This is a genomic window from Paraburkholderia sp. BR13439, assembly GCF_040948805.1.
In the GTDB taxonomy this organism is placed as follows: Bacteria; Pseudomonadota; Gammaproteobacteria; order Burkholderiales; family Burkholderiaceae; genus Paraburkholderia; species Paraburkholderia youngii.
Map to the genome: position 1 here is coordinate 228027 of NZ_JBFPKN010000005.1, position 112260 is coordinate 340286.

The window sequence follows — 112260 nt, forward strand, 5'->3', positions numbered from 1 at the left end:
TGCGCGCGCTTCAGCGCATTCCATTCGCGCTGCAAACGTTCGAGCGGCTTCTTCAGCGCCGCCGGCGCGCTGTTGCGCGCGAGCCGGATCGCACTTTGATCGAGCGACGCGGTATACATGCGCCGCGCGCGTTCCAGCAGGTTGTGCGCCTCGTCCACCAGCACGCCCACGCGCCACTGATTGATCTGCGCGAGCGCATGCAGCATCGCGCTCGCGTCGTAGTAGTAGTTGTAATCGCCGACGATCACGTCGGCCCAGCGCGCGAGCTCCTGCGCCAGATAGTACGGACACACGTCGTGCGCGAGCGCGGCCTCGCGCACCGCCGCGCGATCGAGCCGCGGCGTCGCGAGCGCCGCGGCGCGCGCCGCATCGAGACGATCGTAAAAGCCGCGCGCGAGCGGACATGACTCGCCGTTGCAGGCTTTGTCCGGATGCTCGCAGGCTTTGTCGCGCGCGACGAGTTCGAGCGTTCTGAGCGGCAGCGGCGCGCTATGGTGCAGCGAATCGATCGCGTCGAGCGCAAGTGCGCGGCCCGGCGTCTTCGCGGTCAGAAAGAACACGCGATCGAGCCGGTCTTCGCCGCAGGCTTTGAGCAACGGAAAAATCGTCGCAAGCGTTTTGCCGATGCCGGTCGGCGCCTGCGCCATCAACGGCTTGCCGTCGCGCGCCGCACGATACACCGCTACCGCGAGCTCGCGCTGCCCACGGCGAAACTGCCCATACGGAAACTGCAACTCGACGAGCGCCGCATTGCGCGCAGCGCGATGCGCGTCTTCCTGCACGGCCCAATCGAGAAATCGTTCGCACTGGTCGACGAAGAAGATTTCGAGTTCGCGCGCGCTGTGCTGCTGTGTCAGCACGGTTTCCTTCTGACTGCCGATATCGAAGTACACCAGCGCAACCGTCAGCTCGGCGAGCCCGCGCGCCTCGCACAGCAGATGCCCATAGACGAGCGCCTGCGCCCAGTGCAGCACGCGATGATTGGCGGGCATGCGGGCGAGATCGCCGCGATAGGTCTTCACCTCTTCGAGCCGGTTCGCGATTGGATCGTAGCCGTCCGCGCGGCCACGCACGGTCAGACTGCGATGCGTGCCCGTCAGCGTGAGTTCGGTTTCGTAGCCGCCCCCGCGACGGCCGGCGACCATCTGATGACCGGCAATGCCTTCGAGCGAAGTCGGCGCGGGCGTGAAGCGCAGATCGAGATCGCCGCGCCGCGCGGTGAATTCGCACATCGCGCGGACAGCTACCACGTAGCTCATACGACGCGCTCCGCTTCGGCTCGCGTCGCGACGTCCGCTTCGCCCTGCGCCTCTTGCCCGGCCCAGCGCACATCGACGACGCGCACCGGCATGCCGTGCTGCGCGCAGTACGCGAGCCAGCGGATCTGATTGTCCTGCAGACGATCGCCGGGGCCTTTCACCTCGATCAATTCATAGCGACGCTCGGCCGGCCAGAACCGGATCAGGTCGGGCAAGCCGGAACGATTGCCGCGAATGTCGCGCAGCAAGCGCTCGAACCACAGCTTCAGATGCGTGGCGGGCAGACAGTCGAGCGCGAGCGCGACGAGTTCGGGCGTCAACAGTCCCCAAAATACGAACGGCGACTGCATGCCGGTCTTCTGATGCAGATGCCGCAGAATCGTGTCGCGATAGACACCGCTATCGAGCTGCGCGAAGCACGCCGCGAACTGCGTGGCGCGACGCGCGCAAAAATCCGGCGCGTGCAGATCGGCCGGTTCGCGCTGGAACGGATGAAAAAAAGCGCCGGGCAGCGCCGCGAACACCGGCTCCCAGCACAGCAGGCCGAACAGCGAATTGATCAGCGCGTTCTCGACGTAGTGCACCGGCGCGGCGTCGCTGCTCAGATGATCGCGCACCACGTATTCGACGGGCACCGGCGTGTCAGGCTTCGGCAGCACCAGCGTGCCGCGCTCCACAGGCCGTGCCGCCGCCGCGCGCGGCACAGGCACGCCGCATTTGCGCCGCAGGCGCGGCAACATCCGGGCGACACGCTGCGCTTCTTCTTCGCTCTCGGGCGCTGCATCGGCCTGCAAAGCCAGCGCGAGCGCTTCGCCGTCACGCTCGCTGCGCTCGAGCACGCGCATGCGTCGATGACGCGCACCCGGCCACGCGCATGCGTCGTACGCCTCGAGTGCGGTGCTCCACTGTTCGCGCCGCTCGCACTCCTGGCCGATCCGGAACAGCAGTTTCGCGCGACGCGTTTCCAGCCACGGATTCGCAGTATCGATCGAGCGGACGGTCGTGATCAGTTCTTCAAGCGTGGCGGCGCCGGTGTCGGCCGGTAGCCATTCGAGCGCTTCGCGGCACGCGTGCAGCGCGAGATAAGCGTCGATGTCCGCGCGTTTCTGGAATGCGCGCGACGACGGTCCGAACGCGACCTTCTCGTACTGGAACACGCCAAGATCGGCGAGTACGAACTCCGACCAGTCCTGATATAGATTGCCGAAGAACATCAGCCGCAAGCGATCGCACAACGGCGCGATCGCAACGTGCAGCACGCGGTCCGTAGTGGCGTCGTGCCACGCGGCGAGCGGACGTGATGGGCATGCTTGCGCTTCGCCGCTTTCAGCTTCGTAAAACGCGCGCAGCGTTTCGAGCAGATCCGGTTTGCGCAATGCCCTTGCGCCGGGAATTCGCGCGATCGCGTCCGCGAACAGCTCCAGCAATTGCGCACGTGTGCTGAGGGCAAACAGATCGTCGAGCGACAGAGCCGGCTCGGTGTCGATCCAGCGATGCACCGTCATCGGCATCGCCGCCTGCAACGGACAGCCAATTTCCTCATAAACGAGGCGGCTCGCGCGAAACAGCATGCCCTTGCGCATCAGCATGCGCACCAGCAACGCACGCGATGCCTGCGGCAATGACGTGAAAGTGCTCAGAAAAGCGTGCTCTTCGTCGTCGAGCAGGTCGTCGTAACGCGCGGCGAGCCACGCCAGCGCGCGCTCGAAATTGAGCAGATAGTAAGGGGCCTCAGAGCGGATCTCTGAGCGAGCATCGGTTGCCACGGACTTTGTGCAGGACCTGTATGTTTATACAGTGATGATAGCAAAGTCCGGCGCGGCAACTGCCGCGCGTCAGGCTGCGAGCCACACGAGCGTCAACGAACGCACGCCCTGCGCGCCGCGAATCAGTACGCCCTCGATATCGGCGGTGGCTGAAGGGCCGGTAACCAGCGCCGCGTAGCGCGCGCTGCGAAAATCGTCGCGACGATAGACGTCTTGCAGTCCATCGAGCAATTGCGCGGGATCGAGCAACACGACCAGATGCTGGACGATGTAGCCCAAGGCATTGACCACATATTCGCGCTCGCTGAACCACACCGAGCCGGTTTCGGCGACGCCAAAGCGCGCCCGCACCACACCGACGTCGACGTCCTGCAGCGACGCGGGGTCCGTATCCGCGCCGATCACGCGCGTGCCCGGCACTTGCGCGCTCGTCGATGCAATCGATACCGCCGCGCCAAAACGCTCGCGAATCAGTTCGCTAACGTCGCTCGCGCTTGCCGCCTCGACGCAAGTGCCGCCCATCGTTTGCAGCGCCGCTGTAAAACGCGCTCGCAGATCGCCGCCAACCGCATCGAACAGCGGCACGTCGGGACGCGGCCGCGCGGCCGGTTGCGCGGCGCGTACTTTGGCAAGAAAAGCCTCACGCGTTGTCATTGCCGCCTCCGCGATTCTTTTTGTACCACGCATGGAAAGTCATCTTCGGCGCTTCCGGCAATACACGCTGCCGGCCCCAGATATTCAGAGGGTTGTACAGCACGAAATTCGGCAGCCGCCGTAACGCGCTGCCCATCGACGCCACCGTCGCGCGATACAAGGTCGGACTCGATAGCAGACGGCCCGCCATCTTCAGCACCTCCTGCTTCACGAACGGCACTTCGTGCTGCTCGGCGATCACCGCGCGCCATTTATAGATCTGCTCGTGAATGTTGATCTTCACCGGACACACGTTCGTGCAACTGCCGTTTAGTGTCGATGCGAACGGCAGCGCGCTGTAGCGCTTCAGATCGAAAGTCGGATTGATGATCGCGCCGATCGGCCCCGAATAGGTGCCGCCATACGACAGGCCGCCGCTGCGTCGATACACCGGACACGTATTCATGCACGCTCCGCAGCGTATGCATTTGAGCGAGTACCAGAAGTCCTCCATCGCGAGCCGTTCGGAACGGCCATGATCGACGAGGATGAAATGCATCTCGGTGCCCGGCCGCGGCGCACGAAAATGCGATGTGTACTGCGTGATCGGCGAACCCAACGCACTGCGCGACAGCATGCGCACGAACACGCCGAGATCCGACACCTTCGGTATCAGCTTCTCGATCCCGATCGATGCGATATGCAACGGCGGCACGTTCGCCGAAAGGTCGGCATTGCCTTCGTTCGTGCAGACGACGACCGTGCCCGTTTCCGCCACCGCGAAATTGCAGCCGGTCATGCCAGCCGTTTTCTCGCGCACGAAATACGGCCGCGTATTCATGCGCTGGCTTTCGGCCAGATAATGGATGTCGCTGTTCTTCGGATCGGTGCCGATGGTGCGGCCGAACAGCTCGGCCACGTCCGCGCGCAGCTTGTGCACGGCCGGCACGACCATATGACTCGGGTCCTGATGATCGAGCTGCTGGATGCGCTCGCCGAGGTCCGTCTCCATCACGGTAATGCCGCGCGGTTCGAGATACTCGCGCATCCGGCATTCGTCGGTCAGCATCGACTTGCTTTTCACGAGCGTCGTCATGCCGCGCTCGGACATCAGCTGGTGGACGATCGCGTTGTGCTCTTCCGCGTTCGCCGCCCAATGCACGACCACGCCATTGGCCGCGGCGGCCGCCGCGAACTGCTCCAGATAGTCGGCCAGATGCGACAGCGTGTGTTCCTTGATGCCCGACGCCAGCGAGCGCAACGTTTCCCATTCGGCAATGCCGTGCGCCTGCGCGTCGCGCTTCTCGCGCAGGTCCCACAGACGCTTGTCGTGAAACGCGACATGCTCGGTTTTGCCGATAAAAGAACCCGCGGCTTTGGCGTGATCGATGCGGTGATGGTCGCCGCTCATGCGCGTGCTCCATTGAGAACCTGCGCGATATGAATGAAGCGCGCGTCGGCCTTCATGCGTTCGGCGCAACCCTGTTGGTGCATCAGGCAGGACATATCACCCGAAACGATGTACTCGGCACCCGCATTCAGATGGTCGCGCACCTTGTCCTGCCCCATGCGCACCGACACCGCCTCTTCGGTGACCGAGAACGTGCCGCCAAAACCGCAGCATTCGTCGGGCCTCGCCGGCTTGACGAACTCGATGCCTCTCACGCCTTCGAGCAATGCGCGCGGCTTTGAAAACGGCGTGCCGGCAATTTCCGACGCCGACGCCTGCCTCAGATGACGCAGCGCGCTGCAACTCGTGTGCAGACCGACGCGATGCGGAAACTCGGCCCACGGAAATTCGCGCGCGCCGATCACGTCGTGCAGAAACTCGACCAACTCGTAAGCGCTTGCGCGCACTTTCTTCACTTCATCGGTCTGCTCGAGCGCGGTCAGATGCTCTCGCACGTGATGAATGCAACTCGCGGACGGCCCGACGATGTAGTCGTAGCCGGCGAAGTTGCGCGCGAATAGTCGCTCGGCGGCGGCGGCGTCCGCATGCGCGCCGCTATTGGCCATCGGCTGGCCGCAGCAGGTCTGCTGTTGCGGATAGTCGACCTCGATGCCGAAACGTTCGAGCAGTTCGAGCGTCGCGATGCCGACCTCGGGATAGAACGCGTCGATAAAGCACGGGATGAACAGCGCGACTTTCATAGGACCTTCAGGAAATGCGGCGGGGATGATGTCGATTGACTGGCGCGGCCCGTTTGGCCGTCTTGGTCATGTTGGTCTGACCAAGACTATAAGAAAGACAGTTGGCGATGTCAATTCGCGCCGCCGATCACCACGCCAGCGTAAGCGCGACCGCCGTCAGCGGAAGCGAGCCGCCGCGTTCGTTGTCCCACACCACCGCTCAAACCGACTCCCGCAGCACCAGCCGATGCTGCAAGATGCGCGGCGCGGGGCGTCGGCCGTCCAGCAGCGCCAGCAGCATTTCGGCGGCCGCGGCGCCCAGTTCGACCATCGGCTGGGCCACGGTCGTCAGCCCCGGCTCGAAGATGTCGGCGATGGGCACATCGTCGAAGCCCATTACCGCCACGTCGTGCGGCACCCGCCGGCCGGCCTTGCTAAAGCACTTGATCGCGCCGATCGCCAACGTGTCCGACACGGCGAACACCGCGCTCGGCGGGTCCACCACCGCCAGCAGACTTGCCGCCGCCTGGCTTCCGGCGGCGTAGCTGTTGTCGCCAGTAACACAGACAAGCTCGGGCGCAGGCGCGAGGCCAGCGCGCAACAGTGCCGCGTCATAGCCCTCGCGGCGCTGACGCGCATACAGGAAGCGCTCATCGCTGGTGATGAAGCCGATGCGCCGGTGGCCCTTGTTGATCAGGTACTGCACTGCGTCCGTAGCGGCCTGGCGGTGATCGATGCTGACATAAGGCACATCACTACCGGGCATGAACTCCGAGCAATTGACCCACGGCTTGCCATTCGCCGCCTCGCGCCGGGCTGCCTGGTCGGACATCGGCACGAGATTGATGACGCCGTCGCTCAGACTGCCGAGCAGCGTCGGCAGCGACGCGTCCGCTGTGCCCGCCCAGGCTTCCAGGTCGGCCGGAAGCAGCGTGTAACCGGCCTGACGACTGACCGCGGCGGCCCCGCGCACGATCTCGGCGTAATAGGGGTTCGCGAAGTCCGGCATCAGCATCAGCAGAATGCGGCTCTGCCCGGTACTCAGGCTGCGGCCGAACGGATTGACGCGGTAGTCCAGTGCGCTCACAGCCGCCTCGACCCGCTCACGCGTGGCCGCCGACACGGGCTTCGTCCCGTTGAGCACACGCGACACCGTGGCAATCGACACGCCAGCTTCGCGGGCTACGGCTTCGATAGAGGGTTTGCTTCGCATAGGTAACAATTGTAGCACTGCTGGGAAAATTTTTTCCCGATACGCATTACTCAGAAAGCAAATTGAGTGGAGAGGCAGACGTAGATTGCCGGGGCCGTCGCTCTATCTGCCTGCATAGGGGTAAAGCCCATGTTCCGGAGAAGCAGGAAAGCGCTTACCCTCTGACCTGCACTGCTTCACTGCAATCGCTGCTCCCATCCGTGCCGCATCCCTTGACTCCTTGGACTGACCACCATGATTCAAGCCTTGCCCATTTCCATCCAGATTTACAGCCTGCGTAATGCGGGCGACCTCGACCGGCAGTTCGACATTGCAGCCCAAGCCGGATTTCGCCAGGTCGAGCTGATCGGGTCCTTGCTGGAAGATGCGGCCGACACCCGGAACAAGCTGCGCGCGCGCGGCCTGAGCGCCTCGTCCAGCCACCTCAGCATGGCCATGCTGCGTGAGCGTTTGCAAGAAGTCATCGCGGCGTGCGAGACGATCGGTTTCACCCAGCTGGTCATGCCCGCCGTGCCGCCAGCCGAGCGCGACAGTGATGCCGCATATTGGCGGGCGCTCGGCAGCGAGCTGGGCGAGCTCGCTCATCGGCTGGCCGATCAGGGCATCGGTCTCGCTTACCACAACCATGATTGGGAACTGAGAGCGAAAGAGAACGGCGCCACGGCGCTGGAACTGCTGTTCGAGTCCGCCGGGGCAAGCCCGCTCGGCTGGCAGGTGGATGTAGCCTGGCTCGTTCGCGGCGGCGCCGATCCGCTGCCGTGGCTGCGTCGTTATACGGGCCGTGTGGTCTCGGCCCATGCGAAAGACCTCGCGCCCGCGGGTGAAAAACTGGACGAAGACGGCTGGGCCGACGTGGGTCACGGCGTCATGGATTGGCCCACGCTCTCCGCGGCCTGCCGCGAAGCGGGTGCGCGTTTCCTCGCCGCCGAGCATGACAATCCCAGCGACGGCGAACGCTTCGCCCGCAATGCCTTTGCCTATCTGCACCAGCTCGGAGCCTGATCCATGAAACCTGTCCTCATCGGCATCATCGGTTGCGGCAACATCAGCGATGCCTATTTCACCGGCGCGGCGAATTCGGAGTTCGCGCGCGTCAAGGCTTGCGCCGACTTGCGTCCGGAAGCCGCCCGGGCCAAGGCGGCGCAGCACGGCGTTGCCGCGATGACGGTGGACGCGCTGCTGGCCGACCCCGACATCGAAATCGTCATCAACCTGACGGTGCCGCACGCGCATGCGCCGGTAAGCCTGCAGATTCTCGAGGCGGGCAAGCACGTCTACCTCGAAAAGCCTTTGGCTACCGACTTCGCGTCCGCACGCGCGATGCTGGCGCGAGCCGAGGCGTCGGGATTACGCGTGGGCTGCGCACCTGACACTTTCTTCGGCGCTGCCCATCAGGCCTGCCGCGAGGCGCTCGATGCTGGCCGCATCGGGCGCGCCATTGGCGGGGCCGTGGCCGTGTTGTCCCGCGGCATGGAATCCTGGCACCCCAATCCAGAGTTTTTTTTCAAGCCGGGCGGCGGTCCCATTCACGACATGGGCCCGTATTACGTGACCCAGCTGGTCAACCTGCTGGGACCGGTAGCGCGCGTGACCGCGTGCGCGAGCATCGGTTTTCCACAGCGCATCATCTCCAGTGAGCCGCTCCGCGGCCAGATCATCGATGTCGAGGTGCCCACGACGGTCAACGGCATCCTGCATTTTGCGAGCGGAGCCAACGTGTCGATGAGTGCCTCGTGGGACGTGTGGGCCCATCAGCGTGCGCCCATCGAAATCTATGGCACCGAAGGCACCCTGTTGGGCGTCGACCCGAATTTCTTTGGCGGAAGTCCGCGCGTGGCCGAACGTGATAGTGGCTTCAAGCCGCTGGACACACAGCATCATCCCTTTGGTGTCGACAACTTCACGTTGAGGAGCGGCGCGCACGTGGCCAACTACCGCGCCGTGGGCGTGCTGGACATGGCGGTGGCGTTGCGTCGGGATCGGCCGCATCGCGCGAGCGGCGAACTGGCGTTGCATGTGCTGGAGGTGCTGGATGCCTTCGAACGCTCTTCGCGCGAGGGGCGGCACATCGATATCGACACCGCCGTGCAGCGACCCGTGGTCGTGCCATTGGGACGAGGCGAAGAGGTTTTTCTCGCCGACTGACCCGCCCGGCCTGCGTCGCCAGAGGTTTCGCGTGGCCGGGCAACTCAGGAAATCACGGCAGCCGACGGCTTCGTCGCATCGTCCTTGTAGATCTCGCGCACGAAGGCCAGATGCCGCTCGGCGGCCTTGCGTGCTTTGGGCGCATCGCGTGCGACGACCGCGTCGTAAATCGCCTGGTGCTGGCTCATCAACTGCTTTTCCATCGCATCGTCGTAATCGATCAAGCGATGATACTGGCGCATGCCCTCGCGAATCAGCGTGTGAATGCCGTGCATCACGTGCGCCAGCGCGACGTTGTGCGTGGAGTCGGCGATCGCCAGATGAAACGCGGCATCGAGTTCGGCGAGATTCGCGCGATCGCGCGACAAGGACGCAGCCTTCAAGGCCTCGAACGCCGCGCGGATTTTCTTCAGGTCGGTGGCGGTCGCGCGCTGCGCGGCATAGACCGTCGAAATCGCTTCGAGCCCCTGGCGCAACTCCAGAATGTCGGCACTGGTACGCGGATTTTGCAGCAGCAGTTCGGCAAGCGGCTTCGAGATGATCGGCGCGGTCACGTCGACCACCGTGAAACCGCCGCGCCCCGACGTTTCGATGTAACCGTCCGCTTCCAGCCTGATCAGAGCCTCGCGCAGCGACGGCCGCGACACGCCGAGCTGCGCCGCGAGATCGCGCTCGGCCGGCAGCCGGTCACCTGGCATCAGCGAGCCCTCCGAGATCAGTTGCTTGATCTGGTCGGAAATCACGTCGGAAATGCGCTTGCGCGCGAAGGACGGAATCGGAGTGAATGGCATAAGCGGCAAACGATGAAGCGCAGTTGACGAAGCGCGCGGCTACTGCACGGTGCGTGGAATTATACCGTTCGACATCGTGCGCCGATTCGCCGATCTCAACGCGGCTGAGCCGTATAAAAGCTCACGAGATCACGCTTCATCGCGTGCATCGCGGCATCGTCGAGGTACACCATGTGGCCGGTCGGATAGTAGGCAATGCGCACGTTCTCGCGCAGCGACCGGTCGAGGCCGAGATGCGCGAGCGCATATTCGGTCGCGTAGAACGGCGTGGCGAGATCGAAGTAGCCGTTCAGCGACAGCACCCGCAACTGCGGATTCTGCCGCATCGCTTCGGCCAGATCGCCGCCCGCGTACGGCAGCTCCAGCCGTTCGCCCCACCATTCACGGTGTTTCCAGTCCCACTGCTTCAACGCGTCGTCGCTGAACACCATATAACGGTCGGTCGGCGTGTAATGCAGGTCTTCCGACAGATGCTGATGAAGCGCCGCATTGAACGCATTCGACACGCTGTTCACCGACGCATCGAAATCGGGATCTTCCGCTGCATCGTCGTAATTCCGGCCTTCGACTCGCGCATCGTAGCGCCCTACGCTGCGCGACTCGTTGCGCAGCAACTCGTTTCGAAAGCGCGACGGATAAAGACGCAGACGGTTGCGCTTCACGAAGCCCACGTCGAGACCGGTGAAGTACGCGACGCGCGCGGCGATCGCGTCGCGCTGATCGTCGGGCAGCGCATCGCCCTGATCGAGCGCCTGCGCATACGGTCCGCGTGCGAACGCGCGCGCTTCGTCGAGAAACGCCGTCAAGTTCGCGGGCTTCGGCGCGACCTTGTCGTGATACCACGCGATCGCCGCGAAACTCGGCAGATAACTCACGCTCTTGAAATCGGTGCCGGGCGTGAACGCTGCGGAATTGAGCACCGACGACAGCAGGATCACGCCGTTCAGCGCGATATTGTTCTGCCCCAGCTGATAAGCGAGCATCGCCGCGCGCGCGGTGCCGTACGATTCGCCGAACAGGTACTTCGGCGAATTCCAGCGCTGATTCACCGTCAGATAACGGTCGATGAATTGCGCAAAAGCACTGACGTCCTGATCGACGCCCCAGAAGTCCTTGCCCGTGCCATGCCCGACCGGTCTCGACAGGCCCGCGCCGACCGCGTCGACGAATACGAGGTCCGAGACCTCGAGCAGGCTGTCGGGGTTGTCTTCGAGCGTGTACGGCGCGGGCGGCGTGCTCGCGGGGCTCGCGGTGCGCACCCGCTTCGGGCCGACCGAGCCCATCATCAGGAATACGCTGCCAGCGCCTGGGCCGCCATTGAACAGAAAGGTGATCGGACGCGTCGCCGGCGTTTTGGTCGGCACCGTGTACGCGACATAGAACACGCTCGCGGTGGGCGCGCCGGACTTATCGTGCAGCAACAGATTGCCGGCGCTCGCCGTGTAGTCGAGCTTGCGACCGTTCAAGCGAAGCGAATGCGTGGTCACGCTGGTGGTTTCGGGCGGCACCGGAATCGCCGGCACCGACGCCCTGTCGTTGTGAGGCCTCGCCGTCGCGTCGGCCGAGTCCGGTGCATTCGACGCAGCCGTCCGCTTGCGCGGCTCGTCGTTCGGGCGCGCTGTCATCGGGTGCGGCTCGCCCGATTCGCCGACCTGCGGCGCGGTCGGCGCGGATGCGGCGGCGTCCGTGCCTCCCCTCGCATCTGCCTGTCCGGCTGCCATGCACCGTTCGCCGAACGACACCACAGCGGCGACGGAAAGCGCCACCGTCAGCGCGGCGCCCGGCAATGCCACTGTCAGCAAGCGGCGCAATGAGGAAGAGAAGCGAAGAATCATGAAGTCGTCCGCGACGAGTCGAAATGCGCTGGAATTCCGTCTAGCCGGATTCCGGGGCAAACCCGGCGTTCGATTCTTGACGCAAGTCTGCGCGGCGTCAACCGTCGATGTCACGGCACGCGCAAACATTACAAAGCGCTTTTCCTGCACGTGGCGCACCCCTGCGCAGTCATGGCAGAATCGACAGCGCCTTCGTCGCCTTGCCGAGAATACCCAATGGACCAACTGGTACTGGATGCATTCGACGCCGCCGCGCTGATCCCCGGCTTTCGCGCGCCACACCTGCCGCAGGAACAGCCGGACGCCTCGACCCTCGACGCCGCCGAGCACGCGATGCGGCACTGGACGAGCACCGTCAGCGGCCCGCTGACGCCCGGCTCGGACGTGCACCGGCACGAAATGTGCCGCATGTTTCGCGAAACCTTCAATCCGTATCGCCCGTCCGTGCTCGCATGGCCGCCGCTCGAAGCCGCGACGCTCAAGCGCATCGTCGATCTGCCGATCTGGGACATCGCCGTGCAAACCGAAGGCAGAGCGCGCCTGCGCATGGCCGCCTACGCGGCGACGCTCGACACCCCCGACCTGCGCGACGCGCTCGCTCTCAACGCGTGGGAAGAAAACCGCCATAAGGAAGTGCTGTCGCGCATGGTGCATGCGTATGGCATCGAGCTCGCGAGCGAGCCGCCGTACATCTATCCGAAAGACACGGAACGGGCTTACCTCGTGACCGGCTATAGCGAATGTATCGACAGCTTCTTCGCGTTCGGCCTGTTCGAGGTGGCGCGGCGCTCGGGCCTGTTTCCGCCGGAACTGACCGAGACGTTCGAGCCGGTGATGCAGGAAGAGTGCCGCCACATTCTGCTGTTCGCGAACTGGGTCGCCTGGCATCGCGCGCAGCTTTCGTGGTGGCAGCGCATCCGCTTCGAGCTCAAGGTGGCGGGCGTGTGGGCGTTTCTGATTTGGGAGCGCATCGGGCTCGCGCGTGCGATGGATGCCGATGGCAACGTCCACGAGCACGATAACAACTTCACGGTCAACGGCGCGCAGTCAGTGACGGATGTCGATATCAGCGTGCCCGAATTGATGCAACTGTGTCTTCAGGAAAACGAACGTCGCTTCGCGGGGTATGACCCACGGCTGTTGCGGCCCGAAACGATGCCGCGGCTGGTGCGCTTCGGCTTGAAGTTCGTGCGCAAGAAAAGGTAAACCGCGAGTAAGCCACGCGGAACGCATACGCGTTCTGCCGGCGCGCGCCCCACATTCGAGAATTGCGAATCGCTGCTTGACGGTCGAAGTCACTCGCCATCGAAGCGAATGGCGCGGGAGTCATGCCCGCGTCAGGCTGACGCCATGCGGCTTGCGTAAGCTAGGAACCCAGACGAACGACAAGGAGCGCGCAATGGAGTCTTTCCCGCTGTTCATCGTCGGCTCGCCCAGGTCCGGAACGACCTTTCTTTGTTCCGTGCTGAACGCGCATCCTCTGATCCAGTTGACCAACGAATGCCGCGTCTTTGCATTGCTGAAGGACTTCCTCGAAGTCGGCTGCCATCGCGCCGATCTGCTCGGCGAGAGTTCACGCGACCGCCTGCTCGCATTCGGCCATCGTACGTTGGGCGGGTGGGTCGAGCGCTTCTATCGCGAAGAACTGAAGTTCGGCGCGCCGATCTGGGGCGACAAGCATCCGTCGTACGCCGACCCTACGGTACTGTCGGGCCGAACGGGCTCGATCGAACGCCTGCCGCGCTCCGGTTCCTGCTTGCGTCTGATACGCGAACTGCTGCCGCAGGCGCGCTTCATTCATATCCACCGTGATCCTCGCCACGTGGCCAATTCGCTCTTGCACAAGCATTGGACCGGATCGATCGAAGACGGCATGCGCGTGTGGGGGCAATACGTCGGCGAGATCAACGCATTCTTCGAAGAGATCCCGGCGCCTCACGCATTGACCGTGTCGTACCGGAAGGTCATCGAAGAACCGTGTGAGACGGCGGCCAGCATCGGGCAGTTTCTCGGCCTCGCGGATGCATCGCCGATCAGCGACTTCCTGATCTCGCAACGCCGCTCGCCGACGCCGTTCAGCGATCCGGTGACCGATATCGGCGATCTATATCTGATTCCCAATACGGCCGCGAGCGACGACACCCTGCTCGCTCTCGCGGGAAGCCAGGCGCGCCGGCTGGGTTATGCGGCGGCCTGAGGTGGCCTCTCAGCCGCGCACCCCTTCCACGAATCGCGCGATCCTGTCGCACGCCTCGATCAATCGATCCTCGCCCACCACCAGCCCCAACCTGACAAAGCCGTTTGCCGTTTCCCCGAACGCGCTCGCGTCGAGCACGGCCACGCCTCGCGCGCGAAACAGCTGCCACGTGAACTCGGTCGTATCGAGCCCGGTCCCGCTGACGTCGACCATCACGAACATGCCGGCTTCGGGCAACAGGCATCGCAAGCCCGGCACCCGATGCAAGCGCTCGAACACGACGTCGCGCCGCCGCCGGTAGATCTCGCGGATATCGGCGACGAACTCGGCCCTGTTCTCCAATGCCGTCAATGCGGCCTGCTGGATGAAGCCCGGCAGGCCGTACAGCATTGCGAGCGCGAGCCGCGCCATGTGCTCGATCAGCGTCGCCGGCCCGATTGCCCAGCCGACGCGCCATCCCGCCATCGCGTGCGACTTCGACAAGCTGCCGATCGTGACCGTGCGCTCCGCCATGCCGGGCAGCGACGCAATGCTCACATGGTCGCGTTCGAACGTCAGTTCCGCATAGACCTCGTCGGACAGCACCCACAGGTCGTGCTCGCACGCAAGCCGCGCGATGCGCTCGAGATCCGCGCGCTGCATCACGACGCCGGTCGGATTGCACGGCGTCGCGAAGAAGATCGCCTTCGTGCGCGGCGTGATCGCCGCTGCGAGCGCGTCGCAATCGACGTGAAACGCGCGCGCCGGATCGACCGGCACCGCGACCAGCGTCGCGCCCGCCGCGCGCACGCAGGCCTCGTAGGTCAGATACATCGGCTCGGGAACGATCACTTCGTCGCCGGCTTCGAGCAGGCACAGCGACACCGCGAACACGCCGTTTTGCGCGCCGGCGGTCAGCACCACGTTGGCCGCGCTCACGTCACGGCCCGTGGTACGCGCGTGCTCGGCGGCGATCGCGGCGCGCAGCGGCTCGCGACCGGCCATCGCCGTATAGTGCGTATCGCCGGCGCGCAGCGCATCGATCGCGCGTTCGACGACCGGCGCCGGCGTCGAGAATTCGGGGTCTCCTACGCTCAGCACGATCACGTCTTCGCCCCTCGCTGCCGCCTGCTGCGCGACCCGATGAATTTCCCACGCCGACGTGCGACGCCCTTGCAGCCGCTCGACCAGATTCGAATACTTCATTGCGCTCACCCGTTCCATTCGACCCGCCAATGTAAAGGCACGCCGGCGAAACGTCCAGATACGAAAAAGGGTCATGCGAGCGGACAACCTCGCATGACCCTGTGCGCAATGTACTGCTGTTTGAACGACTGCTTTGCTTCAAACCCCCGTTAAAACTTCGGTGCGTCAAAGCTGCCGGCGCAGTTCCGCCGGCGGCACCTTCATCAGATGCCGGTATTTCGCCACCGTGCGCCGCGCGACCAGCACGCCCTGATCCGCGAGCATCTTCGCGAGCGTCACGTCCGACAGCGGATCGCGCGTGTTCTCCGCGGCGATCATCTCCTTGAGCAGCGCGCGCACCGCCGCGGCCGAGCAGGTGCCGCCGCTTTCGGTGCCGAGCTCGCGCGGGAAGAAATGCTTGAACTCGAAGATGCCGCGCGGCGTCGCCATATATTTGTTGCCCGTCGCCCGCGAGATCGTCGATTCGTGCAGACCCAGCTCGTCAGCGACGTCGCGCAACACCATCGGCTTCAGCGCGATCTCGCCGTACTGGAAGAAGGCCTTCTGATGCGCGACGATGCATTCGGCCACCCGCTGGATCGTGTCGAAGCGCTGCTGCGCGTTGCGGATCAGCCAGCGTGCTTCCTGCAGCTGCTGTGCGAGCGGCGAGCGGCTCGCGCCGGCCGACTGCGCGAACAGCTGCGCATACATGCGATGGATTCGCGCCCGCGGCTGCACTGCCGGATTGATTGACACGACCCACTTGTTGCGTGCCTGACGCACGAGCACGTCGGGCACCACATAGTTATCCTCGGCGCGGCCGTAGCAATTGCCCGGCTTCGGATCGAGCTTGCGCACCAGCGCGCAGGCCACGCGCAGTTCCTCCGCGCTGCAGCCGATCTGCTTTTGCAACTCGGCCTGTTCGCGGCGCGCGAGACGTTCCAGATGATGCTCGGCGATCTGCCGCGCGACGTCGCGCCCCGGCGTGTTGGCGGGCAGCGCATTGATCTGCAGCGCGAGGCATTCCGACAGCGAACGCGCGCCGAGCCCCGGACGATCGAGCGATTGCACGAGGCGCAACGCCACCAGCAGTTCTTCCTCGGTAAGCGTGGGCTCGAGATCGACGCTGTCGGCGAGGTCGGCGAGCGACTGCCGCATATACCCGTCTTCGTCGAGTGCCTCGATGATGAAACGGGCCACCGCGCGATCGCGGTCGTCGAGCCGGTATAGGCGCAACGCGTCGTGCAACTGCTCGCGCAGCGTGGGTTGCGAGCGAGCCCATTCAGCCGGGTCGCTGCCGTCTGCGTCGCCGTTCTGGCGCGCCGAACTGCGCGAACCGTAGTCGCCGGAAAAATCGGCGGGCATGTCGTCCTGGCCCGCGCTTTCGAGCGTATCGCTGGCGGAGTTTTCCGCCGGCTGTCCGTCCGGCTCGGCGGCGGCTAGCGTATCGGCGGCGGACACGTTGGCGTCTTCGCCATCAGACGGCGTCGTGCCGGCGAGCGCGACGTCCTCTGCTTCGGATGAGTCGTATTCGAGGAACGGATTGGTATCGAGCGCCGTGCGCAATTCCTGCTGGAACTCGAGAGCCGACAATTGCAAGAGACGCACCGACTGCTGAAGACGAGGCGTCAGTGCAAGAGACTGCCTTGTGCGTAGTTCGATTGAAGGCATTGGAGTAGATCCCGTTCGTTGGTAGTCAAAGACTCAATGAGTGCACTCTTCAACGCAACGTCCGTACCAGGTCGCGCAAGACGCTGTTTTGATTACGCTTTGTTTATTTCAGGCGGAGGAATTGACGGGACCGCGAGCGCCGGTTTTTACAAACGGCTGGCAATTTCCGGTCCCTTTTCTTCACACCTCGGACGGCCTCGGGCACGGTTGCCACGCAGCCCTATTCATCAGTCGAAAAACCCTGATGGATACGGCTTTCGCGAGCGGTGTCACCGGGACCGCAGCGGCCGGGCACGATACATGCGGGGCAGCGTTGTGTGGACGGACGCCGCCCTGCGTAGACACGCCAGTCATGCGTGGATGCGAGTGCGGCGCCCGGTGTCGAGAAACGGGCCCCTGACGGTACCGTAGCGGCCACGACCCCACGTGTGTCATCAGCGGCTTGCGCCGCGATCGGCCACCGGCAACAAGACCGCCATTTTCATCACCACCTGAAGGAGAAAACCATGAAGACGATCCAGCTTCTGAAGACCGCAGGCAGTATCGCTGTCGTCGCGTTCGCGCTGAACGCGAACGCCCAGACCAGCGCTTCGGCTCCGCCGGCGGCGTCGGAAAGCGTCGGCCAGCATATCGACGACGGCACCATTACGACCAAGGTCAAGGCCGATCTGCTTGCCGCAAAGAACGTCAAATCGACGCATATCCACGTGAAGACCCGCAAGGGCGTCGTGTGGCTCACGGGTTCGGTGCCATCGGCCGAAGACAAGACCGCCGCCGAGGACGTCGTGCAGAACGTGAAGGGTGTCGAGAGCGTGAAGAACCATCTGAAGGTGGCCGCTGACTGATATCCGCATGATCGGTTCACGCCGATTCGAGTGAGCGGAACGAAAAAGAGCCGGCTGCGGAGCCGGCTCTTTCTATTGCATCGATGCGTCGATCAACGCTTCATCGCCGCATACCGGTCGCGCAGATCGCGCACGCGATCATGATTCTGCAGTACGCCCTGGTATTGCCGCTCGACGATCGCACGCACATCGGCCGGCAAATCCTTTTCGAGCGCATCGTGATAGCGCTTCTTCGCGACGTCCTCGCCCTTTTCGCACTCGGCGAGAATCGCATGGTCGCTGCGATCCGAAACCGCCGATCTGACGTCGACCCAGCCGCGATGCAGCGCACCGGTCATGCTGCCGCCGGTTTCCGGCTTGCCGCCCAGGGTCTGAACGACATCCTGCAACTCACGCGCGCCGCGCGAGCACTCGTCTGCTGTCGAGCGAAACAGCATCTTCAGCTCTTCGTCGTGCGCATCCTCGGCTGCCTTCATAAAGCCCTTTTCGCCATCCTTCGACGTTTCGACCAGGTCATTCAATACGGAAACAACGTTGGTAGCCATTCAATACCTCCAAGTGTTTCGTTCATCGCGGAATCCGCCGTGCGGAGCTTTTTATGTGCGTCGCGGCGAATCGGTTCGACGCGCGGCGGGCTGCATTGGGTAGCTCGCATCACGCGTGCCCGGCATACACGCTTGGCGCCGCGTCTCGATCTTCGCTGGAGTGGCACAGCGGTTGCTAATCCCATCGATTCGGCAATCTATAACGACAGGGGGAATCGCGATGAAAAAATCCGGCAGCATCAAATTTCTGGCGGCGGTCGCAGTCGTCACTTCGGCTACCGTGATGCAGATTCGCGCGCACATCGCGTCGCCGGACGCGGCGGCGCCTCAGCCGCATGCAACGATGTCGACGTGCGGCCGCTCGCATGACGGCATCACGGCGGCCTCATGCTGGCCGACGAATAGCGAAAGGCAGTTCGAACGATTTCAGCCGCCGCACGACACGCGGCAACCGTGGGTGTAACGCGACGTCGAAATCGCGTGGTAAACCGAAAACGGCCCGATCATCGTCATCGGGCCGTTTTCCGTTGGCATACCGCATCGCTTACATCACTCGCGCTTCTCCGCGAATTCCTTGATCGGTTCGGGCGTCTTCAGAGGATCGAAATCGGCCCAGTGTCCCTGCTGCCAGCGGCCGGTCGCCTTCTCGATCGACACGCCGCCCGCTTCACGCAGCACGCGTGCGGCATCGAGCTGATTGTCGGGCGACACGTGCACGGCGACGAGCACGCCGGATTTGCGTGCCTCCTCGTGATACGGCACGCGATAGTCCGATTTGCCATGCTCCTTGGTGCGCAACATCGCGCCGATCAGCGAGCCGACATACGCGCCGACGCCCGCCGCGATCGGCGACACCAGCAGCGGTGCCGAAAACGCCGCGAAAATCCCCACGCCGATCACCGCGCCGATGACCGCACCGATCGTCACGCCCATGCCTCCGCCTTTAGGCGCCTCTCGCGCGCCGGGGTCGGCATCGGTGTCGCCGCCGATCGGGAAACGCGCATGCTGGCCGCGCGGATTGACGAAAAACAGCGTAACGTCCTCTTCGACGAAACCCGCCTCGAAAAGCCTTTGCGCCGCACCTTCCGCGGCCGGAAACGTCGTGAAGCGTGCTGCGACGATGAGTGACATTACGCCTCCTTTATCGTTGATTGGCGTTCACGGACCATACCGTCGCCGGGGTGGCGCGCGTCACGAACAGCGCGTCCAGTCAGTGCGACACGCGGCACCCCTACGCCGCGGTGCCGCGATCCGGTTCCATGCCTTCCACTCTGAACAGTCCGCTATGCAAAACCACGCCTTCTCCGTTGTTCTGGTCGAGCGCTTCCGCGCAGACCGAGCGGATGCGCTGACGGCCTCTGTCGAACGCGGCCATCAACGCAGGTTCGAGCGCGGATTCCGCGCCGAAATGATCTTCCAGAGCCTCGGCGGTGATCAAGCAGACCACCGGCTCGCCATCGACGCGCGCAAGAAACCGCACGGTCAGATTGGCGCCGTCGAAGACCGGGTCGTCGTCGGGGAAAGTGATCTGCATCAGAGAGTCCTCATAAGCAGGCCGTGGCAGGATCGCGTTCATGACGAGCCCTTCAATGTGCCGGCCAGTTGCTGCGCCATCTCGAGGTGATGCTTGATGGTTGGCAGCGCTTGCATGGCCGCAGCCTTCAGTTGCGCGTCGGTACCGCTTTCGCTTTGCTGCTGGAACAGATCCACCGCACGCTGATGCGCTTCCACGCCGACCTGCTCGACGTAGGCCGCATCGAACCCGGAGCCCTTCAACGTCTGCAGTTTGCCGACCAGCGCGGAATCCGCGGACGGCGTCGGCTTGAAGCCCTTCTTCGCGACCAGCGCGGCCATCGCATGCGAGAGCTTCGTGTGGTCGGCGATCATCTGTTGCGCGAACTTCTTGACCTGCGGATCGTTCGAGTTCTTCAGCGCGATCTTGCTGGCGGCGATTTCGGTGGCGTCCGACTTCGACGCTTCGAGCACGAACTGCTGATCCGCGGGCGACAGCGTCGTTTTACCGGCCGGCGCGGCACTCGCGGGCGCATCGCTCGCCTGCGCGCTGGCCGTGTCGATCGTTGCCGCGCTCGCGCCCAACGCGGCCAGCGCGGCGGTCAACACTTGTAGGGAATACCGGAATTTCATGCACTTTCTCCCTGTCGAATCGCTGATGCGCAGTGTCGAATCACAATGCGCCGGCCTCGAAGCCAGCGCGCCGCCTTCGATCAAGCCGCCTTGCGCTTCGTCAGTTGCCCGATCAGCGTCTTGTTGAATGCGGGCAGGTCGGCGGGTTTGCGGCTCGAAATCAGATTGCCGTCCTCGACCACTTCCTGATCGACCCACGTGCCGCCCGCGTTACGAATATCGTCCTGCAGGCTAGGCCAGCTCGTCACCGTGCGCCCCTTGATGATCCCCGCCGATACCGGCAGCCACGTGCCGTGGCAGATCACCGCGATCGGCTTCTTCGCGTTGTCGACCGCTTTGACGAAAGCCTGCGCCTGCGGCAGCAGTCGCAACGCATCGCCGTTCACGACGCCGCCCGGCAACACCAGCGCGTCGTAGTCTTCGGGGCGGGCCTTGTCGAACGTCGCATCGACATCGACGGTGTCGCTCTTGTCGACGTGCCTGAAGCCCTGGATCTTGCCTGGCTTCGCCGAAATCACGTGGACCGTCGCGCCCGCCTCGGTGAGCGCGCGTTTCGGCTCCACGAGTTCCGCCTGCTCGAAGCCGTCTACGGCGAGTACCGCTACCTTGTAGCCATTCAGTGCATCAGTCATGCGTCCTCTCCTTACAGTGGCGCCGCGCTCGCTCGCTTGCTCGTTATGCAGGTGCATAGCGCGGCGCCTTCACAAAAATGTTGTCCCGCAAGACACGTGCCCGGTTGCGCCGGTCAGCGCGAGCCGCTTCGTGCGCGAAACGCAACATGGTCAGACATCGGTTTCCTCTTCACCGGATCGCTCCGCGCCCGGAGGCACTCGCGGATCGACGACGTGGTCGGTGTCGATATCGCGATCCGCTTCCAACGTCGAATCGCCGTCGGCCGACGCGCGCTCGCCCGTACCCGAGCGATCGGTATCGCTGCCGAGCTCCGCGTCGCCGGTTTCGAGCGCGTGATTGTCGAGCTCCGTATCGACGTCGAAATCGTGACGCTTCGCGCCCGCCACGTCGCTGCCGCTATCGGACGAGTCGCTGGGACCCAGCGCGCCCGTCGTGCCGGAGGTTTGCTTGACAGTCCGCTGCGGCTCTTCATCGGGATTGAGTGTGCTGGTCATGAAAGCCCCCTTTCCAGTTGGTCACATCGACTTATTCCGCAAGGACCGTTCCGCTCAAGCGCCCCGGTTCAGTGTGAATGGCATTCCCCTTGCTTCAGCCGCTTGAAACTTCTACTTGCGACCATGACTACCGCGACTCATTCCACGACCGCATCACGCAACCCGGCGAGCGCGACCGACAACACCGCACCGCAGCCGATGCCGCCGGGACTGCGCCACGCCGACGACACGACACCCGGCTACACGCGCAAGCGCGAGCGGAACGGCTTCATCTATTTCGACCTGAACGGCAGGCGCATCGTCGATGAGAACGAGATCCGGCGCATCAACTCGCTCGCGATTCCCCCCGCCTATGAAAACGTGTGGATCTGCCCCGATCCGCGAGGTCATCTTCAAGCCACCGGCCGCGACGCGCGCGGCCGTAAGCAGTACCGCTATCACCCGCGCTGGCGCGAAACGCGCGACGCCGACAAGTACGAACGGATGGCCGAGTTCGGCCGCGCATTGCCGAAAATCCGCGCGCGTGTCGCGCGTGACCTGAAGCTGACTGGCATGCCGCTCGACAAGGTCGTCGCGGCCATCGTGCAGTTGCTCGACACGACGCTGATTCGCGTCGGCAGCGCCGAATACGCGCGCGACAATCAGTCATTCGGATTAACGACGTTGCGCAAGCGGCACGTGAAGATAAAGGCCGGTCAATTGCGCCTCCAGTTTCGCGGTAAGAGCGGCATCGAGCACGACGTGACCGTGGACAATCCAACCGTCAAGCGCATCGTGCGACGTTGCGCGGAGTTGCCCGGCCACGACCTGTTCCAGTATCTCGACGAAGACGGCACGCGCCACGGCGTCGGCTCGACCGATATCAATGACTACCTGCGCCGCGTGAGCGGCGCCGACTTCACCGCGAAGGACTACCGCACATGGGCCGGCAGCGTATACGCGCTGGCGGCATTGCGCCGTTTGATGTGCAGCAGCGCAGCCGAAGCGCGCGGTCATATCGTCGCAACCGTGAAAGACGTGGCGAGCCTGCTGCGCAATACGCCCGCTGTCTGCCGGCGCTGTTATATCCACCCGGCGATCATCAGCGCGTTCGAGGCCGACGAATTGCGGAGCCTCGCGCCAGGTCAAGCGCGCCGCGGACTCAAGGTGGATGAAGTGGCCTTCGCGGTGCTGCTGGCGCAGGCGGAAAAACGCGCGGCGAAACTCGCGCGCGCGACCAGTGGGAAAGGACGCAAGACGCGGGAGTCGCCGGCCGACGACACCATCAACGGTTCGCTGACGAGTCTGCTGAAAAAATCGCGCGTGGTGCGCAAGAAATCCCCGGCCGCGAAACACGAAAGCGCCGCGGCCCAAATGCACACTGGGCTGGAACTGCCATCTGAATCGAAACCGGCGGCCCAGTGACGGGCTCGGCGATGAATCGGCGAAGGCTCAAACGTCTTCCTCGAATGCCGCCATCACGAGCCAGACATCGCGCTCGCCGTCGCGTATCTCGGCCGCCAGCGCATACTCGTCGCCAGGCGAACAAACGCTCGCGAGCGTGTTATGCGCGACTTCGCCGTTGTCGAACACGCGCTCCGACAACGGCCGTACTTCCTGCTTGCCTTCGAACATCGGCTGTTGCCGACGATACACGAGCGTCTCGGATTTCCAGTTGCTGAAGCACTCGCGAACGTGCGCGAAGTCCCCCCGCAGATGTTCGCCTGATAGTGAATGTTCCTGGTCACGATATTCTCCCCCCGAGGCGAAGCGGCATCGTCCGTGCGTCACGACGAACGCAACGGTGCATTACCGCTTGCGCATCGGTCCAGCGTTACTGTCCCTTTGTATCGCTGCTGGCATCGGCGCCGGGCGTGTTCGTCGTGTCGTTCATTGGCTTCGTTGCCTTCGACTTCTTGTGATGGTGTTTCATCGACGAAGTCGAGCCCCCGGTGCTGCCCATCGCATTCGGTGCGGGCTCGTTGCCCGCCGTCGGCGCGGCGGTCGCCGCGCCATGCGCATTGCCGCCGCCGGCGCCGCTATTGCCGTTGCCGCCGCCCGTCTGCGCGAACGCGGCGCCCGACGCGAGGGCGCCCGACGCGGCCACACATGCCGCGACCAGCCATGCCTTCGGATACTTGCTCATCTGGCTTCTCTCCATCAAGTAAAAAGGACGGTTGTGATCCTTCAGTTCCTGCCGCCATCACTGAAAGCCGAGCAAGGCCTATGCCGCGCGATGCATGCGTCGCATGCGCGCATCGCGCTTCGCCGGGCAGCGCTTGCGTCGGCATGGACGCAATAATTGCAAACGCGCTCGCATCCTTTACGCGCGCGGCGCCTCGTCGGGAGAATGCGGCGCCGGCTGCTATCGAGAAACTGCGGCGTAACTGGAGTAACTGCGCCGCACGGCTCGATGGAACGGCCGTTGCTAAATGTCTCGGTACATTCACCCCATCAAAGGAGCCCATCATGGTGATGCAGACCCAGACGCAAGGCGCGAACATCGTCGGCAAAGGCGCCGCGACCGCGGAAGGCCCAGGCCCGGACGTAATGGCTGCGGCTACGCTCGACGGCAACAAGGTCATCAGCAGCGACGGCGAGCACATCGGCAAGATCAAGGACATCATGCTCGACGTGCGGTCGGGCCGCATCGCGTATGCAGTGCTATCGAGCGGCGGTTTTCTCGGCATCGGCGACAAGCTGCTCGCGATTCCGTGGAGTGCGCTGACGCTCGATACGCAGGAAAAATGCTTCGTATTGAACATGGTGGCCGAGCGCGTGAAGAACGCACCGGGATTCGATAAGGATCACTGGCCATCGATGGCGGATCAGACGTGGGCCACCACCGTGCATCAGTACTACGGCAGCGAACCGTACTGGGGCGGCGACGTCTATACGAACCGCAACGACGTGGGCGTGGGTGAAATTCCCCCGGGTTCGTCGGATGCACCCGAGGCCGGCGGCGTGAAGCTCTGATCGCCGAACCGACCATTTCCGATGCGTGGCCAGTCCGGCATTCCGCTTCAGGAGCAAACACAATGGCGACCCGAAAGACCAGCAGCAGATCGAAACGCCCTGTGTCGCGTGGCAAGTCGGGACGGCCACCGCGCCAGCGCCATGCGCAGGCGCAGGCCGCGCATCGCGCCAAAACCGCGAAGTCGAGCGGCGCATCCGGCGCGAAGAAATGGTCGCATCATGTGATGGAAACGAGCGACGCGATGGACATCCAGAAGAATATTTTCAAAACCGGCAGCGCGGAGTCCATCGCGCAATCGTTGAAGCACTCGTCGACGGTGAGCCGACGACGCAAGGGCACGCCGTTTCAATCGGCGATGTCGATGCTCAATTTCTACGTCAATCGGGCGGGCCGAAACCTGCCGAAGGAGCGGCGCGATACGTTGCAACAGGCCAAGCGCAAGCTGCGCGAAGCGTTTGGACGCGAGCCGCGGTGAGCTGCCGGGATCGGCGGCGGCATTACGCGGCCAGACGCTTCAGTCGTCGCCAGGCTGAATGCCGAAGGCACTCTGCACGGCCTCGAATCGCGAATTGACGTTGAGTTTCTCGAACACGTTCTTCATATGCCATTTGACCGTCTCGGGCGCCAGATTCAGCGATCGCCCGATTTCCTTGTGAATTTCGAGAAGAAAGATAGAGCCAGTCGCTTTTCAAATCCCCCCTTCGGGGAGGGGGATGGCGTTTTCGAAGGGGGTTCATATTGCGTGGACGCCCCCCTTATCGGTGATTCGATCTCACCTGCGATTTATGGGCAAGCGAGTCGTCATTGAAGGTGTCGAAACCGCAGAACCGTTTGCGTGGGTCAAGACAATCGATCAGATCGATCGTGAGGGATTACTTTTTTCCGCCTCGACCGCCAACGAGCAGATAGACGCGCTCGTTGCGCGGCACGGGCTGCTGCATCGGACGGACAAGCCGGCGCCCCCGGACGGCGCGCCGCAAAGCGGCGTCGCGACAGCCGGCTCAGTCGGGATGAACCTCACACCCCACCGCCGCCCACGGTCCGCTGACTCTTCCACTGCCCCTGCTGCACCTCGAACAGCGTATAAGGCGGCTTGATCAGATCCCCATGCGGATCGAACGCAATTTTCCCAGTCACGCCCGTTACGTTCACTTTCGGGAAAGCCGCGACGATCTTCGCGCGATCGAGCGAGTCCGCGCTCTGAATTGCCTGAATCATCGCGAGCGCGGCGTCGTAGGCGAACGGCGCATACAGCTCGACATCCTGATTGAAACGCGCCTTGTAGCGCTTGCCGAACTCCTGCGCGGACGGCAGCTTGTCGAGCGCAGGACCGGGCTCGAGATCGCGCGTCCCCTCGCCCGCGTTGCCCGCAATCTGCAGGAACGCGTTGCTCTTCAGCGCCCCCGCGCCAAACAGTTGCGCGGGCATGCCGAGCGAGCGCATCTGCTTGACCAGCATCGCGCCCTGCTCGTCGAGTCCGCCGAAAAAGATCAGGTCGACGTTTTTCTGCTTCAACGAAGTCAGGATCGCGCGCAGATCGACCGCCTTGTCGTTCGTGAATTCGCGATCGACGACATTGCCGTTCGCCTGCTTTGCGCCCTTCTCGAACGCATCGGCGAGGCCCTGGCCGAACGCGGTGCGATCGTCGATGATGCCGATGCGCTTCGCCTTCAACTGCTGCACCGCGAACTCGCCCGCGATCACACCGCCCACGCCGTCGTGCCCCATCGTGCGAAACACGTTCGCGAAACCCTGCGCCGTGAGCGCCGGATTCGTCGAGCCCGGCGTGATCATCGCGACATTCGCCGTGTGATAGACGGCCGAGGCCGGAATGCTGCAGCCCGAGTTGTAATGGCCGATCACGCCGACCACGCCGTCGTCGACGAGCTTCTGCGCGACCTGGATCGCGATGCGCGGATCGGCCTGATCGTCCTGCACATCGAGCACATATTTGACGGGTTTGCCGCCGATCATCGGATGCTTCGCGTTCGCTTCATCCACCGCGAGCTGCGCGCCGTTCTGCAGATCCTTGCCGACCCGCGCGACCGGTCCGGTCAGCGGTCCGACGAAACCGATCTTGACGATTTGCGGCTCTGCGCCGTACGACGGCGCATGCGCGCACAACATCCCAAGGGCGAGTGCGACAACCAGATTTCTGCGTTTCATGATGTCCGTCCTCTTCCGTGCAGCAGTTACGGTGGTTAAAAACGACGCGGGCTGTAAGGCGCGAGATCGACCGGCGGCACGCGCCCCGCCACCAGATCGGCGACGACGCTGCCCGTCACGCCGCCCAGCGTGACGCCCAGATGCTGATGACCGAATGCGTAGACGACGCGCGGCGACGCGCTCGACGCTCCGACGACCGGCAGGCCGTCGGGCAGGCTCGGCCGGAAACCGAGCCAGTCGCTATCCGGTTGAGGCAATTGCGGCAGCGCGAGCCGCGCGGAGCGCGTGATCAGATCGAGCAGCGCGGCATTGCGCTGCGGTCCATAGCCGCCCAGTTCGACGGTGCCCGCGGCGCGGATGCCGCCGTCCATCGGCACCATGTAGAAGCCGCGCTCGGCCCAGCCGCACGGCCGTGAAATCAGCGACGACGTGTCGGGGAAGCGCACGTGATAGCCGCGCTCGGTATCGAGAGGTACGCGGTCGCCGCATTGGCGCGCGAAGCGGCCGGAAAATGCGCCGGCACAGACGACCGCCTGCGCGGCATCATATGCGCGACCCGCGTCGTCGACGATGCGCACGCTGTTGGCGCCCGGCACGAGCGTGCGAACCGCGACGCGCTCATGCCTGAGGCCGCGAGCGAGCAGCGCCGCGTGCAACGCCTGCAAAAAGCCGCGCGGGTCGCCGAGGAACCAGCTGTCGTTGAACAACGTGCCGTGCGCAAAGATCGGCGCGAGATTCGGTTCGAGTGCGGCGATGCCGGCGCGGTCGAAGTTTTCGAAGCGCACGCCGAGCGAGCGGCGCAACGCGAGCGACGGCTGGGCCGCATCGAACGACGCCGCATTCGAATACAGGTACAGGCATTCGCGCGGCCGCACGAAGCGCGACAGGTTATCGCTTTCGAGCATCTCGCGGTAACCGTCGAACGCGCGCGACAGCAGGCTTGCGAGCGCTCGAGCGCTGTGCTCGTAGCGCCGCGGCATCGAGGCGCATACAAAGCGCACAAGCCAAGGCGCGAGTTGCGGCAGATAGCGCCAGCGAATCCGCAGCGGACTCGTCGGCGAAAACAGGAAACGCGGCAGATTGCGGAACACCGCCGGGTTGTTCACCGGAATGCAGCCATAGTTGGCGAACGTGCCCGCATTGCCGTACGACGTGGCCTCGCCCGGACCGAGCGCGTCGAACAGCGTGACGTGGTGACCGTCGCGCATCAGCCAGTAGGCGCTCGATAGGCCGATGAAGCCCGCGCCCAGCACGGCGACTTCGCTCATCGCGTGCGCCGCCTGGCCGCACTGGCCGCCCGACCCGAACTTCCGCCCGATGCATCGACCGGCAGGAGCGTGCTCTGCTGCTCTGTCACGACCGTCCCTCCTGTACCACAGTTGCGCGTCGTCTTTCGACACAACGCCACACAAATCATGCTTTAATACTCACACAAAGTTTTTTTGTGTGCAATTAATTTGGCTTTGTGTGGACTTAGGTACTTTCCCCGAGCGAAACGGGCTGGCATCGTGCAGTGCGATGTACGTCGAGTTGCCGATCCGACGACGAAGCGGTTTAGTATTGGCAGGGTCCTGCACCCTCGAACGGGTTTTTGCATGGAGATTCACGCTGGATGAAAAGCGCAATTGACCACACAAACGGTGAGGACGTGCTCCAGACAAAGGGCCGTCAGCCGACTTATCTCGAAGTGTCGCGCAGCCTCGAGGAACAAGTCCGCAGCGGCCTCTACCCGCCGGGCAGCCGTCTGCCGCCGCAGCGCGAGCTCGCGTTGGAGCTGGGCCTGAATGTCTCCACCGTGTCGCGCGCGTACAAGGAGTTGCAGGCGCGGGGGCTGATCGTCGCGAGCAAGCGGCGCGGCTCGATCGTCACCGGCGGCGCGATGCCTGCCGTGCATGCGCGCAGCGACAGCACATCGGCAAGCGGCCACGCCGACGCGAATGCCGTGCTGGACCTGACCGTGAACCGGCCCGCCACCGGTGAATTCCTCACACAGCTCGCGCGGACGATGGCGCAGATCGCGCACGATCCGCGCTATCCGCAAACCCAGGAATATCAGCCGCCGCAGGGCCCCGAATGGGCGCGGGCCGCGGGCGCGCAATGGCTCGCCGCGCCCGGCTTCACGCCCAGCGCCGACAGCGTGGTCGTGACGAGCGGCGCACAGCATGGCCTGTATGCGGTGCTGAGCAGCCTGATGGGGCATGAAGGCGTGATCCTGTCGGATCAGCTGACCTACTATGGCCTGAAAGCCTTGGCGCCGGTGTTTCAGTTCGAACTGGTCGGCATTCCGAGCGACGACGAAGGGCTGCTGCCCGACCGTCTCGAAGACGCGTGCCGGCATCGGCGCGTAAAGGCGATCTTCACGGTGCCGAATCTGCAGAACCCGACCGTCGTGACGATGAGCCTCGCGCGTCGCGCGGCGCTCGCCGAGATCGCGCGCCGGCATCACATCGTGATCATCGAGGACGACGTGTACGGCCCGCTGCTGCAAGCGCGCTTGCCGACGATTGCGAGCCTGTGCCCGGAGCTGACCTTCCACATCACGTCGACCTCGAAGATCCTCGCACCGGGCCTGCGCATCGGCTATCTGCACACGCCGCCGCATGGCGCGGCGCTGGCCGCGGAAGCGGTGCGCACGACCGCGTGGATGCCCGCGCCGCTGTCGACGCTGATCGCCACGCGCTGGATCGAGGACGGCACCGCGCAGACGATCCTCGACGCGCAACGCGCCGAATTGCGCGCTCGCCAGGAGATCGCGCGCGAACTACTGCCCGCCGAGCATCTGAAGAGCGATCCCGCATGCATGTTCGTGTGGTTGCGGGTGCCGCCGCCGTGGCGCTCGGACGATTTCGCGGCCAACGCGCTCGCGCGCGGCGTCAACACGATGCCGGCCTCTGCGTTCGCGGTGGATCGCTCGACGGTCGAACACGGCGTGCGCATCAATCTCGCTTGCGCCGAGTCGCGCGAGCAGCTGACGCGCGGCCTGCAAATTCTCGCGCACACGCTGCGCGACCGGCCGCGCGCGCTGTTCGGCACGATCTAGACTGCGGTGGAAGCATTGGGCGGAGCCGCTAGAATACGGCACGACCCTGCCCCTGCGAGCCGCCTTCATCCGATGACTCCGTCCGACGATTCGAGCCCCTCCTCGCGCACGCCCGCCGCCGATGCGCTGTTCGCGTTCCTGAAGACGCTGCCGCTCGGCGACCGCTTGATCGAGGGCGGCTTCATGGCCGTGCAGGCGGTGGCGGGCGCGAGTCTCGCGTTCGGCATCGGCCGCGCGCTGCGCACCGAGCAGGCGTTCTGGGCCGCGATCACCGCGATCGCGGTGAGCCAGCACAGCTATATCGACACCCGCAAGCTGTCGCGCGACCAGTTCATCGGCGCGATGGTCGGCGGCATCTGCGGGCTGATCGGCACACTCGCGGGCGGCGGCCATTTTGCGGCATACGCGGCGACCGTCGCGGCCGCGATCCTGATCTGCTGGGTCGTCAACGTCGGCAGCGCGGCGCGCCTTGGCGGTATCACCGCGACGATCATGCTGCTGGCGCCGGGCATCGGCCCCGCGTGGGACAAGGCTTTTCTGCGGCTTGCCGAAGTGACGCTCGGGACGGTCTGCGCGCTCGTGGTCGCGCGGCTGATGGCGTCGCTCGAAAGACGTGCGTTCAACAAGGGCGAAACGCCCAAATAGAATGACACGCGCGCGTCGATTCTTTAGTCAGTCATCCGGAGCATCGTCAGTTTGCGTGCGACGCCGGTAACGTCCCGGCGTCACGCCGACGCTTTGCGCAAACGCCTTGCCGAACGCCGCCTCCGACTGATAGCCGACCGCCTCGCCGATGTCCGCCGCGCTGCGTTGCGTGCGCAACAGCAGGTCGCTGGCGATCGCCATGCGGATCTGCATCAGAAAATCCATCACGGTCATGCCCGCGCGCTCGTTGAAACGGCGCGCGTAGGTCGCGCGCGACATCGCCGCGCGCTCGCCGAGTTCGGAGATCGTCCACGCGCGTTCGGGTGCGTCGAGCATCGCTTGCACCGATGCGCCGAGTCGTGCGTCCGTCAGCAACGCGAGCATGCCGGCGCTGTTCGCATTGCGCTCGCCGTGCACGCGTAGTGCCATTGCGAACAGCGCGTGGCTCAAGGCCGTCACGATGGTGAGCGCGCCAGGCTGACGCCGCGCCGCTTCACCGCGCATCAAAGTGATCAGCGTTTGCAACGCATCGAGCGTCTGTGCGTCTCCGAGCGACACTTGCAGCGGATCGGGCAGCGCATCGAGCAGCAACGCCGACGAACCGGGCGCATAGACGAAGCGGCCGCACAGCAGATCGACGCCTTCATGAGTCGCGGTGTGGTTGGGCGTCTGCGCGGATGTGGCGGCTTCCTCACCGTCGTTGCGCCGCACCGGCAGCATGCCGTCGTGCCCGAGCGTCAGCGGCAGGCCGCCCGCCGAGCGCTTCACGTCGCGCACGCGATGCGCGGCGCCACGCGGAAACAGCATGAAATCGCCGGCCTTCAATTCGAGCTGCTCGCCGGCGGCGGTCTCGATCACGCAACTGCCGTCGAGCACGAGATGAAACGGCGCGACGCCCCTCTCCAGCGGCGCGTGATCGATATCGAATGCGCCTGATAGCAGGCAGCGAAGGTCGAGACTCGCTTGCGGCCGGGCAAGGTCGATCAGGCGACTGAGCGTGTCCATGAGACGAGCGCGCTAAAAGTTGAGTCGAATGAGTATTCAGGATATCGCGGCGCGGCGCAATACTGTTTCCACGACGCCGGCAACCGCTGGCGCGCAACGGACCAAGGAGCACTGCCATGTTGGACTGGATCGATTACCGCAAGGAACTGTTCGGCCGTATCGGCGAAATGTCGAAGCTCGCGCCGGACAGCGTGAAGGCGTATCAGGCGATGTCGAATGCCGGTCAGAAGACCGATCTGCTCGGCGCGAAAACGCGCGAGCTGCTTGCGCTCGCGGTCGCGGTGAGCCTGCGCTGTGACGGCTGTATCACGGTCCATACGGCCGAGGCGCTGAAGCACGGCGCGACCCGCGAGGAAATCGCCGAAGCGCTCGGCGTCGCGATGGCGGTCAACGCGGGCGCGACGCTGGTGTACTCGGCGCGCACGCTGGACGCGGTCGCCGCGCATGCCCAGGGGTAAGCGAGTCGATGATGAGCCGGGGCGCTCGCCAAGTCGGCGTGCGTCGTAACGCGCCGCATCGACCGATCATGTTCGGCGATGCGGCGCGCGGCCTTTGTAGAAGCGATTGATGAAGCGAGTATCAGCCTGCCGCGCGACCTTGCCTCAGAACTGGATCGTCGTGCGCAAGCCGAGAACCGCTTCGTTCCTGATGCGCTGGGACGAATCGTCCGGGTCCGGAATTCCGCCGCCCGGCCGCCAGAAGTACTGGAAGTCCGCTTGCAGCATCCACCACGGCGCGACCTGGTATTGATAAGTGGCTTCGAGCACCGTCTCCGCGCTGCGTGACGGATAGCCCGGCGTGTACAGCGCCTGCGCGCTCGCCAGATTCTGCGCGTGAGAACCGATCTTTGCATAGCCGAGCGCAAGCCCGACCACATCGTTGTCGCGCCCCTTGAACGGCGCCTTGAGCGTGACGCCCGCGTTGACGCCGAGATCGACCAGATTGCGATCGCCCGGCGCACCCATGATGCGGGCGAACACGCCGACCGACTGCGGACTGTCGGGGCCCGCGCGCCACACCATCTGGTCGGCAACCGCGTAGAAGCTGTAGTTGCCGCGATGATTCGTCGGCATGCCGTTGCTCGCCGGATTCGCCAGCGACAGGCCGCCGGTGTCGAAACCCTGATCCGTGAAGTGGTTGCTGTTGTACCAGAAGCCGAGCTTGTAGGTGCCCGGCAGGCCGGCCGGCCTCGGATCGGAAGGATTCGCCGACGGCTGGTTGATCGCGTACTGCAGTTCGCCGATCACGAGCGCGCCGTTGCCGAGATTGAAGTTCGTGCCGCTCGCGTTGAGCTTTTGCGGATCGCCGACGCCTGGCGCCGGGTTGCCGTCGAATACGCCGCCCAGCGCGGTGACGCCGTTCGCGAACGATGCGCGCGCCCTCACGCCGAGCGACGACAGCGGATAGGCCGGCCCGCCCGCGGGCAGATCGACGGCCGGCAGCACCGGCCAGCCAAACGTTGCGTTCATGAAGGTGGCCGCGTACTGGCTGACCATGAACTCCTGATCGAGACTCTGCTGGCCGATCTTCACATCGACGTTGCCGAGCGACTGCTGATACCACAGTTCCCACAGACGGGTCGCGGCGTCGGCTTCGATGCCGCTCGCAGTTTGCAGTGTTTGCAGATTTCTGGCGGTCAGGCTCGTGCCGTGAATCTGCAGACCGGAGACGTTGAAGGTGCCGCCCGGCAATCCGAAGGCCTTTTCCGTATCGACGACGAGTCCGAACCCGGTCAAGCCTTGATAGGCACCGCCGCGATTCGTGCCGCCCGACAGGTTGCCCATGTATTCGCTGGTCTCCTGCAGATTGAACGTCACGCCGTAGTTGCCGAGCCAGGGACGCAGGCCGCCCATTTCGCCGAACAGGTTCGAGCGCTCCCACAATCCGGTCGGCGCTGCGACGGTCTGATCGGCGGGCGCCGCGTTGTCCGTGGCGCCGGGAACCGGTGCGGCCGGTGCAGTCGATGGCGCCGCTTGCGCCGGGGTGGCGTCGCCGGGTGTCTGCGCGAACGCGCAAGGGCCGAGGCCGAGGGAAAGGACCGCAGTCACGGCGATCGAACCGCCGGAGCCCAGTAGTCTGCGCTTGTCGATATTTTTCATCGGTTATTGGGGATCGTAGTTATAGGCGGATCGCTCCGTCGTTATTCGCACATGCACATGGACGTGCGCGAAAGATCCGGCAAACAGCAAGCGCAAATGCGAAAGCGCAATCGCCTCTGCAAGCAGGCTCGCAAACGACGGTCAAAAAAAGAGCAGGCGTGCTACAGAAAACCGACGGCAAGGCCGGTTGGAATTGAAGCGCGCTAACCCGACTTCAGCGAGTCAGCGGCGAAGGAGTGAACCTGCGGCGACTATCTCGCGGTGGTGCTGCCGGTGCTGGCCGGCATTGGGCTTCCACTTTCTGGACACGGGTCCATGGACGGACTCCTTCGATACGTTGGGGCGGATTGTATTGACATGCTCCCCAAAAGCGCAAGTAAAAATCGCACAAGGACGGCCTCGGGTTCTTTCGAAGAATGTTGGCTCTGCTTACAGAATCTGGTTGACTCCGGTTTTTTACCGTCCCCGCCCCTTCCCCGCGCCGCCGTTCCGCCAGCAGCCAGAACGGTGCGCGCCGCGGCAAAGCCCGACTCTCCACGCTGTGGCGCCGCATCGGCTCGCTTTTCTCTTAAGTTCTGCCAAGCTCCTGTCACGAATCGACGCCATCATCGAAAGATTGTGGTGTTGCCTCGTCGTGACCGTTGCTTGCTGAATAAGCCCTTTCATCAACTTGCAATTCGTCATGTTCCAACTCGACGATCCGTCGCGAATCGATGCGCAGGCCACCGCCCTGTACGGCGGCACGACTTCGCTGCTCACAAATACTCACGCCCCCGGAGGTGACTGATGGAGTTCGGTTTCAATCTGAACCGCACCGCCAACGCATCCGCGCGCCGGCTGCTTCCAAACGGCTGGGACTTCGTTGCCTTTCCGCTGATCATCTGCCTGATCGCGATGGCGTCGATCGGCTTTCACGAGACGCTCGCGCCGATGTCGACGCTAAAGACCCAGGCGATCTCGCTCGATCCGGCCAACCTGCCCGAGTACGCGATGCGCACCACGCTGCGCATGCTCGCGGCGATGGTCGCCTCGCTGATCTTCACGCTGGTCTACGGCACGCTGGCCGCCAGGAGCCGCCGCGCCGGCCTCGTGCTGGTGCCGATTCTCGACATCCTGCAGTCGGTGCCGGTGCTCGGCTACATCTCGTTTACGGTCACCTTCTTCCTCGCGATGTTCCCGGGCCGCGTGCTCGGCGCCGAGCTCGCCGCGATCTTCGCGATCTTCACGAGCCAGGCGTGGAACATGACGTTCAGCTTCTACCAGTCGCTGCGCACGGTGCCGCGCGACCTCGATGAGGTGTCGCGCGGCTTTCACCTGACTTCGTGGCAGCGCTTCTGGAAGCTCGAAGTGCCGTTCTCGATGCCGGGCCTGATCTGGAACATGATGATGTCGATGTCGGGCGGCTGGTTCTTCGTCGTGGCTTCCGAAGCGATCACGGTCGGCAACAACACGATTACGCTGCCGGGCATCGGCGCCTACCTGGCGCAGGCGATCAGCGACAAGAACCTGCACGCGATCGGCTGGGTCATCCTCGCGATGACGGTCGTGATCCTCGCCTATGACCAGCTGCTGTTCCGGCCGCTCGTCGCGTGGGCCGACAAGTTCCGCATGGAGACCACGAGTTCGGGCAACGCGCCGCAGTCCTGGCTGCTCGACATGATGCGGCGCACACGTCTGATTCATCAGTTGCTGACGCCGGCGGGCGTGATGCTCGCGAGCACCGCGCGCATCCCTTTGCGTGTGCCTTTCGCGAACGTCCGGCGAGCCAGCCGAGCGCGCAGCGACACTTCGACACGCGTCGGGGACATCGTGTGGGGCGTGCTCGTATTCGTGCTGACGGTCTATGTGATCTATCGCGTCGTCGCCTATGTGCGTACCGGCGTGACGCTCGACGAGGTCGGTCACGTGTTCCTGCTCGGGCTCATCACGCTGCTGCGCGTCGCCGTGCTGATCGCGATCTCGTCGCTGATCTGGGTGCCGATCGGCGTGCTGATCGGCCTGCGTCCGGCGCTCGCGGAAAAGGTCCAGCCGCTCGCGCAATTTCTCGCCGCGTTTCCCGCGAATCTGCTGTTCCCGGTGTTCGTGATCGTGATCGTGCGCTTTCATCTGAATCCGGATATCTGGCTGTCGCCGCTGATCGTGCTCGGCACGCAGTGGTACATCCTGTTCAACGTGATTGCGGGCGCGACCGCCTATCCGAACGACTACCGCGAGGCGGCCACCAACTTCCGCATCCGCGGCTGGCAATGGTGGCGCCAGGTGATGCTGCCGGGCGTGTTCCCTTACTACGTGACCGGCGCGATCACCGCGTCGGGCGGTGCGTGGAACGCGAGCATCGTGTCCGAGTTCGTCCAGTGGGGCGATACCAAGGTCGCCGCGCATGGCCTCGGCGCCTATATCGCCGAGACGACCGCCGCCGGCGACTTTCCGAAGATCATCCTTGGCGTCGCCGTGATGGCGCTATTCGTCACGCTGTTCAACCGCGCGCTGTGGCGCCCCCTGTATGCCTTCGCCGAATCAAGGCTCCGACTCGACCAGGAGTAAAGCCATGCAAAACGTCATTCAAGCCATCCCCGCCGACCTGCTCCAGTCGTCGCCGCGCCTGGGCGCGCAGGTGCTGAACATCGAGCACGTGAGCCGCGGCTTTCATAAAAATCAGAGCGAGCTGCTGGTGCTCGACGACGTGAATCTGACGCTGCGCGAGGGCGAGATCGTCGGCCTGCTCGGCCGCTCGGGCTCGGGCAAGTCGACGCTGCTGCGCATCATCGCCGGTTTGATCCGGCCGACGAGCGGCAACGTGACCTACCTGGGCAAGCCGCTCGACGGTCCAGCCGAGGGCGTCGCGATGGTGTTCCAGACCTTCGCGTTGTTTCCGTGGCTGACGGTGCTGCAGAACGTCGAAGCGGGGCTGGAGGCGCTCGGCGTCGGCATCGAGGAGCGGCGCACGCGCGCGCTCGCGGCGATCGATCTGATCGGTCTCGACGGCTTCGAAAACGCGTATCCGCGCGAGCTGTCGGGCGGCATGCGGCAGCGCGTCGGCTTCGCACGCGCGCTCGTCGTCGATCCGACCATCCTGCTGATGGACGAGCCGTTCTCCGCGCTCGACGTGCTGACCGCCGAAACGCTGCGTACCGACCTGCTCGACCTGTGGAACCAGGACCGCATGCCGATCAAGTCGGTTCTTATAGTCACGCACAACATCGAGGAAGCCGTGTTCATGTGCGATCGCATCCTCGTACTGTCGTCGAACCCCGGGCGCGTGGTGGCCGAGACCGTGGTGCCGTTCGCTCATCCGCGCAACCGGCTCGACCCGGATTTTCGCGCGCTCGTCGACGAAATCTACGCGAAGATGACCGCGCGCCCCACTGGAGCCGCGGCCAAACGCGAACTCGAACCCGGCAGCTGGTTGCCGAACGTGTCGACGAACCTGATGGCTGGTCTGATCGAAACGCTTGCGGCAGCGCCCTATAACGGCCGCGCCGACATGCCCGAGATTGCGCGCACGCTGCAGTTGGAAGTCGACGAACTGTTCCCGATCGCCGAGATGCTGCAGTACCTCGGCTTTGCCGAAGTCAGCGAGGGCGATGTGTTCCTCACGCCGCCCGCGCATCGATTCGCCGAGGGCAGCACGCAGGAGCGCAAGATCATGTTCGCCGATCATCTGTTGCAGTGTGTGCCGCTCGCCGCGCGAATCAGGAAGGTCCTCAACGAACGGCCCGGACATCGCGCGCCGCGCGTGCGCTTCGAGCAGGAGCTCGAGGACCTGCTGTCCGACAGCGCGGCGCAGGAAACCCTCGATGCGGTGATCGACTGGGGCCGTTACGCGGAAATCTTCTCGTACAACGACAAGACGGAAACCTTCAGTCTCGCGGATGTCGAGACCTGAGCGGGGCCGAAACGAAATGGCCGCGGAGAACCTGACGGAGGTGCTCCGCGGCCATTTTCCAGTTCGCACCGACTTTCACGGATTGATCTCGCCCGCACCGGGCCGGCCACGCAGCCGCCCGGCGATGCGGCCGAACGCGTACCACTGCTGAGCGATCAGCCCATCCCCATACGAGCGCGCGGCACCATGCGGCGCGGGCAGCTGATCGCGGATGCCGGTCGGCTCGACGGCGCGCTCCCACGACCCGGTGCCGAACAGCATGTCCCACCACGGGAACAGCACGCCGAAGTTGCAGCCGTAGGGGGTGCCTTCGTGGCCATAGCCGATCGCATGATGACGCCGATGAAACGCCGGGCTCACGATCAGGCGTTCGAGCAGCCATCCATACGGGAGGCGCGCATTCACGTGCTGCACGCTCTGCATGAAATTGCCGAGCGCGACGAGCACGACGAATTGGTTTGGCTGCACGCCGATGAACAGCGCAATGGCCGCAAAAAACGCCGCCTGCAAGATGTCGTCCAAAAAGTGATTGCGGTCGTCGGCCCACAGCGACATCTGCCGCTGGCTGTGATGAACCGCATGCAATTCCCACCACACGCCGAACCGATGTTGCCAGCGGTGATACCAGTAGCCGGCGAAATCGAGCACGATCAGGTAGATCAGAAACGACACGAGCGGCTGATCGGTTACGCCCGGCCACAAATCATCGACGTCGATGTTGGGCACGTTGTGGATCGCCATCAGGCTCTGCCAATGATTGAAGAACGGCTGCAGCAGAAAGAAGAACGCAAGATTGACGATGCCGAGCTTGGCGATCCACGTGTAGATCACGTCCGCGCGCAACGCCCTGCGGTCCGCCCATGTCTCCACCGGGCGCAGCGCTTCGAGCGGGCGCAACACCAGATACGACACGAGTATCTGCATCGCGCCGACGATCACCCAGTAGAGCGCGTCGTAAGTGTCTTCGTCATAGCCCATCAGATTGAAGCGGTAGAAGATCGGCTGGACCACGTCGACGTACAGCAGCGTCTGCAGGGCTGAGATGCCATTGTCGAGTTGAGCGACGAGTTCGTGAATCATGTAAAGCCTTTCGGGTTGCCTCAGTCGGGATTGGGCGCGTAGACCGGCGCGCGGTTGGCGAAATAAAGACCGTGCGGCGAGCGCCCCACCGCGATCGTATCCACCAGCCGATGCGTGCTCAGGTCGATGACGCCGACGTGCCTCGCGAAGCGGAACGTGACCCATAGATAGCGCCGGTCCGCCGATAGTTCCATGTCGTCAGGGCCCGGCATCAAACCGGTGATGTCGGCCACTTTGGTCAGCGTGTTGTAATCGAGAATGCTGATCGTGTTCTCCACGCGATTCGACACGGCAAGATGCTGGCCATCGTCGAGATTGCGGAAGTTGTGCGCGCCGCGGCCCGTGTGGATCTTCTTCACGAGTTGGCGGTTCTTCCAGTCGACCACCGCGACATTGTCTTCGCCCGTCATGCCGACGAGCAGATAACGATCGCCCGGGGTCATCCAGAGTCCGGCCGGCGTCTTGCCCACATGCAGCTTCCACGACACTGACTGTGTCGGCAGATCGATCGCCGCGACCTCGCCCGTGTCCTGAAGCGTGACGAACACGGTGCGGTTATCGGCTGCAAAGGTCAGGTGGCTCGGGGTCTTCGCGAGCGGAATCCGCTTCGCGAGCGTCACGTTCTCGCCATCGTAGTGATAGATATCGAGGCGATCGAGCCTCAGGCCCGCGGTGACGAACCACTTATGGTCGGGCGAAAAACCAAGCTGGTACGGGTCTTCGATGCCCTCGACACGGCGTTGCACCCGGCCGCTGTGCGGGTCGACGAACATCAGGTCGTTCGAAATCGCATCCGCGACGATCAGCGAACGACCATCGGGCGTGATCATCAGATGATGAGGCTCCTTGCCGGTCGGCTCGGTGCCGATCACTTTGTGCGTGACGGGATCGATCAACGTAAGCTGCGCTTCGCCCGAGTCGAGCACGATCACGTTGTCGGCGGCGTGGGCGAGATGAGGCAATGTCAGCGAACAGCAAGCCAACGCCACGAAAGCGCCGGTTTTTGTAATCGAAGCGAATGCGAATGTCACGAACCGGATAGGACTCTGAAATACAACGCTGGGCATCGGTGCGGCCGATGCGGAACAAGACCTGCCGTGTGAAGTCTACGCGCAATCGCGTGGCAAATGTGATGAAGATCGCGGCCGCGCGAGCATCGAACTCGCGCCGCCCAACGATGAAGATTCAGGCCTTCTTCAGCGTTCGCGAGAACGCCGTCGCGCTATCGCTGCACGACGTGCCGAACCTCGGCCAGTTGTTGCCGGCGCTGTTCGCCCTGCCGCTCCAGCATCCAGCCCGGATACTCGGCGGGCAGCGCGCTGACCTCGGCGAGCTTCGCGAGCTCATCGGCGGATAGCGCGACGTTGGTCGCCGCGATGTTGTCGTCGAGCTGCTCGATCTTCTTCGCGCCGACGATCACCGTGCTGACGACACGCTGATGCAGCAGCCACGCCAGCGCGATCTGTGCGACCGATACGGTCTTCGCCGCGGCCATCTCGCGCATTACGTCGATGCAGTCGTACGCACGCTCGCGATCGATCGGCGGAAAATCGAAAGTCGTGCGACGGCTGCCCGCTTCACCCTGCTGTTGACGTCCGTATTTGCCGCTCAGAAAACCACCCGCGAGCGGACTCCATACCATCAGACCGAGGCCTTCGCTTTGCAGCATCGGCACGAGCTCGCGTTCGAGATCGCGGCCCGCGAGCGAGTAATACGCCTGCAGCGTTTCGAAGCGCGCGGTGCCGAGCCGCTCGGCGATGCCGAGCGCCTTCGCGATTTGCCATGCGGCCCAGTTCGACACGCCGACATAGCGCACGTGGCCGTGCTGCACGAGCGTATCGAGCGCGCGCACGGTTTCTTCGATCGGCGTGGCCGGATCGAAACCGTGGATCTGATAGAGGTCGACGTGATCGAGTTGTAGACGCTTCAGGCTCGCCTTGATGCCGTCGAGGATGTGATAGCGCGACGCACCGCGCGCGTTGGCGAACTCGCCGGTCTGGCCGAACACCTTGGTCGCGATCACGACCTTGTCGCGCGGCACTTTCAGATTTTTCAGCGCGTTGCCCGTGATGAGCTCGGACAGGCCGCCCGCGTAGACGTCGGCCGTGTCGATGAAATTAATGCCCGCGTCGAGCGCCCGGCCGACTAGCCGCTCCGCGTCGCTTTGCTGCAGATCGCCGATCTGCCGCCAGATGCCTTCGCCACCGCCGAAGGTCATCGTGCCCAAACACAACTCGGATACAAACACACCGGTACGGCCCAACTGGTTATATCGCATCGTCGACGCTCCATCGTGGGGACAGGGAGAATCGTCAAGCGTACTGCAAATGGCAGAGGCTGGCAGGACGGGCGCACGCGGCGAGACTACGAATTCCAGCAGTTACGCAACGCCCAACGCGCCGCACACGAGCGCCAAAAACCTGCGAGACTGACCGCTATTGCGTCGTCAGCGTCGAATGCCCCGCAAGCGCAAAACCGGGCGACATGAGCGGGTACTGATCCAGCCGCCCGCCACTGGATATCCCCCGCGCCGCCCTCATCTACACGAGCATGACTTCGGCAAAAACTGCCGCCGCACTCGACGCGGCGCCCCGCTCCCGCAAGGCCCGCTCCACCGCGAGCGCGGCGCGGCCCGTCGCACCTTCCTTACCGCCAGCCCCGCAGGCGCTCGCCGGCTTTCACCCGGCCGTTGCCAGCTGGTTCCAGAAAACCTTCGCCGCCCCGACCGATGCGCAAGCCGCCGCCTGGCCGCAAATCCGCAGCGGCCGCTCGACGCTGGTCGCCGCGCCGACCGGCTCCGGCAAGACGCTGACGGCGTTCCTGTCCGCGCTGAACGACCTGGTGTCGCAAGGCCTCGCGAACGACGGCGTGCTGCCCGACGAAACGCTGGTCGTCTACGTGTCGCCGCTGAAGGCGCTGTCGAACGACATACGTCTGAACCTGCAACTGCCGCTCCAAGGCATCGCCGCCGAACTCGACGCGCTCGGCCTGCCGCCGCTCGACATCCGCACCGCCGTGCGCACCGGCGACACCACGCAGCAGGAACGCAACGCGCTGAAAAAGCGCGCGCCGCACATTCTCGTGACGACGCCCGAGTCGCTATACGTGCTGCTCGGCTCCGATTCGGGCCGCCGCATGCTGGCGACGGTGCGCACGGTGATCGTCGATGAAATTCACGCGCTCGCGGGCAGCAAGCGCGGCAGTCATCTCGCGCTGAGCCTCGAACGGCTCGACGCGCTCTGCGGCCGGCCCCTGCCGCGCATCGGGCTGTCGGCGACGCAAAAGCCGGTCAGCGCGGTCGCGCGGTTTCTGGTCGGCGGCGCGAGCCTCGATAGCGACGTGCCGGCCGAGTGCGCGGTGATCGACGTCGGTCACGTCCGCGCGCGCGACCTCGCGCTGGAGATCCCGCCGGTGCCGCTCGAAGCGGTGATGGCCAACGAAGTGTGGGAGCGCGTCTATGACCGGCTCGCCGAACTGGTCGCGCAGCATCGCACGACGCTCATCTTCGTCAACACGCGCCGCATGGCCGAGCGCGCCGCCCGTCATCTGACCGAGCGGCTCGGCAAGGACGCGGTCGCCGCGCATCACGGCAGCCTCGCGAAAGAACATCGTTTCGACGCCGAACAGCGCCTGAAACACGGCGAGCTGCGCGTGCTGATCGCGACCGCGTCGCTGGAGCTCGGCATCGATATCGGCGACGTCGATCTCGTCTGCCAGATGGGTTCGCCGCGCGCGATCGCGCCGTTCCTGCAACGCGTCGGCCGCTCGGGGCACCACGTCGGCGGCATGCCGAAGGGGCGGCTCTTTCCGGCCTCGCGCGACGATCTGCTCGAATGCGCGGCGCTGCTCGATTGCGTGCGGCGTGGCGAGCTCGATGCGTTGCGCATCCCGCGCGCGCCGCTCGACGTGCTCGCGCAACAGATCGTCGCGGAAGTGTCGAGCGCCGAGTGGAGCGAGGATGCGCTGTTCGACATGCTGCGGCGTGCCGCGCCGTACGCGGATCTGCCGCGCGAGCAATACGACGCGGTGCTGCGCATGCTCGCCGAGGGCTACACGAGCCGCCACGGTCCGCGTGCTGCGTATGTGCATCGCGATGCGGTCAGCGGCACGTTGCGCGGCCGGCGCGGCGGCAAGCTGGTCGCGGTGACCTCGGGCGGCACGATTCCCGAGAACGCCGATTACGCGGTCGTGCTCGAACCGCAGGCGCTCAATATCGGCACCGTCAACGAGGACTTCGCGGTCGAAAGCCTCGCCGGCGATGTGTTCCAGCTCGGCAACGCGTCGTACCGGATTCTGCGCATCGAAAGCGGCCGCGTGCGGGTCGAGGATGCGCAAGGCCAGCCGCCGAACATTCCGTTCTGGCTCGGCGAGGCGCCGGGCCGCAGCGACGAGCTGTCGTTCGCGGTTGCGAGATTGCGGGAGCAGGTCGAAGCGTTGCTGACGGAGGGCGAGACACGAGCAACCACGGCAACCGCCGTAGCCGCAAGCGAACTCGAGCCCACCGCGCCGCGTCTCGACCACGCTATCACCTGGCTCGCCGACAACCTCGCGCTCGACGAACCGGCCGCGCGCCAGATCGTCGAATACCTGGCGCGCGCCCGCGCCGCGCTCGGAGTCTTGCCGACGCAGAGCACGCTCGTGATGGAGCGCTTTTTCGACGAATCGGGCGGCACCCAGCTCGTGATCCACTCACCGTTCGGCAGCCGCGTGAATCGCGCGTGGGGGCTCGCGCTGCGCAAGCGCTTCTGCCGCAGCTTCAACTTCGAGCTGCAGGCGGCGGCCACCGAAGACGCGATCGTGCTGTCGCTGACCGGCGGCCACTCGTTCGTGCTCGACGAGGTGTGGCGCTATCTGCATTCGAACAGCGCCGAGCATCTGCTGATCCAGGCGCTGCTCGATGCGCCGTTATTCGGCGTGCGCTGGCGCTTGAACGCGACGACCTCGCTCGGCCTGCCGCGCTACACGGGCGGGCGCAAGACCGCGCCGCAACTGCAGCGCATGCGTAGCGAGGATCTGCTTGCAAGCGTGTTTCCCGAACAGGCCGCGTGTCTGGAGAACGTCGTCGGCGAACGCGAGGTGCCGCGCCACCCATTAGTCGAGCAAACCATCGACGACTGCCTGCACGACGCGATGGACAGCGAACGTTGGCTCGCGCTGCTACGCCAGATCGAGCACGGCGAGTTGCGGCTCGTCGCGCGTGATCTGCCGGCGCCGTCGCCGCTCGCCGCCGAAATCCTGACCGCGAAGCCCTATGCATATCTGGACGACGCGCCGATCGAGGAGCGCCGCACCCAGGCGGTGCTGAACCGCCGCTGGACCGACCCTGAAAGCGCCGACGATCTCGGCGCGCTCGACGCCGCCGCGATCGACAGCGTGCGCGACGAGGCCTGGCCGCAAGCACGCAACGCCGACGAAATGCACGAAGCGCTGACGGGCCTCGCCTGCATCACAGAAGCCGAGGCGCGCACGCATGAAGATTGGCCGACGCTGCTTGCGGCGTTGGCGAAAGCCGGCCGGGCGACGCGCTTGCCGCTGGCCGCGCAAGCAGACGCAAGCACGGGCAACGACAACGTCAGCAACGGCGCACTGTGGCTGCCCGCCGAACGCCTGACCTGCTTCGAAGCGCTCTACCCCGGCATCGCGCGCAATCGCTACACGCCGCCGCTGAGCGCCCCGAAGGGCTACACCGAAAGCTGGAGCGCCGACGACGCGCTCGTCGACGTGCTGCGCGCGCGGCTGACCGGTTTCGGCCCGCTGACGGTCGACGCGATCGCGCGCCCGCTCGGTTTGCCGGCCGCGCGGATCGAACCGGCGCTGATCCGTCTCGAGGCCGAAGGCTACTTGTTGCGCGGCCGCTTCACGCCGCACACGAGCCACGAAGAATGGTGCGAGCGGCACCTGCTCGCACGCATCCATCGCTACACGGTGAAGCGGCTGCGGCGTGAGATCGAGCCGGTCGAGCGGCACGACTTCATGCGCTTCCTGTTCGAATGGCAGCATCTGACGCCGACCACGCGCGCCGAAGGCCGCGACGCGCTCGCCGCCGCGCTGGACCAGCTCGAAGGCTTCCAGGCCGCGGCCGGCGCATGGGAGGAGGACATCCTGCCCGCGCGGGTGCGCGCCTACACCAGCAGTTCGCTCGATGAGCTATGCCGCGCCGGCAAGATCGTCTGGACCCGCCTGACCGAGCGGGCGCGCGGCGCCGCCGGTCCGGTCCGCGGCACGCCGATCGTGCTGCTGCCGCGCGCGCAGTTGCGCGCGTGGCGCGCGCTGCTCGATCCCGCGCGCCAGGTCGAGTTGTCGGCGCTCGCGCAAAGCGTGCACGACACCCTCGCGCAACACGGCGCGATGTTCTTCGACGAACTGCTCGCCGAGGTGCGCGTGCTGCGCATGGAGCTCGAAAACGCGCTCGGCGAGCTGGTCGCGGCCGGCCTCGCGAACTCGGACAGCTTCGCGGGCCTGCGCGCGTTGCTAAAGCCGATCGCCAAACGCAACGCGTTTTCCAGCAGCCGGCGCGCGCGAGCGAGCGCGCTGATCGGCGGCATGGACGACGCCGGGCGTTGGGCGCTCGTAAGCCGCCCGTCCGCCGTCGCGCCGGAAAATCCGTCCGGGCGGCGCAGTCAGTTGCCGCCCGAGGTGCTCGAACACGTCGCAATGACGTTGTTGCGCCGCTACGGCGTGGTGTTCTGGCGCGTGCTCGAACGCGAGGCCGAATGGCTGCCGCCGTGGCGCGATCTGCTGCGCGTGCTGCAGCGGCTCGAGGCGCGTGGCGTGATCCGCGGCGGGCGTTTCGTCAACGGGCTAGCGGGCGAGCAGTTCGCGCTGCCCGAGGCGATTCCGCTGCTGCGCGAGGTGCGGCGGCAAGCGAACGACGGTGCGCTTATCTGCGTCGCGGGAACCGATCCGCTGAATCTCGTCGGCACGCTGCTGGTAGGCGACAAGGTGCCGGCCGTGACCGGCAACCGCGTGCTGTATCGCGACGGCGTGACGGCGGCCACGCTGGTGGCCGGCAAGTTCTGCTTCGACGCGGCGCTCGACGCCAATCCGATCGAGCGCGAACGCGCCCGCGCGCTGCTCACACACCGCTTCTAACGACGTCACCGTGGCGTCGTTTTGCCATGCCATCATGCCGCCGCGCGCGGCCACGCCGGCTCGTGCTCATGGTTAGCAAAACGTTAATGATTCGTCGCTCGAATTGTCACGCTTGGATACAATGGGACAGTTTCACTTTAGTATGAGGAAGACCGTCTGTCGCCGCCCGCCTTGATAGCGACCGCCGGCACTCTCCGGGGATTTCATGAGCGACGAGCTACACGACCAGGTGCTTCACGCGCGGTTCGGCACGAGCAGCCCTCGCTGGTGCCTAGCGGCGGCCAGCGACACGCTGGAACTCGCGCCGGCGCACGGCCACGCGGCTGCCGGCGTCGCCATTCCCCTCCACTCTTGCCAAGCCTCCCAGATCCGCGCGCTGAGCGGCGTCACCTCGCACGTAGTCGTCGACGTGCAGTTGGACGGCGCGCCGCTGCGGCTGCATCTGGTCGGCAAGAAACTCGATTGTCATCGCTGGGGCGGCACCGCCTCGACCCATGCCGACACCGAATCCGTCGCGCGCGCACTGCTGCACGGTCTGTCGTTCGCCGAACAGGTCGTCTCCGAGGTCAATTCGGTCGTCGTCATCGTCGACCGGCACGGCCGGATACAACGCTTCAACCGGCTCGCCGAGGAGCTGACCGGGCTCAAGGAAGAGGACATCATCGGCCGCAGCGTCTGGACGCTGTTCATGTCGTCAGACGACGGCGCGGTCTCGAACCAGGTCAGCGCGCACTTCTTCAACCGTGGCGAACCGTACGAGATCGAACGGCGCATCAAAACGGTGCATGGGGAGCGGCTGTTCCTGTTTCGCAACAAGTTCGTGAGCAGCGGCAGCGGCATCGAAGACCAGTTCCTGATCTGCTCGGGGACCGACATCACTGAGCAACGGCTCGCGCAGGACCGGCTGATCGAGCAGGCCACCACCGACCCGCTCACCGGCCTCGCCAATCGCAACGCGATCCAGGAGCGCATCCAGATCGCGATCGAACAGGCCGCGCCCGGCGAAACCATCGGCGTACTGTTTCTCGATCTCGACAACTTCAAGAAGGTCAACGATCACTACGGCCACGTGTTCGGCGACCGGCTGATCTGCGATGTGTCGGACGCGATCCGCAACTGTCTGAATCCGGGCGACTCGCTCGCACGTCTCGGGGGCGACGAATTCATCGTGCTCGCGGCGAAGGGCTCCGCGCATGGCCTGGAAAACACCGCGCAGCGCATTCTCGATCGCATGCGCATGCCGTTCGCGGTCGGGCTCGTCGAGGTCTATACCGGCTGCTCGATCGGCATCGCGCGTTGGCCCGAGCATGGCGAAACGCTCGAATCGCTGATCCGTTCGGCCGACACGGCGATGTACGTCGCGAAGGACGAAGGCAAGCGCACGCATCGCGTGTTCTCGCCGGACATGAACCGCCGCGTCGCCGAGTTCATGTGGCTCGACACGAATCTGCGCCGCGGGCTCGAGGAAGGCCAGTTCGCGCTGCACTATCAGCCGAAGCTGAACCTCGCCACGGGCGCCGTGCAAGGCGCGGAAGCGCTGGTGCGCTGGAACTCGCCGGAGCGCGGGCAGATCATGCCTGCGGAATTCATCCGTTATGCCGAGGAATCCGGCTTGATCGGCGTGCTCGGCCGCTGGGTGATGGAGACCGCCGCGAAACAGGCGGCCCGCTGGAAGGCGGCCGGCTACGACCTGCGCGTCGCGATCAACGTGTCGGCGCGACAGCTCACGGATACGGCCGTGGTCCGCCATTTCACCGAGGCGTTGCAGCATGCGAGCCTCGATCCCTGCCTGGTCGATCTCGAGTTGACCGAAAGCTGCCTGATCGAAAACGAAGCGGCCGCGATCGAACTGATCAAGCAGTTCCGCCAGCTCGGCGCGCAGGTGCATCTGGACGACTTCGGCACCGGTTACTCGTCGCTGTCGCAACTCGGCCGTATTCCGCTCGACGTGATCAAGCTCGACCGCAGCTTCACGCGCTCGATCCACGCGGATATGAAGGCACAGGCGCTGGTGCGCTCGATGGTCGCGGTCGCGCAGGAACTCGATTTCCAGGTCGTCGCCGAGGGGATCGAAACCGATGCGGAAGAAACCTTCATGAAGGGCCTGGGCGTCGATTACGTGCAGGGTTTCCTGTACGCGCGGCCGATGCCCGCCGCCGAATTCGAGCGCTGGCTGCTCGATAGGCGCAAGCTCAGGCTGATCGCCTGAGCCTTGCTGTCGCGCGCTTCAGCCGAGGCGCGCGGACCAGCCTGCCACTTCGTCCGCACTCATTCCGACGGCGCGCGCCGCGCACTGGATTTGCGTCCACGTAGCCGCGTCGATCGGAATGCCGGCGGCCTCGCGTTGCGCGCGCGTGACGCGCTCGGGCTCGCCGGGTTCGTAGATGCGCTCGGTGCCCGCCGCGAGCGGCGACGCCTTCACCCACGCGAGGAACGCATCGGCTTCGGCTTGCGCATCGGGCGCGTCGAATGCGGTCGGATCGATGATCACCGACAGCATGCAGTTGATGATCGCGTGCGTGGTGCCGAGCGTGTCGGCGTGCGTCGTGAAGCCGCCCGACAGCGCGCCGCCGAAAATCTCGCACATCGCCGCGAGCCCGAAACCCTTGTGGCCACCGAACGGTGTCAGCGCGCCGAACGGCGCTTCGTGCATGACTTTCGGTTCGAGCGTCGGCATGCCTTCGTGATCGATCAGCGCGCCGGGTGGCGTGTGCTTGCCCTGGTTATACGCGACGCGCGTCTTGCCGAACGCGATGGTACTGGTCGCGAAGTCGAGCACGAGAGGCGGCTTGCCGGGTCGCGGATAAGCGGCGCAGAATGGATTCGTGCCGATGCGGCGGTCCGCGCCGCCGAACGGCGCGACGAGCGGATCGCCCGCCACGTTGACGAAGTGGAACGACACCAGGCCGGCGCGCGCGCACTGCTCGGCCCAGTGCCCGATGCGGCCGATATGATGCGCGCCGCGCAAGCCCACCGCGCAGATGCCGAGCCGCCGCGCGCGCTCGATGCCCCGCTCCATCGCCTCGAACGCGATCACCTGACCGAAGCCCTTGCCGCCTTCGACGGTCAGCACCGCGCCCGCATCTTTGACGACGTCGGCATGCCGATTCAGTTGCAGTTGCTGGTCGGCGAGCGATTCGACATAGCGCGGGATCATGCCGACGCCATGCGAGTCGTGTCCGGTCAGATTCGCGGCCACCAGATGATCGGCGATCAGCTCCGCTTCGCGCGGCGCACTGCCCGCTCGCTCCCAGATCGCCCTGACGTAGGCATGCAGTTGATCGGCCGGAATCCGGGGCGTGGTGGTTTGGGCAGTCTGGGAGTCGGTCATTCAGCTTATCGGTGTGGTTCGAACGGAAGGGAGCATCAGTAAACAACGGGCCCGGGTCGCGCCCGAGCCCCACTCAAACGAGGCCACGACTCACGGCGCCGCGGCGATCACTTCGGCAACCGCGGCCGTCAGTTTCTTGCCGTACGGCACGTGCAGGAACTCGTTGGGCCCATGCGCATTCGACTTCGGCCCAAGCACGCCGCACACCATGAACTGCGACTTCGGGAAGCCCGCCTTCAGCACGTTCATCAATGGGATGGTGCCGCCGAGGCCCATGTAGGCGGCGTCTGCGCCGAAATGCTGACGCGATGCATCGCTGAGCGCGGTGGCCAGCCACGGTGCGACCTCCGGTGCGTTCCAGCCGCTCGCCGCCCCCGCATCCGGCTTGAACGTGACCTTCGCGTTGTACGGCGGATCGAATTCGAGCAGCGCCTTCAGTTCGGCGACGGCCTTTTCCGCTTCGATGGTCGGCGGCAGACGCAGCGACAGCTTGAACGCGGTGCGCGGACGCAGCACGTTGCCGGCGTCGGCGAGCGCGGGCAAGCCGGCCGCGCCCGTCACCGACAGCGAAGGACGCCACGTCGAATTGAGCAGCGCCTCCTGTGGATCGGTCGTGGTGGGCAGCACCTGACGGCCGTCCTGCCCGCATGCCCACGGCATCTTCTGCCACACGTCATCGCCGAGAATCCTCGCGGCAGCCTCCGCTTCGCGCAGACGATCGGCCGGCACCGGGCAATGAAAACCCTTTGGCAGCAGCGTGCCGTTCGCGGAGTCTTCGAGACGGTCGAACAGTTGACGCATGATGCGGAAGCTCGACGGCACGATGCCGCCGTAGACCCCCGAGTGAATCCCCTCGTCGAGCACCTGCACTTCGAGATCGCCGGCGACGAGCCCGCGCAGCGACGTGGTCAGCCACAGCTGATCGTAATTGCCCGCGCCCGAATCGAGACACACGACCAGCCCGACGTTACCGAGCCGCTCGCGCAGCGCGTCGACGTAGGGCAGCAGATCGTAGCTGCCCGACTCCTCGCACGTTTCGATCAGCCCGACACAGCGCGGACGCTCGACACCTTGCGCATCGAGCGCGGCGAGCGCCGTCAGGCTCGCGTAGATCGCGTAGCCGTCGTCCGCGCCGCCGCGGCCGTACAGCTTGCCGTCCTCGAGCTTCGGCGTCCACGGACCGAGGTCGTTACGCCAGCCATCGAACTCGGGCTGCTTGTCGAGGTGGCCGTACAGCACGATGGTTTCGGTGCTGCCCGAGCGCGTCGCGGCGGTCTCGAAGAAGATCACCGGCGTGCGGCCCGGCAGGCGGATCACTTCGAGCTTCAGGCCGCGCACCGGTTGCTGCTCGGCCCATTTCGCGGCGTCGGTGATCACGCGCTCGAGGTAACCATGCTTCGCCCAGTCGGGATCGAAGGCCGGGCTCTTCGCCGGCACCGCGATGTAGTCCGTCAGCGCGGGCACGATCTCGTCGTTCCACTTGCGCTCGACGAATGCTCGTAGCGTGTCCGGGTTGAGGTGGGCCTGCTGGGTCATGTCGGTGATCATGATCGGGTCCGTGAAGTACTGTTCGGTCGAAACGATCATCATAGTCCCGATGCGTGTCGGGCTGAACCCCTTGCGGTGATTGGGTGGGGACTGGAACGCGCAGGGTGCGCGGCGGGCGGCGGCCATTCGCGCGACAATCACTACATGCATCGCGCATCAGGAGCTTTTATGAGTGGCAACGTGGCCGTTCAGGCCATCGGCGCGGCATTCGCGCTAGCGCTGTATTTTCTGCCGGCGATCATCGCGGACCGGCGCAAGCGTCGTGACGTGCTGACGCTCGCGCTATTTAACGCCTGCCTCGGCTGGACCGTGCTTGGTTGGGTGCTCGCGCTATATTGGGCGCTACAGCCGAATCCGGCGGAGAGCCTGGCGAGCGACGTCGCCGAGACTCGCAAGATGTCGACCTTGCGCGCGTTTTCATCGGCACTGACGCTGCGCGTGCGGCGACGCGAGGCCGCGCGCGACCGGCCCGAGCGCTGAAACGATTCGGGCGGCTCGCGCAATACGAGCAAAAAACGAATGACAGGAAACGGCTTGATTAAAGCGCACGTGCGTCACTCAGGCCGCGCGCCCGATGCGACTCCACTGTACCGAGCCCGCCGGAATCGAGCGCGGTTCCGCACGCACGGCTTGCGCGGCAAAGGTTTCATGACGCAGTTCGCCGTGTTCGTCGAACCACTCGCAGATCAGCCAGTCGCCCGGATTGCGCGCGACCGGACCTGCATACGTCACGGTCATGCGCGGGCCCCCTTCTTTTAACTTGACGACGTCGCCCACGTTGAAGGCGGCGGATGTTGTCTGGAATGCGTCAATGGTAGCGGTCAGCATCTTGGGTCCCCCTATCTTGAGCGTTTTTTAAGTTGAGCCCGGCTTTATCGACTTCGACCTGTTGAATGGATGCTCTAAAGTTTAGACAGATTAACAATCGAATTTAAACGCGGCAAGCGCTTTTTATTGATACCGTTTTCACTCGAACCGAGGTTGATGCCACGTGGTTAAAGTTCCCGGCATTCCCAAAACATTCTCCGCGAAAACATAGCGGCTAACCCTATGTGCGCTACCGCACAAATGCAACAGTTACTGCCGGCGGTTTGCCGGCCGGTAGAAAATACGACGCTGGTTTCCTCTGATTAGAAAACCTGACGCGATAGCGTTGAGCCGTTAATCAGAAAGACCCGGTTGATCTAAATCAGAATTACCTGTGAACGAGTAGATCGCCGGTAAATGCCACGTAGTTCGTTATACCGCTTCGTTCAAATTGAACGATTTTCCTGAGCGAGCCAACTAATGAAAACGATTACCAGCGGCTTAATTTCAAACCGCCGGAGCGACTGAGCGCCGTACGCTTTGCTGATGACGCACCAGCAGCACGCTCAGGCCGATACACACGAACATCAGCGCGGCATTGATAGCCAGGCTCAGCTGAAACGCGTGTGCATAAGACGCGGGTGCCGCGCTGCCACCGAGCGCCCCGAAGAACGCGCCGCTCACCGCCGCGGTGCCGAACGCGGAGCCGATCTGCAACGTCGACGACACCACACCCGATGCCAGCCCCGCCTTCTCGGGCACCACCTCCTGCAGCACGATGCGCATGATCGATGGCAACAGCAGACCATGTCCGACACCCGCGCACACCAGCCCGCAGTAAAACAGCAGATCGGGCGTGGCGGATTGGGTCGCGGACCAGCCGGTCACGGTGAAGCCCAGCGTCATCATCGAGAAACCGAGCGTCAGCACATGCGCGCCGATGCGCTTGACCACGGCCGGCGACGTCAGCGGCCCGATCACGAAGCCGAGCGCGAACGGCATGATCGCGATGCCCGACGCGAGCGGCGTCCAGTGCAGGCCGGTCTGCAGGAAGATGCCGTAGGTCAGGAAGAACGCGCTGTTGCAATAGAACAGGAACGCGAGCACCAGACCGAGCGCGAACGCGCGATTGCGGAACAGTTGCAGATCGACGAGCGGATGGCCACCGCCGCGCTCGACGCGCCGTTCGGTCGCGACGAACAGCGCGAACACCGGCACCGCGAGCGCGAACATCGCGAAAGTCCACGCGGGCCAGCCGGCTTCGCGGCCGTGCGTCATCGGATAGATGACCAGCAGCAGCACCGCCGACAGCAGCGCAACGCCCTTCAGATCGACGCCGGTGTGCGTGGCCGGCTGGTTCTCCGGCACGAACTTCCATGTGCCGATGAACGCCGCAATGCCGATCGGGATGTTGATCAGAAAGATCACGCGCCAGTCGAGCCCGAACGGGTGATACGTGATAAGCGCGCCGCCGCCGAGCTGCCCGACGATCGACGACAAGCCGAACACGAAGCCATACAGACTCATCACGCGCGTCTGCTGATGCAACGGTACGACCGCGCGAATCGTCGCGAGCACTTGCGGCGCCATCACCGCGGCCGCGATGCCTTGCACGATGCGCGAGATCACCAGCATATGGCCGCTGGTCGCGAAGCCGCACAACGCCGACGCGATCACGAATGACGCCATGCCCGTCATGAACATGCGACGGCGTCCGAACAGATCGCCGAGGCGGCCGCCCGTGATCAGCAGCACCGCGTAGGCCGACGCATAGGCCGATACGACGAGTTGCAGCTGCGCGTCGCTCGCGTTCAGGCCCGTGTGAATCGACGGCAGCGCCAGGTTGACGATGAAGTAATCGAGCGGCGCGAGAAAGGCGCCGACGAACAGCACCGCGAGCGCGAGCGCCTGGCGCGGGAAGCCGGGCGCCGCCGCTTTGGCGGCGACAGCCATGCCTGCCATCGCCGGGCCGGGAACAGTCACCGCCCCGGCTGGACAGGCCGCGCCGCTAGCGGACCCACCGAATGCCGCCGGAGCGGACTTGAGCGCTTCTCTTTTCATGACCGATCGTTCAAGAAATGGTTAAAAAATTTTTGCGCCGGTGTTCGCGAACGAGCTGCTAGACCAGCGCGCGCATCGCCACATCGACGATACCGATCAGCGCATCTTGCTGTTGCGCGACCCTTCCCATCACCCGCAGGCCCTGCATCACGCACAGCAGGAAATCGCCGACGGCTTTTTCGTTCAGCGACGAATCGAACGCGCCGCTCGCCTGCCCGCGAATCACCGCCGCCGCGAGCAAGGTCGCCATGCGCCGCTGAATCGCGGCGACGCGCGCGCGCAGCAATTCGTCATCGGGCTGCATTTCGAGCGTCGTATTCGTGATGAAACAACTGCGCCGGCCGCTCAACGCGCACGACACCCGCGCGTAGTGCAGCAGCGCGTCGCGCAGCGCCTGCTCTGGATCAGCCGTCGCGCTCAGCCGCTGCGCAAGCCGTGCGACCGCGCCTTCCGAGTAATGCTCCAGCGCGGCGAGCATGATGCCGTGCTTGTCGCCGAACACGCCGTACAGGCTGCCGCGCAGCAGACCGGTGGCCTTGCACAGATCGTCGATCGACGTCGCGTGGTAGCCGTGATCCCAGAACACCTGGCTTGCGTTCGCCAGCACGGTGTCCGTGTCGAACTCGCGCGGACGGCCGCGCTGGGATGTTTCGCCGGCTTTTTTCGCGGCTTGCCTGGAATGACTCAATTGCGATGACCTCGTTGCTACGTTGGCGTCGGTCTGTGGATATTATGACTGGATGTTCAATAAATCAAGGACGGCCTTCCGTAGGCCTACTCGCGTCGGGGTCATCCGTTCATTCCGACTACCGCGATGAAAAAGCCGGCGGCGGGCATCGCCCTTCGCCGGCTTCGTTGCGCTGAAAGTGACAGCAAAGGCTTAGGTCTCCAGCTTCGCATCCATCGTAATCGTCGCATTCAGTACCTTCGACACCGGGCAACCGGCCTTCGCGTCCGCCGTGGCCTTGTCGAACGCGGCCTTGTCTGCGCCCGGAATCTTTACGGTGACGTCGAGATGCACCGCGGTGATCGTGAAGCCGCCGCCGTCCTTGTCGAGCGTCACGGTGGCCGTGGTGCCGATCCGCTCCGGCGTGATGTTGGCCTTGCCCAGCTCCGCCGACAACGCCATCGAGAAACACCCCGCATGCGCAGCCGCGATCAGCTCTTCCGGATTCGTGCCGATGCCGTCCGCGAAGCGCGTCGCGAACGAGTATTGGGTGTCCTTCAGGACGCCGCTGTCGGTGGAAATCGAGCCGTTGCCGTTCTGCAGGCCGCCTTGCCAGACTGCCGATGCCTTGCGCTTCATTGCTCTCTCCTGTTTATGCCTTGCCGCGCACGCTGCTCGACCGAAGATGATGCCCGCCGCGGCGGTCCGCCCGGATGTGTCCGTGCATGGGCATCGGTCGCAGGTGCCGCGCGGCTTGCAGGCGCCGGTGTGGACCGGATTTCATGATAGGCGCTTCCGTGTTTCGGCGCGGAAAAGCGCCCTTTCCACTATCTCAAAACCTGCAACAATATTTCACCAGAAATCCGCTTTTTTGCCGACCTCGTAAGAAATAGACTGCATTCAACGGATCGGGAAATGCATTCAAGCCGGTCCACCACACAATCAATTGGAGGTCGTCATGAAATCGCTTCTTTCCGCAGTTGTCGTCGCATCCGCTCTTATCGTTCCGGCAGTGTCATTCGCCCAGCAGGCAAACGGTCCGATCACGCGCGCTCAGGTGCGCGCCGAACTCGTAGCCGCGCAAAAAGCGGGCCTTCTGAACCAGAACGACACCACGTATCCGAAGGCCGTGCCGCATGACTCGACGATCGTCACCGCTTCGGCGCAGGGTACGCAGGATGTCGGCGGCGCGAAGGCCAGTTCGTCGGACGCAGGTGCGCCGGCGACGGTGCAGCAACGTCTGTTTTCGACGTATCGCGGTAACTAAAAGGTGGTAACCAAGCGTCTTAACTAAGCGTGATAACTGAGCACGCTGGCAGTTAAGGCAGCACGCAGTAAAAAGCCCCGGTTGCGAAGTTCGGCAACCGGGGCTTTTTTTCGTTGGCGAGAGCGGCGCTGCTGCGCGGCCGCTCGTTGGTAAAAACGCTATTCGGGAAACGGCAGGCTTTGCTGTCCTACTGCGCGCATGTCGAACACGTTCAGCGTCATCGCGACCAGCGCGTAGTAGCCGAGCAGGCCGACCAGGTTGATCACGACCTGATGCCCGAACCGCCGGACCGCCTGCCCATACGTCGCGTCCGATACGCGCCTCGTCTCATACAGTTCGCTTGCGAAGTCGTAGATCAGTGCGTCGTCGGCATCGGCGAACTCGGGGCGGCGCCCCTGGCGGATCGTCTCGGCGTCCGCAGCGGCCACGCCCGCCTGCAGCGCGATCGGATAGTGGATGTGCCACTCCGCCTGGGCCTGCCAGCGCGAAGCGGTGACCAGAATCGCGAGTTCCGACAGCCGCAGCGGCAGCCCGGTCTGGTAGCGGCAAAACGCGCCGAGGCGTTGCGCGTGCTGCGCAAGTTCGGGGCTATGGATCCAGCCGAGGAACGGCCCGTTCAGGTTGCCGCGCGGGCCGGACAGGATTTCGTCGAGCACCGCCTTCTGCTCGGGCGTGGCGGTGGACATCTCGAAGTGAGGCAAGCGCTCGGTCATCATGGTTCTCGCTAAGGGCAATGGTTCGGAACAGCTTAGACGGCGGCGAGCGACGCGCCGATCGCATCGTCGAGGCGGCTGACGATCACGTCGATGTCGCGCTCCGTGCAGATGAACGGCGGCGCGATCAGCACGTGGTCGCCGCTCTTGCCGTCGACGGTGCCGCCCATCGGATACACCATCAGGCCGCGCGCGAACGCTTCGCGTTTGATCGTTGCGTGCAGTTTCAGTTTGGCGTCGAACGGCTCTTTGGTACCGCGATCCTTCACGAGTTCGACGCCGACGAACAAGCCGCGCCCGCGCACGTCGCCGATATGCGGGTGCTGCGCATAGAGCTCGCGCAGCCGGCCGCGCAACTGCTCGCCACGCGCCTGCACGTTCGCCAGCAGATTGTCTTCCGTGATCACGCGCTGCACTTCGAGCGCGGCCGCGCACGCGGTCGCATGGCCGATATAGGTATGGCCATGCTGAAAGAAGCCGGAGCCGCCGACGATCGTCTGATAGATGCGGTCGCTGACGAGGGTCGCGCCGATCGGCTGATAACCCGCGCCAAGGCCCTTGGCGATGGTCAGCATATCCGGCGCCACGCCGTCTTCGTCGCACGCGAACAGATAACCGGTGCGGCCCATGCCCGACATGATCTCGTCGAGAATCAGCAGCACGCCGTAGCGGTCGCACACCGCGCGGATCTTGCGGAAGTATTCGCGCACCGGCGGCACCGCGCCCGCCGTGGCGCCGACCACCGTTTCCGCGACGAATGCGGCGACCGTGTCCGCACCGAGTTCGAGAATCTTCTGCTCGAGTTCATCGGCCAGACGCTGAGCGAACGCTTCTTCGGTTTCGTCCGCGCGCTGTTCGCGATACGCGTAGCACGGGCTCACGTGATGCGCTTCGATCAGGATCGGCAGGAACGGCTCGCGGCGCCATGCATTGCCGCCAATCGCGAGCGCGCCGAGCGTGTTGCCGTGATAGCTCTGCCGACGCGCGATGAAATGACGCCGCTGTGTCTCGCCCTTCTCGACGAAATACTGACGCGCGAGCTTCAGCGCCGCCTCGATCGCCTCCGAGCCGCCCGACACGAAGTACACGTGCTCGAGTCCGGCCGGCGCGCTCGCCACGAGCCGGTCGGCCAGTTCCTCGGCCGGCTCCGTCGTGAAGAACGACGTGTGCGCGTACGGCAGCTGTTGCGCCTGCCGCTTGATCGCGTCGATCACGCGCTGGTTGCTGTGGCCGAGGCACGACACGGCAGCGCCGCCCGACGCGTCGATATAGCGCTTGCCCGTGGAGTCGATGACTTCGATACCGTCGCCCGCGACGGCCACCGGCAAGGACTGCTTCGGAGAACGATGAAAAACATTGGTCATGATGTTCAGCTCCTGCTGATGGAGGTGCGGACCGAGACGCAGGCCGGCTCGGGCGTCGCGCACGCGATGAAAGTGTCGAACACGCATTGCCGCTGGCGAGACGCCTCATCGACACGCCCGCACTGCCGATGCCGAACAGCACGGTCGCTAAGGTGTTTTCGTCGTCGGAATCGTGCGGGCCGTCGCTGCATCGACGCCACGGGCCGCACCGATATTCAACAATCGGTACGTATTTATACGCCAATACAACATTTGTTGTCAAACGTTGTTGGACGGCACCAGCTGGAGCGCGGCGTGCCCTCACGCAATCGTTCAAGGCACGTACGCGCCCTTCGCATGCAGCGATTGTTCGGCGAGCGCGAGCTGCTCGAGCGCATCCGCGCCTTCGAGCGCGAGCAGATGCGCGACCAGCGCTTCGGTGATCGCGGTGGCGGCCACCAGCGATGGAAAGAACGACGGGCTTTCGTGCGAGAAAATCAGCACCTTGTCGGCGTTCAGCGCGATCGGCGACACCGCGCTGTCGGTGATGGCGATCAGCTTGCTGCCTTTTTCGAGCGCGGCCTCGGCGACGCGCGCGGCTTCGACCGAATACGGCGCGAAGCTGATGACGATGGTCGCGCTGTCTCGCTCGATCGTGCGCAACTGCATTTCGAGCGTGCCGGCCTCGCCGTTGAGCAGCGATACCGACGGCCGAAACAGCCGGTAGCCATAGACGAGACCGAACGCCACCGGATAGCACGAGCGGAAGCCCGCCACGTGAACGTGCGGCGCGCGCCGCAATACCCGCGCGGCCTCGACGATCACGCGACCGTTATGCGCGGCGGTCGTTTCGAGATTGTGCTGTTGCGCGACGAGCAGGTCGTTCGCGAGCGCATCTTTCGATTTGACCATCGAGCGCGCCCGGCTCGTCAACGGCTCCGGCCGCGTGCGCACGCGCGCGACGAACAGATCGCGCAATTCGTTCCAACCGGGAAAGCCCAGTTGCTGCGACAGCCGCACCAGCGACGCCGGCTGCACCTGCGCGCGCTCGGCCACCTTGCGCATCGATGACACCGCGACCTCGTCCGGATGATCGAGCAGGAAGCCCGCTCCCATCTGGAACTGCGGACTCAGTTCGGGGAAGCGCGCCCGGATCAGGGCGACGAGCTGATCGAAGCTGTCTGGCATGTTGAGGTGGCGCGGCGCCGGGGTAAGAGATGACAACAAATGTTACCACCGGGTAGCAGTGTCTCAACGGCGCGAAGCCGCTCTGGCGCCCTTGAGTGACTCCAGATTGCGCGGCCGACCTCGGCGGGATCGCGCAAGTTAGAAGACAGCGCAAGCGCGGCGCCGCCGAGTTTCGTGGCAGCGGCTTCCAGCCGCGACGAGTTTGTTCCGATCACCCGTCAGTTCACTCCACCAGCGCTTCCCGATGCGCGTCGACGAAGTCAGCCATGCTGTTGAAGCGGAAGTCGAGGTTCGGCTGCGAGCCCGGGTCCATCGTCGCGCCGAAGCCCGGCTGCGAATGACGACGGTAAATCCAGCACGACGCCAGCCCGAACTCGTTTGCGGGCTTGTGGTCATGAAAAAGGCTTTCTGCGGTGTGAAGGATTTTTCCCTTCCTGATGCCCCGCTGATCGAGCTTCTGAAGCATGTACTCGAAGTTGCGCGGCGACGGCTTGTAGGAGCCGACGTCCTCCGCCGTGATGATCGCGTCGAACTCAACCTGCAGCCTGGCGTTGCTGTAGGTGAAACTTTCGTTGTCGATGTTCGACAGGATGACCAGCTTGTAGTGCTGCTTCAGATATTGCAGCGCGGCCGCCGAATCGGGGAATGCCGGCCAGTTTCTGATCGAGCGACCGTACGCCACGCATTCTTCGTGGGTGTAGGGCAGGCCCCATTCCTCTGCCATGCGCTTATACACGATGGACAGCAGTTCCTGATAGCGCTTCGCGGGCGTGAATATCTGCTGCGACGACTCGTGGCGAGCGTGGGCTTCCAGAACCTGGTCGCGCGTGAGCGGCGTCCTGGCTCGCTCCAGCAGAGGCTGCAAGGCTTCAAGGATGCCACGCTCCCAGTCGATCAAGGTGCCGTAGCAGTCAAAAGTCAGTGCCTCGAAATCGGTCAGTTTCACGACTCCCTCCTGTCAGATGTCCATGATGAAAATCACAATGGATCGAGCAACTGCCGGAACGAGAACTTTAATGCAGCAGCGAAGCGACAGCGTCATTTCTCTTCGCAAACCCTGGCGTTTTCCCGAATGCGATCCCACGCCGAAGCGGAGCTAATCTGATCAACCCGGTCCAACGCCTGGAGACTTTATGCGCCCCCTCGTCATAACAATGGCTGTCCTGACAGCCGCCGGCATCTCCGCATCCGTCAACGCTCAATCGGTGGTCACCCTCGGTCACTCGGCTCCCCTCACGGGCCCGCAGGCGCCGAACGGAAAGGACAACGAGAACGGCGCCCGCCTCGCTATCGACGAACTCAACAAGAGCGGTGTCACGGTTGCTGGCCAGAAGGTAACGTTCAAACTGGACTCCGAGGACGATCAGGCAGACCCGAAGATCGGCGTTCAGGTCGCGCAGAAACTCGTCGATAGCGGCGTGATCGCCGTGCTGGGCCCGTACAACTCGGGCGTGGCGATTCCGGCATCGCGCGTCTATAACACGGGTGGCGTACCGATGCTGCCGGTTGCGTCCAATCCGGCGTTGACGAAGCAAGGCTTCAAGAACATCTTCCGTATCGGCGCGAGCGACGAGCAGCTAGGCGGGACGATGGGCCAATTTGCGGCCAAGACATTGAAGGCCAAGACCGCCGCGGTGATCGACGACCGCACGGCCTATGGGCAAGGTGTGGCCGAGCAGTTCATCAAAGAGGCCAAGGCAAACGGAATTCAGATCGTGGACCAACAGTTCACTAACTCGTCGGCGACTGACTTCCTCGGCATTCTGACCAGCATCAAGGCCAAGAATCCGGATGTCGTCTTTTTCGGCGGATACGCTGCTCAGGGCGCGCCGATGGCCAAGCAGATGCGCGCACGCGGACTGCGTGCCAAGCTGCTTGGCGGCGATGGCATTTGCTCGGCCGATATGGGTAAGGTCGCTGGTGACGCGGCCTCCATCGTGTATTGCGCCCAGGGCGGCATTGCGCTCGACAAGACCCCAGCCGGCCGTGAGTTTCTGCAGAAATACAAGACCGCCTTCAACACCGACACGCAGGTCTATGCGGTCAGCTATTACGACGGCGTAAAACTGCTGGCCGATGCGATGGTCAAGGCGGGCACCACGACCGACAAGGCAAAGCTGACCGCCCAGTTGGCAAAGACCGACTACAAGGGCGTGGCAGGCACCTACTCGTTCGATGAAAACGGCGATCTGAAGGGCGCACCCACGACCGTCTATGTGATCAGAAACGGCCTTCCGGTGCCGTACGGGCAGTGACGTTCAATCGAGTAACCCCAAAGCACCCATGAAAATCACCCGCACAATTTCAACAGTCGAGGTTCATACCGGCGGCGAAGCGTTCCGTATCGTGACGAGCGGGCTGCCTCGTCTTCCCGGCGACACCATCGTCAAGCGTCGCGCGTGGCTGAAACAGCACGCCGACGAAATTCGTACCGCGCTGATGTTCGAACCGCGTGGTCATGCGGACATGTACGGCGGATACCTGACCGAACCCGTTAGCCCCACGGCAGACTTCGGGATCATCTTCGTCCACAACGAGGGTTATAGCGACCACTGCGGGCACGGCGTGATCGCGCTGTCCACTGCGGCGGTCGAGTTGGGGTGGGTTCAGCGCCAGATTCCCGAGACCCGCATTGGCATCGACGCTCCCTGTGGTTTCATCGAGGCCTTCGTGCAATGGGATGGTGAACACGCCGGCAACGTACGTTTCGTGAACGTTCCATCGTTCATCTGGGAAGCGGATGTCACGGTTCAGACGCCGTCGTTTGGCACGGTCAGGGGTGACATCGCGTTCGGTGGTGCCTTCTACTTCTATACCGACGGTGCACCGCACGGCCTCGCAGTCCGCGAGTCTTCAGTCGAGGAACTCATCAGGTTTGGCGCCGAGGTAAAACAAGCCGCAAATCACGCTTACCCGGTTGAGCATCCGGACATCCCGGAAATCAACCACATCTACGGCACCATCATTGCCAATGCGCCGCGGCACGAAGGCTCCACGCAAGCCAATTGTTGCGTGTTCGCCGACCGTGAGGTGGACCGTTCGCCCACCGGCTCAGGGACGGGCGGGCGCGTCGCGCAGCTCTATCTGCGCGGCGAACTGGCCATGAACGAGACGCTCGTCAACGAGTCCATCATCGGTACGGTCTTCAAGGGGCGCGTACTCAGCGAGACGACCGTCGGCGACTTCAAGGCGGTCATCCCCGAGGTCGAGGGCAGCGCCTATGTTTGCGGCTTCGCAACCTGGATCGTGGACGAGCGTGACCCGCTAACGTACGGTTTCCTCGTCCGATAATCGGCTCAAGCTCTCCTCCGGTTCCGAAGCGCGAAGTACACACCGGCCCCGAGCGCAACGAGCAGGACCACGATCAGGCCGCTCCCCATGCCGGGCAGACCGGTCATGCTGCTGGTCGCACTGGGCGCCTCAGAGGCGGCCACCGGCGCTGAAGCCACCGGCGCGACCGGTTGCGGAAGCGCCACACCGGCGGCACTACCTTGACGCACCAGAGAAGCCTCCGATGTCGGCGAGGCCGGGGACGCCTGCGGCACTTCAGGCGCGGACGCGACAGCAGGCGCTTGCGGATTGGGTCCGACAGGCGCCATCGTGGTTTGCGAAGGCACCACGACAGATGCGGCCGCCTGAGGACCGGCTTCGAGCGCCCGCGCCATCGTCTTCCACTTGTCGAATACGCCATCCACGCAGTGCACGTCGATACACGCGTTGCGCGCGTGCCGCCACTGCGCCAGTTGCGCGGACGACAGTTTGCCGCTGCCGAGCAGTGCCTGTTGCTGCGCGAAGATGTCGTCGTACTCGTTGTTCAGGATCGCGTGATCGCAAATGACGCGCTCAGCGGGTTGCTGTGTGGTTGCACACTGAATGTCGTTCGCCGACGCCGCGGTCGAACCCAACGCCGCCAGGGATAGCAGCAATACTCCAATACGTCGTGCCAGGTGCACCCGTCCTCCGAGAATGTGAGCGTCAAAGTCCAGGCACCACGATGAATCCGCCCGACTCGTCACCGTATGTATCGACTCTGCCTTCCAGCAGATAACGTGCCGCCAACGCGCATAGGGCCGCGTCGACATGGTCGATCGATGTCAGCGGTGCAGTCGCGATGCCTTCCCGTTCGAGAATAGCCCGGCGCTGCGGGCCCTTTTGCTTCGCGGATGCGACGTCCGTCCCGAGAAAAGCGCACGTGATCGCGTGAGGAAACGTTTCGAAGCACACGCGACCCGTGATTTCTTTGCCGCCCCCGAAAAGCGCAAAGTGCGCGGCGAATGCGTCGTAGACGCGCTCGCCGTTGAACATCCATGCATAGAAGCCGCTTTTGCTGGCCATCGCCAGTTCGCGAGCCGGTGTCGCAAACGAAAAGATGCGCTGCCGCGCGAGAGCCTTCTCGGCAAGCCTTCCCGCGGCGCCCGTTCGCCAACGGCACGGCGCATCGATGCCGACCGCCGCCACCTCGTGCGCGCGACACCGCTCGAGCATCTGTTCGGCGGTCGCGTTGCCGAGTTTGCACAGTATCCGAGTGCCGCGCAGGATGACCAGATGGTTGCCCTTCCGGTCCCCGCCGACATCGATGCCCGCGACGGTCGGCGGCGTCAAAGCAGCGCCACCACCCTCACATCGCCCTGCTCCGCCGACGCCACCACCTTCTCGCCGATCCGGCGGAACGTGATCGACACCGACGAATCCCCGACCCGCAGATCGCTGACCTCGAGCCAGTCGATACCCTCGGGAAGCATCGGCTGTTCGATCAGCACTTCGCGGCGCTCGGCGTCGATCGTGATGCCCAGACATGCCTCGAGCATCATGAACGGCGAACCGGCCGCCCATGCCTGCGGCAAACACGCGACCGGATAGGCCGTGGGCGGCTCGCCGCGGCGTCGCGGGAAGCCGCAGAACAGTTCCGGCAAGCGCATGTCGAAATTGACCGCGGCCTCGAACAGCGCCTGCAGCAGTTTCACGGCCGACCCCTTGGCGCCATAGCGCGACAGCCCGCGCGCGCATAGCGCGTTGTCATGCGGCCAAACCGAGCCGTTGTGATACGCCATCGGATTGAAGCGCGCCTGGCTCGCCGCCAGCGTGCGCACGCCCCAGCCGGTATGAAACAGCGTCGAGTCGAGCGCGCGCACCAACGCTTCGCCGCGCTCGCGCGTGGGCAGGCCGAACGCCAGCAGATGCCCCGCGTTCGATGCCATCACGCGACACAGTTCGCCATGACCGTCGAGCGCGATGCCGTAAAAGCCGACCTCGTCCATCCAGTACTTTTCTTCGACGCAGCGACGGATCTTCTTCGCGCGCTCCGCATACTGCGCGGCCGCGTCGCGCAGACCGCGCAGCTTCGCGAAGCGCGCCATCGTGTCGAACGCGGCGCTCGCATAGGCCTGCACTTCGACGAGCGCGATCGGGCCGTCGGGGAAGCGCCCGTCCGCATGAAACACCGAGTCGTGACTATCTTTCCAGCCCTGATTCGCGAGGCCGCCATCCGATTCGCGCTGGTAATCGAGCAGTCCGTGCCGGTTCTTGTCGCATACGCCCGCGACCCACTGCGCCGCGCGTTCGAGCGCGGGCCACAATTCATCGATCAACCCGACGTCGCCAGTGCGGGCCGCGTAGGCGCCGGCCAGCACGATGAACAGCGGCGTGGTGTCGACACCGCCGTAGTACAGCGCGAACGGCACTTCGCCGGCCGCGGCCATTTCGCCCTTGCGCATCTCGTGCATGATCTTGCCCGGCGCGGCGTCGCGAAACGGCGAGTTCTCGCGCGCCTGATGCTCGGCGAGAAAGCGCAGCACGCCGGCCGCGAGATGCGGCTGCAGCCACAGCGTTTGCAGCGACGTGATCACCGCGTCGCGGCCGAACGGGGTCGAAAACCATGGAATGCCCGCGTACGGGTACGGGCCGGTCGCGAGATCCGTCGTCAGCAGTTCGAGGTCGGCGAACGAACGGTCGATCCATGCGTTGAACAGCGGGTTGCTCGAACGTACGCGCGCGCTCGCGCGGCGTCGCTCGCGCATCACCAGGTGGGCATCCACCAGCGCCGCGCGCACCGCCGCACGGCCGACGCGCGGGCGTTCCGCGTCGATCTGCGACATATGCGCTTCGCTCAGCGCGTGCACGGGCTGCGACACGTCGGCGCCGGGCCTGCTGCTCATCGGCACGACGTGCACGGCCACCGACAGATAGATCGACACGCATGCCTGCGCGGGCAGCTTGACGGTGTAGTCGGCGCGGTCGGCGAACAGCTTGTCCGGCTGCGGGGAGAACGCGATCTGCACGTTGCGCGCGACGTCGTCGAGACCGACATAGCCGAGCAGCACCTGCTGATTCTCGACCCGCGCGGGCTGCACGCGACCCTGTTTGTCGCGCTTCAGGCCGCGCACTTCGAACATGTCGCGGAAATCGCTGGAAAACGAAATCGACAGCGGCACGGTCGCATCGCGCGTGCCGTAGTTCGTGAGCTCGATCGCCTCGTTGAGCACGGTGCCGGACAGCACGCGCACACGCTGGACGTGGATCACGCCTTCGGGTGTGCTGTCGCCGCCGAGCGGCGGCAGCGGGCGGTTGGTGAGATGCGCGGTGAACGTGGCGTTGTCGCTGCTGACGCTGCCCGACAGCAGCGACGGCGCGCGCCCGCCGAACGTCAGGCGCAGTTGCGACATCACGCGGGTGTCGTTGACGAACAGGCCGTCGTCGTGACCGGTGATATCGCCGAGCGGATCGTTGACGATGAAGGTGTCGCCCGACTTGAGCACGTGCTGCGTGGCGCTCGCGACGTTGAGGTTTTCCGTCGGGATGAAGACGCCGTCCTGCTCGGGATCGCGATGATCGACGCCGCCCGAGTGGGTCAGCCCGCCGAGGGCTTCTGGCTGCTGTTTCAAGGTCGCTCCTATGAATTCGATGCTGCTTTCAGTTGCACTTCGGGTCTCGCCTCGGATTCGCCGCCGGGTTGGCCGGCTTGGCCGCCCCTGGTTGGCCAGCCCCGGTCGGCCGGCCAGCCCATCCGATTGTAGAGGCTCTGAGGGCGTCAGACGAAGTTATCGCGTAGGAGTTTCGGCTTTTTGCGCCATTTTTTGACGCCGTTTTCGGTGGCACAGGACGTGCAGGCGGCGGGATGCGCGGAATGCAAAAAAACCCACGGCCTCTTGAGCCGTGGGTTCGGGACCGTCGTCAAACGCGTTGTTGGGCGTCTATCCAGCCTGTTACCGCTTTGCGACGGGTTTCGCCTCGCGCAGCGTCTCGCCGACGAACAGCTGACGCGGACGACCAATCTTCTGCTCAGGATCGGCGATCATTTCGTTCCACTGCGCGATCCAGCCGACCGTGCGTGCCATCGCGAAGATACACGTGAACATCGACGTCGGAATGCCCAGCGCGCGCTGCACGATACCCGAGTAGAAGTCGACGTTCGGGTACAGCTTGCGCGACACGAAGTATTCGTCTTCGAGCGCGATCTTTTCGAGTTCCATCGCGAGCTTGAACAGCGGGTCGTCGTGCAGACCCAGCTCTTCGAGCACTTCGTGGCAGGTTTCGCGCATCAGCTTCGCGCGCGGGTCGTAGTTCTTGTACACGCGGTGGCCGAAGCCCATCAGCTTCACGCCCGAGTTCTTGTCCTTCACCTGCTTGATGAACTCGGGAATGTTGTCGACGGAGCCGATTTCTTCCAGCATGTTCAGCGCGGCTTCGTTCGCGCCGCCGTGCGCCGGGCCCCACAGACACGCGATACCCGCCGCGATACACGCGAACGGATTCGCACCCGACGAACCGGCGAGACGCACGGTCGACGTCGACGCGTTCTGCTCGTGGTCCGCGTGCAGGATCAGGATACGGTCGAGCGCGCGCACCAGCACGTCGTTGACCACGTACTCCTCGGCCGGATTCGCGAACATCATGCGCATGAAGTTCGCGCTGTACGACAGGTCGTTCTTCGGATACACGAACGGCTGATCGATGCTGTACTTGTAAGCCATCGCGACCAGCGTGGGCAGCTTCGCGATCATGCGGATCGCCGATAGGTCGCGATGCTGCTGGCTCGTGATGTCGAGCGAGTCGGGGTAGAACGCCGACAGCGCGCCGACCGCAGCAACCAGAATCGCCATCGGATGCGCGTCGCGACGGAAGCCGCGGAAGAAGAACTGCATCTGCTCGTGCACCATCGTGTGCTGCTTGACGGTGTTCTCGAACTCGGTTTTCTGCTGCGCGTTCGGCAGTTCGCCCTTCAGCAGCAGGTAGCAGGTTTCGAGGAAGTCGGCGTTCTGCGCGAGGTTGTCGATCGAATAGCCGCGGTACAGCAGCTCGCCCTTGTCGCCGTCGATATACGTGATTTCGGAGTTGCACGCCGCCGTCGACATGAAGCCCGGGTCGTACGTGAATTTGCCGGTCTGGCCGTACAGCTTGCGGATGTCGATGACGTCGGGGCCGAGCGAGCCCTGATAGATCGGCAGATCGATGGTCTGGTCGCTGTCGGAAAAGCTCAGCGTTGCGTGTGACTTCGAGTTCATCTACGTGTTCCTTTTGCTTGATACCGCAGTCGTTCCGGCATGCATCGCGGTCGTACGGCGAGGCGCGACCTCGGCGCTCTCGAATCAGTACAGGCATGCTGAGGTTCCGCTGCGCATTCTACGGGCCGGCGTGTCGTTGATTGCGTCGATTGCTCGCAACAGACCATCTCCGCGTGCGCAACATTCGTTGTTGGGATGGGGCGCTGGCATCGCGCTGCCGATGAAAGTTGTTCGAAAGTCGGAACACCAGCTGCAACAATGTTTTGCTGCCAGCAGACTGCGTCGCGCTGGGTCCGTCTGCGATACTCGTTGTGTGCATTGATGCTTGCGGCCCGCGATTCGAAGCGGGCTTTTTTGGTCACACAGAAACGCAGGACGAATACAAATGAATGCCTCTCTCGAAACGCTGTTTCCGGATCACGTCCATACCGAAGGCCACACGGTCACCGCGCTGAATCATCAGGACATCGTCGTCGCGTTGTCGGCGGCGCTGAAGACGCAGGACGTCGCGGTGCTGCATATGCTCTATCCACGCACCGACGCGCGCACGCATCGCAGTCTCGACACGCTCGTCGACCTGCTGCATGGACACGGCCTGCATGAAGTCGCGGATCTGATCGCGCGGGAAGCGCACTACCTGTTGTTCACGGACCCGGTGAAGGCGTGGAAGGTGTTCCACGAAATCCGCAACGATTCGCTCGCGATCGGCGTGCATCTGTACTATCACGGGCTCGTCGGCGAAGCGGCCGAACGCGCGCTCGACAAGGACGCGCATCGCAAGGCTTGATGCAGTCAACGGGCGATCGGCGGGGACGCGCGCCGACCGATCGCCGTTGATCCTCGCTTCACTTCCTCAGCGCGCGCTCACCGCCTGAATGAATTCGTCCAGGTAACGATTGAACGCGGACGGATGCGCGAGGTTCATGCCGTGCGACGCACCGCGTACCGTTTCGCGGCGCGCATCGGGCAACCATCCCTGCAACGCCGTCACCGTGCGGTGGAACATGTCGGGACTCTTCTCGCCGTCGATCAGCAGCACCGGGCAGCGCAGGTCGGCCGCGTCCTCGGGCACGTAGGCGGGTAGCGGATCGCGGAATTGCCGCGCGAGCGTGTGCGCGTTGTCGGTCGCCATGCGGCGAAAACCCGGCGTGCTCATCGCCCAGAAGCCGGGGCGGCTCACCGAATCGACGAACAGTTGCAAGCCTGCTTCGACCTCGCCGCTTTCTATCAGTTGAGCCGCTTTCGCGCGCAATGCGTTGACCGGCTCCGGCAGGCTCGCTGGCGGACGTCCGGCGATCTGCAGCGGTCCGCCCGGATCGGCGAGCGTCAGCGTGCGCACGTGTTCGGCATGGCGTCGCGCGCAATGATAGGCGACACAACCGCCGCGCGAATGCCCGACCACATGCGCGGGCCCTGCGCCGAAACCAGCGATGAACTCCGCCACTTCATCGGCATGGCTGCTCCAGCTGAACGGCAGGTCCGCCCCACTATCGGTGACTGGCCAGTAATGCGTGAGGCTGACCGCGATGCAGAGACAGCGCTTCGACAGACCGGCCAGTTGCGGCTGCCAGTAGCGGTAGTCGCACAACGAGCCGTGCACGAACAGCAGAGGTTCGCCGGCGCCGGCCTCGATGTAAGGCATGCGCAAGCCGCTACGTAGTTCGATGAAGGATGGTGAGGACAGCGACGAAGCGGAGACGGATTGATTCACGGGTGGTGTAAGGGCGGCGCGACGTCGGCACGCGAATGCGTGCGGAGCCGGCAATGAGAGCTTTGGGAAATGAGCGTACCGGCGTCCATCAAAATGGGAAGCGATGTGTATTGTCACATAAGCGTTGGCGACGCGTCGGGCGGCATCGATCCACCCACGCGTGGCGACACGCGGATTATTCGCGTTAAGAACACTTCATCAGTTGGGCGATGCGGACACCATGGCATCAAATGCCAACATTGCCGCGCGTGAAGACATGCCAGAGGACATGGAATCGTCCACGCGCCGGCGACGGATGCACTACTCGCTCAGGAGGCGCTGTATCTCGTCAAGGAATGAGGTAGTCGTGTAACCATCTACCTCGTAACGAAATCCGCGACGGAACCATTTTTGGAATGCGGCTTCCAGATCATTCTCGTTCGGGTGCTCGCTCCTGAACGAGGCTAATTCTCGGATCAAATTTCGATGCCAGTAAGATTCATTTCTTTTGTAGCTCGCGATAATTTCCGGGACGGTATTTCCAAAAAGGTCGAAGTCCTGGCCAAAATAGGTAGTGAATATATGCTCCATCGCAGGATAGCGCTCTGATAAATCCATGTCTTTCTCAATCAACGTAAGCGGTAAAGACGTAATAGGGCATTCCATTATAGGCTTCGTACTTCAGCGTGACAAAAACCTCGTTTCTTCGAGTAAGTTTTCCAGTGTCCCTAGTTATTCCGTAACCAATGTCACCGGAAACGACTTTGGTAACTGTGATCGTGGTGTTTGGGGATGCAGTTTGAGACCATTGCCTGATTCTTGCAGCGTGGGCGTGCAGTGTTTCCGAAATGGCGCGTTCGGCCTGTTCAAGGTTCGTAAACGACGATACCACGTCTCTTTTGGGTTCGCGTTTCAGCCGGTCCCTGAGCCATGCCTCATCTTTTCCGACATGCTTCACGATGGTGTGTCCACCCACTCCGCGAAGCATCTTTGCCTCATGTTCAATCAGCCTGATCCGGCCCATCGTGACACTGGCCGCGCGTGCTGCTTTGATCGAGCCAGCAAAGCCGAATGGCACGGCCATATCGACTGACAGGCCGATGTTGTTCGCCAAGTCGGGGCTGGCTTTCATCGCCTCGGCCAACTTCGTCGTCCCTTGCTGGGTCAGCGTGGCAGTATCCCGGCCCGTCCAGATCTGACGCAGACCTGCCGCCGCCGTATCAGATCCATGCACGCCGAACACAACACATCCGGCCTTGCTCGACATCGTCGGTTCTGGAAGCACACACAGAGCCCCCGCACCGACCATTTCCAGCACTCCGCCGACAACCTGCAAACCGCCCCATAGACGGTTGGAAAGCATCTCCATGGGGCTGATCGACTGGCGGGAGAGCACCGCCGCCAGTTGCGGCGCACTGAGCACCACGCGCACGCCGTCCGAATCCTGTTGATACGACATTCCGAACTCCAGTAGCTATTGGGACTGCCAAGCTAGCAGGCGACCACAGCGGCACGGAATGGGCGATGGATGATTTTAATGTCTCGTTGCGATCAACGAAATCGTAAATAGTTGTCAAAACGGGCTTATCCCGAATTAATGCGGTTGACCGTGGTCCGTTTCGATGGTTAATTCGCGAGGTATCACCTGAAAACTCTTGAGGAGTGCAATGGAGCTACTGAAACAGCAAAGCAGTGGAACGGATTGGACAGTCGAGGAAGAATGCGACCTTTGCCGTATCACCTATTCGATCTACTCAAACTTCCCGCCGATGCCGCACGCACAGGCCCTGAACGCCGAAACCGGCGAGTTCTTTCCGTTTGACAGGGTCCGTAAGATGAAATCCGGCTACGCCATGGCCGAAGCGCTGGGTTACGCATGGGCGTGCAATTGTCGCGAACGCTCCCCCAAACGGTTCAATGAGCAGTTCGAGCTAAGAGACTCCACCGGCAAGCGACAGGCGGGGGTGCGCTACAGGATTAGCGTCGGTTCGATGGTTATCGCGAAAGGTGTCACCGATTCCCAAGGGCGTACCCAGCGTGTTTCGACAGATAACGCAAACCAGGTTTCCATCGAAGTTGCCGGGCAATAGCGGTAGACAGCAGGTAAGTCTTTTACCACTGGTGAACATATGACAAATGAATTTCTGACCAAGAATAGCCAATACTTCAAAACCGACGAGAATGAAGAATGGACCGAGGTCGGCACAGCCATTACCAATACCACTCCTGGGTCAATATCCAATGTCGTATTCAATACGACGCCTATCTGTCCAAACATGAGGAACAAGGAATTTAGAAACGAGGTCATGCGGGCACGTGATATCGGTGCCGAGTTAATCAAGAGACGCATTGAGGGTCTTGCGCGTTGGGACGAGAAGGAGCAGGAGCGCGTGAAAACTTTCTTTGCCCGCGCGGACGAGACCACAAAAATGGTACTGAGCGCTGGGCTGCCGCGATTGCTCGCCGCAATGGAGCAACTGGCGCCGGAGAAGATCGTACGATTTGATAGTGACACGAATAGGATGCTGTCGTGTGTACCCAAGCCGGATTCGGGTAAGAATCACGCTGCGGTGTGCAAGCCCGATTCGGAAAATCGGGTCATCGCAATCTATTCCGCGTTTTGCAGCAGCCCATTCGGTCAATTGTGGAAACCGTGCAAAATAAAAACAATAATCCACGAATGTACGCACTTCACGGACACGTTTGATTCGCGAGATGAGATCTATCTCGATACGGAATCCGGGGCGCGAATATGGGCGGCGAACCATCGAGAAGAGGCGATTAGAAACGCAGATAGCATAACCGGATATATAGCAACATTCGATAAAGACGTAGAGGAAAAGAAATGAGCTTTCGGTACCGCACACTTGTCGCCGTGCTTAGCTTATGCGCAGGTCTTTGCGGACCAGCCTTCGCAGAGCAATCAATCGACGCCGTGGCGAAGCATAAGCCATCCAGCACTGGATGTCGCTTCGTGGAGCATGTAGAACTACAACTGCCGTTCAACAGCACTGCACTCTCGAAGGATAACCGGCTGTCAATCGAAAGGGCTGTGAAAGAGGCGCAGAAATGGCCAGATGTGAGGATTCAGGCAATCGTGATCGCTGGCGCATATATCGGCGAGCGCGATCTTGATATCTTGCAGGATCGCCGTGGCGAGGTGGTGAAAGGATATCTAAGGAAACTCGGAATCCCGAGTCCGGACATATATGTAGAGCCTAAAACTTTGACCGATGTGTTTGCGCAAAAACTTCCCGATGGCAAGATCCGTGTCAATCAGATTGAAATAGAACTAAGTCCGATTTGCAAGGGTAGCTGCGAATGGATGTGCGACGATTCAAGGCTTTGGCCACCGACCACGCCCGCCAGCCCGTAAGCACGCGAACATAGACCCGCCTCGGCGGGTTATTAAAGGTTCTGGCTGTCTCAAGCGTGAGACCTACAATGGCATGCCGTATTACGTCCTGACGGCTTTCGTCGATCTGTGAGAAAAGCGCTTATGAAAGAGAATCCACTGTATCCCGAACTCAATCAGCTTTTTGGTGTGTACCTCAACGAGAATTGCTCGTACTGGGGAAGCACCATTGAAGCTATCGTAGGTTGCTATAAACGCGATAACTCCACAGAAAGCATCAAGGGCATCCTTGTTGAAATCGAGAGTTTCTGGAAGGCAGATTCCGACCATCTGGACGCTGCTTTCGAAGAAGCAAATGGCTCGCAGTTTGACCCTAAGTTGTGGACTCATAGGACTGCATCGTTTCTCGACGAATTGAAGCGCCTTCTGAGCGCGTAATCCACTGGTCGTCGCCGCGCGCGGAAGATTCGATGTCAGCCAGTGCTGCGCAATTTAGCAGGCAACCAAGCCCCCACCCACCACTCACTCGCCCCCGGCTTCATCCACCCACCCCGCCGCTGCCGCCGCCCCAGCGCCGCGCACCGCGCAGGTCAGCGGTTCGTCGGCGACGTGCACGTCGAGGCCGGTTTCCTCACTCAAACGCCGCCCCAGATTGCGGAGCAGCGCGCCGCCACCGGTCAGCACGATGCCCTTGTACGCGATGTCCGTGATGAGTTCGGCGGGGGCCGATTCGAGCCCGCGCTTCACCGCGCCGATCACCTGACTCAGTGGCGCTTCGATTGCCTCCGAAATATCGCGGTTGCTCAGCTGCACCGTGCGCGGTAGCCCGTCGTCGACGCTGCGGCCGGTTGCGTTGATCTGCTCGAGCGGCACGTCGTGCACCGCCGAGGCGATGGCTCTCTTCACGTGCTCGGCGGTCTGCTCGCCGAGCAGCACACCGTACAGATTGCGCACGTAGCTGATGATCGCCGCATCGAAATTGTCGCCGCCGACGCGCACCGAGCCGCTATACGCGGTGCCGCCCAGCGCGATCACGCCGACCTCGGTGGTGCCGCCGCCGATGTCGACCACCATCGAGCCGGTCGCATCGCGCACCGGCAACCCCGCGCCGAGCGCGGCCGCGAGCGATTCGCCGATCAGGCTGACCTTCCACGCGCCGGCCGCCTCGGCCGCTTCGCGGATCGCGCGGCGCTCGACATGGGTCGCCGCGGCCGGCACGCACACCGTGAATGCCGCGCGCCGGCTGAACAGCGAGCGCGGCCGCGCCATGTCGACGAATTGCTTGATCATGTGTTCGGCGGCGGTGAAGTTGGCGATGACGCCGTGGCGCATCGGCCGCACCGTTTCGAGATTGCGCGGCGCGCGGCCGAGCAGTTGGTGCGCCTCGGCGCCGATCGCGGCGATCCGTTTCGCCCCGCTCGAGGGCTGCGTCTCGAAACACACGACGGACGGCTGGTTCAGCACGACGCCGCCGTCGTTGGTATAGATAAGGGTGTTGGCCGTGCCGAGATCCACCGCCACCGAGTGGCGGAACAATCGCTCAAAGAGCGGGTAATGCGGCGTCGGTCTGGCCATATGCAGGCTCTGATGTGTCGTTATCCGCCTTCTTGGGCGGTCTGGAAATGCGCCCCCGGGTCCCCGAAGCCGCGCGATACGCCCGTTGGGCGTTGCGCTTCCCGCGCGGCGGGGGTGATTTTCAAGCTATTGCCCGTATGACGGCAAGCTCATCAGAATCTTTAGGCCCGCTTTCTATCAGAGTTGTGTCAATCGCGCGACAGCTTGCCCAGCGCGCGTTCCAGCGCGTCACGGCCGAGCGCGACACCGTCGGCGGTGATCGTGTGGCCGACGCCGGGCAGCATGTAGGCGTCGACCGGATAGCCGGCGGCGCTGAAAGCGTCGGCCGCGAATTCGAGTTCGCGCACCGGGATCACCTCGTCGTCCTCGCCGTGGACCAGCGTGAGCGGCGTCGCGCGGTTCGACGACACGATCGGCGAGGCGAGCCGCCCCGAATACGCGACGACGCCCGCCGCGCCCTCCGCGCTCGACGCGACGTGATGCAGCGCCATGATCGAACCTTGCGAAAAACCGACCAGCGCAAGCCGATCGAAAGACAACTGCCAATGCGCGAGCTCGGCATCGAGCACCCGGCGCAGCGCCGGATAGGCGGCGACGACGCGCGCCTCGCGGTTCGCCCCGTCGACGTCGCGCAGGCTGAACCACTGGCGGCCGCCGAAGCCGCCGTCGAACGGGTCGGTGCCGTCGAGCGACACGAACGCCGTGCCGGGCAGTTCCTCGCTCCAGATATCGGCGAGCGGCATCAGATCGCGCGCGTTGCTGCCGACGCCGTGCATCAGCACGACGAGGCTCGTCGCGGGCGCGTTCCGCGGTGCCGTGTGCGGCGCGCGCCGCCAGCCGTGTTCGAATTGCTGCCAACTCATGGTGGTGTCCTTTTTTCCGTGGTTTAGTGGTTCTGGCCTTGGTGGCTCAGCCTTAGCCGGGAGCATACGCCGCGTGCCGCGTTCGCGTCGCCGGGACCCGCATCGGCCGCCGCTGTGGCCGACGCCGGCGGGCGAATGCGGGTATGCTTTTGCGCATCGACGGAGCCGCCGCCGTGGCGCGCGGTCCGAGGCAAAACAATCCGGAGAACACCGTTTGAGCCAGCCCAACGCCGCGTCTGATTCCGCGTCGCCGCCGCCTCAGCCCCCCACGCCACCGCCGCCGCCCGCGCCTCTCGAAGGCGGCCGGCTGGTTCTCGCGACGATCGCGGTGGCGCTCGCCACCTTCATGAACGTGCTGGATACGTCGATCGCTAACGTCGCGATTCCGACCATTTCAGGCAACCTCGGCGTCTCGGTCGACGAAGGCACATGGGTGATCACCGTGTTCGCGGCCTCCAACGCAGTGGCGATTCCGCTGACCGGCTGGCTCACGCAGCGCATCGGCCGGGTCAAGCTGTTCGTCGGCGCGATCCTGTCGTTCACGCTTGCGTCGTGGCTGTGCGGCGTCGCGCCGACGCTGCCGATCCTGCTGCTCGCGCGGGTATTCCAGGGCGCCGTGGCCGGCCCGCTGATTCCGTTGTCGCAGGCGATCCTGCTCGGCTCGTATCCGAAAGAGAAATCGTCGACCGCGCTCGCGCTGTGGGCGATGACCGCCACCGTCGGTCCGATCGCGGGTCCGGCGCTCGGCGGTTGGATCACCGATAGTTATAGCTGGTCGTGGATCTTCTACATCAACATCCCGGTCGGCCTGTTCGCGGCCGGCGTCACGTGGATGATCTACCGCAATCGCGAATCGCCGACCCGCAAACCGCCGATCGACGTGGTCGGTCTCGGCCTGCTGATCACGTGGGTCGCGTCGCTGCAGATCATGCTCGACAAGGGCAAGGATCTCGACTGGTTCTCGTCGCCGGTGATCTCGATTCTCGGCCTCGTCGCGCTGATCAGCTTTGCGTTTTTCCTCGTCTGGGAGCTGACCGAGGAGCATCCGATCGTCGATCTGCGGCTCTTTCAGCAGCGCAATTTCCTCGGCGGCACGATCGCGATTTCGGTTGCATACGGGGTGTTTTTCGGCAATCTGGTGCTGCTGCCGCAATGGATGCAGGAGTATCTGAACTACCGATCGATCGATGCCGGTCTCGTCACCGCACCGCTCGGCATCTTCGCGATCATTCTCGCGCCGATACTCGGCCGCGTGCTGCCGCATTCGGACGCACGCGTGATCTCGACGGTCGCGTTCGTCGGCTTCGCGATCGTGTTCTACATGCGCTCGAAATACGTGATCGAGGTCGACACGTGGCACCTCGTGCTGCCGACGCTGCTGCAAGGCATTCCGATGGCGCTGTTCTTCGTGCCGCTGACGGCGATCATCCTGTCCGGCCAGCCGCAGAGCCGGATTCCGGCGGCGGCGGGTCTGTCGAATTTCGTGCGCGTGTTCTGCGGCGCGGTGGGCACGTCGATCGCGGGTACCGCATGGAACAACCGCACGATCCTGCATCACGTGCGGCTCACCGAACAGGCGTCGGTCGACAACCCGTTGTTCGCGCAGCAGATCGACAACACGGAGTCGGTGCTGCATCTGAGTCCGCAATCGGCGCATGCGCTGTTCGATTTCACCGTGAACACCCAGGCCGCGATGATGGGCCTGAACGACATTTTCTTTGTGTCGGCGATCATCTTCGTGCTGATCATTCCGCTGATCTGGATCACGCGGCCTGCCAAGGGCGGCGGCGGCCCGGATGCGGCCGGCGCGCATTGACGCAGCTTCGGTTTCGCGCGACGGCGACGCTCGCGCAGTGGCTGCGCAGTGGCCGCGAGGTTGCGTCAGCGGAAATAGCGCGCCGGCGTGTCGCCGAACGCATCGCGAAACACCGCGATAAACGACGACACGTCGTTGTAGCCGACTTCGAGCGCCACCTGCGTGACGCTCTCACCGGCGCCGAGATGTTCGAGCGCGGCTAGCAGACGCAACTGCTGGCGCCATTGACCGAAGGTCTGCCCCGTTTCCTTCGCGAACAGGCGCGCGGCCGTGCGCGCGGTCACGCCGGCAGCCGCGGCGAGTTCCTCGAGCACCAGCGATTGCGCGGGATTCGCGCTAAGCGCCTCGGCGATGCGCTGCGCGCGCGGATCGCCCGGCCAGTTCAGGCCGAGCGGCGCGGCGGGCAAGCCGGCGACGCGATCCAGCAGCACCTGCAGCAGACGGCGGGCGGGTTCGTCGGGAGAGTGATCGTGCGGCAGATCGGCCGCGGCGGCGAGCAGCGCCTGCACCAGCGCGTCGGGGATCAGCGCGCCGGTCTGCGTGGGTAGCGGCGCGGGGTCGGCGGCGGGGTCGGCGGTGTCGTCCATCGCGGAATCGGTCGCGACGTAGAGCGAATACAACTGCACGGGCCGCCTCGCGTGCAGGCAGTGCAGCGTATTCGCGGCGATCCACAGCGCGCGGGCGGGCGGCACGACCCAGCGGCCGGCCTTCGTGCGCACCGTCAGCACGCCTTCGCAGACGTGAATCAGATGCGCGCGCCGATACGCGCGCCACGGCTCGTCCAGCGTCGCATGGCGCTCGCCGACCACGAAGACCGCTTGCTCGATGCCGTCCGGATCGAAGGCTTCCGTCATGGTGTCTGCTCTGACGCGGGACGTCCGCGAAGGGAGCAAGATTAGCACGCGCGCGGGGCCCGGTTGCGGGGCGGCTTCATACGGTCCGGCAGCCTCGAGCGCGGCCCCGCACGAGACCCGGCTTATCCTGCCCGCCTCACCAACTGCTCCAGCACCGCCCGATAAGAGGTCGTCCCGACCACCCGCTCGTTCACGCCATCCTCGAAATCGATCCACCCCGAGTTGAAGCCGTCGAGCATCTCGATCCGCGGCGCGGGCCATTCGGCGCCTTGCGCCTGAAACTGCGCTTGCCACTGCCCGCGCGGCACCGTCCGCGCTTCGACCGGGCGTCCGAGCAGGTCGCCGAGCAACGCGGCGATGTCGCGCTGCGTATAGCGCCGCGGCCCCTCGATCTCGATCACGCGCCGCCCCTGCCACGACTGCGTGAGCGTCTGCGCAACGACATGGCCGATATCCGCGGTCGCGACCATTGGAAACGCACGTTCGAGCGGCTGCAGAAAGCTCGGCATCACGCCGGATGTGCGCGCCGGGGCGATGTCCCACAGCGAGTTCTCCATGAACCAGGCCGGGCGCAGGATCGCGGTTGGGATCGACAGATCGGCGAGCGCCTGCTCGAGAATATGCACCTGCGTGATCAGGCCGAGCCCCGTTTCGCGCTGCCCGCCCACCGACGACAACGCCGCCACCCTCCCCGGCCGCGCCTTCGACAGCGCCTCCTTCAGCACCGTGGCCGCCGCATGCGCGTTCGGATAACCGGGCAGCGGCGCGAAGTTCGGCGCGATCATGACGAACACGCCGGCCGTGCCGCGAAACGCGGCGGTGAGCGCGTCGGCGTCGTCGAACGACGCGATCGCCACTTCGGCTCCGCGCTCGCGCCACGGTGCCGCCTTGCTTTCGTCGCGCAGCACGGCACGCACCGCGTGCCCCGCGTCGAGTAACGCGCGTGCCGCCGCGCCGCCCACCTGTCCTGTCACACCGGTAATTGCAAACATGCTCTTCTCCTCGATGACGGCGGATGCCGTGATGGGACGAATTCTCGGTGTGGCGCGGCGATTTCGCGAGAGCATGGATGTCATTTGTTTAGTGACTTGATGTCATCAAGTCTCCTGTCGGCGCATCTTATATATCGCTGGATCAGTCTCCTCCGTTCATGTATGGCCAGGAAATGCACGCAACATCGGACCGGTCTTTTTGCGCGCGGCGATCAACGACTAGGCAGTGTCCATGCCAAAGGAGAAGAAAGTAACGAAGCCGTCCTCAGCTGGCGTTCAGGGAGGAAAGCGAGGTGTCATGTGCAGCTGCGAAGTGTCGCAAAATCGGACGCTCACAGAGATCGACGTTGGCGGGATGTCTGAAAATGGGACGCATCGAGTGTGAAGGGCTCGATTGCATGTGGGGTGGTGTCGTCGCTCAGAGAGCGAAGTGCGCGATGTCAGCTAGAAAGACTGACGCCTGGATAGATCCAGGGCTCGAGGGAGAGTGATGGCAGGGGAAGAAGGATTCGAACCTTCGAATGCCGGAATCAAAATCCGGTGCCTTAGGCCAGCTTGGCGACTCCCCTACGTAGGGGCGAGATCCTACCAGAGGATTCGCAAAGAGCAAAGGGTCTGGCAGATCCGGTGAGATGGGTTCGCTCAATGGTGATCCACCGGTCGCGGCCTGAGCGGCTCGCCTCCACGGCATTCGAGCGCCGCCCGGTCCCAGCCGCCGAGATCCGCGGCGGCTTGATAGGTGCTCTCGAGAAAAGCCAGCAGCGCTCGCTCGGGGTCGTTCGACGTGCGGACCCGTTCGTACGGAAGGATGAATTCGCCGAGCTTGTCGTCGAAATAGGCGCCGGCCGGCAGGGGTGTTGCCTTGGCAAAGCCGTCAGGCGACGGGTAAGCGTAAGAGTAAAACGCCGGGAAAGGTGTCGCCGGTCCCCCCGGCCAGAATCCGGCCGACGATACTTCGTGGCTGTAGGCTTCGCGCGTCACTTCATCGGGTAGCGCCGGAACGCCGCCGGGGTGGAGAGGCGCGCGGCGTCCAGAAAAACGCGTCACGGCGAGATCGAAGCTACCCCAGAAAAGATGGACCGGGCTAACCTTGCCGATATAGCCGGTACGAAACCGCTCCAGCACACAGCAGACCGTGACGAGCGCTTGAAAGAAACGGGTCACGGCATCCGCGTCGTAGGGGCGCGCTGCATGGTCGTCCTGGAACGGCACGGCGTTCGGGATCTCGTTGGGTCGGCCGTGAAACACGGGTTTGCCACCGAGTTGCGCAACCAGATCCAAAAAGTTGGCGTGGAATTGTGCAACCGACATCGGTACGAGCGCGAAGTGCGCCTTGCGTCCATCCGCAGCGCTGCCGACCACGCGATGCTCGAGAAAGTCGAACTCGATCTCCACGCCGCTCGCATCGGGGATAAGCGACGTCGTCAGGCCACGCGCGCTAACGTACAACGTAGCGTGCCACGAATGGTTCAGCCATGGAGTTCGGGCGAGCTTGTACTTGCCGGCGATTTGCGTGTAGAGGTGCAACGCGGCGCATGTGCCGCGCCAGGCGTCGTACGGAATATCAGTCCAGGTCGCGCTCATAGAGGCTCCATCACATATTCGTCTGTGTCATCGCCAAATGACGCGCGCCCCAGTCCTTCAAGGTGCGCTGGTCGCTGAATGACCTTACGCCAGACGCAAAGTCTTGTCACCTATCGCGCAATGCGATGGTTACCGGTTGCGCAGGGTTGCTCCCGCACTGCTCGGTCCAGCCGATTGCGTTCTGTGAGCGCACGGATAAAAAATAGTTTGACAGACTATCGTAAGATATATATCTTACGATGCATCTTACGACATTCATGGGAGACTCCCAGATGCGTCCTCCTCATCGTTTTTCCGGCCCGCGCGGCGCGCAGAACCGTTGTCACGCGGGCTTCGGCCATCCGTCGCTGCATGCGGGCGGCTCAGCAGGCCGCGACGCGGCTGACACCACCACTTCCCCCGACCCTCGTCAACGCTTCCTGTTCCACGTTTTGCTTCACGGCTTCGGCCGTCATCACGCGCACCGCTTCGGCGGCCGTGGCTCGCGCTTCGGCGGTCATGGCGGCCCCGGCGGCATGGGCGGATATGGTGGTTTCGGCGGCGACGGCGATGGCTTCCCGCGTGGCCGCAAATTCAGCTCCGACGATCTGCAACTGCTGCTGCTATCGCTGATCGACACGCAGCCGAGTCACGGCTACGAATTGATCAAGGCGCTCGAGACGCGCTCGAACGGTTTCTATAGCCCGAGCCCCGGCATGGTCTACCCGGCACTGACCTATCTCGAAGAGCTCGGCTACGTCACCGTGCAGCTCGAAGGCAACCGCAAGCGCTATGAGCTGGCGGATGCGGGCCGCGAATATCTGGCCGCGAACCGCGAGCGCGTCGAACTGATGTTCGCGCGGCTCTCGCATATCGCCCGCAAGATGGATTCGGTGCGCCGCGCGTTGGCCGGCGAAGAGCCGGCCGACGTCAGCGAAGGCGGCTGGGTGCCGGAGCTGAACGAAGCGCGCCGCACGCTGAAGAACGCGCTGCTGCGCCGCGACAACGCGCCGGCCGACGAGCAGCGCCGCATCGCCGCCATCCTGATGCGCGCGGCCAACGAAATCGAAGGCGGCAGCAACGGCGGTAGCTAAGACCGGCAACGACAGCGAGCCGACCATCTGACAACGCGCGCTCATCCGCAAGACAACCCGCGCGTCCTCCCAAACCGAGCAGGAATACCACCCTCATGCAAGAACAACTCACTCGCCCTGACCTCGCCGTGCATCGCGTGCGGCATCCGCTGAAGTTTCGTCTGCTGCAGGTCAAGCAGGTGCGCGCGCTGACACCTCACCTGGTTCGCGTGACCTTCACCGGCGACGATCTTCACGACTTCGTGTCAGCGTCGTTCGACGACCACATCAAGGTGTTCTTCCCCGAACCGGGCGCCGACAAACCGACGCTGCCGCAAGCCGGCCCCGACGGCCCGGTGTTCCCCGAAGGCAAGCGGCCGACCGCGCGCGATTTCACGCCACGCCGTTTCGATCGCAACGCCCGCGAGCTCGACATCGAGTTCGCGATGCACGACGCGGGGCCCGCGGCGACATGGGCCGCGCAGGCGCAGGTGGGCCAGTATCTGGGCGTCGGCGGCCCGCGCGGCTCAATGGTGATTCCGACCGGCTTCGACTGGCATCTGCTGATCGGCGACGACACCGCGCTGCCCGCGATCGCACGACGTCTCGAAGAGCTGCCGGCGGGCACGCGCGTCGCCGCGGTAATCGAGGTCGCCGATCCGTCGGCGCGCATCGAGTTCACGACACAGGCCGAGCTGCACCTCGTCTGGTGCTATCGCAGCGAAGCCGACACGCAGACTGGCGCGCGCGGCGAAGCGCTGTTGCACGCGGTGCGCGACACCTGGCTGCCGGAGAACGGCGAAGGCTACGTGTGGGCCGCCGGCGAGGCGGCGACGATCCGCGCGGTGCGCCAGCATCTGTGCGGCGAGCGCGGCGTCGACAAAGCGCGGATTCGCGCAGCCAGCTACTGGAAACAGGGCGCCGTCGCGGTCCACGAAACGATCGACGACTGAGCTCCTGCTCGCGTGGCGCGCGGCATCAGCGGCGTACTTCGAACAACAACAAAAGGAAATCAACCGATGTACTCAATCACTGCACGACACGAACGGCATCTGCTGTGGGTGCTCGCGCTCACGCAGTTCACGATCATCATGGACTTCATGGTGATGATGCCGCTCGGTCCGCAGATCATGAGCGCGTTCCAGATCGCGCCGGCCGCGTTCGCGACGGCGGTGTCCGCGTATTCGTGGTGCTCGGGGCTGTCGGGCCTGTTCGCGGCGACGTATATCGACCGCTTCGATCGGCGCCGTCTGCTGCTCGCCATCTACGCGCTGTTCGTGCTGTCGAACCTTGCATGCGCGCTCGCGTCGAGCTTCGCGCTGCTGCTCGCCGCGCGCGCATTCGCAGGCATCTCGGGCGGCGTGCTCGGCTCCGTGATCATGGCGATCGTCGGCGACGTGATCCCGCTGCAACGGCGCGGCGCCGCGACCGGCACCATCATGACCGCGTTCTCGCTCGCGGCGATCGCCGGCGTGCCGGCCGGCGTGATGCTCGGCGCGCAGTTCGGCTGGGCGGCGCCGTTCTTCCTGCTGGTCGCGTTGTCGCTGCTGGTGTGGTTCGCGGCCTCGCGACAGGTGCCGTCGCTGGCCGCGCATCTGAGCCGCAGGCAGCCGCCGCTCGCGGAAGTGCTGCCCGAGCTGTGGGGACTGCTGAGCAACCCGCGGCATCTGAATGCGTTCGCGCTGACGTTCGTGATGATGATCGCGCACATGCTGGTGATTCCGTTCATCTCGCCGATGCTGGTCGCCAATCACGGCGTCGCGCCGCGTCAGCTGTCGTGGCTGTATATGGGCGGCGGCGCGGCGACCTTCTTCACGTCGCGCCTCGTCGGCAGGCTCGCCGACCGCTTCGGCACGCAACGCGTGTTCCGCTGCGCGGCGCTGCTGTCGTTTGTGCCGGTGCTGTTCGTCACGCATCTGCCGGACCTGCCGTTCTACGCGCTCGTGCTGTTCTTCCCGTGCTTCCTCGTCTTGATGAACGGCCGCATGGTGCCGATGCAGGCGCTGCTGACCGCGGTCCCCGAGCCCAGCCGACGCGGTGCGTTCCTGAGCGCGAACAGCGCGCTGCAGGCGCTCGGCACGGGCACCGGCGCGTGGCTCGGCGGGCTGATGCTGAGCACGTCGGCCGATGGCCGCATCGCCGGGTATGGAACCGTCGGCTGGACCGCGGTGGCGGTCGCGTGCGCGGCGGTGCTGTGGGTCTCGCGTGTGAAGGCTGCGCCGCGCGAAGCGGCGCCGGCCAGCGACGCTGGCGCGACGATGCCCCGCACTGCTGGCATCGAAGCCCACATCGCCGAAGAAGGTTAACGATGCAAGGTCGCGCGCTACGCCTCGTCGTCGGTGCTGCCGGTCAGCGCGCGCCGCGCGGCTTCGCCCTGTTCGTGCGACGCCGCGTAAAACACCCGCGCCCGGCCAATCACGATTTTTAGCGTCGCGATCACGGGCACCGCGAGAAAGATCCCCGCGACGCCGCCGAGCTGGTCGCCCGCGAGCAGTCCGACGATCACCAGAAACGGACTGACCTCGACGCCTTCGCTCATCAGATACGGATTGAGCACGTAGTCCTGAAACAGCCGGTACAGGCCGATGAAAATCACCAGCCACAACAGGTGCGGATAGCCGCTGAAGACCGCGACCACCAGCGTGATCGCGACCGCGGCCAGCGGCCCCGCGAACGGCACGAATTCGAGCAGCCCCGCGCTGACCGCGAGCAGAAATGCGTACGGCACGCCAAGCAGCGAGAACGCGACGCCGTAGCAAAACAGCGTGGCGAGCGACAGGAACAGCAGCGCGCGCACGTACTTCGACAGCAGCACGTTCACATCGTCGACGATCTCGTTCCACAGCACGCGATGCCGCCGGTTCAGCAACGCGAGAAACGCGTCGCGCATCCGTTCGCCGTCCTTGATCAGCAGGAAGCTCAGGATCGGTATCAGCACCAGATAGATCAGGTTGCTCGCCGCATGCACGACGCCGAGCCCGAGGCTGCGCGCCAACGGCACGGCCTTGTCGGAGCCGGTCTCGATCTGGCTGCGCAGGAAATCGACGATCCGCTCGCGCAGCGGTTCGAGAAAATGCGGCAACGGCAAACGGTTCGGCACGTCGGTGCGTAGCAGCCCGGGCAATTGCGAAAAGAGGCGCGTCGCCTGATCCTGCAATTCCACTCCGAACACCGAACCGACCACCGCGAGCAGCGCAACGACGACGACGAACACGACCGCGATCGACATGACGCGCGGCACGCGGCGCGGCCTCACGCGTTCGACCAGCGCGACCATCGGGTAGATCAGATAGCTGAAGAACACCGCGAACACGATGACGAGCACCGTCGTCGACGCGACATAGATGACGAAAAACAGCAGCGCGAGCAGAGACGCGGTCCAGACTTTCCTGGCCGCGCCGACGTCGAATCCCAGCATGAGGCGTCCTCGAATGGGCGATGCGGTACCGACGCAAAGAGTGCGCCGGCTGACTCTGGACCGTAACAGAAATTTACACGATACGTGTGTCGAACACCGCGCCGCGAGGGCGCGACGCGACGAGCACCGACGGCGTGCGAGGCGCTACGCACGTGGTGCGTCAGTGCACGGCTCGCGTGCCTGACTTTGCTGCGCCCGAAACCGGGCTGTCCGGGCAGATAACGCAGGGATGCACGAAACCGCGGCGAAACCGTGGCGCGCTAGCTCTTCACTCGCTCACGTTCCTCTGCAGCTTCTTCGGCGATTCTCGCCTGGATCCTGCCGGCGATTTTCTCGGCCGCTCCTTCGGCCTGCTTCGCGCGATTGCCGGTGACCTTGCCAATCGCTTCCTTGACCGAGCCCTTGAGCTCCTTCGCTGTGCCTTCTACACGATTCCTGTCCATGGTGCCTTCCTGCTAGGTTTGACTGTGGAGTTGCCTGCTGGCGTTGCAACGAAACAGCCAACGTACGGCGCGACGCGCCTCGTGATGGCGCGGATCGCTTCTGACGAAACGATCCGCGTCGGAGCAACCTGAAAATTGCTAGCATGCGGCGTTCCCGATACTACTGCGCCGCGCTTCGTCACTTGACCGTGACGGCGCCCTTCGCGGCGTCGCTGGCGTCATCCTTGCCGTGAGCCGGTTCAGGATGATCACCTTTCGAGCCGTGAAAGATATGCTGGAAAAGTGCCTTGTTCTTTGCGCCATTCAAAAGGTTCCGCAGCGCGGCATCGTCAACCGCGGGCTTGAACGAAAGCACTCGCTTGCGGTAGCGCTCCCTGCGCTCGTCGAGCATGTAGCTCGCCGGCAGCGGCGGTTCCCGGCTGCCCCCGTCGAGATCGATGCCCTCGAACCTCAGCAGCCCCGCATCGTGATTGATGAAGCATGCGGGAGGCTTGGTCCGGTCGATCCCATAGACGCACTGCTTCTGCAGATTGCCGGCGTCCGGCAGCTTGCCGCGGAAGATCTTGTCCCGCCGGAAAGTGCACATTTCTTCGCAGCACTGCCCGGCGGATTTTCCCTTCGCGCAAGACCGCAAGATTTCGGCCTTCAGAATGTCCTCTGGCACGGCATAGTAAATCGGATAACCGGCCCTCAGGTAAAGTTGTAGTTGCAACACTTCGTAACAGCGCCCCAACGCATGGATCGACGATACGAGCAAAGACCTTTCATCCGACTCCGTCGCTCGCGGAGCTGTTGCGATACTCGTCCCACGTCTCTCGGGTCCACCATTGCTTGTCGATATCGAAGAAACGATAGATCGAGAAAATCGGAATCGGTGCCGTGTGAACGCACCGAAGGTCGGAAGAGCGCCCGTGATGAGGGCTGTGAGCAGGCTGTGCCAGTCGGGACGGGGCTGAACTCTCTATCTAAGATTGCGCCCGGGTGGATGTCAATTGGCGCGCGGGGTCTGTGTGCGCCAAACCACAATCAGTATCGGGCGGCTGCTGGGTGGGACGTTGGGACTCGTGATGCCAGGCAGAGCCAATGGCGCTCGCGCTCCAGGCTCGCGCGCCGACGCCGGGCCCCGCTCACCGCACACACCTTGCGGCATGCGCGATGCCGCACAAGTCAGTCGCCATGCCCCGCGCCCAGCGCCGCCAGCGGATGCGCGCCGCCTTGCCACGGCGAGCTCAGGAAATGCCGCACGCGCTCGGGTTGCACATCGGCGAGCGTCGCCGGCGACCAGCGCGGTCGGCGGTCCTTGTCGATCAATTGCGCACGCACACCCTCGCGGAAATCGCCTTCGTCGATCGAGCGCTTCACGATGCCGAGCTCCATCCGGAAGCAGTCGGCGAGCGTCATCTGCCGGCCGCGCAGCAGCGCTTCGCGCGTCACGTGCAGCATCGTCGGCGAATGGGCGCTCAGTGCGTCGTAGGTCGCTTGCAGCCATTGCCGCACCTCGCGCGGCGGTTCGCGTTCGAGATCCTGATGCAGCGTCGCGACGATGCGCTCGACGCCCGAGCGCCGGTCGAAGTGGCGCAGTATCAGTTGCGTCAGCGCGCCGAGCGGCGCGTGCGGCACGATGTTGCACGGCGGCTCGAACACGGCGCGCAACGCGTCGATGCGCCCCGCGTCCGACGTGTCGTGCGGCATGCGCTGCAACCGTTCCTCGAAGCTCGCGAGCCAGTCGGCCGGCACGCACAGGTCGACCAGTTGCAGGCGCATCGCATCGGCGCCCGCTAGCGTCGCGCCGGTCAGCCCGACATACAGCGCAAGCTCGGCCGGCATCACGTTCAGAAAGCGGCTCGCGCCGACATCGGGCACGAAGCCGATGCGCGTCTCCGGCATCGCGATGCGGCTGCGCTCGGTCACGATGCGCAGCCGCGCCGCCTGGCCGAGGCCCATGCCGCCGCCCATCGCGATACCGTCGAGCAGCGCGACCACCGGCTTCGGAAACGTGTGCAACGCGTAGTCGAGCCGGTATTCGTCGACGAAGAACGCGAGCCAGCGCGGGTCGCCCTGCGTTGCGAGCCGATGCACCTCGCGCACGTCGCCGCCCGCGCAAAAGCCCTTGTCGCCGGCGCCTTTCAGCACCAGCGCGACGATTCCGGGATCGGTGCGGCATTGCTCGACCAGCACGGCGAGCTCGCGCACCATTGCGTGCGACAGCGCGTTGAGCGCAGCAGGGCGGTTCAGCGTGATGATCGCCACACGGTTGACGACGCGAAACAGCACGTCCGCTTCGGCTTGCGTATTCGGCGCATTGCGCGCTTCGAGCGCAACGCTTTGCAAAGTGCTCATCGCTGCGCCTCCCTTGGTGCGTGGCTCGTCTGCCAGCGCGGCGCGCGTTTATCGAGGAACGCGTTGACGCCCTCGCGCTGATCGGCGCCATCGAACAGATCGACGAAACGCTCGCGTTCGAGCGCGAGCGCGGCGGCGCGCGGCACGCCATGCCGCGCCTGATGGATCAGCTCCTTGCTGAAGCTGACCGCCTGCGGGCTCAAACCGGTGACCCGTTGCGCCATCTTCAGCGCGGCTTCACGCGCGGCGCCGCGCTCCACCACTTCTTCGACGAGGCCGATGCGCAGCGCGCTCGCCGCATCGACGCGCTCGCCGGTCAGGATCATCCGCTTGGCCCAGCCTTCGCCGACCAGCCACGGCAGCGTCTGCGTGCCGCAGCCGCACGGCAGCAGGCCGACCGCCGTCTCAGGCAGCGCCAGCACCGCATGCTGCTCGGCGATGCGGATATCGCATGCGAGCGCGCATTCGAGACCGCCGCCCATCGCATAGCCGTTGAGCGCCGCGATCACGACCGGCCGCGCGTTTTGCAGCGTTTCGAACGTCGCGCCGAAACGCGCCGCCGCGGCGCGCGCGACTTCGCGATCGCCGTCGGCGAAGGTGTTCAGATCGGCGCCCGCGCTGAAGAACTTCGGGCCGTCGCCGGTGATCACCAGCGCGCGCACGCGCGCATCGGCGTTCAACTGCTCGACGATGCGCTGCAATTGCAGCAGACCGTCGGGCGTGAAAGCGTTCGCGGGCGGCCGCTTCAACGTGATCAACGCAACGGCGCCGTCGTGCGCGTAATCGAGCTCGATCATTGCGTGCCTCCCTGGCCGTCACCGCCGCGCTCTCGCGAGCGATACAGCTTGATCACCGCCGAAAAGTCCAGACGTCCCGCGCCGTTCGTGCTCATCGTTTGATAAAGCTGCTGCGCGAGCGCGCCGAGATAGACCGGCTGACGCACGCCGCGCGCGGCATCGGTGGCGAGGCCGAGGTCCTTCAGCATCAGGTCGGTGCCGAAGCCGCCGGTATAGCCGCGCGACGAAGGCGCGGTCTCGATCACGCCCGGCATCGGGTTATACGTGTCCGAACTCCAGCAACGCCCGGTCGACGTATTGATGATGCTGCCGAGCACCTTCGTGTCGATGCCGAGCGCCTCGCCGAGCGACATCGCCTCCGCGACGCCAGCCATCGAGATGCCGAGCACGAGGTTGTTGCAGATCTTCGCGACCTGGCCGGTGCCGGTATCGCCGCAATGGACGATGTTTTTTCCCATCGCCAGCAGAACGGGCTTGACCTGCTCGTACGCGCTCGCGCTGCCGCCGACCATGAAGGTCAGCGTGCCCGCCGCCGCGCCGCCCGTGCCGCCCGACACCGGCGCATCGACGAAGCTGTTGCCATGCGCCGCGGCGAGTTCGGCAAACGCCTTCACGCTGGCGGGATCGATCGTGCTCGAATCGATGATCGGCACGCCCGGCGCGATGCCGGCGAGAATGCCGTCGTCCGCGACGAGCACGCTGCGCACGTGAGCCGCGGCGGGCAGCATCGTGATCACGCATTCGACGTCGCTCGCGGCGGCCTTCGGCGAGCCGGCCGCTTGCGCGCCCGCATCGACGAGCGTGCGCACGGCCTGTGCGCTGAGGTCGAACACGTTGAGCGCGTGGCCCGCCTTCAGCAGGTTCAGCGCCATCGGCGCGCCCATGTTGCCGAGTCCAATAAAGCCTATTTTCATGGTGTCGTCTCCGTATGTGCGTTCAATGCGTGCAATGCGTTCAACGCAGGCGGATCGTCGTGTTGACGCCGTCGCTGACGGTGTCGTCGTCGAACCAGCGCGCGGTGACCGTCTTCGTCTGCGTGTAGAACTGCACGACCTGCTTGCCGTACGGACCGAGATCGCCGAGTTTCGAGCCGCGCGAGCCGGTGAAGCTGAAAAACGGCACCGGCACCGGGATCGGAATGTTGATGCCGACCTGGCCGATATCGATCTCGCTCTGGAACTTGCGCGCCGCCGCGCCGCTTTGCGTAAACAGGCCCACGCCGTTGCCGAACGGGTTTGCGTTGACGAGCGCGATCGCGTCGTCGAGCGTCGCGACGTTGACCACCGCGAGCACCGGTCCGAAGATTTCGGTGCGGTAGATTTCCATGTCGGTCGTGACGTCGTTGAATACCGTCGGGCCGATGAAGTTACCCTGCTCATAGCCCTGCACGCTCACATCCCGGCCGTCGAGCGCGAGTGTCGCGCCCTCCTTCACGCCCGCGTCGATCAGACCGAGAATGCGTTGCTTCGCCGCGCGCGACACGACCGGCCCGACATCGGTGCCCGGCTCGTGCCCCGCGTTGACCTTCAGCGTCTTCGCCTTCGCGACGAGCTCGGGCAGCCACTCGCGCGCGGCGCCCACCAGCACCGCCACCGAAGTCGCCATGCAGCGCTGACCGGCCGCGCCGAACGCGGCGCCCGCGAGCGCGTTGAGCGTCTGTTCGCGGTTCGCGTCGGGCAGCACCACCGCGTGGTTCTTCGCGCCCATCATCGCTTGCACGCGCTTGCCGTGTTCGCTGCCGAGGCGATACACGTGCGTGCCGACCGCCGTCGAACCGACGAACGAAATCGCCTTTACCAGTTCATGCGTGCAGAGCGCATCGACCACTTCCTTGCCGCCGTGCACGACGTTCAGCACGCCCTTCGGCACGCCGGCTTCGAGCGCAAGTTCGACGAGCTGCATCGTCGACAGCGGGTCTTGCTCGGATGGCTTCAGCACGAAGGTGTTGCCACATACGAGCGCCATCGGGAACATCCACAGCGGGATCATCGCGGGGAAATTGAACGGCGTGATGCCGACACAGACGCCGAGCGGCTGACGCAGCGTGTAGGTGTCCACGCCACCGGCGACGTTCTCGGCGAATTCACCCTGCTGCAACGTGCCGATCGAACACGCGTGCTCGACGACTTCCAGACCGCGGAAGATGTCGCCCTCCGCATCGGGAATCGTCTTGCCCTGCTCCGCTGACAGCGTCTTCGCGATGCGCGGCATATGCTCACGAATCAGCGCCTGGTACTTCAGCATGATGCGCATGCGCGCGCCAATCGGCGTGTCCTTCCACGTTTTGAACGCGGCGTGCGCGCTGCGCACCGCCGCGTCGACTTCCGCGACGGTCGCGAACGGCACGCGCGCGAGCGCCGCCTGGGTGGCCGGGTTCACGATGTCGCGCCACTCGGTCGTCTTCGATTCGACGAACTCGCCGTCGATCAGCAGTTTGACGGTGGCCACGGCGCCGGCGACGTCGCGGCTGGTCTCGTTCGAAGCAAGGGTGCTCATGCTGAAACTCCTGTGCGATGGCCGCACGGCGGCCGGACAGCGATAGGGAAGGAAAAAACAGTGCCCCGACGCATTGAATCCGAAGCTCGAATTCGACGCGTGCGATTCAGACCGGGGCGGCAAAACCAGCAATGGCGAGGAATGAAGACAGTCAACGCAAGTCGGGGAAATCCTCTTCCCAGTACTCGTCGGGCAGACGCGCGGGTTCGGCCGCGCGCTCCATTTCGCGGCGCCGTAACTCGACGCGGCGGATCTTGCCGGAGATCGTCTTCGGCAGTTCGCTGAATTGCAGACGACGAATCCGCTTGTATGGCGCGAGTTTTTCGCGCGAAAACGCGAACACCGCGCGCGCGAGTTCGGGACCGGCCTCATAGCCCTGACGCACGGTGACGAACGCCTTCGGCACCGACAGACGCAACGCGTCCGCGCTCGGCACGACGGCCGCCTCGCCGATCGCTTCGTGTTCGATCAGCACGCTTTCGAGTTCGAACGGACTCAGCCGATAGTCGGACGACTTGAACACATCGTCCGAGCGGCCGACGTACACGTAGTAGCCGTCGTCGCGACGCAGCGCGACATCCGACGTGCGATAGAAGCCGTTGCGCATCGCCTGCGCGGTCGCGTTCGCATTGTTCGCGTAGCCGGTCATCAGGCCGAGCGGCCGTTCGGCGAGCGGCAGCGCGATTTCGCCTTCGGTCACGGGTTGGTCGTCGGCATCGAGCAGTTCGACGCGGTAGCCCGGCAGCGGACGCCCCATCGAGCCGGCCACGACCGGCTGGCCCGGCGAATTGCCGATCTGGCAGGTCGTCTCGGTCTGGCCGTAGCCATCGCGGATCGTGATGTCCCACGCGTGCTTGACGCGCTCGATGACCTCCGGATTCAGCGGCTCGCCCGCGCCGACGATCTCGCGCAGCTTCACCGGATAGTCGCCGAGCGGCTCCTGCACGAGCATGCGCCAGACGGTCGGCGGCGCGCACAGCGTGGTCACGTTGAAGCGCACCAGCGCGGCGAGTGTGTCTTTCGGCACGAAGCGCGGGACGTTGAACACGAACACGCAGGCCTGCGCGTTCCACGGCGCGAAGAAGCAGCTCCACGCGTGCTTGGCCCAGCCCGGCGAGCTGATGTTCCAATGGATGTCGCCGGGTTGCAGGCCGATCCAGTACATCGTCGACAGATGCCCGACCGGATAGCTCTGATGCGTATGCTCGACGAGCTTCGGCTTCGACGTGGTGCCGGACGTGAAGTACAGCAGCATCGGATCGCTGGCGTGGGTGACGCCGTCCGGCGTGAAATCCGGCGCCGCCTCGTACGCGGCGGCGACATCGATCCAGCCGTCGCGCGGTGCGCCGACCGAGAAGCGCGTGAGCGGCACGTCTAGCGCATCGAATTTGCCCAGCTCCGCGCTGTCGACCACGGCGAACTTCGCGCCGCCGATCTGCACGCGGTCGCGCACGTCGTCGGCGGATAGCTGCGTGGTGGCGGGCAGCACGATCGCGCCGAGCTTCATCGCGGCGAGCATCACGTCCCATAGCTCGACGCGGTTCGGCAGCATCAGCAGCACACGGTCGCCTCGACCGACGCCCGCGCCGCGCAGAAAGTTCGCCATCCGCGACGAGCGCTCCGACATCTGCGCGTACGACAGGCGCAGGCCGTCGCTGGAAGGATCGTCGACGATCCACAGCGCGGGGTTGTCGTTGTCGCGCGCAATCGCGTCGAAGTAGTCGAGCGCCCAGTTGAACTCGCCGAGCGCCGGCCACGTGAATTCGCGGTATGCGCGCTCGTAGTCGGTGCGATGGCGCACTAGCAGATCGCGCGCTTCGAGAAAGGCTTTCGCTGCTGTCATCGTCGTCTCCAGGTGGCGCTCTGGGCGCTCAGTTTTTTGCCGCTGGTTTTTGCCGCTCTTCCGCTCAACGAAGCATCACGGCCAGGCTATTGTGCGCTCAAACGCCGCCCTCAAACATGGCGCGCGATCACCATCCGCTGCACCTCGCTCGTCCCTTCGTAAATCTGCGTGATGCGCGCATCGCGATAGTGGCGCTCCACCGCATAGTCCTCCAGATAGCCGTAGCCGCCATGAATCTGGATCGCGTTCGAGCAGATCTCCTCGGCCAGCTCCGACGCGAACAGCTTCGCCTGCGACGCCTCCGACAGACACGGGCGCCCCGCCGAGCGCAGCCGCGCCGCGTGATGCACGAGCAGGCGCGCGGCGTTCAGGCGCGTCGCCATGTCGGCGAGCATGTTGGCGATGGTCTGATGGTCCTTCAGCGGCTTGCCGAACTGTTCACGCTCGCTCGCGTAGCGGCGCGCGGCATCGAACGCGGCGCGCGCGATGCCGACCGCCTGCGCGGCGATGCCGATGCGCCCTCCTTCGAGATTCGACAGCGCGATGCGCAGACCCTCGCCCGGTTCGCCGAGCAGGTTGGCCTCGGGCACCGCGCAGTGATCGAGCGAGATCGGACAGGTGTCGGACGCGCGAATGCCGAGCTTGTGCTCCGGCCGGCCGACGTCGAAGCCCGGCGTCGTGGTCGGCACGATGAAGGCCGACAGGCCGCGCTTGCCGCGCTCGGGATCGGTGACCGCGAACACGATTGCGAGCCCGGCGCGCGCGCCATTGGTCACGAACTGCTTGCTGCCGTTCAGAATCCACTGCCCGTCGCACAACTGCGCGCGGGTGCGCAGATTGTTCGCCTCGGAGCCCGCCTGCGGCTCGGTCAGGCAGAACGCGCCGATCGTGCGGCCAGTGGCAAGGTCGCGCAAATAGCGGTCCTTCTGCGCGGCGCTGCCGAAGTTAAGGATCGGCGCGCAGCCGACCGAGTTGTGCACGCTCATCAGCGTCGCGCAGGCCGCGCAGCCGGCTGCGATCTCTTCGAGCGCGAGCGCGTAGGCAACGTAGTCGGTGTAGGAGCCGCCCCACTCGGCCGGCACCATCATGCCCAGAAAACCGAGTTCGCCCATCTGCGCGACGACCTCGGCCGGCAGTTGCGCGTCGCGATCCCATTGCGCCGCGTGCGGCGCCAGACACTCGGTGGCGAAGTCGCGCGCGGCGTCGCGGATCATCCGTTGTTCGTCGGTGTAGAAGCTGTCCATGACTGCGTCCTCGTGGGTGCTGACGGCCGTGCTGGCGATCTCGGTGATGCGCCAAGTGTAGGCAAGCGGCTCACGCCACTCGATGCTCGCTCCGCTCACATTTGCTGAGCGCTTTTGCCATACTGCTACCATGCGCGTGCATGGCGCTTCGTCATTTCAGGGGTTTCACGAACCACGAGCCAACCGATGCTGAGCGCTTTTGCCAGATAAACCGAATTCCGATGAAAAGCGACAAAGGCACGATCTCCGTCAGTCTCGTCGAGGAAACGCTCGCGCTCGCAACGGCGCGCGGGCTCGATGCGCGAGCGTTCGCCGAGACGGCCGGCATCGCCGCGCCGATGCTCGCGTCGCCGAAAAGCCGCGTGTCATCGGCGCAATACGGCGCGCTGTGGGCCGGCATCGCGCGCGCGCTCGACGACGAGTTCTTCGGCCAGGACTCGCATCCGATGAAAAGCGGCAGCTTCATCGCGATGACGCAGATGGCGCTCGGCGCGCGCAACGGTGCGCAAGCGCTCGCGCGCGCGGTCGGCTTCATGCGCCTGGTGCTCGACGATCTCGGCGCGACGATCGACACCGAGGCGGAGCGCGTGCGCCTGACGTTCGTCGAACGCGCGGGCGCGCGCAAGCCGGCGATGTTCGCTTACGCGACGTATTTCATCCTCGTGTACGGACTCGTCTGCTGGCTTGTCGGCCGACGCATTCCGTTGCTCGAAGCGCGCTTTCGCTGCGCCGCGCCGCCGGCCGCGCACGAATACCGGCTGATGTTCTGCGAAGACATGCATTTCGACGAGCCCGAGTCGTACGTCGATCTCGACCCCGCGTTTCTGGAGCTGCCGGTGATCCAGACTTCGCGCTCGGCGCGCCCGTTTCTGCGCGATGCGCCGGGCAGCTTCATCGTCAAGTACCGCAATCCCGGTTCGCTCGCCGCGCGCGTGCGCAAGACCCTGCGCGCACTGCCGATGTCCGGCTGGCCCGCGGCCGATCAGATGGCCGCGCGCCTGCACGTCGCCGAGGCGACGATGCGGCGGCATCTGAAGCAGGAGGGCCACACGTATCAGTCGATCAAGGACGCGCTGCGGCGCGACATCGCGATTGCCGAACTGCAGCGCACACAGCGCACGATCGCCGATATCGCGAACGCCGTCGGCTTCGCCGAGCCGAGCGCGTTTCATCGCGCGTTCCGCAAATGGACCGGCATGCGCCCGACCGACTATCGGCCGGCCCGGGCCACGGGGCCCGATCTCACGCGTCGCGCCGAATCGGACTAAGCTTTAAGCGGCAACCGGCCAGCCTTGATCGAGGTATGGGCCCGCGCCGCCGGTTCGCACCGGCTGGCGCGACGGCCGTCAGCGATGAACACGACTCCGCGTCTCCCGCTCCGGCAGTCCGGTCCGCGCACGCCGCTTATCCACGGCGGCATCGCGGGCCGTTTGATGCGCGGCATCGCCGTGCTCGGCGTGCTGTGCGCGCTCGGCTTCGCGACGTGCGGAGCGCTCGCGCCGCTGCAAGCGGCCAATGCGGCGACACCGGCCAACGTCGGCGCCGTGACCTCGAACAGCGTCGAGGTGATTCCGGTGAACGGCGCGATCGGGCCGGCCACCGCCGATTTCATCGTGCGGGGTTTACAGCGCGCGGAGAGCCAGCACGCGCAGCTCGCGGTGCTGCAACTGGATACGCCCGGCGGACTCGACACGTCGATGCGGCAGATCATCAAGGCGATCCTCGCCTCCCCGGTGCCGGTCGCGACCTTCATCGCGCCGAGCGGCGCGCGCGCTGCCAGCGCCGGCACCTACATCGTCTACGCGAGCCATATCGCGGCGATGGCGCCGGGCACCAACCTCGGCGCCGCGACGCCGATCCAGATGGGCATCGGCGGCAACGAGCCACCCGGTGGCGGCGGCCCGCCGGGAATGCCGGGCACACCTGGAACACCGGGCACACCGGGCACACCGGGCACTCCAGGCACGCCAGGACTGCCGGACATGCGCACGCTGCCCGGCGGCGCGTCCGGGCCAGCGTCCGGGCCAACGTCCGCGCCTGCGTCACCCGGCGCATCATCCGAAGCCGCCAGCGCGCTGCCGCTCGACACCCAATCGACCGAACTGCGCAAGCAGGTCCACGATGCCGCCGCCTACATCCGCGGCCTCGCGCAGATGCGCGGGCGCAACGCCGACTGGGCCGAGCGCGCGGTCCGCGAAGCGGTCAGCCTGTCCGATGAAGAAGCGCTCGCGCAGCACGTCGTCGATATCGTTGCGCGCGACGTGCCCGACCTGCTGCGCCAGCTGAACGGCCGCACGGTCATCACGAGCGCCGGCAGCGTCACGCTGCAGACCGCGCATGCGCCGCTGATCACGCTCGAACCCGACTGGCGCAGCCGCTTCCTCGCCGTGATCACCGATCCGAGCGTCGCGCTGATTCTGCTGATGCTCGGCATGTACGGCCTGTTCTTCGAATTCGCCAATCCGGGCTTCGTGCTGCCCGGCGTGGTCGGCGCGATCAGCCTGCTGCTCGGCCTGTTCGCGATGCAGATGCTGCCCGTCAGCTATGTCGGCCTCGGCCTGATCTTTCTCGGCATCGCCTTTCTGATCGGCGAAGCGTTCCTGCCGACCTTCGGCTCGCTCGGTTTCGGCGGCGTGGTCGCGTTCGTGGTCGGCGCAATGATGCTGATGGATACCGATGTGCCTGGCTACGGCATCCCGCTGCCGCTGATCGCCGCGGTCGTCGTGTTCAGCGTCGCGTTCGTGCTCGGCGTGTCGCGGCTCGCGCTGCGCGCGCGGCGCCGGCCGGTCGTGACGGGCTCGGAGGCGCTGATCGGCTGCGTCGGCGTGGTGCTGGACGGCGGCTTGCTGCCCGAACCCGAACACTCGGCCAGCGGCCCGCTCGGCGGCTGGGCGCGCGTGCACGGCGAGCGCTGGCGCGTGTCGAGCACGACGCCGGCCGCGCCGGGGCAGAGCGTGCGCGTCACGGCGCGCAACGGCCTCACGCTGACCGTGGTGCCCGTCAAACCGGCCGCCCCAATACAAGGACAAGGAGAACCCTCATGATCGGCTTCACATTCGGCTTCGGCAGCATCCTGATCCTGCTGGTGGCCGTGCTGATCGCATCGTCGGTGCGGATTTTTCGCGAATACGAGCGCGGCGTCGTGTTCATGCTCGGCCGCTTCTGGAAGGTCAAGGGGCCCGGGCTGGTGCTGATCATTCCGATCGTGCAGCAGGCGGTGCGGATGGATTTGCGCACCGTCGTGTTCGACGTGCCGACGCAGGACGTAATCACCCGCGACAACGTGTCGGTGAAGGTGAATGCGGTCGTGTATTTCCGCGTCGTCGATCCGGAGAAGGCGGTGATCCAGGTCGCGCGCTACTTCGAGGCGACCAGCCAGCTGGCGCAAACGACGCTGCGCGCGGTGCTCGGCAAGCACGACCTCGACCAGCTGCTGTCCGAGCGCGAGCAGCTGAACACCGACATCCAGAAGGTGCTCGACGCGCAAACCGATGCGTGGGGCATCAAGGTGTCGATCGTCGAGATCAAGCACGTCGATATCAACGAAACGATGATCCGCGCGATCGCGCGTCAGGCTGAGGCCGAGCGCGAACGGCGCGCCAAGGTGATTCACGCGGAAGGCGAGTTGCAGGCGTCGAGGCAGCTGCTCGAAGCAGCGCAGACGCTGGCGCGCCAGCCGCAGGCGATGCAGCTGCGCTATCTGCAGACACTGACGACGATCGCCGCCGACAAGAACTCGACGATCGTGTTTCCGCTGCCGGTCGACCTGGTGAGCGCGGTGATGGAACGGTTCAACAAGCCTTCGACGTGATAGGACGAGATTTTGTCAGGACGCCCATTTGGCACCGACTAGCGCCGAAATTTTGAAGTTTTAGCCAAACCCGCCCGCTTCCGCGTTGCTTGCGCTCCGTGGGGAACTCGGCTCGCGGCGGGTTCGATCCGCCGGCAGAAATGGTGCGCTGCTTTTTTCCGCCTCACCCGGCGCGCACCGAAAAACGACCAGGCCCGGCTGTTTTTCCGCTCCGCAGGAGCCCGCCATGAATCTGTTCTCCCGCATTGGACTCGGCGCGCTGGTGGCCGCCGTGAGTATCAGCACCGTCTACGCACAAGCGGTGATGCAGCCCAACGACCCGTCGGCGCCGAAAACGCGCGCCCAGGTCCGCGCCGAACTCATCGAATGGCTTGCCGCCGGCTACGATCCGAACGACTGGGTCAACTATCCGGAGAACGCGCAGGAAGCCGGCCGGATCGTCGCGCAACGCCGCGCAGAGCGGCAAGGCCTCGAACCGACGACAGTGCAGTAAAAGCAGTCGCTGCCGCACCCGCAGCCTGAATGCCGCCCGTCGCGGGCGGCAGGGAAACCCTTTGCGTCGCGGCAAGGTATCATCCCGTCCCTCCAACCCCCAACGCAGCAAACCAGCCGCACCTAGCCGGAATCCGCACCATGCCAATCTGGGTCGATGCCGACGCCTGCCCGGCCGTCGTCAAGGACATGCTTTATCGCGCGGCGCGCCGCACCGGCATGCCGCTGACGCTGGTCGCCAACGCGTTCCTGCGCGTGCCGCCGTCGCCGCTGATCCGCGCGATCCAGGTGCCGGCCGGCTTCGACGCCGCCGATCAGCTGATCGTCGAGCGCGTCGTCGCGGGCGACCTCGTGATCACCGGCGACATCCCGCTCGCCGCCGCCGTGCTGGCAAAAAATGCCCACGCGCTCGATCCGCGCGGCAACTGGTTCACGCCCGGCACGATCGAAGAACGGCTGCGCATGCGCTCGATGCTCGACCAGTTGCGCGCGAGCGGCGTCGACACGGGCGGTCCGTCCGCCTTCAGCGCGCGGGATGGCAAGACGTTTGCTGGCGAACTCGATCGCTGGCTCGCGCGTCATGCGCCGCGCGGTGATGTGCCGGCGCCACAGTCGCCCGGCAAACCGCCCGCCTGACGGGCCCGAGAGGGCTGCCGGCGCAGCCGCAAGCGACGAGGCGCCGCCGTTGGTGTTTACAATTCCGCCGTAACATCGCCGCGCGCACCGTTTTGCCGGGCTGCGCGGCGACTGCCTCAATCACAAAAACACTTTCCGAACGACGAAAGAGAAAACCCGCCACATGGACTCGATCAAACGCTACTTCGGCTTCGACGCCGTCGACACCAACCTGCGCACCGAAGTGCTAGCCGGCGTGACCACCTTCCTGACGATGGCCTACATCATCTTCGTGAACCCGGCGATTCTCGGCGACGCCGGCATGCCGAAGAGCGCGGTGTTCGTCGCGACCTGCATCGTGTCCGCGCTCGCGTCGCTGATCATGGGTCTGTACGCGAACTACCCGATCGCGCTCGCGCCCGGCATGGGCCTGAACGCGTACTTCGCGTACACGGTCGTCAAGGGCCTGGGCTACACGTGGGAGGCCGCGCTCGGCGCGGTGTTCATCTCCGGCTGCCTGTTCCTGATCGTTACGCTGTTCCGCGTGCGCGAGGTGATCGTCAAGGGCATCCCGCATTCGATCCGGATCGCGATCACCGGCGGTATCGGCCTCTTTCTCGCGATCATTTCGCTGAAGTCGGCCGGCGTCGTGGTCGGCAATCCGGCCACGCTCGTCACGCTCGGCAATCTGCACGACGCGCACGTCGTGCTCGCGGCGATCGGCTTCTTCGGCATCGTCACGCTCGATCATCTGCGCGTGCGCGGGGCGATCCTGATCGGTATCGTCGGCGTGACGATCCTGAGCTTTTTCTTTGGCGGCAACCAGTTTCACGGCGTCTTGTCGATGCCGCCGTCGATCGCGCCGACGCTGTTCCAGCTCGATATCCGCACCGCGCTGTCGAGCGGCATTCTGAACGTGGTACTGGTGTTCTTCCTCGTCGAGCTGTTCGATGCGACCGGCACGCTGATGGGCGTCGCGAACCGCGCGGGGCTGCTGGTCGAAGGCAAGATGCATCGGCTGAATCGCGCGCTGCTCGCCGACAGCACCGCGATTCTCGCCGGCTCGATGCTCGGCACGTCGTCGACGACCGCGTATATCGAAAGCGCGTCCGGCGTGCAGGCCGGCGGCCGTACCGGCGCGACCGCGATCACGGTCGCCTTGTTGTTCGTCGCGGCGCTGTTTTTCGCGCCGCTCGCCGAAGTGGTGCCGCCGTATGCGACCGCGCCCGCGCTGCTGTACGTGTCGTGCCTGATGCTGCGCGAACTGGTCGATCTGCCGTGGGACGACGCGACCGAAGTCGTGCCGGCCGCGCTGACCGCGCTGCTGATGCCGTTCACCTACTCGATCGCGAACGGCGTCGCGTTCGGCTTCATCTCGTACGCGGCGCTCAAGCTGCTGACGGGCCAGGCGCGCCAGGTGAAGCTGGTCGTGTGGATCATCGCGGCGATTTTCCTGTTCCGGTATTTCTATCTCGGCAGCGAGTGAGGACTTCGCGCGGGTCGGTTGCGTGGTCGAAAGCGTCGTCGGGTTCGGCGAACGTTTATCATCCGATGTTTCGAACGACGATCGATCGGGTCGCGATAGATCGGGTCGCCCCCAGGAGCCGCCATGTCCTCATATGACCGCACGACGGACCGCTACACGAGGCCCGCGATTTTCTTCCACTGGATGATTTTTCTGCTGGTCGCGCTGGCCTATCTGGCCATCGAAATCCGCGGACCGCGCGGCTCCGACGGCCGCGAGTTCTGGACCGGCGTGCATTTTTGGGCGGGCACGCTGGTGCTCGTGCTGGCCGTGCTGCGGCTGCTTTGGAGACTGTGGGCCGGCGCGCCCGAGGAACTCGAAAACAACCGGCTGCTTGCTTTTGTCGCGCGCTCCGCGCACCTCGCGCTCTATGTGTTCATCTTCGCGCAGCCGCTGCTCGGTATCCTGATGGTCAACGCGGGCGGGCGGCCGGTGTCGCTCGCGTGGACGGACATCAGCTTCACGCTGGTGCGTGCGGATTCGATCGCGCGGCCGCTGTTGAAGGACGCACACGAGTGGCTTGGCAACGTGTTCTATTGGGTGATCGGACTGCATGCGCTCGCGGCCATCGCGCACCATGTGGTGTTCAAGGATCGGGCGCTGCGGCGGATCATTTGAAAGCGATGGAGTTGGCTGCGTGCAGTCAGTTACGCCAGTTCGCCTCATAAAAACGCACGTAGCCGCTTCTGAGCACGAGACACTGCGCGCGAGTTTCCGATAACAGCCGGCGCGTGGCGGCCTCGATGCGCGGCCGGTGCGTGTCGAACGCAACGATCATGTCCTCCTGCCGGGGGGACGCGGCGCCGAAGTGATCCTCGAGCGCTTCCGCGGTGATCATGCACTCCACCCTCTGCCCATCGACCATTGCCGGAAACGCCAAGGTAAGTTCGCGACCTGAATATTCAGGGGCTTCGTTCGGAAATTGGATCTGCATGGGAGTCACCTGGAAGAGTGCGCGTACGATGCGCTCGGGTAATGCACGCGCTGATTGCTCGCTATCGCGCCAGCCGCTCGTTCCTCCTTGTCCCATGCAGTCGACGCGGGCCGTCATCTCAACGCGGCATAGTCAGTTCGCGCCACGCGGAGGTGAATTGATTCACTTTAGACGAGTTCGGGCCAGGTGCAAGATTTCCCCGATTTTTTCTTGACAACACGACTGATTTGCCTATGTTGCAGCGCAATATCAAGCGGCGTCCGATCCCGTGTAAAGTGTCGCGCACAAAGTAACCAAACTGACGATGTCCGCCCCCACCCGCCCGCCTGTAGTTCGCGTCGAACCGCTCGGCCAGAGCTTCGAAGCGCCCGATTCGCTGACGATTCTCGAAGCCGCTGCTTTCGCGAATCTGCGTTTGCCGCGTTCGTGCCGCAACGGCACGTGCCGCACCTGCTTGTGCCGGATGACGTCCGGGCGTGTGCGCTATTCGATTGAATGGCCCGGTGTGAGCCGTGAGGAAAAGGCGGACGGTTATATCCTGCCGTGCGTGGCGATCGCGGAAACCGACGTGGTGATCGAAGTGCCGGATGCGGTCGTGATACCGGTGGGGTGAATGATGGCGCGAGCGTGAGCGCGACGCGCCCACCCTCCCCGACGCTTCAGACGCCGCGTGTTACCGCCCATTGCCCATCGCGCGGGCGATTTTCTTGTCCGTGTTGTACTGGCTCAGCGCATACACCGACCAGATGGCCGCCGGCACCCAGCCGATCACCGTGATTTGCAGAATCAGGCAGATGATGCCCGCAAACGGACGGCCGATCGTGAAAAACTGCAACCACGGCAGAATGATGGCAAGCAAAAGACGCATTCGGTTTTCCTGTTCCTGTCGTTAAGGCAGCATGCGTTAGTCCGAGCGGGACGCATCTGTTTCGTTGTTGAACTCATCGAGCGGCGCGAAGCGCGGGACCTTGACGCCGTCCTGCTCGACCAGCTCGAAAAACACCGTCGCTGGACGGGTCCAGATCGTACCATTGGCCGCCTTGTAGACGATCATCGTGACCGTCGGATCCGATTCGAGCGTGGCCTCGCAGACCAGTTCGTAAAGGCCGCCTTTGTAGTGTCGGTAGCGCATCGCGTATGTCCTTATTTTGGGCGTCATCGAAGCATTTTCAAGCACCGCCCGCCTGAACTCAGCCGCCCTCTTTCATCTGCTTCAGGATCTTGTAGACGGTCGCGCGACCCATCGTCAGCACCGCGGCCACGTAGTTCGCCGAGCTGCGGCCACGAAACGCGCCCTGCGCGTGCAGCGCTTCGACGATTTCACGCTTGTGCTCGCGCGTCAGCGCATTGATGCCGATCTGCCGGTCGCGCAACCACGTGTGCAGATACGTGTTGATGCGGTCCTGCCAGTCGTCGCGGAACAGATCGTCGCCTGGCGCGTCCGTCATCGTGCCGCCCTTGATGAACAAATCGAGCGTCGAGCGCACGTCTTCGAACACCGCGATGTTGAAGTTCACGCACAGGATGCCGGCGGGCTTGCCATCGTCGTCGAGCAGGATGTTGCTCACGCAGCGCATGCGGCGCCCGTCCCAGTTCAGTTTCTCGTAGGGACCGATGGTCTGGCCGCGCGCCGCGAAGTGCGCGTCGTCGAGCACCGACGGCGCGCCCACCTCGAGCCGCGACAGATTGTTCGCCAGATACGCGATGGTCTGATCGCGCAGATCGTGAATCACCACTTCGGCGCACGGATAGAGCAGCGCGGCGATGCCGTCGGCAATCGGCGCGTAGCGCTTTAACAGCAGGTCTTTGACAGGAGACACGTTCGGGTTGCGCAAGGAAAAAACGCGAGGTTCGAAGGAGGCGGCGCGCGATCGCGAATGCCGACGATGCCAGATGCCAGCAGCAGGCTTCGGCGCGCACGCTCGGTCCGCCATTCAGGAAGCCGCCATTGTAGCGGCCTCGCGCTGGCGCCGCGAATCGCCGCCGGACGGCAATTTTGTCCACCTCGCGAGCGCATTTTTTTCGTGCGATAAACGCTGAACCACCGACATCCAACCGAACGGAGCCGACCGATGGCCACACTCGAAGCGCTTCGCGCCGTGCTCGACGACACGCGTACGCCTGAGATCATTCGCAATCACGTCATCGATTCGCTGCAGTACGCACTGCGCAACTATGGTCAGGTCTTCACGGCGAAGGAAGTCGAATGGCTGGCCGGCTGGAACGATGCGCGCTTGCCGCTGGCGGCCGCGCGCGAATTGCAGAAGCGCGTCGCCGAGACGTCGCGCTGACGACCGCAAAGCCCCGCCAGGCGGGCGTTCCGGCCGTGCACTGAAGTTTGCACTATCCAATCAGCCCTATTTCAGGCATCATATTGCAATAGTTGCACCTCGCACCCATATAGCACTGGCAGCACCAGGCAGTCTCAACCCGGCATCTCCGCACCACCCCCGACAGTTCGACCGCCCCTTGTCGGCGATCCCGTCACTCCGGCAATGCGCCGTCCGCATTCGCCGCCGCGAGAAGTACACCGAGCGGTCGTTCAGCATCATGCGTCCGGCGCACGAATTGGCGCGCCGCTTCAGCGTTTTCGGTCGAATCCGCGTTTTCGCGCGACCGCTCGAGCCATTGTCATTGAGCCCGCCGGGTCTAGCAGGCCTGTGCCAACCATTTTCATCGCGGCGCGCCCATCGGGTGCTGCGCCGCCGGTCCGCGTCGCGACGCCTCGAGGAGACGTTGGCGGAAGCAGCGCCCGGCACGCGGCGCGCGGACCACGCAATACAGGACACGTTTTCATGAATTCAGCAGTCAAGACCTACAAGGGTTACGAAATTCACCCGCTCGTTTATCCGCGCCGCCCGCCGGGCGCGCAAGCGACGCGCAATCCTGGCGCCGGTTACGACGCATCGGTGCGCATCTGCCGCGTCGGCGCCAATCCGGCGGCCGAGGGCCGGGTGTTCCGTCTGCAGTATCTGTTTCCGTTCGACGGCATGGGCAAGGCGCGCATCGCGTGCATGGCGCATGCGGAACGGCTGATCGACGGCCAGGTGAGCGGTCAGTCGGTCACCGATCTTTGAGCGGCGTCATCGGCGCGTCACTCATGTCGCGCAGCGTGCGTTTGGGCGCCGCTGCTTTTCCAACGAATCCACAGTCGCGCCGCTCGCAATGCCTGCGGCCGATTTCCCCTTTATCCCATCGACCAGGAGTGATGCATGGCGAAAGAAGAACTGATTGAACTTGACGGTATCGTCGACGAAGTGCTTCCGGACAGCCGCTACCGCGTGACGCTCGACAACGGCGTCGTGGTCGGCGCTTATGCGTCCGGACGCATGCGCAAGAACCATATCCGTATTCTCGCGGGCGATCGCGTGACGCTCGAAATGTCGGTCTACGACCTGACCAAAGGGCGGATCAATTTCCGCCACAAGGACGAACGCCCGAGCGGTGGCGGTGCGCCACGACCGGCGTCGCAGGGTGCGCGGCGTAGATAAGCAGTGGTGACGGCGCCGCCCTGCGTACCTGCGATGCCATTGCAGGTGACGCGGGCAGCCCGCCCGAACCTCGAGAGTCAGCGCGAGGCCCTACAGACTCGCGCCCGACCTTGCGGCTCCGCGTTCTGCTCGAACGAACGCGCGGCGTCTTGACTGGAATCTGACGGCGCGCCGCTTGGGCGACTACGCACGTCGCAGCGCGTCTCGCTAAACTCCGAACACCGCCCCCAGATCCTCCCCATCCGCGCTTTTGCGCACCTGCTCGACCACCCGCTCCTCCAGCTCCGACAGATGCTCGCGCATCGCCGTCAACGCGGCTTGCAGGTCGCCGGCATCGAGTGCGTCGATGATCCGCGCATGCTCATCGGCGGAACAACTCGAACCCTTCGACGGATCGAACAGCGCCTTGTACAGCTCGGTCTTCGCGACCAGTTGCCCGACCAGTCCAAGCAACTCGGTGCCGCCCGCCAGCTCCGTCAGCAGCACGTGAAACTGGCCGGCGAGGCGCACGGATTCATCGATGGCGCCCGCGCGCAGCGCCTTCTCCTCGCTGCGCACATGCGCGCGCAAGCGCCGTTTATGCGCGGCGCTCAGCGCACCGCAAAGCGATGCGACGATGCCCGCCTCGACGATCTGCCGCGCCCGATACACCTGGCGAATGTCCTCCTCCGACGGCGACGGCACGAACGCGCCGCGATTCGCCTCGAGCACGAGCTTGCCCTCGAAGCCCAGCCGCGCGAGCACCTTGCGCAGCGCGCCGCGCGTGCAGCCGAACGCGGCCGCGAGATCGCGCTCGACCAGTTGCGCACCGGGCCGCAAACGCCCCTGCAGCAGGGCCGAGGTAATCGACGCATAAATGCGCTCTTCGACGCTCGGCGAGGCGTCGCCGCTCGCGGATGAAGCGGATGAAGCGGATTCGGCGGAGGAAGTACGCGGGGAACGCGCAGCCATGATTTCAGTGACCGTGGACGGTGGAAAACAAGAACGGAACAACGCCGCAGCATTCTAGCGATGCCCCGCGCACGACGCCAATCTGCCTGGCTACGCCGCCGCTTATACCGGACATTCGCGCAAATGGTTAACCATATTCGGTTACTATGGTTGACCAAAACGGAGACTGCAACGTTTTCCGCAGTCCGGCTCTCAGGCTCGCGATGAATTTGCCCACCAGCGCTACTTCCCGCAGTACCTCCGCAAACCGCGCCCGCGCCGCGCTCACATGGCACGACCTCGCGTGGCTCGGCGCGATCGTCGTGATCGGCATCAATCTGCGCCCACTGCTGACCTCGATCAGCCCGTTGATGACGACGATTCGCGACGCGACCGGCCTGAGCTTCTACGGCGCGTCATTGCTGACCAGCCTGCCTGTCGTCGCGATGGGCGTCGGCGCATTCGGCGCGGCGGCATTGACGCGCGGCGTCGGCGAAACGCGCGGAGTCGCGCTCGGCCTGGTCGCGATCGCGCTTGCATGCGCGGCGCGCTGGCTGGCGTCGAGCGGCTTCACGCTGCTCTCTACGGCGCTGCTCGCGGGCGCCGGCGTCGCCGCGATTCAGGCGCTGCTGCCCGCCGTCATCAAGCAGCGTTTCCACGCCCGCGTGCCACTCGCGATGGGCGTGTTCTCCGCGTCGATCATGGGCGGCGGCGGCCTCGGCGCGAGTCTGAGTCCGTGGGTCAGCCGCGCGATGCATTCCTGGCATGCGGGGCTCGCGGTGTGGGCGCTGCCGGCCTGCGGCGCGCTCACGGGCTGGTGGCTGTTGACGCGGCGGCATGCCGTGGTCCACATCGCCGTGCGCACCTCTGCCGCGCCCGCGCCGGCGTTCTCGCCGTGGACCACACAGCGCGCGTGGACGCTCGGCCTGTACTTCGGCATCGTCAACGGCGGTTATACGAGTCTGGTCGCGTGGCTGCCGGCGTTCTATCAGCAGCGCGGCATGAGCGTCTCAGCGAGCGGCTCGCTGCTCGCCGCGATGACGGTCTTCCAGGCCATGTCGGCGTTGCTGCTGCCGCTAGCCGCCGCGTCGTTCCGCGATCGCCGACCATGGTTGCTGCTCGGGCTATCGGCGCAACTGGCTGGCGTTCTGGGCCTGATCGCACTCCCCGACGCCGCGCCGCTGCTATGGGTCGGCATCGCGGGCGCGGGGCTCGGCGGCGTGTTTTCGCTGACGCTCGTGACCACGATGGATCATTCGAGCGATCATCGCGTGGCCGGCCAGCTGGTCGCGTTTACGCAGGGCGTCGGCTTTATCGTCGCGGCCGTCACGCCGCTCGTCGCCGGCATCGTGCGCGGCTGGAGCGGCGGGTTCGCCGCCGCGTGGATCATGCTCGGCGGCTGCATCGCCGCGATGATGCCGGTGACCTTGCTGTTTTCTCCACGCAGTTATTCGCGCTGGCTTTGAGCTTTGAGCCTTCGACCGTTTCGTACGCGATGCGCCGCTTCGGTGCATCGGGTGTCCGCTGTCCCGCATGCCCCGTGCCGGTGCAGCGCGACCGACGTGGCCACACACCCCGTTCGCGGATGATTCGCAGCCATCGCCCGCAAGAAAATCCCAATCGGCCCGCGCCGTTTACGCGCAACGCAGTTCACACACGTCGCCAATCCGCGTCGCTCGGTGACTGGCATATCCATTGCTTTACTGGTAGTCAGATGTCCCTTCCCCTGACTCCATGCTGCGCGTTCTTCTTGTCACCGACACCGACAAACCCATAGGCGATCTGCGCGACGCGCTCGCCTGTCTCGGCTGCGAAATGCTGGCAGGCACCGCGACGCCGCAGGCGCTGCATCGCGCGGTGCAGGACGAGCGGCCCGACGTGATCATCATCGATACGGAGTCGCCGTCGCGCGATACGCTCGAACAACTCGCCGTGATGCACTCGACCGCGCCGCGCCCCGTGCTGATGTTCAGTCACGACGCGAACCAGCAACTGATCCGCGAAGCGGTCAACGCGGGCGTCACCGCGTATCTGGTCGAAGGCCTCGCGACCGAGCGGCTTGCGCCGATCCTCGAAGTCGCGCTAGCGCGTTTCGCGCAGGAGTCGCAATTGCGCGAGCGGCTGGCGCAGGCCGAAAACGAACTTGCCGAGCGCAAGCTGATCGATCGCGCGAAACGCCTGCTGATGGATCAGCAGAAACTCACCGAACCGGCCGCCTACGCGAGTCTGCGCAAACGCGCGATGAACCAGGGCGTCAAACTCGCCGAGGTCGCGCGCGAGGTCGTCGCGTCGGCCGGCTCGCTCAAATGATGCGCTCATGAATCCAGCCACTTCCGTCACCGCGGCGGCCTCTGCCGAGCCGCCTGAAAAGACCCATCTGCGGCTGGGCTTCGTCGCGTTGTCCGACGCGGCGCCGCTGATCGCCGCGAAGCTGCTCGAGTTCGGCCATGCGCACGGACTCACGCTCGAACTGTGCCGCCAGCCGTCGTGGGCCGCCGTGCGCGACAAGCTGCTGTCGGGCGATCTCGACGCCGCACACGCGCTTTACGGGCTTGTGTATGGCGTGCAGCTCGGCCTCGGCGGACCGCGCACCGACATGGCCGTGCTGATGGTGCTGAACCGCAACGGCCAGGCGATCACGCTATCGAATCGGCTCGCCGAGGCGCTCGCGAAGCACGGGACTTTGCGCGAGGCGCTCGCGACGCTCGGCCGCAAGCCGGTGTTCGCGCACACCTTCCCGACCGGCACGCACGCGATGTGGCTGTACTACTGGCTCGCGGCGCAAGGCGTCGATCCGTTGCGCGACATTGACAGCGTCGCGATTCCGCCGCCGCAAATGGTCGCGGCGCTCGCCGAAGACCGGCTCGACGGTCTGTGCGTCGGCGAGCCGTGGAATGCGATGGCCGAGGCGCACGGCGTCGGCAGAACCATCGCTTATACCAGCGAGGTGTGGCCCGAGCATCCGGAGAAAGTGCTCGCCTGCCGACGCGATTTCATCGACGCGCATCCGCGCACGACGCGCGCGCTCGTGCAGACCGTGCTTGAAGCGTGCCGCTGGCTCGACGGCGCCGGGCATCGCGACGAGATCGCGCGCTGGCTTGCGCGGTCCGATTACATCGGTATCGACGAATCGCTGATCGCGACGCGCCTTGGTGACCACGTCGACACGGCGCACCCGCGCCGCCTGCCGATGCGTTTCTTCGACGACGGCGCGGTCAACTATCCGCATCCAATCGAAGGCGCGTGGTTCCTTACGCAGTTCGAGCGCTGGGGGATCATCGATGCGCGCGACGATTACGAAGCGATCGCCGAGCGCATCAACCAGACGCAGCTGTATCGCGAGGCCGCCGCGCGCGTGAACGTGCGGGTGCCTGGCGAGGATGTGACAAGGGAATTGATCGATGGTGAGGTGTGGGGAAGCGGATCATCGCCCGCCGCGTATGGACAGCGTTTCGCGATCCGCCGCTGAGCAGACCGCACGCGAACGCTCGTACTGATGCGCTGACTGCCCACGCGCCGCCAACGGCGGTCAAGTGGACAGTCGGCGTCGCCGAAGCTCAAAAGTTGTACTTGTCGATATTGCTCGCATCGAACGTGGTCGGCGGTCCGAGAATGATTTCGCCTTGCGCGCCGATCGTGCGCTTGCCGAGCTTGCCGGCATCGAACGATTCGCCCTCCTTACCCGAAATCTTGCCCGACGCGAGCGACGCCGCCGCGTACGCGGCCAGATAGCCGAGCTCGCTCGGGTCCCACAGCTGGAATGCGGTCACGGTGCCGTTCTTCACGAACGCGCGCATCTGGTTCGGCGTGCCGAGGCCCGTCACCGCCACCTTGCCCTTGCTCGACGACGACGAGATATAGCGGGCCGCCGCCGCGATGCCGACCGTCGTCGGCGCGACGATCGCCTTCAGGTTCGGATACGCCTGCAGCAGGCCCTGGGTTTCGACGAAGGACTTCTGATCGTCGTCGTTGCCGTAAGCGATCTTGACGAGCTTGATCTTCGAGTACTCCGGTTTCTTCAGTTCCTCCTGCATCCACTTGATCCACGTGTTCTGGTTGGTCGCGTTCGGCGTCGCCGAAAGGATCGCGAACTCGCCCTCGCCGCCCATCAGCTTCGCGACCAGTTGCACCTGACCGCGGCCGATGCCCTCCGCGTTCGCCTGATTGACGAACAACTGGCGGCCTTCTGGCGCGGTATCGGAGTCGAACGTAACGACCTTGATGCCTTGCCCCATCGCTTTCTTCAGATACGGCACGACCGCGTTCGCATCGTTCGCGGCAATCACGATCGCGTCCTGGTGCTGCGTGATCAGCGTATTGATGTACGACACCTGCGACGATGCTCCCGCATCCGACGGTCCCACCGCCTTGCCCACGCCGCCGAACTCCTTGATCGCGGCGAGGCCGCCGTCGTCGGCGATCACTTCATAGGGGTTGTTGATCTGCTTCGGCACGAACGCGATCTTCAGCCCGCTTTTCAGGTCCGCCGCGAACGCGCCGCCGCAGCTGATCGCGAGCAACGCGGCGCATAGCGCGGCCATGCCGGTGTGACGTAGAGGTTTGAACATGAAGTGTCTCCTGCGTTGTTGTTGGACAGAGAGGGATCCGGGTTATCGGTCCTTGGGAGCTTCGTACGAACGGTGACCACTAGGATGAAGAAGACGCTGCTGCGGACTTCGCGATGAAACGCCGGTCGCGCGCCGCACGCCAGCGCGCGACGAGGTTCGGAATCAGCACCGACGCGAGCAGCAGCACGCCGGTCACGATGGTCAGCGTTTCGCTCGATACGTCGTCGAGCGTCAACGCGTTTTTCAGCACGCCGATGATCAGCAGCGACAACAGCACGCCGACCATCGAGCCGCGTCCGCCGAAGATGCTGACGCCGCCGAACAGCACCGCCGCGATCACCGATAGCTCGAAGCCCTCGCCGTTATCGCCGCGCGCACTGGTGAAGCGCAGCGTATAGACGATGCCCGCGAGCGCGCTGACGAGACCCGACATCACGAACAGACGCAAACGGATCTTCGCGACCTCGATGCCGGAGAACGCGGCGGCGGTCGGATTCGCGCCGATCGCATAGAGGCTGCGGCCGAACGCGGTGGCTTGCAAAAGCACGGTGAACAGCACGGCCGCGACGATCACGATCACGAACGGCAACGGAATGAACGTGGGCCCAAGCGTATTCATGCCGAACGCCGTATACGCGGCCGGAAAATCCGCGACTGCCTGATCGCCGAGCAGCACATACGCGAGACCGCGAAACAGCGCGAGCGTACCGATCGTGACCGCGAGCGACGGCAGGTTCAGCTTGACGATCACGAGGCCGTTCAGCAGACCCGCCAACGCGCCGGCGATCAGGACCAGCACGATCACGACCGGCATCGGCAGACCCATGTGCCACAGCACGCCCATCAACGCGCTCGATGCGCCCAGCACCGACGCGACCGACAGATCGATTTCGGCCGCGACGATGATCAGCGTCATCGGCAGCGCCATCAGCGCGATCTCGGTCAGATCGGCGAACACGTTGCTGAGGTTCGCGCCGGTCAGAAACACCGGCGACAGCCAGCGCCCCAACACCAGCGACACGATCAGCACGATCACCAGCAATACTTCCCATTGCAGCGGCGTTTCGCGCTTGCGCGTCAGCAGCGCGGAATCGGGTTTAGCCATGATCGCGTTTCCTCATCATGCGTTTGGCGACGGAGCGGGCCAGCAGCGTATCGGCGGCGATCGCGGCGACGATCAGCGCGCCCTGGATCGCCTGCTCCCAGAACGGCGACACGTGCAGCACGACCAGCGCGATGCTGATCACGCCGAGCACGAGCGCACCGAGCGTCGCGCCGAGGATCGTGCCGACGCCGCCCGTGATCGCGACGCTGCCGACCACCGCCGCCGCGACGACCTGCAATTCGATGCCCTTCGCGGTGCTCGCATCGACGGTGCCGAAGCGCGCGAGCCACAACGCGCCCGCAAAGCCCGCAATCGCGCCGGACAACAAAAAGCCCGACATCACGCGACGCTCGACGTTGACGCCCGCGAGCCGCGCGGCCTCCGGATTCGAGCCGATCGCGTAGTGCTCGCGACCGCCGCGAAACTGCTTCAGATACACCGACAGGCCGGCAAGCACGACGACCGCGATCAGCGCGAGCGTCGGGATACCGAACAGCGTGCCGGTCGCGAGCCGCGAGTACGCGTCGGGCAGACTAGTCGCGTTGATCTGGCCGCCGTGCACCCACGCGTAATCGGCGCCGCGAAAGATGTACAGCGTCGACAGCGTCGCGACGAGCGAAGGCACGCGCCCCACCGCGACGAGCAGCGCATTGATGCCGCCCGCGGCAAGCCCGATCGCGAGTCCCGCGGCCAGTGCGACGAGCACCGGCATATGCGGGAACGCAACATACAAACTCCCTACCGCATACGCGCTGACACCCACCGTCGAGCCGACCGACAGATCGATATGCCGCATCAGGATCACGACGGTCATGCCCGCCGTCAGCAGCCCGATGATCGACACGTTCAGCAGCACGTCGCGAAGATTCTGCATGTTCAGGAACTGCGGCTTCGCAAGCCCGGTCCCCGCGATCAGCAGGATCAGCACGACGAACAACGTGGTTTCGCGGCTCTTCGCGATGCTCGCGACGAGACCGCCCGACGAAGCGGCCGAACGTTTCGGCAGCGATTGCTGGACCGGCGCGGGATGGGTCGAATGGCGCATCATGCTGCACGTCCCAATGGTGAGAGTCCCTGACCGAGCGCGGCGCCCATGATCCGCTCCTCGTTCGCGTCGGCGCGCGCGATCTCCGCGCTGATGCGGCCTTCGTGCATCACGAGCACGCGATCGGCCATGCCGAGCACCTCGGGCAACTCGCTCGAAATCATCAGCACGGCCATGCCGTCGCGCACGAGTTCGGCCAGCGCGCTATATACCTCGGCTTTTGCGCCGACGTCGATGCCGCGTGTCGGTTCGTCGATGATCAGCACTTTCGGGCCGGTCGCGAGCCATTTGCCGAGCACGACCTTCTGCTGGTTGCCGCCCGACAGCGTGCCGACCGGCGCATTCGGGTCGCCGGCTTTCAGGCGCAGCCGCGTGCCCCACTTGTTTGCGAGCTGCGTTTCGCTGCGCGTCGAAATGAGACCATGCCGCACGAGCCGGCCGAGCACCGTCATCGACGCATTGCGCGCGATGCTCAGTTCCAGCGCCAAGCCTTGCTGGCGACGATCCTCCGGCACCAGCGC

108 protein-coding genes, 1 tRNA gene and 1 pseudogene (2 of these 110 running past the window's edge) are annotated in these 112260 nt (G+C 64.6%); 43 read left to right on the forward strand and 67 right to left on the reverse strand.

The genetic code is table 11. The features are described 5' to 3' along the window. The 6 genes from AB3X96_RS12560 to AB3X96_RS12585 form a co-directional block, all read right to left on the reverse strand. Window positions 1–1259, reverse strand: the 5' portion of a protein-coding gene (locus AB3X96_RS12560; RefSeq protein WP_368589984.1) for an ATP-dependent DNA helicase. Its footprint begins 1003 nt before the window's first position; only the first 1259 of its 2262 coding nucleotides appear in the window; the start codon lies at window positions 1257–1259; its stop codon lies beyond the left edge, outside the window. Then, window positions 1256–3025: a VRR-NUC domain-containing protein gene (locus AB3X96_RS12565; RefSeq protein WP_368589985.1), complete on the reverse strand. Its 1770-nt coding sequence runs from the start codon at window positions 3023–3025 to the stop codon at window positions 1256–1258. The genes AB3X96_RS12560 and AB3X96_RS12565 overlap by 4 nt, the downstream gene beginning before the upstream one ends. A 69-nt stretch (window positions 3026–3094) precedes the next feature. Continuing rightward, window positions 3095–3679 carry a lactate utilization protein C gene (locus tag AB3X96_RS12570; RefSeq protein ID WP_368589986.1) on the reverse strand — a complete coding sequence of 195 codons (585 nt, stop codon included), beginning with the start codon at window positions 3677–3679 and terminating at the stop codon, window positions 3095–3097. Continuing rightward, a complete protein-coding gene (locus AB3X96_RS12575) occupies window positions 3666–5069 on the reverse strand; it encodes a lactate utilization protein B (RefSeq protein ID WP_368589987.1) in 1404 nt (467 codons plus the stop codon). The genes AB3X96_RS12570 and AB3X96_RS12575 overlap by 14 nt, the downstream gene beginning before the upstream one ends. Beyond that, on the reverse strand, window positions 5066–5809 hold the full coding sequence (locus tag AB3X96_RS12580; protein WP_368589988.1) for a (Fe-S)-binding protein: 744 nt from the start codon (window positions 5807–5809) through the stop codon (window positions 5066–5068). The genes AB3X96_RS12575 and AB3X96_RS12580 overlap by 4 nt, the downstream gene beginning before the upstream one ends. 199 nt (window positions 5810–6008) lie before the next feature. Further along, window positions 6009–7001: a LacI family DNA-binding transcriptional regulator gene (locus tag AB3X96_RS12585; protein ID WP_368589989.1), complete on the reverse strand. Its 993-nt coding sequence runs from the start codon at window positions 6999–7001 to the stop codon at window positions 6009–6011. A gap of 234 nt (window positions 7002–7235) precedes the next feature. Here AB3X96_RS12585 and AB3X96_RS12590 point away from each other — a divergent pair, with 234 nt between their 5' ends. Both AB3X96_RS12590 and AB3X96_RS12595 read left to right on the forward strand, forming a co-directional pair. Beyond that, a complete protein-coding gene (locus tag AB3X96_RS12590) occupies window positions 7236–8003 on the forward strand; it encodes a sugar phosphate isomerase/epimerase family protein (RefSeq protein ID WP_368589990.1) in 768 nt (255 codons plus the stop codon). 3 nt (window positions 8004–8006) lie between these two features. Then, a complete protein-coding gene (locus AB3X96_RS12595; protein ID WP_368589991.1) occupies window positions 8007–9146 on the forward strand; it encodes a Gfo/Idh/MocA family protein in 1140 nt (379 codons plus the stop codon). Between the two features lie 44 nt (window positions 9147–9190). Here the strand turns inward: AB3X96_RS12595 and AB3X96_RS12600 are convergent, their stop codons facing one another. After that, complete coding sequence (locus AB3X96_RS12600; RefSeq protein WP_368589992.1) at window positions 9191–9937, reverse strand: FadR/GntR family transcriptional regulator; 747 nt, start codon at window positions 9935–9937, stop codon at window positions 9191–9193. A 95-nt stretch (window positions 9938–10032) separates the two neighbouring features. Next, window positions 10033–11772, reverse strand: coding sequence for a peptidase S10 (locus AB3X96_RS12605; RefSeq protein ID WP_368589993.1), 1740 nt, complete (start codon window positions 11770–11772; stop codon window positions 10033–10035). Between the two features lie 216 nt (window positions 11773–11988). On the opposite strand from AB3X96_RS12605, the gene AB3X96_RS12610 reads away from it, so the two are divergent. After that, window positions 11989–12978 (forward strand): ferritin-like domain-containing protein, encoded by a 990-nt coding sequence (locus AB3X96_RS12610; RefSeq protein ID WP_368589994.1) that lies wholly within the window; start codon window positions 11989–11991, stop codon window positions 12976–12978. Between the two features lie 193 nt (window positions 12979–13171). Further along, window positions 13172–13969 carry a sulfotransferase gene (locus tag AB3X96_RS12615; protein WP_368589995.1) on the forward strand — a complete coding sequence of 266 codons (798 nt, stop codon included), beginning with the start codon at window positions 13172–13174 and terminating at the stop codon, window positions 13967–13969. Window positions 13970–13978: 9 nt separating this feature from the next. Here AB3X96_RS12615 and AB3X96_RS12620 read toward each other — a convergent pair whose 3' ends face one another. Both AB3X96_RS12620 and AB3X96_RS12625 read right to left on the reverse strand, forming a co-directional pair. Then, window positions 13979–15154 carry a pyridoxal phosphate-dependent aminotransferase gene (locus tag AB3X96_RS12620; protein ID WP_368589996.1) on the reverse strand — a complete coding sequence of 392 codons (1176 nt, stop codon included), beginning with the start codon at window positions 15152–15154 and terminating at the stop codon, window positions 13979–13981. Between the two features lie 165 nt (window positions 15155–15319). Continuing rightward, the gene (locus AB3X96_RS12625) at window positions 15320–16804 is read right to left on the reverse strand and encodes an RNA polymerase factor sigma-54 (protein ID WP_368589997.1); all 1485 of its coding nucleotides are present in this window, start codon (window positions 16802–16804) and stop codon (window positions 15320–15322) included. A gap of 506 nt (window positions 16805–17310) precedes the next feature. Between AB3X96_RS12625 and AB3X96_RS12630 the strand changes: the two genes are divergently transcribed. After that, window positions 17311–17649, forward strand: coding sequence for a BON domain-containing protein (locus tag AB3X96_RS12630; protein ID WP_176106060.1), 339 nt, complete (start codon window positions 17311–17313; stop codon window positions 17647–17649). A 92-nt stretch (window positions 17650–17741) separates the two neighbouring features. Here AB3X96_RS12630 and AB3X96_RS12635 read toward each other — a convergent pair whose 3' ends face one another. Further along, window positions 17742–18194: a PA2169 family four-helix-bundle protein gene (locus AB3X96_RS12635; RefSeq protein ID WP_176106061.1), complete on the reverse strand. Its 453-nt coding sequence runs from the start codon at window positions 18192–18194 to the stop codon at window positions 17742–17744. A 220-nt stretch (window positions 18195–18414) separates the two neighbouring features. Here AB3X96_RS12635 and AB3X96_RS12640 point away from each other — a divergent pair, with 220 nt between their 5' ends. Continuing rightward, window positions 18415–18657 (forward strand): hypothetical protein, encoded by a 243-nt coding sequence (locus tag AB3X96_RS12640; protein WP_368589998.1) that lies wholly within the window; start codon window positions 18415–18417, stop codon window positions 18655–18657. 86 nt (window positions 18658–18743) lie between these two features. Here the strand turns inward: AB3X96_RS12640 and AB3X96_RS12645 are convergent, their stop codons facing one another. The 5 genes from AB3X96_RS12645 to AB3X96_RS12665 form a co-directional block, all read right to left on the reverse strand. Further along, window positions 18744–19325 carry a hypothetical protein gene (locus AB3X96_RS12645; RefSeq protein ID WP_368589999.1) on the reverse strand — a complete coding sequence of 194 codons (582 nt, stop codon included), beginning with the start codon at window positions 19323–19325 and terminating at the stop codon, window positions 18744–18746. Window positions 19326–19425: 100 nt separating this feature from the next. Then, on the reverse strand, window positions 19426–19770 hold the full coding sequence (locus AB3X96_RS12650) for a DUF1488 domain-containing protein (protein ID WP_176106063.1): 345 nt from the start codon (window positions 19768–19770) through the stop codon (window positions 19426–19428). Further along, on the reverse strand, window positions 19767–20339 hold the full coding sequence (locus AB3X96_RS12655) for a DUF4142 domain-containing protein (RefSeq protein WP_368590000.1): 573 nt from the start codon (window positions 20337–20339) through the stop codon (window positions 19767–19769). The genes AB3X96_RS12650 and AB3X96_RS12655 overlap by 4 nt, the downstream gene beginning before the upstream one ends. Before the next feature lie 80 nt (window positions 20340–20419). Continuing rightward, on the reverse strand, window positions 20420–20971 hold the full coding sequence (locus tag AB3X96_RS12660) for a type 1 glutamine amidotransferase domain-containing protein (protein WP_368590001.1): 552 nt from the start codon (window positions 20969–20971) through the stop codon (window positions 20420–20422). Window positions 20972–21121: 150 nt separating this feature from the next. Next, the gene (locus tag AB3X96_RS12665) at window positions 21122–21466 is read right to left on the reverse strand and encodes a chemotaxis protein (RefSeq protein WP_176106065.1); all 345 of its coding nucleotides are present in this window, start codon (window positions 21464–21466) and stop codon (window positions 21122–21124) included. Between the two features lie 123 nt (window positions 21467–21589). Between AB3X96_RS12665 and AB3X96_RS12670 the strand changes: the two genes are divergently transcribed. Next, window positions 21590–22870 (forward strand): DNA topoisomerase IB, encoded by a 1281-nt coding sequence (locus AB3X96_RS12670; RefSeq protein ID WP_368590002.1) that lies wholly within the window; start codon window positions 21590–21592, stop codon window positions 22868–22870. A 27-nt stretch (window positions 22871–22897) separates the two neighbouring features. Here the strand turns inward: AB3X96_RS12670 and AB3X96_RS12675 are convergent. Together AB3X96_RS12675 and AB3X96_RS12680 are read right to left on the reverse strand one after the other, a co-directional pair. Beyond that, window positions 22898–23193: pseudogene (locus AB3X96_RS12675) on the reverse strand (hypothetical protein). A gap of 86 nt (window positions 23194–23279) precedes the next feature. Then, window positions 23280–23591 (reverse strand): hypothetical protein, encoded by a 312-nt coding sequence (locus tag AB3X96_RS12680; protein ID WP_176106068.1) that lies wholly within the window; start codon window positions 23589–23591, stop codon window positions 23280–23282. Window positions 23592–23914: 323 nt separating this feature from the next. Here AB3X96_RS12680 and AB3X96_RS12685 point away from each other — a divergent pair, with 323 nt between their 5' ends. Further along, the gene (locus AB3X96_RS12685; protein ID WP_176106069.1) at window positions 23915–24421 is read left to right on the forward strand and encodes a PRC-barrel domain-containing protein; all 507 of its coding nucleotides are present in this window, start codon (window positions 23915–23917) and stop codon (window positions 24419–24421) included. A gap of 62 nt (window positions 24422–24483) precedes the next feature. Beyond that, window positions 24484–24897, forward strand: coding sequence for a DUF3175 domain-containing protein (locus AB3X96_RS12690; protein ID WP_176106070.1), 414 nt, complete (start codon window positions 24484–24486; stop codon window positions 24895–24897). A gap of 39 nt (window positions 24898–24936) precedes the next feature. On the opposite strand, the gene AB3X96_RS12695 is transcribed toward AB3X96_RS12690, so the two are convergent. From AB3X96_RS12695 to AB3X96_RS12705, 3 genes are all read right to left on the reverse strand, one after another. Next, complete coding sequence (locus tag AB3X96_RS12695; protein ID WP_368590152.1) at window positions 24937–25095, reverse strand: helix-turn-helix transcriptional regulator; 159 nt, start codon at window positions 25093–25095, stop codon at window positions 24937–24939. Window positions 25096–25439: 344 nt separating this feature from the next. After that, entirely contained in the window at window positions 25440–26588 is a 1149-nt protein-coding gene (locus AB3X96_RS12700; protein ID WP_176106071.1) for a branched-chain amino acid ABC transporter substrate-binding protein, read from the reverse strand. A 35-nt stretch (window positions 26589–26623) separates the two neighbouring features. Continuing rightward, window positions 26624–27856 (reverse strand): NAD(P)/FAD-dependent oxidoreductase, encoded by a 1233-nt coding sequence (locus AB3X96_RS12705; RefSeq protein WP_368590003.1) that lies wholly within the window; start codon window positions 27854–27856, stop codon window positions 26624–26626. 344 nt (window positions 27857–28200) lie between these two features. Between AB3X96_RS12705 and AB3X96_RS12710 the strand changes: the two genes are divergently transcribed. Both AB3X96_RS12710 and AB3X96_RS12715 read left to right on the forward strand, forming a co-directional pair. After that, the gene (locus AB3X96_RS12710) at window positions 28201–29628 is read left to right on the forward strand and encodes a PLP-dependent aminotransferase family protein (protein ID WP_176106073.1); all 1428 of its coding nucleotides are present in this window, start codon (window positions 28201–28203) and stop codon (window positions 29626–29628) included. Window positions 29629–29700: 72 nt separating this feature from the next. After that, window positions 29701–30273 carry an aromatic acid exporter family protein gene (locus AB3X96_RS12715; RefSeq protein ID WP_368590004.1) on the forward strand — a complete coding sequence of 191 codons (573 nt, stop codon included), beginning with the start codon at window positions 29701–29703 and terminating at the stop codon, window positions 30271–30273. A 27-nt stretch (window positions 30274–30300) separates the two neighbouring features. On the opposite strand, the gene AB3X96_RS12720 is transcribed toward AB3X96_RS12715, so the two are convergent. After that, window positions 30301–31278, reverse strand: a complete 978-nt coding sequence (locus AB3X96_RS12720) for a cupin domain-containing protein (protein WP_368590005.1) — start codon at window positions 31276–31278, stop codon at window positions 30301–30303. Window positions 31279–31394: 116 nt separating this feature from the next. On the opposite strand from AB3X96_RS12720, the gene AB3X96_RS12725 reads away from it, so the two are divergent. After that, the gene (locus tag AB3X96_RS12725; RefSeq protein WP_368590006.1) at window positions 31395–31736 is read left to right on the forward strand and encodes a carboxymuconolactone decarboxylase family protein; all 342 of its coding nucleotides are present in this window, start codon (window positions 31395–31397) and stop codon (window positions 31734–31736) included. A gap of 144 nt (window positions 31737–31880) precedes the next feature. On the opposite strand, the gene AB3X96_RS12730 is transcribed toward AB3X96_RS12725, so the two are convergent. Then, complete coding sequence (locus tag AB3X96_RS12730; RefSeq protein WP_368590007.1) at window positions 31881–33377, reverse strand: carbohydrate porin; 1497 nt, start codon at window positions 33375–33377, stop codon at window positions 31881–31883. Between the two features lie 786 nt (window positions 33378–34163). On the opposite strand from AB3X96_RS12730, the gene AB3X96_RS12735 reads away from it, so the two are divergent. After that, complete coding sequence (locus tag AB3X96_RS12735) at window positions 34164–35921, forward strand: ABC transporter permease (RefSeq protein ID WP_368590008.1); 1758 nt, start codon at window positions 34164–34166, stop codon at window positions 35919–35921. A 4-nt stretch (window positions 35922–35925) separates the two neighbouring features. Then, window positions 35926–37263 carry an AAA-associated domain-containing protein gene (locus AB3X96_RS12740; protein ID WP_368590009.1) on the forward strand — a complete coding sequence of 446 codons (1338 nt, stop codon included), beginning with the start codon at window positions 35926–35928 and terminating at the stop codon, window positions 37261–37263. A gap of 75 nt (window positions 37264–37338) precedes the next feature. Here AB3X96_RS12740 and AB3X96_RS12745 read toward each other — a convergent pair whose 3' ends face one another. The 3 genes from AB3X96_RS12745 to AB3X96_RS12755 form a co-directional block, all read right to left on the reverse strand. Then, entirely contained in the window at window positions 37339–38343 is a 1005-nt protein-coding gene (locus AB3X96_RS12745; protein ID WP_368590010.1) for a sterol desaturase family protein, read from the reverse strand. Between the two features lie 20 nt (window positions 38344–38363). Next, a complete protein-coding gene (locus tag AB3X96_RS12750; protein WP_368590011.1) occupies window positions 38364–39410 on the reverse strand; it encodes a YncE family protein in 1047 nt (348 codons plus the stop codon). A 155-nt stretch (window positions 39411–39565) separates the two neighbouring features. Beyond that, window positions 39566–40621 (reverse strand): aldo/keto reductase, encoded by a 1056-nt coding sequence (locus AB3X96_RS12755; RefSeq protein ID WP_368590012.1) that lies wholly within the window; start codon window positions 40619–40621, stop codon window positions 39566–39568. Window positions 40622–40893: 272 nt separating this feature from the next. Here AB3X96_RS12755 and AB3X96_RS12760 point away from each other — a divergent pair, with 272 nt between their 5' ends. After that, a complete protein-coding gene (locus tag AB3X96_RS12760; protein ID WP_368590013.1) occupies window positions 40894–45435 on the forward strand; it encodes a DEAD/DEAH box helicase in 4542 nt (1513 codons plus the stop codon). Window positions 45436–45640: 205 nt separating this feature from the next. Continuing rightward, on the forward strand, window positions 45641–47644 hold the full coding sequence (gene pdeR / locus AB3X96_RS12765) for a cyclic di-GMP phosphodiesterase (RefSeq protein ID WP_368590014.1): 2004 nt from the start codon (window positions 45641–45643) through the stop codon (window positions 47642–47644). A gap of 18 nt (window positions 47645–47662) precedes the next feature. Here pdeR and AB3X96_RS12770 read toward each other — a convergent pair whose 3' ends face one another. Together AB3X96_RS12770 and AB3X96_RS12775 are read right to left on the reverse strand one after the other, a co-directional pair. Continuing rightward, window positions 47663–48766, reverse strand: coding sequence for a malate/lactate/ureidoglycolate dehydrogenase (locus AB3X96_RS12770; protein ID WP_368590015.1), 1104 nt, complete (start codon window positions 48764–48766; stop codon window positions 47663–47665). Window positions 48767–48856: 90 nt separating this feature from the next. Then, window positions 48857–50314: a M20 family metallopeptidase gene (locus tag AB3X96_RS12775; RefSeq protein ID WP_368590153.1), complete on the reverse strand. Its 1458-nt coding sequence runs from the start codon at window positions 50312–50314 to the stop codon at window positions 48857–48859. Between the two features lie 168 nt (window positions 50315–50482). Between AB3X96_RS12775 and AB3X96_RS12780 the strand changes: the two genes are divergently transcribed. Then, the gene (locus tag AB3X96_RS12780; protein ID WP_368590016.1) at window positions 50483–50794 is read left to right on the forward strand and encodes a superinfection immunity protein; all 312 of its coding nucleotides are present in this window, start codon (window positions 50483–50485) and stop codon (window positions 50792–50794) included. 78 nt (window positions 50795–50872) lie between these two features. On the opposite strand, the gene AB3X96_RS12785 is transcribed toward AB3X96_RS12780, so the two are convergent. From AB3X96_RS12785 to AB3X96_RS12800, 4 genes are all read right to left on the reverse strand, one after another. Continuing rightward, the gene (locus tag AB3X96_RS12785; RefSeq protein WP_176123714.1) at window positions 50873–51142 is read right to left on the reverse strand and encodes a YodC family protein; all 270 of its coding nucleotides are present in this window, start codon (window positions 51140–51142) and stop codon (window positions 50873–50875) included. 486 nt (window positions 51143–51628) lie between these two features. After that, window positions 51629–53182 (reverse strand): MFS transporter, encoded by a 1554-nt coding sequence (locus AB3X96_RS12790; protein WP_368590017.1) that lies wholly within the window; start codon window positions 53180–53182, stop codon window positions 51629–51631. A gap of 58 nt (window positions 53183–53240) precedes the next feature. After that, a complete protein-coding gene (locus tag AB3X96_RS12795) occupies window positions 53241–53870 on the reverse strand; it encodes a TetR/AcrR family transcriptional regulator (protein WP_368590018.1) in 630 nt (209 codons plus the stop codon). 192 nt (window positions 53871–54062) lie between these two features. Next, window positions 54063–54488 (reverse strand): OsmC family protein, encoded by a 426-nt coding sequence (locus tag AB3X96_RS12800; protein ID WP_368590019.1) that lies wholly within the window; start codon window positions 54486–54488, stop codon window positions 54063–54065. A 319-nt stretch (window positions 54489–54807) separates the two neighbouring features. On the opposite strand from AB3X96_RS12800, the gene AB3X96_RS12805 reads away from it, so the two are divergent. Next, window positions 54808–55116, forward strand: a complete 309-nt coding sequence (locus AB3X96_RS12805) for a DUF4148 domain-containing protein (RefSeq protein ID WP_368590020.1) — start codon at window positions 54808–54810, stop codon at window positions 55114–55116. 158 nt (window positions 55117–55274) lie between these two features. Here the strand turns inward: AB3X96_RS12805 and AB3X96_RS12810 are convergent, their stop codons facing one another. From AB3X96_RS12810 to AB3X96_RS12825, 4 genes are all read right to left on the reverse strand, one after another. Beyond that, on the reverse strand, window positions 55275–55829 hold the full coding sequence (locus AB3X96_RS12810) for a carboxymuconolactone decarboxylase family protein (protein WP_368590154.1): 555 nt from the start codon (window positions 55827–55829) through the stop codon (window positions 55275–55277). Between the two features lie 35 nt (window positions 55830–55864). Next, window positions 55865–57193 (reverse strand): aspartate aminotransferase family protein, encoded by a 1329-nt coding sequence (locus AB3X96_RS12815; RefSeq protein WP_368590021.1) that lies wholly within the window; start codon window positions 57191–57193, stop codon window positions 55865–55867. A gap of 312 nt (window positions 57194–57505) precedes the next feature. Next, window positions 57506–58360 carry a MurR/RpiR family transcriptional regulator gene (locus AB3X96_RS12820; RefSeq protein ID WP_176123833.1) on the reverse strand — a complete coding sequence of 285 codons (855 nt, stop codon included), beginning with the start codon at window positions 58358–58360 and terminating at the stop codon, window positions 57506–57508. Window positions 58361–58583: 223 nt separating this feature from the next. Continuing rightward, on the reverse strand, window positions 58584–59306 hold the full coding sequence (locus tag AB3X96_RS12825; protein ID WP_368590022.1) for a haloacid dehalogenase type II: 723 nt from the start codon (window positions 59304–59306) through the stop codon (window positions 58584–58586). 208 nt (window positions 59307–59514) lie between these two features. Between AB3X96_RS12825 and AB3X96_RS12830 the strand changes: the two genes are divergently transcribed. Both AB3X96_RS12830 and lhpH read left to right on the forward strand, forming a co-directional pair. Next, window positions 59515–60615 carry a branched-chain amino acid ABC transporter substrate-binding protein gene (locus AB3X96_RS12830; RefSeq protein WP_368590023.1) on the forward strand — a complete coding sequence of 367 codons (1101 nt, stop codon included), beginning with the start codon at window positions 59515–59517 and terminating at the stop codon, window positions 60613–60615. A 28-nt stretch (window positions 60616–60643) separates the two neighbouring features. Further along, window positions 60644–61651, forward strand: a complete 1008-nt coding sequence (gene lhpH / locus AB3X96_RS12835; RefSeq protein ID WP_368590024.1) for a trans-3-hydroxy-L-proline dehydratase — start codon at window positions 60644–60646, stop codon at window positions 61649–61651. 5 nt (window positions 61652–61656) lie between these two features. Here the strand turns inward: lhpH and AB3X96_RS12840 are convergent, their stop codons facing one another. The 4 genes from AB3X96_RS12840 to gltA form a co-directional block, all read right to left on the reverse strand. Then, window positions 61657–62313, reverse strand: coding sequence for a hypothetical protein (locus AB3X96_RS12840; protein ID WP_368590025.1), 657 nt, complete (start codon window positions 62311–62313; stop codon window positions 61657–61659). Between the two features lie 22 nt (window positions 62314–62335). Next, the gene (locus AB3X96_RS12845; RefSeq protein WP_368590026.1) at window positions 62336–62962 is read right to left on the reverse strand and encodes a DUF429 domain-containing protein; all 627 of its coding nucleotides are present in this window, start codon (window positions 62960–62962) and stop codon (window positions 62336–62338) included. Beyond that, window positions 62959–65241 carry a glycogen debranching N-terminal domain-containing protein gene (locus AB3X96_RS12850; protein ID WP_368590027.1) on the reverse strand — a complete coding sequence of 761 codons (2283 nt, stop codon included), beginning with the start codon at window positions 65239–65241 and terminating at the stop codon, window positions 62959–62961. The genes AB3X96_RS12845 and AB3X96_RS12850 overlap by 4 nt, the downstream gene beginning before the upstream one ends. 321 nt (window positions 65242–65562) lie before the next feature. Further along, entirely contained in the window at window positions 65563–66861 is a 1299-nt protein-coding gene (gene gltA / locus AB3X96_RS12855; RefSeq protein ID WP_368590028.1) for a citrate synthase, read from the reverse strand. 385 nt (window positions 66862–67246) lie between these two features. Here gltA and AB3X96_RS12860 point away from each other — a divergent pair, with 385 nt between their 5' ends. Further along, window positions 67247–67648, forward strand: coding sequence for a hypothetical protein (locus AB3X96_RS12860; RefSeq protein WP_368590029.1), 402 nt, complete (start codon window positions 67247–67249; stop codon window positions 67646–67648). Between the two features lie 66 nt (window positions 67649–67714). Here AB3X96_RS12860 and AB3X96_RS12865 read toward each other — a convergent pair whose 3' ends face one another. The 3 genes from AB3X96_RS12865 to AB3X96_RS12875 form a co-directional block, all read right to left on the reverse strand. Then, on the reverse strand, window positions 67715–68503 hold the full coding sequence (locus AB3X96_RS12865) for an alpha/beta fold hydrolase (protein ID WP_368590030.1): 789 nt from the start codon (window positions 68501–68503) through the stop codon (window positions 67715–67717). Between the two features lie 369 nt (window positions 68504–68872). Further along, on the reverse strand, window positions 68873–69169 hold the full coding sequence (locus AB3X96_RS12870) for a contact-dependent growth inhibition system immunity protein (RefSeq protein WP_176383128.1): 297 nt from the start codon (window positions 69167–69169) through the stop codon (window positions 68873–68875). Between the two features lie 7 nt (window positions 69170–69176). Next, on the reverse strand, window positions 69177–70010 hold the full coding sequence (locus AB3X96_RS12875) for an RNase A-like domain-containing protein (RefSeq protein ID WP_368590031.1): 834 nt from the start codon (window positions 70008–70010) through the stop codon (window positions 69177–69179). 208 nt (window positions 70011–70218) lie between these two features. Here AB3X96_RS12875 and AB3X96_RS12880 point away from each other — a divergent pair, with 208 nt between their 5' ends. The 4 genes from AB3X96_RS12880 to AB3X96_RS12895 all read left to right on the forward strand — a co-directional run bounded on the left by AB3X96_RS12880 (window position 70219) and on the right by AB3X96_RS12895 (window position 72344). Continuing rightward, the gene (locus AB3X96_RS12880) at window positions 70219–70641 is read left to right on the forward strand and encodes a hypothetical protein (protein ID WP_368590032.1); all 423 of its coding nucleotides are present in this window, start codon (window positions 70219–70221) and stop codon (window positions 70639–70641) included. 39 nt (window positions 70642–70680) lie between these two features. Next, on the forward strand, window positions 70681–71400 hold the full coding sequence (locus AB3X96_RS12885) for a M35 family metallo-endopeptidase (RefSeq protein WP_368590033.1): 720 nt from the start codon (window positions 70681–70683) through the stop codon (window positions 71398–71400). A 125-nt stretch (window positions 71401–71525) separates the two neighbouring features. Further along, the gene (locus AB3X96_RS12890; RefSeq protein ID WP_368590034.1) at window positions 71526–71927 is read left to right on the forward strand and encodes a hypothetical protein; all 402 of its coding nucleotides are present in this window, start codon (window positions 71526–71528) and stop codon (window positions 71925–71927) included. A gap of 123 nt (window positions 71928–72050) precedes the next feature. Next, on the forward strand, window positions 72051–72344 hold the full coding sequence (locus AB3X96_RS12895; RefSeq protein ID WP_368590035.1) for a contact-dependent growth inhibition system immunity protein: 294 nt from the start codon (window positions 72051–72053) through the stop codon (window positions 72342–72344). An 84-nt stretch (window positions 72345–72428) separates the two neighbouring features. Here the strand turns inward: AB3X96_RS12895 and AB3X96_RS12900 are convergent, their stop codons facing one another. Next, entirely contained in the window at window positions 72429–73481 is a 1053-nt protein-coding gene (locus tag AB3X96_RS12900; protein WP_368590036.1) for a rod shape-determining protein, read from the reverse strand. Between the two features lie 188 nt (window positions 73482–73669). Beyond that, entirely contained in the window at window positions 73670–74344 is a 675-nt protein-coding gene (locus AB3X96_RS12905; RefSeq protein ID WP_176106182.1) for an alpha/beta hydrolase, read from the reverse strand. A gap of 214 nt (window positions 74345–74558) precedes the next feature. Between AB3X96_RS12905 and AB3X96_RS12910 the strand changes: the two genes are divergently transcribed. Continuing rightward, entirely contained in the window at window positions 74559–76160 is a 1602-nt protein-coding gene (locus AB3X96_RS12910; RefSeq protein WP_368590037.1) for a DHA2 family efflux MFS transporter permease subunit, read from the forward strand. Between the two features lie 65 nt (window positions 76161–76225). Here AB3X96_RS12910 and AB3X96_RS12915 read toward each other — a convergent pair whose 3' ends face one another. From AB3X96_RS12915 to AB3X96_RS12930, 4 genes are all read right to left on the reverse strand, one after another. Then, on the reverse strand, window positions 76226–77014 hold the full coding sequence (locus tag AB3X96_RS12915) for a helix-turn-helix transcriptional regulator (RefSeq protein ID WP_368590038.1): 789 nt from the start codon (window positions 77012–77014) through the stop codon (window positions 76226–76228). Window positions 77015–77136: 122 nt separating this feature from the next. Beyond that, the gene (locus AB3X96_RS12920; RefSeq protein WP_368590039.1) at window positions 77137–78006 is read right to left on the reverse strand and encodes an NmrA family NAD(P)-binding protein; all 870 of its coding nucleotides are present in this window, start codon (window positions 78004–78006) and stop codon (window positions 77137–77139) included. Window positions 78007–78497: 491 nt separating this feature from the next. After that, window positions 78498–78575: transfer RNA gene (locus tag AB3X96_RS12925), tRNA-Gln, on the reverse strand. Between the two features lie 73 nt (window positions 78576–78648). Continuing rightward, a complete protein-coding gene (locus AB3X96_RS12930) occupies window positions 78649–79590 on the reverse strand; it encodes a DUF5996 family protein (protein WP_368590040.1) in 942 nt (313 codons plus the stop codon). 272 nt (window positions 79591–79862) lie between these two features. On the opposite strand from AB3X96_RS12930, the gene AB3X96_RS12935 reads away from it, so the two are divergent. From AB3X96_RS12935 to AB3X96_RS12945, 3 genes are all read left to right on the forward strand, one after another. Continuing rightward, entirely contained in the window at window positions 79863–80663 is an 801-nt protein-coding gene (locus AB3X96_RS12935; protein ID WP_368590041.1) for a PadR family transcriptional regulator, read from the forward strand. 95 nt (window positions 80664–80758) lie between these two features. Continuing rightward, window positions 80759–81595, forward strand: coding sequence for a siderophore-interacting protein (locus AB3X96_RS12940; protein ID WP_368590042.1), 837 nt, complete (start codon window positions 80759–80761; stop codon window positions 81593–81595). Window positions 81596–81661: 66 nt separating this feature from the next. Then, on the forward strand, window positions 81662–82948 hold the full coding sequence (locus AB3X96_RS12945; RefSeq protein ID WP_368590043.1) for an MFS transporter: 1287 nt from the start codon (window positions 81662–81664) through the stop codon (window positions 82946–82948). A 17-nt stretch (window positions 82949–82965) separates the two neighbouring features. Here AB3X96_RS12945 and AB3X96_RS12950 read toward each other — a convergent pair whose 3' ends face one another. From AB3X96_RS12950 to AB3X96_RS12990, 9 genes are all read right to left on the reverse strand, one after another. Further along, complete coding sequence (locus AB3X96_RS12950; RefSeq protein ID WP_368590044.1) at window positions 82966–84060, reverse strand: AI-2E family transporter; 1095 nt, start codon at window positions 84058–84060, stop codon at window positions 82966–82968. 260 nt (window positions 84061–84320) lie between these two features. Beyond that, window positions 84321–84503, reverse strand: coding sequence for a CsbD family protein (locus AB3X96_RS12955; RefSeq protein ID WP_368590045.1), 183 nt, complete (start codon window positions 84501–84503; stop codon window positions 84321–84323). Window positions 84504–84681: 178 nt separating this feature from the next. Further along, a complete protein-coding gene (locus AB3X96_RS12960; RefSeq protein ID WP_368590046.1) occupies window positions 84682–85260 on the reverse strand; it encodes a hypothetical protein in 579 nt (192 codons plus the stop codon). A 410-nt stretch (window positions 85261–85670) separates the two neighbouring features. Further along, the gene (locus AB3X96_RS12965; protein ID WP_368590047.1) at window positions 85671–86843 is read right to left on the reverse strand and encodes an enoyl-CoA hydratase/isomerase family protein; all 1173 of its coding nucleotides are present in this window, start codon (window positions 86841–86843) and stop codon (window positions 85671–85673) included. Next, on the reverse strand, window positions 86840–87640 hold the full coding sequence (locus AB3X96_RS12970; RefSeq protein WP_368590048.1) for an enoyl-CoA hydratase: 801 nt from the start codon (window positions 87638–87640) through the stop codon (window positions 86840–86842). Before AB3X96_RS12970 ends, AB3X96_RS12965 begins: the two co-directional genes overlap by 4 nt. Then, the gene (gene mmsB, locus AB3X96_RS12975; protein ID WP_368590049.1) at window positions 87637–88554 is read right to left on the reverse strand and encodes a 3-hydroxyisobutyrate dehydrogenase; all 918 of its coding nucleotides are present in this window, start codon (window positions 88552–88554) and stop codon (window positions 87637–87639) included. Before mmsB ends, AB3X96_RS12970 begins: the two co-directional genes overlap by 4 nt. Window positions 88555–88594: 40 nt before the next feature. Then, window positions 88595–90136, reverse strand: coding sequence for a CoA-acylating methylmalonate-semialdehyde dehydrogenase (locus tag AB3X96_RS12980; RefSeq protein ID WP_368590050.1), 1542 nt, complete (start codon window positions 90134–90136; stop codon window positions 88595–88597). A 151-nt stretch (window positions 90137–90287) separates the two neighbouring features. Beyond that, entirely contained in the window at window positions 90288–91979 is a 1692-nt protein-coding gene (locus AB3X96_RS12985) for an AMP-binding protein (protein WP_176367191.1), read from the reverse strand. Window positions 91980–92089: 110 nt separating this feature from the next. Next, window positions 92090–93223, reverse strand: coding sequence for an acyl-CoA dehydrogenase family protein (locus tag AB3X96_RS12990; protein WP_368590051.1), 1134 nt, complete (start codon window positions 93221–93223; stop codon window positions 92090–92092). Window positions 93224–93444: 221 nt separating this feature from the next. Here AB3X96_RS12990 and AB3X96_RS12995 point away from each other — a divergent pair, with 221 nt between their 5' ends. The 7 genes from AB3X96_RS12995 to AB3X96_RS13025 all read left to right on the forward strand — a co-directional run bounded on the left by AB3X96_RS12995 (window position 93445) and on the right by AB3X96_RS13025 (window position 100284). After that, a complete protein-coding gene (locus AB3X96_RS12995) occupies window positions 93445–94491 on the forward strand; it encodes an AraC family transcriptional regulator (protein WP_368590052.1) in 1047 nt (348 codons plus the stop codon). Between the two features lie 84 nt (window positions 94492–94575). Continuing rightward, window positions 94576–96267 carry a nodulation protein NfeD gene (locus AB3X96_RS13000; protein ID WP_368590053.1) on the forward strand — a complete coding sequence of 564 codons (1692 nt, stop codon included), beginning with the start codon at window positions 94576–94578 and terminating at the stop codon, window positions 96265–96267. Then, window positions 96264–97034 carry a slipin family protein gene (locus AB3X96_RS13005; protein WP_176123913.1) on the forward strand — a complete coding sequence of 257 codons (771 nt, stop codon included), beginning with the start codon at window positions 96264–96266 and terminating at the stop codon, window positions 97032–97034. Before AB3X96_RS13000 ends, AB3X96_RS13005 begins: the two co-directional genes overlap by 4 nt. Before the next feature lie 226 nt (window positions 97035–97260). Then, window positions 97261–97527: a DUF4148 domain-containing protein gene (locus AB3X96_RS13010; RefSeq protein WP_176106201.1), complete on the forward strand. Its 267-nt coding sequence runs from the start codon at window positions 97261–97263 to the stop codon at window positions 97525–97527. Window positions 97528–97667: 140 nt separating this feature from the next. Beyond that, entirely contained in the window at window positions 97668–98162 is a 495-nt protein-coding gene (locus AB3X96_RS13015; RefSeq protein WP_176106202.1) for a YaiI/YqxD family protein, read from the forward strand. A 163-nt stretch (window positions 98163–98325) separates the two neighbouring features. Continuing rightward, a complete protein-coding gene (locus AB3X96_RS13020) occupies window positions 98326–99627 on the forward strand; it encodes an NCS2 family permease (RefSeq protein ID WP_176106203.1) in 1302 nt (433 codons plus the stop codon). Between the two features lie 123 nt (window positions 99628–99750). Next, complete coding sequence (locus AB3X96_RS13025) at window positions 99751–100284, forward strand: cytochrome b (RefSeq protein ID WP_368590054.1); 534 nt, start codon at window positions 99751–99753, stop codon at window positions 100282–100284. 25 nt (window positions 100285–100309) lie between these two features. Here AB3X96_RS13025 and AB3X96_RS13030 read toward each other — a convergent pair whose 3' ends face one another. Beyond that, window positions 100310–100600, reverse strand: coding sequence for a DUF1488 domain-containing protein (locus AB3X96_RS13030; RefSeq protein ID WP_013092011.1), 291 nt, complete (start codon window positions 100598–100600; stop codon window positions 100310–100312). Between the two features lie 304 nt (window positions 100601–100904). On the opposite strand from AB3X96_RS13030, the gene AB3X96_RS13035 reads away from it, so the two are divergent. Continuing rightward, complete coding sequence (locus tag AB3X96_RS13035; protein WP_176106205.1) at window positions 100905–101213, forward strand: 2Fe-2S iron-sulfur cluster-binding protein; 309 nt, start codon at window positions 100905–100907, stop codon at window positions 101211–101213. Window positions 101214–101273: 60 nt separating this feature from the next. On the opposite strand, the gene AB3X96_RS13040 is transcribed toward AB3X96_RS13035, so the two are convergent. Genes AB3X96_RS13040 through AB3X96_RS13050 form a run of 3 tightly spaced genes read right to left on the reverse strand, consistent with a single transcriptional unit; the run spans window position 101274 to window position 102435 of the window. Continuing rightward, the gene (locus tag AB3X96_RS13040; RefSeq protein ID WP_013092013.1) at window positions 101274–101468 is read right to left on the reverse strand and encodes a YqaE/Pmp3 family membrane protein; all 195 of its coding nucleotides are present in this window, start codon (window positions 101466–101468) and stop codon (window positions 101274–101276) included. A gap of 36 nt (window positions 101469–101504) precedes the next feature. After that, window positions 101505–101732, reverse strand: a complete 228-nt coding sequence (locus AB3X96_RS13045) for a DUF1653 domain-containing protein (RefSeq protein WP_368590055.1) — start codon at window positions 101730–101732, stop codon at window positions 101505–101507. A 58-nt stretch (window positions 101733–101790) separates the two neighbouring features. After that, a complete protein-coding gene (locus tag AB3X96_RS13050; protein ID WP_026228479.1) occupies window positions 101791–102435 on the reverse strand; it encodes a transcriptional regulator in 645 nt (214 codons plus the stop codon). Between the two features lie 237 nt (window positions 102436–102672). Between AB3X96_RS13050 and AB3X96_RS13055 the strand changes: the two genes are divergently transcribed. From AB3X96_RS13055 to infA, 3 genes are all read left to right on the forward strand, one after another. Beyond that, a complete protein-coding gene (locus tag AB3X96_RS13055; RefSeq protein ID WP_368590056.1) occupies window positions 102673–102891 on the forward strand; it encodes a hypothetical protein in 219 nt (72 codons plus the stop codon). A gap of 504 nt (window positions 102892–103395) precedes the next feature. Beyond that, window positions 103396–103677, forward strand: a complete 282-nt coding sequence (locus AB3X96_RS13060; protein ID WP_368590057.1) for a hypothetical protein — start codon at window positions 103396–103398, stop codon at window positions 103675–103677. A 135-nt stretch (window positions 103678–103812) separates the two neighbouring features. Further along, complete coding sequence (infA, locus tag AB3X96_RS13065) at window positions 103813–104091, forward strand: translation initiation factor IF-1 (protein WP_008924062.1); 279 nt, start codon at window positions 103813–103815, stop codon at window positions 104089–104091. A gap of 207 nt (window positions 104092–104298) precedes the next feature. On the opposite strand, the gene AB3X96_RS13070 is transcribed toward infA, so the two are convergent. After that, window positions 104299–105042, reverse strand: a complete 744-nt coding sequence (locus AB3X96_RS13070) for a GntR family transcriptional regulator (protein WP_368590058.1) — start codon at window positions 105040–105042, stop codon at window positions 104299–104301. Between the two features lie 203 nt (window positions 105043–105245). Between AB3X96_RS13070 and AB3X96_RS13075 the strand changes: the two genes are divergently transcribed. From AB3X96_RS13075 to AB3X96_RS13085, 3 genes are all read left to right on the forward strand, one after another. Further along, window positions 105246–106487 (forward strand): cyanate transporter, encoded by a 1242-nt coding sequence (locus AB3X96_RS13075; protein ID WP_368590059.1) that lies wholly within the window; start codon window positions 105246–105248, stop codon window positions 106485–106487. A 268-nt stretch (window positions 106488–106755) separates the two neighbouring features. Then, entirely contained in the window at window positions 106756–107331 is a 576-nt protein-coding gene (locus tag AB3X96_RS13080; RefSeq protein WP_368590060.1) for an ANTAR domain-containing response regulator, read from the forward strand. 7 nt (window positions 107332–107338) lie between these two features. Then, window positions 107339–108490 (forward strand): CmpA/NrtA family ABC transporter substrate-binding protein, encoded by a 1152-nt coding sequence (locus tag AB3X96_RS13085; protein WP_368590061.1) that lies wholly within the window; start codon window positions 107339–107341, stop codon window positions 108488–108490. An 88-nt stretch (window positions 108491–108578) separates the two neighbouring features. On the opposite strand, the gene rhaS is transcribed toward AB3X96_RS13085, so the two are convergent. From rhaS to AB3X96_RS13105, 4 genes are all read right to left on the reverse strand, one after another. Then, a complete protein-coding gene (gene rhaS / locus AB3X96_RS13090) occupies window positions 108579–109589 on the reverse strand; it encodes a rhamnose ABC transporter substrate-binding protein (RefSeq protein WP_368590062.1) in 1011 nt (336 codons plus the stop codon). Between the two features lie 79 nt (window positions 109590–109668). Then, the gene (locus tag AB3X96_RS13095) at window positions 109669–110694 is read right to left on the reverse strand and encodes an ABC transporter permease (RefSeq protein WP_176106215.1); all 1026 of its coding nucleotides are present in this window, start codon (window positions 110692–110694) and stop codon (window positions 109669–109671) included. Next, window positions 110687–111742: an ABC transporter permease gene (locus AB3X96_RS13100; protein WP_368590063.1), complete on the reverse strand. Its 1056-nt coding sequence runs from the start codon at window positions 111740–111742 to the stop codon at window positions 110687–110689. Before AB3X96_RS13100 ends, AB3X96_RS13095 begins: the two co-directional genes overlap by 8 nt. Then, a protein-coding gene (locus AB3X96_RS13105) for a sugar ABC transporter ATP-binding protein (protein WP_368590064.1) crosses the window boundary here: on the reverse strand, window positions 111739–112260 show its 3' portion. 1008 nt of this gene lie beyond the right edge of the window; 522 of the gene's 1530 nt are visible here — the last part of the coding sequence; its start codon lies off the right edge, out of view — the gene reads right to left on this strand; it ends in the stop codon at window positions 111739–111741. Before AB3X96_RS13105 ends, AB3X96_RS13100 begins: the two co-directional genes overlap by 4 nt.

Bases quoted from the DNA above. Each gene is read 5' to 3' on its own strand.
- AB3X96_RS12660 (WP_368590001.1), bottom strand. From the start codon at position 20,971: ATGACTGATGCACTGAATGGCTACAAGGTAGCGGTACTCGCCGTAGAC.
- AB3X96_RS12705 (WP_368590003.1), bottom strand. From the start codon at position 27,856: ATGAGCGAAGTCGCCGTGCTGGGCGCGGGCTTCATCGGCCTATCGAGC.
- AB3X96_RS12830 (WP_368590023.1), top strand. From the start codon at position 59,515: ATGGCTGTCCTGACAGCCGCCGGCATCTCCGCATCCGTCAACGCTCAA.
- AB3X96_RS12745 (WP_368590010.1), bottom strand. From the start codon at position 38,343: ATGATTCACGAACTCGTCGCTCAACTCGACAATGGCATCTCAGCCCTG.
- AB3X96_RS12680 (WP_176106068.1), bottom strand. From the start codon at position 23,591: ATGAGCAAGTATCCGAAGGCATGGCTGGTCGCGGCATGTGTGGCCGCG.
- AB3X96_RS12710 (WP_176106073.1), top strand. From the start codon at position 28,201: ATGAAAAGCGCAATTGACCACACAAACGGTGAGGACGTGCTCCAGACA.
- AB3X96_RS13060 (WP_368590057.1), top strand. From the start codon at position 103,396: ATGAATTCAGCAGTCAAGACCTACAAGGGTTACGAAATTCACCCGCTC.
- AB3X96_RS12985 (WP_176367191.1), bottom strand. From the start codon at position 91,979: ATGACAGCAGCGAAAGCCTTTCTCGAAGCGCGCGATCTGCTAGTGCGC.
- AB3X96_RS12625 (WP_368589997.1), bottom strand. From the start codon at position 16,804: ATGCCTTCAATCGAACTACGCACAAGGCAGTCTCTTGCACTGACGCCT.
- AB3X96_RS12590 (WP_368589990.1), top strand. From the start codon at position 7,236: ATGATTCAAGCCTTGCCCATTTCCATCCAGATTTACAGCCTGCGTAAT.
- AB3X96_RS13030 (WP_013092011.1), bottom strand. From the start codon at position 100,600: ATGCAGATCCAATTTCCGAACGAAGCCCCTGAATATTCAGGTCGCGAA.
- AB3X96_RS12750 (WP_368590011.1), bottom strand. From the start codon at position 39,410: ATGCCCAGCGTTGTATTTCAGAGTCCTATCCGGTTCGTGACATTCGCA.
- AB3X96_RS12755 (WP_368590012.1), bottom strand. From the start codon at position 40,621: ATGCGATATAACCAGTTGGGCCGTACCGGTGTGTTTGTATCCGAGTTG.
- AB3X96_RS12810 (WP_368590154.1), bottom strand. From the start codon at position 55,829: ATGACCGAGCGCTTGCCTCACTTCGAGATGTCCACCGCCACGCCCGAG.
- AB3X96_RS12790 (WP_368590017.1), bottom strand. From the start codon at position 53,182: ATGAAAAGAGAAGCGCTCAAGTCCGCTCCGGCGGCATTCGGTGGGTCC.
- lhpH (WP_368590024.1), top strand. From the start codon at position 60,644: ATGAAAATCACCCGCACAATTTCAACAGTCGAGGTTCATACCGGCGGC.
- AB3X96_RS12645 (WP_368589999.1), bottom strand. From the start codon at position 19,325: ATGTCACTCATCGTCGCAGCACGCTTCACGACGTTTCCGGCCGCGGAA.
- AB3X96_RS12670 (WP_368590002.1), top strand. From the start codon at position 21,590: ATGACTACCGCGACTCATTCCACGACCGCATCACGCAACCCGGCGAGC.
- AB3X96_RS13055 (WP_368590056.1), top strand. From the start codon at position 102,673: ATGGCCACACTCGAAGCGCTTCGCGCCGTGCTCGACGACACGCGTACG.
- AB3X96_RS13075 (WP_368590059.1), top strand. From the start codon at position 105,246: ATGAATTTGCCCACCAGCGCTACTTCCCGCAGTACCTCCGCAAACCGC.
- AB3X96_RS12940 (WP_368590042.1), top strand. From the start codon at position 80,759: ATGCAAGAACAACTCACTCGCCCTGACCTCGCCGTGCATCGCGTGCGG.
- AB3X96_RS12720 (WP_368590005.1), bottom strand. From the start codon at position 31,278: ATGGACACGCTCAGTCGCCTGATCGACCTTGCCCGGCCGCAAGCGAGT.
- AB3X96_RS12800 (WP_368590019.1), bottom strand. From the start codon at position 54,488: ATGAAGCGCAAGGCATCGGCAGTCTGGCAAGGCGGCCTGCAGAACGGC.
- AB3X96_RS13045 (WP_368590055.1), bottom strand. From the start codon at position 101,732: ATGCGCTACCGACACTACAAAGGCGGCCTTTACGAACTGGTCTGCGAG.
- AB3X96_RS13085 (WP_368590061.1), top strand. From the start codon at position 107,339: ATGAATCCAGCCACTTCCGTCACCGCGGCGGCCTCTGCCGAGCCGCCT.
- AB3X96_RS12945 (WP_368590043.1), top strand. From the start codon at position 81,662: ATGTACTCAATCACTGCACGACACGAACGGCATCTGCTGTGGGTGCTC.
- AB3X96_RS12785 (WP_176123714.1), bottom strand. From the start codon at position 51,142: ATGCTGACCGCTACCATTGACGCATTCCAGACAACATCCGCCGCCTTC.
- AB3X96_RS13080 (WP_368590060.1), top strand. From the start codon at position 106,756: ATGCTGCGCGTTCTTCTTGTCACCGACACCGACAAACCCATAGGCGAT.
- AB3X96_RS12875 (WP_368590031.1), bottom strand. From the start codon at position 70,010: ATGTCGTATCAACAGGATTCGGACGGCGTGCGCGTGGTGCTCAGTGCG.
- AB3X96_RS12575 (WP_368589987.1), bottom strand. From the start codon at position 5,069: ATGAGCGGCGACCATCACCGCATCGATCACGCCAAAGCCGCGGGTTCT.
- AB3X96_RS12735 (WP_368590008.1), top strand. From the start codon at position 34,164: ATGGAGTTCGGTTTCAATCTGAACCGCACCGCCAACGCATCCGCGCGC.
- AB3X96_RS12815 (WP_368590021.1), bottom strand. From the start codon at position 57,193: ATGACCAATGTTTTTCATCGTTCTCCGAAGCAGTCCTTGCCGGTGGCC.
- AB3X96_RS12655 (WP_368590000.1), bottom strand. From the start codon at position 20,339: ATGAAATTCCGGTATTCCCTACAAGTGTTGACCGCCGCGCTGGCCGCG.
- AB3X96_RS13035 (WP_176106205.1), top strand. From the start codon at position 100,905: ATGTCCGCCCCCACCCGCCCGCCTGTAGTTCGCGTCGAACCGCTCGGC.
- AB3X96_RS13100 (WP_368590063.1), bottom strand. From the start codon at position 111,742: ATGATGCGCCATTCGACCCATCCCGCGCCGGTCCAGCAATCGCTGCCG.
- AB3X96_RS12770 (WP_368590015.1), bottom strand. From the start codon at position 48,766: ATGACCGACTCCCAGACTGCCCAAACCACCACGCCCCGGATTCCGGCC.
- AB3X96_RS12630 (WP_176106060.1), top strand. From the start codon at position 17,311: ATGAAGACGATCCAGCTTCTGAAGACCGCAGGCAGTATCGCTGTCGTC.
- AB3X96_RS13010 (WP_176106201.1), top strand. From the start codon at position 97,261: ATGAATCTGTTCTCCCGCATTGGACTCGGCGCGCTGGTGGCCGCCGTG.
- AB3X96_RS12780 (WP_368590016.1), top strand. From the start codon at position 50,483: ATGAGTGGCAACGTGGCCGTTCAGGCCATCGGCGCGGCATTCGCGCTA.
- AB3X96_RS13025 (WP_368590054.1), top strand. From the start codon at position 99,751: ATGTCCTCATATGACCGCACGACGGACCGCTACACGAGGCCCGCGATT.
- AB3X96_RS12715 (WP_368590004.1), top strand. From the start codon at position 29,701: ATGACTCCGTCCGACGATTCGAGCCCCTCCTCGCGCACGCCCGCCGCC.
- gltA (WP_368590028.1), bottom strand. From the start codon at position 66,861: ATGAACTCGAAGTCACACGCAACGCTGAGCTTTTCCGACAGCGACCAG.
- AB3X96_RS12865 (WP_368590030.1), bottom strand. From the start codon at position 68,503: ATGCCTTACATCGAGGCCGGCGCCGGCGAACCTCTGCTGTTCGTGCAC.
- AB3X96_RS12970 (WP_368590048.1), bottom strand. From the start codon at position 87,640: ATGATCGAGCTCGATTACGCGCACGACGGCGCCGTTGCGTTGATCACG.
- AB3X96_RS12885 (WP_368590033.1), top strand. From the start codon at position 70,681: ATGACAAATGAATTTCTGACCAAGAATAGCCAATACTTCAAAACCGAC.
- AB3X96_RS13070 (WP_368590058.1), bottom strand. From the start codon at position 105,042: ATGGCTGCGCGTTCCCCGCGTACTTCCTCCGCCGAATCCGCTTCATCC.
- AB3X96_RS12640 (WP_368589998.1), top strand. From the start codon at position 18,415: ATGAAAAAATCCGGCAGCATCAAATTTCTGGCGGCGGTCGCAGTCGTC.
- AB3X96_RS12820 (WP_176123833.1), bottom strand. From the start codon at position 58,360: ATGCCAGACAGCTTCGATCAGCTCGTCGCCCTGATCCGGGCGCGCTTC.
- AB3X96_RS12760 (WP_368590013.1), top strand. From the start codon at position 40,894: ATGACTTCGGCAAAAACTGCCGCCGCACTCGACGCGGCGCCCCGCTCC.
- AB3X96_RS12980 (WP_368590050.1), bottom strand. From the start codon at position 90,136: ATGAGCACCCTTGCTTCGAACGAGACCAGCCGCGACGTCGCCGGCGCC.
- AB3X96_RS12870 (WP_176383128.1), bottom strand. From the start codon at position 69,169: ATGGATTTATCAGAGCGCTATCCTGCGATGGAGCATATATTCACTACC.
- AB3X96_RS13040 (WP_013092013.1), bottom strand. From the start codon at position 101,468: ATGCGTCTTTTGCTTGCCATCATTCTGCCGTGGTTGCAGTTTTTCACG.
- AB3X96_RS12955 (WP_368590045.1), bottom strand. From the start codon at position 84,503: ATGGACAGGAATCGTGTAGAAGGCACAGCGAAGGAGCTCAAGGGCTCG.
- AB3X96_RS12915 (WP_368590038.1), bottom strand. From the start codon at position 77,014: ATGACGGAAGCCTTCGATCCGGACGGCATCGAGCAAGCGGTCTTCGTG.
- AB3X96_RS12650 (WP_176106063.1), bottom strand. From the start codon at position 19,770: ATGAACGCGATCCTGCCACGGCCTGCTTATGAGGACTCTCTGATGCAG.
- AB3X96_RS13020 (WP_176106203.1), top strand. From the start codon at position 98,326: ATGGACTCGATCAAACGCTACTTCGGCTTCGACGCCGTCGACACCAAC.
- AB3X96_RS12600 (WP_368589992.1), bottom strand. From the start codon at position 9,937: ATGCCATTCACTCCGATTCCGTCCTTCGCGCGCAAGCGCATTTCCGAC.
- AB3X96_RS12905 (WP_176106182.1), bottom strand. From the start codon at position 74,344: ATGAGTTGGCAGCAATTCGAACACGGCTGGCGGCGCGCGCCGCACACG.
- AB3X96_RS13095 (WP_176106215.1), bottom strand. From the start codon at position 110,694: ATGGCTAAACCCGATTCCGCGCTGCTGACGCGCAAGCGCGAAACGCCG.
- AB3X96_RS12690 (WP_176106070.1), top strand. From the start codon at position 24,484: ATGGCGACCCGAAAGACCAGCAGCAGATCGAAACGCCCTGTGTCGCGT.
- AB3X96_RS12700 (WP_176106071.1), bottom strand. From the start codon at position 26,588: ATGAAACGCAGAAATCTGGTTGTCGCACTCGCCCTTGGGATGTTGTGC.
- AB3X96_RS12935 (WP_368590041.1), top strand. From the start codon at position 79,863: ATGCGTCCTCCTCATCGTTTTTCCGGCCCGCGCGGCGCGCAGAACCGT.
- AB3X96_RS12605 (WP_368589993.1), bottom strand. From the start codon at position 11,772: ATGATTCTTCGCTTCTCTTCCTCATTGCGCCGCTTGCTGACAGTGGCA.
- AB3X96_RS12920 (WP_368590039.1), bottom strand. From the start codon at position 78,006: ATGTTTGCAATTACCGGTGTGACAGGACAGGTGGGCGGCGCGGCGGCA.
- AB3X96_RS12860 (WP_368590029.1), top strand. From the start codon at position 67,247: ATGAATGCCTCTCTCGAAACGCTGTTTCCGGATCACGTCCATACCGAA.
- AB3X96_RS13000 (WP_368590053.1), top strand. From the start codon at position 94,576: ATGAACACGACTCCGCGTCTCCCGCTCCGGCAGTCCGGTCCGCGCACG.
- AB3X96_RS12900 (WP_368590036.1), bottom strand. From the start codon at position 73,481: ATGGCCAGACCGACGCCGCATTACCCGCTCTTTGAGCGATTGTTCCGC.
- AB3X96_RS12930 (WP_368590040.1), bottom strand. From the start codon at position 79,590: ATGAGCGCGACCTGGACTGATATTCCGTACGACGCCTGGCGCGGCACA.
- AB3X96_RS12950 (WP_368590044.1), bottom strand. From the start codon at position 84,060: ATGCTGGGATTCGACGTCGGCGCGGCCAGGAAAGTCTGGACCGCGTCT.
- AB3X96_RS13015 (WP_176106202.1), top strand. From the start codon at position 97,668: ATGCCAATCTGGGTCGATGCCGACGCCTGCCCGGCCGTCGTCAAGGAC.
- AB3X96_RS12990 (WP_368590051.1), bottom strand. From the start codon at position 93,223: ATGGACAGCTTCTACACCGACGAACAACGGATGATCCGCGACGCCGCG.
- AB3X96_RS12585 (WP_368589989.1), bottom strand. From the start codon at position 7,001: ATGCGAAGCAAACCCTCTATCGAAGCCGTAGCCCGCGAAGCTGGCGTG.
- AB3X96_RS12880 (WP_368590032.1), top strand. From the start codon at position 70,219: ATGGAGCTACTGAAACAGCAAAGCAGTGGAACGGATTGGACAGTCGAG.
- AB3X96_RS12730 (WP_368590007.1), bottom strand. From the start codon at position 33,377: ATGAAAAATATCGACAAGCGCAGACTACTGGGCTCCGGCGGTTCGATC.
- AB3X96_RS12580 (WP_368589988.1), bottom strand. From the start codon at position 5,809: ATGAAAGTCGCGCTGTTCATCCCGTGCTTTATCGACGCGTTCTATCCC.
- AB3X96_RS12595 (WP_368589991.1), top strand. From the start codon at position 8,007: ATGAAACCTGTCCTCATCGGCATCATCGGTTGCGGCAACATCAGCGAT.
- AB3X96_RS12965 (WP_368590047.1), bottom strand. From the start codon at position 86,843: ATGAGCACTTTGCAAAGCGTTGCGCTCGAAGCGCGCAATGCGCCGAAT.
- infA (WP_008924062.1), top strand. From the start codon at position 103,813: ATGGCGAAAGAAGAACTGATTGAACTTGACGGTATCGTCGACGAAGTG.
- AB3X96_RS12895 (WP_368590035.1), top strand. From the start codon at position 72,051: ATGAAAGAGAATCCACTGTATCCCGAACTCAATCAGCTTTTTGGTGTG.
- AB3X96_RS12725 (WP_368590006.1), top strand. From the start codon at position 31,395: ATGTTGGACTGGATCGATTACCGCAAGGAACTGTTCGGCCGTATCGGC.
- AB3X96_RS12615 (WP_368589995.1), top strand. From the start codon at position 13,172: ATGGAGTCTTTCCCGCTGTTCATCGTCGGCTCGCCCAGGTCCGGAACG.
- AB3X96_RS12685 (WP_176106069.1), top strand. From the start codon at position 23,915: ATGGTGATGCAGACCCAGACGCAAGGCGCGAACATCGTCGGCAAAGGC.
- AB3X96_RS13005 (WP_176123913.1), top strand. From the start codon at position 96,264: ATGATCGGCTTCACATTCGGCTTCGGCAGCATCCTGATCCTGCTGGTG.
- pdeR (WP_368590014.1), top strand. From the start codon at position 45,641: ATGAGCGACGAGCTACACGACCAGGTGCTTCACGCGCGGTTCGGCACG.
- AB3X96_RS12805 (WP_368590020.1), top strand. From the start codon at position 54,808: ATGAAATCGCTTCTTTCCGCAGTTGTCGTCGCATCCGCTCTTATCGTT.
- AB3X96_RS12995 (WP_368590052.1), top strand. From the start codon at position 93,445: ATGAAAAGCGACAAAGGCACGATCTCCGTCAGTCTCGTCGAGGAAACG.
- mmsB (WP_368590049.1), bottom strand. From the start codon at position 88,554: ATGAAAATAGGCTTTATTGGACTCGGCAACATGGGCGCGCCGATGGCG.
- AB3X96_RS12620 (WP_368589996.1), bottom strand. From the start codon at position 15,154: ATGAAGTATTCGAATCTGGTCGAGCGGCTGCAAGGGCGTCGCACGTCG.
- AB3X96_RS12610 (WP_368589994.1), top strand. From the start codon at position 11,989: ATGGACCAACTGGTACTGGATGCATTCGACGCCGCCGCGCTGATCCCC.
- AB3X96_RS12775 (WP_368590153.1), bottom strand. From the start codon at position 50,314: ATGATCACCGACATGACCCAGCAGGCCCACCTCAACCCGGACACGCTA.
- AB3X96_RS12665 (WP_176106065.1), bottom strand. From the start codon at position 21,466: ATGACCAGCACACTCAATCCCGATGAAGAGCCGCAGCGGACTGTCAAG.
- AB3X96_RS12740 (WP_368590009.1), top strand. From the start codon at position 35,926: ATGCAAAACGTCATTCAAGCCATCCCCGCCGACCTGCTCCAGTCGTCG.
- rhaS (WP_368590062.1), bottom strand. From the start codon at position 109,589: ATGTTCAAACCTCTACGTCACACCGGCATGGCCGCGCTATGCGCCGCG.
- AB3X96_RS12635 (WP_176106061.1), bottom strand. From the start codon at position 18,194: ATGGCTACCAACGTTGTTTCCGTATTGAATGACCTGGTCGAAACGTCG.
- AB3X96_RS12570 (WP_368589986.1), bottom strand. From the start codon at position 3,679: ATGACAACGCGTGAGGCTTTTCTTGCCAAAGTACGCGCCGCGCAACCG.